102 protein-coding genes and 1 tRNA gene (2 of these 103 only partly in view) are annotated in these 114024 nt (G+C 66.7%); 40 read left to right on the forward strand and 63 right to left on the reverse strand.

Annotated elements, in window-relative coordinates:
• From ABS767_RS06740 to ABS767_RS06765, 6 genes are all read left to right on the forward strand, one after another.
• Positions 1-485: the 3' portion of an AAA family ATPase gene (locus ABS767_RS06740; RefSeq protein WP_408077582.1), read on the forward strand. 499 nt of this gene lie to the left of the window's left edge; the window shows 485 of its 984 coding nt (coding positions 500-984); the start codon falls outside the window, past its left edge; it ends in the stop codon at positions 483-485.
• Positions 486-596: 111 nt separating this feature from the next.
• Entirely contained in the window at positions 597-2516 is a 1920-nt protein-coding gene (dxs, locus tag ABS767_RS06745) for a 1-deoxy-D-xylulose-5-phosphate synthase (RefSeq protein WP_408077583.1), read from the forward strand.
• 363 nt (positions 2517-2879) lie between these two features.
• Complete coding sequence (locus ABS767_RS06750) at positions 2880-5387, forward strand: TonB-dependent receptor domain-containing protein (protein WP_408077584.1); 2508 nt, start codon at positions 2880-2882, stop codon at positions 5385-5387.
• A gap of 75 nt (positions 5388-5462) precedes the next feature.
• Positions 5463-7277, forward strand: coding sequence for a methyl-accepting chemotaxis protein (locus ABS767_RS06755; protein WP_408077585.1), 1815 nt, complete (start codon positions 5463-5465; stop codon positions 7275-7277).
• An 82-nt stretch (positions 7278-7359) separates the two neighbouring features.
• Positions 7360-8400: a DUF2332 domain-containing protein gene (locus ABS767_RS06760; protein ID WP_408077586.1), complete on the forward strand. Its 1041-nt coding sequence runs from the start codon at positions 7360-7362 to the stop codon at positions 8398-8400.
• A 146-nt stretch (positions 8401-8546) separates the two neighbouring features.
• Positions 8547-9956: a sugar porter family MFS transporter gene (locus ABS767_RS06765; RefSeq protein ID WP_408077587.1), complete on the forward strand. Its 1410-nt coding sequence runs from the start codon at positions 8547-8549 to the stop codon at positions 9954-9956.
• 59 nt (positions 9957-10015) lie between these two features.
• On the opposite strand, the gene ABS767_RS06770 is transcribed toward ABS767_RS06765, so the two are convergent.
• Positions 10016-11521 carry a tryptophan halogenase family protein gene (locus tag ABS767_RS06770; protein WP_408077588.1) on the reverse strand — a complete coding sequence of 502 codons (1506 nt, stop codon included), beginning with the start codon at positions 11519-11521 and terminating at the stop codon, positions 10016-10018.
• Positions 11522-11705: 184 nt separating this feature from the next.
• On the opposite strand from ABS767_RS06770, the gene ABS767_RS06775 reads away from it, so the two are divergent.
• Positions 11706-15071: a TonB-dependent receptor gene (locus tag ABS767_RS06775; RefSeq protein ID WP_408077589.1), complete on the forward strand. Its 3366-nt coding sequence runs from the start codon at positions 11706-11708 to the stop codon at positions 15069-15071.
• Positions 15072-15265: 194 nt separating this feature from the next.
• Here ABS767_RS06775 and ABS767_RS06780 read toward each other — a convergent pair whose 3' ends face one another.
• The 4 genes from ABS767_RS06780 to ABS767_RS06795 are packed head-to-tail and all read right to left on the reverse strand — an operon-like array spanning position 15266 to position 22411.
• Positions 15266-16411, reverse strand: coding sequence for an endo-1,4-beta-xylanase (locus tag ABS767_RS06780; protein ID WP_408077590.1), 1146 nt, complete (start codon positions 16409-16411; stop codon positions 15266-15268).
• Between the two features lie 16 nt (positions 16412-16427).
• The gene (manD, locus tag ABS767_RS06785) at positions 16428-17639 is read right to left on the reverse strand and encodes a D-mannonate dehydratase ManD (protein WP_408077591.1); all 1212 of its coding nucleotides are present in this window, start codon (positions 17637-17639) and stop codon (positions 16428-16430) included.
• Between the two features lie 6 nt (positions 17640-17645).
• The gene (locus ABS767_RS06790) at positions 17646-20027 is read right to left on the reverse strand and encodes a glycoside hydrolase family 3 N-terminal domain-containing protein (protein ID WP_408077592.1); all 2382 of its coding nucleotides are present in this window, start codon (positions 20025-20027) and stop codon (positions 17646-17648) included.
• Positions 20024-22411 (reverse strand): glycoside hydrolase family 3 N-terminal domain-containing protein, encoded by a 2388-nt coding sequence (locus tag ABS767_RS06795; RefSeq protein ID WP_408077593.1) that lies wholly within the window; start codon positions 22409-22411, stop codon positions 20024-20026. Before ABS767_RS06795 ends, ABS767_RS06790 begins: the two co-directional genes overlap by 4 nt.
• 125 nt (positions 22412-22536) lie before the next feature.
• On the opposite strand from ABS767_RS06795, the gene ABS767_RS06800 reads away from it, so the two are divergent.
• From ABS767_RS06800 to ABS767_RS06810, 3 genes are all read left to right on the forward strand, one after another.
• Positions 22537-24573: an alpha-glucuronidase gene (locus ABS767_RS06800; RefSeq protein WP_408077594.1), complete on the forward strand. Its 2037-nt coding sequence runs from the start codon at positions 22537-22539 to the stop codon at positions 24571-24573.
• A gap of 67 nt (positions 24574-24640) precedes the next feature.
• Positions 24641-25738: a LacI family DNA-binding transcriptional regulator gene (locus ABS767_RS06805; protein WP_408077595.1), complete on the forward strand. Its 1098-nt coding sequence runs from the start codon at positions 24641-24643 to the stop codon at positions 25736-25738.
• Entirely contained in the window at positions 25738-27516 is a 1779-nt protein-coding gene (locus tag ABS767_RS06810; RefSeq protein WP_408077596.1) for an IlvD/Edd family dehydratase, read from the forward strand. Before ABS767_RS06805 ends, ABS767_RS06810 begins: the two co-directional genes overlap by 1 nt.
• A 25-nt stretch (positions 27517-27541) precedes the next feature.
• Here the strand turns inward: ABS767_RS06810 and ABS767_RS06815 are convergent, their stop codons facing one another.
• From ABS767_RS06815 to ABS767_RS06835, 5 genes are read right to left on the reverse strand one after another with little or no spacing between them, the layout of a single operon-like run.
• A complete protein-coding gene (locus ABS767_RS06815) occupies positions 27542-29425 on the reverse strand; it encodes a sialate O-acetylesterase (protein ID WP_408077597.1) in 1884 nt (627 codons plus the stop codon).
• On the reverse strand, positions 29422-30300 hold the full coding sequence (locus tag ABS767_RS06820) for an SMP-30/gluconolactonase/LRE family protein (protein ID WP_408077598.1): 879 nt from the start codon (positions 30298-30300) through the stop codon (positions 29422-29424). Before ABS767_RS06820 ends, ABS767_RS06815 begins: the two co-directional genes overlap by 4 nt.
• Positions 30291-31049, reverse strand: a complete 759-nt coding sequence (locus ABS767_RS06825) for an SDR family NAD(P)-dependent oxidoreductase (RefSeq protein WP_408077599.1) — start codon at positions 31047-31049, stop codon at positions 30291-30293. Before ABS767_RS06825 ends, ABS767_RS06820 begins: the two co-directional genes overlap by 10 nt.
• Before the next feature lie 32 nt (positions 31050-31081).
• A complete protein-coding gene (locus ABS767_RS06830; RefSeq protein WP_408077600.1) occupies positions 31082-32515 on the reverse strand; it encodes an aldehyde dehydrogenase family protein in 1434 nt (477 codons plus the stop codon).
• A gap of 26 nt (positions 32516-32541) precedes the next feature.
• Positions 32542-33681 (reverse strand): fumarylacetoacetate hydrolase family protein, encoded by a 1140-nt coding sequence (locus tag ABS767_RS06835; RefSeq protein WP_408077601.1) that lies wholly within the window; start codon positions 33679-33681, stop codon positions 32542-32544.
• A 133-nt stretch (positions 33682-33814) separates the two neighbouring features.
• Here ABS767_RS06835 and ABS767_RS06840 point away from each other — a divergent pair, with 133 nt between their 5' ends.
• The 4 genes from ABS767_RS06840 to ABS767_RS06855 are packed head-to-tail and all read left to right on the forward strand — an operon-like array spanning position 33815 to position 40516.
• Positions 33815-35452, forward strand: coding sequence for a glycoside hydrolase family 43 protein (locus ABS767_RS06840; protein WP_408077602.1), 1638 nt, complete (start codon positions 33815-33817; stop codon positions 35450-35452).
• Positions 35449-36954 carry a tryptophan halogenase family protein gene (locus ABS767_RS06845; protein ID WP_408077603.1) on the forward strand — a complete coding sequence of 502 codons (1506 nt, stop codon included), beginning with the start codon at positions 35449-35451 and terminating at the stop codon, positions 36952-36954. Before ABS767_RS06840 ends, ABS767_RS06845 begins: the two co-directional genes overlap by 4 nt.
• Positions 36951-38057 carry a tryptophan 7-halogenase gene (locus ABS767_RS06850; protein WP_408077604.1) on the forward strand — a complete coding sequence of 369 codons (1107 nt, stop codon included), beginning with the start codon at positions 36951-36953 and terminating at the stop codon, positions 38055-38057. Before ABS767_RS06845 ends, ABS767_RS06850 begins: the two co-directional genes overlap by 4 nt.
• Positions 38057-40516, forward strand: a complete 2460-nt coding sequence (locus ABS767_RS06855) for a glycoside hydrolase family 3 protein (RefSeq protein WP_408077605.1) — start codon at positions 38057-38059, stop codon at positions 40514-40516. Before ABS767_RS06850 ends, ABS767_RS06855 begins: the two co-directional genes overlap by 1 nt.
• 58 nt (positions 40517-40574) lie before the next feature.
• Here the strand turns inward: ABS767_RS06855 and ABS767_RS06860 are convergent, their stop codons facing one another.
• The 6 genes from ABS767_RS06860 to ABS767_RS06885 form a co-directional block, all read right to left on the reverse strand.
• Positions 40575-42056 (reverse strand): tryptophan halogenase family protein, encoded by a 1482-nt coding sequence (locus ABS767_RS06860; protein WP_408077606.1) that lies wholly within the window; start codon positions 42054-42056, stop codon positions 40575-40577.
• Complete coding sequence (locus ABS767_RS06865) at positions 42053-42898, reverse strand: aldose 1-epimerase (RefSeq protein WP_408078662.1); 846 nt, start codon at positions 42896-42898, stop codon at positions 42053-42055. Before ABS767_RS06865 ends, ABS767_RS06860 begins: the two co-directional genes overlap by 4 nt.
• Positions 42886-44007, reverse strand: a complete 1122-nt coding sequence (locus ABS767_RS06870) for a hypothetical protein (protein WP_408077607.1) — start codon at positions 44005-44007, stop codon at positions 42886-42888. The genes ABS767_RS06865 and ABS767_RS06870 overlap by 13 nt, the downstream gene beginning before the upstream one ends.
• Positions 44004-44993, reverse strand: coding sequence for a glycoside hydrolase family 5 protein (locus ABS767_RS06875; protein ID WP_408077608.1), 990 nt, complete (start codon positions 44991-44993; stop codon positions 44004-44006). Before ABS767_RS06875 ends, ABS767_RS06870 begins: the two co-directional genes overlap by 4 nt.
• Positions 44994-45099: 106 nt before the next feature.
• Positions 45100-46263: an alpha-hydroxy-acid oxidizing protein gene (locus ABS767_RS06880; protein ID WP_408077609.1), complete on the reverse strand. Its 1164-nt coding sequence runs from the start codon at positions 46261-46263 to the stop codon at positions 45100-45102.
• 39 nt (positions 46264-46302) lie between these two features.
• Positions 46303-46379, reverse strand: a tRNA-Arg gene (locus ABS767_RS06885).
• Positions 46380-46458: 79 nt separating this feature from the next.
• Between ABS767_RS06885 and ABS767_RS06890 the strand changes: the two genes are divergently transcribed.
• Both ABS767_RS06890 and ABS767_RS06895 read left to right on the forward strand, forming a co-directional pair.
• Positions 46459-47181: a queuosine precursor transporter gene (locus ABS767_RS06890; protein WP_408077610.1), complete on the forward strand. Its 723-nt coding sequence runs from the start codon at positions 46459-46461 to the stop codon at positions 47179-47181.
• Positions 47182-47242: 61 nt separating this feature from the next.
• Complete coding sequence (locus tag ABS767_RS06895) at positions 47243-47647, forward strand: hypothetical protein (RefSeq protein ID WP_408077611.1); 405 nt, start codon at positions 47243-47245, stop codon at positions 47645-47647.
• 57 nt (positions 47648-47704) lie between these two features.
• Here the strand turns inward: ABS767_RS06895 and ABS767_RS06900 are convergent, their stop codons facing one another.
• From ABS767_RS06900 to purS, 3 genes are read right to left on the reverse strand one after another with little or no spacing between them, the layout of a single operon-like run.
• Positions 47705-48406 carry a Crp/Fnr family transcriptional regulator gene (locus tag ABS767_RS06900; protein WP_408077612.1) on the reverse strand — a complete coding sequence of 234 codons (702 nt, stop codon included), beginning with the start codon at positions 48404-48406 and terminating at the stop codon, positions 47705-47707.
• 4 nt (positions 48407-48410) lie between these two features.
• Positions 48411-49076, reverse strand: coding sequence for a phosphoribosylformylglycinamidine synthase subunit PurQ (purQ, locus tag ABS767_RS06905; protein ID WP_408077613.1), 666 nt, complete (start codon positions 49074-49076; stop codon positions 48411-48413).
• Complete coding sequence (gene purS / locus ABS767_RS06910) at positions 49073-49303, reverse strand: phosphoribosylformylglycinamidine synthase subunit PurS (RefSeq protein WP_408077614.1); 231 nt, start codon at positions 49301-49303, stop codon at positions 49073-49075. The genes purQ and purS overlap by 4 nt, the downstream gene beginning before the upstream one ends.
• A 146-nt stretch (positions 49304-49449) precedes the next feature.
• Between purS and ABS767_RS06915 the strand changes: the two genes are divergently transcribed.
• Entirely contained in the window at positions 49450-49599 is a 150-nt protein-coding gene (locus tag ABS767_RS06915) for a hypothetical protein (protein ID WP_408077615.1), read from the forward strand.
• Positions 49600-49727: 128 nt separating this feature from the next.
• Here ABS767_RS06915 and purC read toward each other — a convergent pair whose 3' ends face one another.
• From purC to ABS767_RS06935, 4 genes are all read right to left on the reverse strand, one after another.
• Positions 49728-50510 (reverse strand): phosphoribosylaminoimidazolesuccinocarboxamide synthase, encoded by a 783-nt coding sequence (gene purC, locus ABS767_RS06920; RefSeq protein WP_408077616.1) that lies wholly within the window; start codon positions 50508-50510, stop codon positions 49728-49730.
• Positions 50511-50612: 102 nt separating this feature from the next.
• The gene (locus ABS767_RS06925) at positions 50613-51503 is read right to left on the reverse strand and encodes a DUF4349 domain-containing protein (protein WP_408077617.1); all 891 of its coding nucleotides are present in this window, start codon (positions 51501-51503) and stop codon (positions 50613-50615) included.
• A gap of 111 nt (positions 51504-51614) precedes the next feature.
• Positions 51615-52487 carry a hypothetical protein gene (locus ABS767_RS06930; RefSeq protein WP_408077618.1) on the reverse strand — a complete coding sequence of 291 codons (873 nt, stop codon included), beginning with the start codon at positions 52485-52487 and terminating at the stop codon, positions 51615-51617.
• 121 nt (positions 52488-52608) lie between these two features.
• Complete coding sequence (locus ABS767_RS06935; RefSeq protein WP_408077619.1) at positions 52609-53856, reverse strand: tetratricopeptide repeat protein; 1248 nt, start codon at positions 53854-53856, stop codon at positions 52609-52611.
• 49 nt (positions 53857-53905) lie between these two features.
• On the opposite strand from ABS767_RS06935, the gene parC reads away from it, so the two are divergent.
• Positions 53906-56164: a DNA topoisomerase IV subunit A gene (gene parC, locus ABS767_RS06940; RefSeq protein ID WP_408077620.1), complete on the forward strand. Its 2259-nt coding sequence runs from the start codon at positions 53906-53908 to the stop codon at positions 56162-56164.
• 95 nt (positions 56165-56259) lie between these two features.
• Complete coding sequence (locus ABS767_RS06945; RefSeq protein ID WP_408077621.1) at positions 56260-57990, forward strand: putative bifunctional diguanylate cyclase/phosphodiesterase; 1731 nt, start codon at positions 56260-56262, stop codon at positions 57988-57990.
• Here the strand turns inward: ABS767_RS06945 and ABS767_RS06950 are convergent.
• The 4 genes from ABS767_RS06950 to ABS767_RS06965 are packed head-to-tail and all read right to left on the reverse strand — an operon-like array spanning position 57960 to position 60850.
• The gene (locus ABS767_RS06950) at positions 57960-59177 is read right to left on the reverse strand and encodes a CCA tRNA nucleotidyltransferase (RefSeq protein WP_408077622.1); all 1218 of its coding nucleotides are present in this window, start codon (positions 59175-59177) and stop codon (positions 57960-57962) included. The genes ABS767_RS06945 and ABS767_RS06950 overlap by 31 nt on opposite strands.
• Positions 59165-59767 carry a CoA pyrophosphatase gene (locus ABS767_RS06955; RefSeq protein WP_408077623.1) on the reverse strand — a complete coding sequence of 201 codons (603 nt, stop codon included), beginning with the start codon at positions 59765-59767 and terminating at the stop codon, positions 59165-59167. The genes ABS767_RS06950 and ABS767_RS06955 overlap by 13 nt, the downstream gene beginning before the upstream one ends.
• The gene (locus ABS767_RS06960) at positions 59764-60327 is read right to left on the reverse strand and encodes a DUF1285 domain-containing protein (protein WP_408077624.1); all 564 of its coding nucleotides are present in this window, start codon (positions 60325-60327) and stop codon (positions 59764-59766) included. Before ABS767_RS06960 ends, ABS767_RS06955 begins: the two co-directional genes overlap by 4 nt.
• 40 nt (positions 60328-60367) lie before the next feature.
• Positions 60368-60850, reverse strand: coding sequence for a GNAT family N-acetyltransferase (locus ABS767_RS06965; RefSeq protein ID WP_408078663.1), 483 nt, complete (start codon positions 60848-60850; stop codon positions 60368-60370).
• Positions 60851-60945: 95 nt separating this feature from the next.
• Here ABS767_RS06965 and ABS767_RS06970 point away from each other — a divergent pair, with 95 nt between their 5' ends.
• Entirely contained in the window at positions 60946-61578 is a 633-nt protein-coding gene (locus tag ABS767_RS06970; protein ID WP_408077625.1) for a glutathione S-transferase family protein, read from the forward strand.
• An 84-nt stretch (positions 61579-61662) separates the two neighbouring features.
• On the forward strand, positions 61663-62034 hold the full coding sequence (locus tag ABS767_RS06975; RefSeq protein ID WP_408077626.1) for a dihydroneopterin aldolase: 372 nt from the start codon (positions 61663-61665) through the stop codon (positions 62032-62034).
• A 21-nt stretch (positions 62035-62055) separates the two neighbouring features.
• Here the strand turns inward: ABS767_RS06975 and ABS767_RS06980 are convergent, their stop codons facing one another.
• Complete coding sequence (locus ABS767_RS06980; protein WP_408077627.1) at positions 62056-62835, reverse strand: hypothetical protein; 780 nt, start codon at positions 62833-62835, stop codon at positions 62056-62058.
• Positions 62836-63158: 323 nt separating this feature from the next.
• Between ABS767_RS06980 and ABS767_RS06985 the strand changes: the two genes are divergently transcribed.
• From ABS767_RS06985 to ABS767_RS07005, 5 genes are all read left to right on the forward strand, one after another.
• Positions 63159-63794, forward strand: coding sequence for an energy transducer TonB (locus ABS767_RS06985; RefSeq protein ID WP_408077628.1), 636 nt, complete (start codon positions 63159-63161; stop codon positions 63792-63794).
• A 76-nt stretch (positions 63795-63870) separates the two neighbouring features.
• Positions 63871-64638, forward strand: coding sequence for a MotA/TolQ/ExbB proton channel family protein (locus ABS767_RS06990; RefSeq protein ID WP_408077629.1), 768 nt, complete (start codon positions 63871-63873; stop codon positions 64636-64638).
• Between the two features lie 102 nt (positions 64639-64740).
• Positions 64741-65211 carry an ExbD/TolR family protein gene (locus ABS767_RS06995; protein ID WP_408077630.1) on the forward strand — a complete coding sequence of 157 codons (471 nt, stop codon included), beginning with the start codon at positions 64741-64743 and terminating at the stop codon, positions 65209-65211.
• A 25-nt stretch (positions 65212-65236) separates the two neighbouring features.
• Positions 65237-65665, forward strand: a complete 429-nt coding sequence (locus ABS767_RS07000) for an ExbD/TolR family protein (RefSeq protein ID WP_408077631.1) — start codon at positions 65237-65239, stop codon at positions 65663-65665.
• 164 nt (positions 65666-65829) lie between these two features.
• The gene (locus tag ABS767_RS07005) at positions 65830-66192 is read left to right on the forward strand and encodes a tetratricopeptide repeat protein (RefSeq protein ID WP_408077632.1); all 363 of its coding nucleotides are present in this window, start codon (positions 65830-65832) and stop codon (positions 66190-66192) included.
• Between the two features lie 34 nt (positions 66193-66226).
• Here ABS767_RS07005 and dcd read toward each other — a convergent pair whose 3' ends face one another.
• The 5 genes from dcd to ABS767_RS07030 are packed head-to-tail and all read right to left on the reverse strand — an operon-like array spanning position 66227 to position 69153.
• Positions 66227-66781 (reverse strand): dCTP deaminase, encoded by a 555-nt coding sequence (dcd, locus tag ABS767_RS07010; RefSeq protein WP_408077633.1) that lies wholly within the window; start codon positions 66779-66781, stop codon positions 66227-66229.
• A 59-nt stretch (positions 66782-66840) separates the two neighbouring features.
• Positions 66841-67554 carry a hypothetical protein gene (locus ABS767_RS07015; protein ID WP_408077634.1) on the reverse strand — a complete coding sequence of 238 codons (714 nt, stop codon included), beginning with the start codon at positions 67552-67554 and terminating at the stop codon, positions 66841-66843.
• Positions 67554-68003, reverse strand: coding sequence for a cytidine deaminase (locus ABS767_RS07020; protein WP_408077635.1), 450 nt, complete (start codon positions 68001-68003; stop codon positions 67554-67556). Before ABS767_RS07020 ends, ABS767_RS07015 begins: the two co-directional genes overlap by 1 nt.
• Positions 68000-68674 (reverse strand): GH25 family lysozyme, encoded by a 675-nt coding sequence (locus ABS767_RS07025; protein ID WP_408077636.1) that lies wholly within the window; start codon positions 68672-68674, stop codon positions 68000-68002. The genes ABS767_RS07020 and ABS767_RS07025 overlap by 4 nt, the downstream gene beginning before the upstream one ends.
• Positions 68671-69153, reverse strand: a complete 483-nt coding sequence (locus ABS767_RS07030; protein ID WP_408077637.1) for a UPF0262 family protein — start codon at positions 69151-69153, stop codon at positions 68671-68673. Before ABS767_RS07030 ends, ABS767_RS07025 begins: the two co-directional genes overlap by 4 nt.
• A gap of 93 nt (positions 69154-69246) precedes the next feature.
• Between ABS767_RS07030 and ABS767_RS07035 the strand changes: the two genes are divergently transcribed.
• Complete coding sequence (locus ABS767_RS07035; RefSeq protein WP_408077638.1) at positions 69247-70761, forward strand: replicative DNA helicase; 1515 nt, start codon at positions 69247-69249, stop codon at positions 70759-70761.
• Positions 70762-71071: 310 nt separating this feature from the next.
• Positions 71072-71245: a hypothetical protein gene (locus tag ABS767_RS07040; RefSeq protein ID WP_408077639.1), complete on the forward strand. Its 174-nt coding sequence runs from the start codon at positions 71072-71074 to the stop codon at positions 71243-71245.
• A 57-nt stretch (positions 71246-71302) separates the two neighbouring features.
• On the opposite strand, the gene ABS767_RS07045 is transcribed toward ABS767_RS07040, so the two are convergent.
• From ABS767_RS07045 to ABS767_RS07080, 8 genes are all read right to left on the reverse strand, one after another.
• Positions 71303-72085 carry a phosphoadenylyl-sulfate reductase gene (locus tag ABS767_RS07045; RefSeq protein ID WP_408077640.1) on the reverse strand — a complete coding sequence of 261 codons (783 nt, stop codon included), beginning with the start codon at positions 72083-72085 and terminating at the stop codon, positions 71303-71305.
• Positions 72078-72506, reverse strand: coding sequence for a DUF934 domain-containing protein (locus ABS767_RS07050; protein ID WP_408077641.1), 429 nt, complete (start codon positions 72504-72506; stop codon positions 72078-72080). The genes ABS767_RS07045 and ABS767_RS07050 overlap by 8 nt, the downstream gene beginning before the upstream one ends.
• On the reverse strand, positions 72499-74130 hold the full coding sequence (locus tag ABS767_RS07055) for a nitrite/sulfite reductase (RefSeq protein WP_408077642.1): 1632 nt from the start codon (positions 74128-74130) through the stop codon (positions 72499-72501). The genes ABS767_RS07050 and ABS767_RS07055 overlap by 8 nt, the downstream gene beginning before the upstream one ends.
• 1 nt (position 74131) lies before the next feature.
• Positions 74132-74428, reverse strand: coding sequence for a DUF2849 domain-containing protein (locus tag ABS767_RS07060; RefSeq protein ID WP_408077643.1), 297 nt, complete (start codon positions 74426-74428; stop codon positions 74132-74134).
• Positions 74425-75222, reverse strand: coding sequence for a uroporphyrinogen-III C-methyltransferase (cobA, locus tag ABS767_RS07065; protein WP_408077644.1), 798 nt, complete (start codon positions 75220-75222; stop codon positions 74425-74427). Before cobA ends, ABS767_RS07060 begins: the two co-directional genes overlap by 4 nt.
• A 66-nt stretch (positions 75223-75288) precedes the next feature.
• Positions 75289-75462 (reverse strand): hypothetical protein, encoded by a 174-nt coding sequence (locus ABS767_RS07070; RefSeq protein ID WP_408077645.1) that lies wholly within the window; start codon positions 75460-75462, stop codon positions 75289-75291.
• Between the two features lie 66 nt (positions 75463-75528).
• Complete coding sequence (gene astD / locus ABS767_RS07075; protein ID WP_408077646.1) at positions 75529-76944, reverse strand: succinylglutamate-semialdehyde dehydrogenase; 1416 nt, start codon at positions 76942-76944, stop codon at positions 75529-75531.
• A 68-nt stretch (positions 76945-77012) separates the two neighbouring features.
• Complete coding sequence (locus tag ABS767_RS07080) at positions 77013-78431, reverse strand: protein adenylyltransferase SelO family protein (protein WP_408077647.1); 1419 nt, start codon at positions 78429-78431, stop codon at positions 77013-77015.
• Between the two features lie 18 nt (positions 78432-78449).
• Here ABS767_RS07080 and ABS767_RS07085 point away from each other — a divergent pair, with 18 nt between their 5' ends.
• The 3 genes from ABS767_RS07085 (at position 78450) to ABS767_RS07095 (ending at position 82399) form a co-directional block, all read left to right on the forward strand.
• The gene (locus ABS767_RS07085) at positions 78450-79325 is read left to right on the forward strand and encodes an alpha/beta fold hydrolase (RefSeq protein WP_408077648.1); all 876 of its coding nucleotides are present in this window, start codon (positions 78450-78452) and stop codon (positions 79323-79325) included.
• A gap of 479 nt (positions 79326-79804) precedes the next feature.
• On the forward strand, positions 79805-80935 hold the full coding sequence (locus tag ABS767_RS07090) for a glycosyltransferase (RefSeq protein WP_408077649.1): 1131 nt from the start codon (positions 79805-79807) through the stop codon (positions 80933-80935).
• Positions 80936-80995: 60 nt separating this feature from the next.
• Positions 80996-82399, forward strand: a complete 1404-nt coding sequence (locus ABS767_RS07095; protein ID WP_408077650.1) for an NAD(P)H-dependent flavin oxidoreductase — start codon at positions 80996-80998, stop codon at positions 82397-82399.
• Positions 82400-82417: 18 nt separating this feature from the next.
• Here the strand turns inward: ABS767_RS07095 and ABS767_RS07100 are convergent, their stop codons facing one another.
• From ABS767_RS07100 to ABS767_RS07110, 3 genes are all read right to left on the reverse strand, one after another.
• Positions 82418-83824: a coniferyl aldehyde dehydrogenase gene (locus tag ABS767_RS07100; RefSeq protein WP_408077651.1), complete on the reverse strand. Its 1407-nt coding sequence runs from the start codon at positions 83822-83824 to the stop codon at positions 82418-82420.
• Positions 83825-83826: 2 nt separating this feature from the next.
• A complete protein-coding gene (locus ABS767_RS07105) occupies positions 83827-84570 on the reverse strand; it encodes a prepilin peptidase (protein WP_408077652.1) in 744 nt (247 codons plus the stop codon).
• Between the two features lie 164 nt (positions 84571-84734).
• Positions 84735-84989 (reverse strand): hypothetical protein, encoded by a 255-nt coding sequence (locus ABS767_RS07110; protein WP_408077653.1) that lies wholly within the window; start codon positions 84987-84989, stop codon positions 84735-84737.
• A gap of 86 nt (positions 84990-85075) precedes the next feature.
• Here ABS767_RS07110 and ABS767_RS07115 point away from each other — a divergent pair, with 86 nt between their 5' ends.
• Positions 85076-86263, forward strand: a complete 1188-nt coding sequence (locus ABS767_RS07115; protein WP_408077654.1) for an acetyl-CoA C-acyltransferase — start codon at positions 85076-85078, stop codon at positions 86261-86263.
• 562 nt (positions 86264-86825) lie between these two features.
• Here the strand turns inward: ABS767_RS07115 and ABS767_RS07120 are convergent.
• Positions 86826-87422 (reverse strand): DUF4145 domain-containing protein, encoded by a 597-nt coding sequence (locus ABS767_RS07120; protein ID WP_408077655.1) that lies wholly within the window; start codon positions 87420-87422, stop codon positions 86826-86828.
• Between the two features lie 43 nt (positions 87423-87465).
• Positions 87466-87954, reverse strand: coding sequence for an SH3 domain-containing protein (locus tag ABS767_RS07125; RefSeq protein ID WP_408077656.1), 489 nt, complete (start codon positions 87952-87954; stop codon positions 87466-87468).
• Positions 87955-88051: 97 nt separating this feature from the next.
• On the opposite strand from ABS767_RS07125, the gene ABS767_RS07130 reads away from it, so the two are divergent.
• On the forward strand, positions 88052-89047 hold the full coding sequence (locus ABS767_RS07130) for a 2-hydroxyacid dehydrogenase (protein ID WP_408077657.1): 996 nt from the start codon (positions 88052-88054) through the stop codon (positions 89045-89047).
• Positions 89047-89466 carry a VOC family protein gene (locus ABS767_RS07135; RefSeq protein ID WP_408077658.1) on the forward strand — a complete coding sequence of 140 codons (420 nt, stop codon included), beginning with the start codon at positions 89047-89049 and terminating at the stop codon, positions 89464-89466. Before ABS767_RS07130 ends, ABS767_RS07135 begins: the two co-directional genes overlap by 1 nt.
• A 350-nt stretch (positions 89467-89816) precedes the next feature.
• On the opposite strand, the gene ABS767_RS07140 is transcribed toward ABS767_RS07135, so the two are convergent.
• The 11 genes from ABS767_RS07140 to ABS767_RS07190 form a co-directional block, all read right to left on the reverse strand.
• Complete coding sequence (locus ABS767_RS07140; protein ID WP_408077659.1) at positions 89817-90173, reverse strand: HesB/IscA family protein; 357 nt, start codon at positions 90171-90173, stop codon at positions 89817-89819.
• Positions 90173-90637 carry an SUF system Fe-S cluster assembly protein gene (locus ABS767_RS07145; RefSeq protein ID WP_408077660.1) on the reverse strand — a complete coding sequence of 155 codons (465 nt, stop codon included), beginning with the start codon at positions 90635-90637 and terminating at the stop codon, positions 90173-90175. Before ABS767_RS07145 ends, ABS767_RS07140 begins: the two co-directional genes overlap by 1 nt.
• Positions 90634-91845, reverse strand: a complete 1212-nt coding sequence (locus tag ABS767_RS07150; protein WP_408077661.1) for a cysteine desulfurase — start codon at positions 91843-91845, stop codon at positions 90634-90636. Before ABS767_RS07150 ends, ABS767_RS07145 begins: the two co-directional genes overlap by 4 nt.
• 61 nt (positions 91846-91906) lie before the next feature.
• Positions 91907-93004: a SufD family Fe-S cluster assembly protein gene (locus ABS767_RS07155; RefSeq protein ID WP_408077662.1), complete on the reverse strand. Its 1098-nt coding sequence runs from the start codon at positions 93002-93004 to the stop codon at positions 91907-91909.
• The gene (locus ABS767_RS07160; RefSeq protein ID WP_408077663.1) at positions 93001-93321 is read right to left on the reverse strand and encodes a hypothetical protein; all 321 of its coding nucleotides are present in this window, start codon (positions 93319-93321) and stop codon (positions 93001-93003) included. Before ABS767_RS07160 ends, ABS767_RS07155 begins: the two co-directional genes overlap by 4 nt.
• On the reverse strand, positions 93318-93698 hold the full coding sequence (locus ABS767_RS07165) for a hypothetical protein (protein ID WP_408077664.1): 381 nt from the start codon (positions 93696-93698) through the stop codon (positions 93318-93320). The genes ABS767_RS07160 and ABS767_RS07165 overlap by 4 nt, the downstream gene beginning before the upstream one ends.
• A complete protein-coding gene (gene sufC, locus ABS767_RS07170; RefSeq protein ID WP_408077665.1) occupies positions 93695-94438 on the reverse strand; it encodes a Fe-S cluster assembly ATPase SufC in 744 nt (247 codons plus the stop codon). The genes ABS767_RS07165 and sufC overlap by 4 nt, the downstream gene beginning before the upstream one ends.
• 44 nt (positions 94439-94482) lie before the next feature.
• Positions 94483-94965: an energy transducer TonB gene (locus tag ABS767_RS07175; protein WP_408077666.1), complete on the reverse strand. Its 483-nt coding sequence runs from the start codon at positions 94963-94965 to the stop codon at positions 94483-94485.
• Positions 94962-95549 (reverse strand): hypothetical protein, encoded by a 588-nt coding sequence (locus tag ABS767_RS07180; RefSeq protein ID WP_408077667.1) that lies wholly within the window; start codon positions 95547-95549, stop codon positions 94962-94964. Before ABS767_RS07180 ends, ABS767_RS07175 begins: the two co-directional genes overlap by 4 nt.
• Positions 95550-95586: 37 nt before the next feature.
• On the reverse strand, positions 95587-97050 hold the full coding sequence (gene sufB / locus ABS767_RS07185) for a Fe-S cluster assembly protein SufB (RefSeq protein WP_408077668.1): 1464 nt from the start codon (positions 97048-97050) through the stop codon (positions 95587-95589).
• The gene (locus ABS767_RS07190) at positions 97050-97469 is read right to left on the reverse strand and encodes an SUF system Fe-S cluster assembly regulator (protein ID WP_408077669.1); all 420 of its coding nucleotides are present in this window, start codon (positions 97467-97469) and stop codon (positions 97050-97052) included. Before ABS767_RS07190 ends, sufB begins: the two co-directional genes overlap by 1 nt.
• 104 nt (positions 97470-97573) lie before the next feature.
• On the opposite strand from ABS767_RS07190, the gene ABS767_RS07195 reads away from it, so the two are divergent.
• Positions 97574-98563 (forward strand): quinone-dependent dihydroorotate dehydrogenase, encoded by a 990-nt coding sequence (locus ABS767_RS07195; protein ID WP_408078664.1) that lies wholly within the window; start codon positions 97574-97576, stop codon positions 98561-98563.
• Positions 98564-98652: 89 nt separating this feature from the next.
• Entirely contained in the window at positions 98653-100452 is a 1800-nt protein-coding gene (locus ABS767_RS07200) for an AMP-dependent synthetase/ligase (RefSeq protein ID WP_408077670.1), read from the forward strand.
• A 51-nt stretch (positions 100453-100503) separates the two neighbouring features.
• On the opposite strand, the gene ABS767_RS07205 is transcribed toward ABS767_RS07200, so the two are convergent.
• Positions 100504-103407, reverse strand: a complete 2904-nt coding sequence (locus ABS767_RS07205; RefSeq protein ID WP_408077671.1) for a M16 family metallopeptidase — start codon at positions 103405-103407, stop codon at positions 100504-100506.
• 176 nt (positions 103408-103583) lie between these two features.
• Between ABS767_RS07205 and ABS767_RS07210 the strand changes: the two genes are divergently transcribed.
• A complete protein-coding gene (locus tag ABS767_RS07210) occupies positions 103584-104423 on the forward strand; it encodes an aspartyl/asparaginyl beta-hydroxylase domain-containing protein (RefSeq protein ID WP_408077672.1) in 840 nt (279 codons plus the stop codon).
• A gap of 6 nt (positions 104424-104429) precedes the next feature.
• On the opposite strand, the gene ABS767_RS07215 is transcribed toward ABS767_RS07210, so the two are convergent.
• A complete protein-coding gene (locus ABS767_RS07215; RefSeq protein WP_408077673.1) occupies positions 104430-105440 on the reverse strand; it encodes a LacI family DNA-binding transcriptional regulator in 1011 nt (336 codons plus the stop codon).
• Positions 105441-105505: 65 nt separating this feature from the next.
• On the opposite strand from ABS767_RS07215, the gene ABS767_RS07220 reads away from it, so the two are divergent.
• The gene (locus tag ABS767_RS07220) at positions 105506-106342 is read left to right on the forward strand and encodes an endonuclease/exonuclease/phosphatase family protein (RefSeq protein WP_408077674.1); all 837 of its coding nucleotides are present in this window, start codon (positions 105506-105508) and stop codon (positions 106340-106342) included.
• Positions 106343-106398: 56 nt separating this feature from the next.
• On the opposite strand, the gene ABS767_RS07225 is transcribed toward ABS767_RS07220, so the two are convergent.
• Both ABS767_RS07225 and thiL read right to left on the reverse strand, forming a co-directional pair.
• Complete coding sequence (locus tag ABS767_RS07225) at positions 106399-108492, reverse strand: sodium-translocating pyrophosphatase (RefSeq protein WP_408077675.1); 2094 nt, start codon at positions 108490-108492, stop codon at positions 106399-106401.
• Positions 108493-108948: 456 nt separating this feature from the next.
• Positions 108949-109824, reverse strand: a complete 876-nt coding sequence (gene thiL, locus ABS767_RS07230; protein ID WP_408077676.1) for a thiamine-phosphate kinase — start codon at positions 109822-109824, stop codon at positions 108949-108951.
• Between the two features lie 222 nt (positions 109825-110046).
• Here thiL and ABS767_RS07235 point away from each other — a divergent pair, with 222 nt between their 5' ends.
• On the forward strand, positions 110047-110688 hold the full coding sequence (locus ABS767_RS07235; RefSeq protein ID WP_408077677.1) for a GNAT family N-acetyltransferase: 642 nt from the start codon (positions 110047-110049) through the stop codon (positions 110686-110688).
• Between the two features lie 276 nt (positions 110689-110964).
• Here ABS767_RS07235 and ABS767_RS07240 read toward each other — a convergent pair whose 3' ends face one another.
• Positions 110965-112287 carry a cystathionine gamma-synthase family protein gene (locus tag ABS767_RS07240; protein ID WP_408077678.1) on the reverse strand — a complete coding sequence of 441 codons (1323 nt, stop codon included), beginning with the start codon at positions 112285-112287 and terminating at the stop codon, positions 110965-110967.
• A gap of 184 nt (positions 112288-112471) precedes the next feature.
• Here ABS767_RS07240 and ABS767_RS07245 point away from each other — a divergent pair, with 184 nt between their 5' ends.
• Positions 112472-113596, forward strand: a complete 1125-nt coding sequence (locus ABS767_RS07245) for an N-acetylmuramoyl-L-alanine amidase (RefSeq protein WP_408078665.1) — start codon at positions 112472-112474, stop codon at positions 113594-113596.
• A gap of 4 nt (positions 113597-113600) precedes the next feature.
• On the opposite strand, the gene pgeF is transcribed toward ABS767_RS07245, so the two are convergent.
• Positions 113601-114024 carry the 3' portion of a peptidoglycan editing factor PgeF gene (pgeF, locus tag ABS767_RS07250; protein ID WP_408077679.1) on the reverse strand. It continues 344 nt past the right edge of the window, so only the last 424 of its 768 coding nucleotides appear in the window; its start codon lies beyond the right edge, outside the window; its stop codon occupies positions 113601-113603.

Here is a 114024-nt window from a genome sequence, read left to right on the forward strand (position 1 = left end):
AGAGCACCGGAAAATCGGTGCTGGCCGAGCGGCTGGCGCGGCATTTCGGCACGGTCTGGGTGCCCGAATATGGCCGGGCGCAGGCCGAAGTGCACGGCGTGGGGATGGACGCGGCCGATCTGACCCTGATCGGCGAGGCGCAGAGCGCGACGATCGCGGCGTGGAAGCGCTGGGCGACGCGTTTCCTGTTTGCCGACACCGACGCGCTGATGACTGCGGCCTGGTCGCGGATGATGCTGGGGCATGCCCCCAGGGCTTTGATGGAGCACCCGCGCGCGGACATCTACCTGCTGCTCGAGCCCGATGTCGCCTGGGTCGACGACGGCACCCGCATCTATGGCGCCGATGCGAGCCGGAGCCGGTTTGCGGCGCTATGTCGTGATGTGCTCGACGAAGCGGGGGTGCGCTGGATCGCGATTCGCGGCGATTGGGACGCACGGTTTGCTGCCGCCGTGGCGGCGGTCGAGGCGATGGAGCGCGATTGACGCAACGGCACAGCCGCCTTTCACGCATTGCTCACCTTTTGCTCATGATTGCCCGCGGTGCCCGGTGTCAGGCGTTGGACAGGTTCAACGCGCTGGAGTAAATGCGGTCGAATGTCCGAACTTCCAAAGACGCCGCTGCTCGATACCGTCGAAACGCCGCACGACCTTCGCAAACTCAAGCCGTCCCAGTTGCGCCAGCTCTCCGACGAGCTTCGCGCCGAGACGATCAGCGCGGTCGGGACCACCGGCGGGCACCTTGGCTCCGGCCTCGGCGTGGTCGAGCTGACCGTCGCGATCCATTATGTGTTCGACACGCCCGCGGACCGGCTGGTGTGGGACGTGGGCCATCAATGCTATCCGCACAAGATCCTGACGGGGCGCCGCGACCGGATCCGCACCTTGCGCCAGGGCGGGGGCCTCAGCGGCTTCACCAAGCGCAGCGAGAGTGAATATGATCCGTTCGGCGCGGCGCACAGCTCGACCTCGATCTCGGCGGCGCTCGGCTTTGCGGTGGCGAACAAGCTCGCCGGTACCGACGGACGCGGCATCGCGGTGATCGGCGACGGCGCGATGAGCGCGGGCATGGCCTATGAGGCGATGAACAACGCCGAACAGGCGGGCAATCGCCTGATCGTCATCCTCAACGACAACGACATGTCGATCGCGCCGCCCGTCGGCGGGCTCTCGGCCTATCTCGCGCGTGTCGTCTCCTCGTCCGAATATCTCGGCCTGCGCAGCCTCGCCAGCAAGATGGTCCGCAAACTCTCGCGCCGCGTTCACAGCGCTGCCTCGAAAACGGAGGAGTTCGCGCGCGGCATGGTGACCGGCGGAACGCTGTTCGAGGAACTGGGCTTTTATTATGTCGGCCCGATCGACGGCCATAATCTCGATCATCTCATTCCGGTGCTCGAGAATGTCCGCGACGCGAAGGAGGGCCCGGTGCTGGTCCATGTCGTGACGCAGAAGGGCAAGGGCTATGCCCCCGCCGAGAACAGCGCCGACAAATATCACGGCGTCCAGAAATTCGACGTGATCACCGGCGCGCAGGCGAAGGCGCCTCCGGGCCCGCCATCCTATCAGAATGTGTTCGGCGAAACGCTGGCCAAGCTCGCCGAGACCGACCCGAAAATCTGCGCGATCACCGCGGCGATGCCGGGCGGCACCGGTGTCGACAAATTCGCCAAGGCGCATCCCGATCGCGCCTTCGACGTCGGCATCGCCGAACAGCATGCGGTGACCTTTGCCGCGGGTCTCGCGGCGCAGGGAATGCGGCCGTTCTGTGCGATCTACTCGACCTTCCTCCAGCGCGCTTATGACCAGGTGGTGCACGACGTCGCGATCCAGAACCTGCCGGTCCGCTTCGCGATCGACCGGGCCGGGCTGGTCGGGGCCGACGGCGCGACCCATGCCGGCAGCTTCGACGTCACCTATCTGGCGACGCTGCCCAATTTCGTGGTGATGGCACCCGCCGACGAGGCGGAACTGGTGCATATGACCAAGACCGCGGTGGAGCATGACAGCGGGCCGATCGCCGTTCGCTACCCGCGCGGCAACGGCATCGGCGTTGCCCTGCCCGAGGTCCCGCAAGTGCTCGAGATCGGCAAGGGCCGGGTGGTGCGCGAGGGCAAGAAGGTCGCGATCCTGTCGCTCGGCACGCGGCTGGGCGAAGCGCTCAAGGCCGCCGATACGCTCGAGGCCAGGGGGCTGTCGACCACCGTCGCCGACCTGCGCTTCGCCAAGCCGCTGGACGAGGCGCTGATCCGGCGCCTGCTCGCGACGCACGAGGTCGCGGTAACGATCGAGGAGAACGCCGTCGGCGGTCTTGGCGCGCATGTCCTGACGCTGGCGAGCGACGACGGGCTGATCGATGCGGGGCTGAAGCTGCGCACGATGCGCCTGCCGGATCGCTTCCAGGATCAGGACAAGCCCGAGGCGCAATATGACGAAGCGGGGCTGAACGCGCCGCATATCGTCGATACCGTGCTGAAGGCGCTGCGCTGGAACGAGAACGAGGTCGGCGCGACCGCCTGACCCGGACCGGTCAACCGTTCTTCCGAACAGCCTGCGTCCTAAGCGCGGGCTGATGCTGCGCGCTTAAACCCCGTAAGACGAACCCGATCGTGAGACTTGTATCGGCGCTGCGCGCGGCCGAGCGATGCGGCCCTTCGGCGAGCCGCCGCCAACCCTGACACCCCCCTGGCGGCGCATCGGCGCCCATTCGTCGCACGATGCCCGGCTGGAATCGGGAAAGATTCGTGCGCGCCGCCGCCCGGCCCGCCGGCAGCCTCCTATCATAGTCTCGACGTTCCACGGCTGGCTGTGGGGCGGGCACATGTCGAACACGCTCGGAGAGGGGATCTGGGCTGACGTCTTTCAGGGTGGACAATTATACGCATGAACAAGCATCTTCTTCTCGTCGCCGCCGCGCCGCTGGCGCTGATCGTCCCGGCTGCTGCTGCGGCAGCGCACGCTCCGATGAACGCTGACTCCGCTCCGACGGCCGACGAGCCGACGGAGTCGCAGGCGCCCGCGCGCGAGGTGTTCACGACCGGCGTCGCCAAGGGCCGCGACCCGCTCGACAGCGCGACCTCGACCAGCGTGCTCAAGGCCGACGAGATCGAGAAGCTGGGCGCGCGCAGCCTGGCCGAAGTGCTGCGCAACATTCCGGGCATCCGCACCGAAAGCTCGACCGGCGACGGCAACTCCAACTACACGATCCGCGGCCTTCCGCTGGCATCGGGCGGCTCCAAGTTCATGCAGATCGAGGAGGATGGCCTGCCGGTCCTCGAATTCGGCGACATCTTCAACCTCGCGTCGGACATCTTCATCCGCTACGACTTCAACGTCGGCCAGATCGAGGCGATCCGTGGCGGTTCGGCCTCCAGCTTCGCGTCCAACTCGCCCGGCGGCGTGATCAACCTGATCTCGAAGACCGGTGACGTAGAAGGCGGCGCGATCGCCGTCAGCACCGGCCTGGACTATGACCACAAGCGGATCGATTTCGATTACGGCATGAAGCTCAGCGACACGCTGCGGATGCACATCGGCGGCTACTACCGCAGCGGCGAAGGTCCGCGCGACATCGGCTTCAACGCGTTCAAGGGCGGCCAGCTCAAGTTCAACGTCACCAAGGACTTCGCCAGCGGCTATGTACGGCTGCACGCAAAGTGGCTCGACGATCGCTCGCCGCAGTATGTGCCCGTTCCCGTCAAGATCACCGGCACCAACGACAACCCGGACTATGCATCGTTCGCCAATTTCGACGTCCGGCGCGATTCGATGCTGTCGAGCAACATCAACACGCTGGTCACGCGTGACGGCGCCAACAACCCCGCCGCCTACAACACCAGCGACGGCATGCACGCGCTCGTCAAGGCGGTCGGGCTGGAATCGCAGTTCGACGTGGCCGGATGGACGATCACCGAGCGTTTCCGCTATTCGGACATTTCGGGCAGCACGCTGCGCAACCAGATTTACTCGCTGTTCTCGGGCGCGGCGCTTCCCGCCCCCGCCGGCGGCGCCGGCGGCACGCTAAGCTACGCCAATGGTCCGAACGCCGGCACGGTGATCGCCAACCCGGCAACGCTGAACGGCAACGGCATCGTGGGCAACATGCTGCTTGTCCGCGTCAACGCCAACGCGCTCGACAATGTCAGCAACGATCTGCGCGCGTCTCGCGTGTGGGAAGTCGGCGGCGGCAAGCTGACCACGACGGCGGGCGTGTACAAGTCGCTCCAGACCATCGATACGACCTGGCTCTACACCAACACCTTCCAGGAAGTTCTGGGCGGGGGTCGCGCGGCGCTCCTCAACGCGACCAGCGCGACGGGTACCCCGCTCACGCAGGACGGCTATGCCGCATTCGGTCTCAACGTCACCGGCGCTCCCGGCGTGTATCGCCGTGCCTATGACGTCGATTACAACGTCACGGCACCCTATGGCTCGCTCAACTTCCACATTGGTCCGGTCGCGATCGGCGGCAGCGTGCGGTACGATATCGGCAAGGTGCGCGGCCGCATCTTCGGCAGCGACCTGGGCGGCGGACGCGTTGGTGCCAGCCCGTTCGATTTCAACAATGACGGCGTGATCTCCCCCGCCGAAGGGCGCACCGATGCGTTGCCGCTGACGCGGCCGGCGCCGGTCAATTACGACTATGACTATGTCAGCTACTCGACCGGAATCAACTGGCGCCTTGCCGAGCCGCTCGCGGTGTTCGTCCGCTACAGCAAGGGCGCGCGCGCCGGCGCCGACAAGATCCTGTTCACCCGCTCAGTCAGCACGACCGATGGCAGCCTGGTCGAGCCGGGCGCGGCCTATGACACGGTGACCCAGCTGGAAGGTGGCTTCAAATATCGCGCCGCCAATGCGACATTGAACGTCACCGGCTTCCTCGCCGACACGACCGACCGGAACATTCAGGGCGGTACCGGCCTCGAAATCCTGCGCGACTATCGCGCTTATGGTGCCGAGGTCGAGGCGAGCTATCGCACCGGTCCGTTCAGCGTCACCGGCGGGCTGACCTACACCAGCGCGGAAATCCGTTCGGACAGCCTCAACCCGGCGGTCAACGGCAACACGCCGCGTCACCAGCCTGACTTCATCTATCAGGTGACGCCGCAATATCAGTCCGAACTGGCGACGGTCGGGTTCAACCTAGTCGGCACGACCAGCAGCTATGCGCAGGATACCAACGGGCTCAAGATGCCGGGCTTCGCGGTGGTCAACGCCTTCCTTCAGTTCCGTCCGGTCGACCGGGTGCAGCTGATGCTGAATGCGAACAATCTGTTCGATACGCTCGGCTTCTACGACATCGCCCAGAGCGCCGTCCCGGCCAATGGCATCGGTTGGGGGCGTGCGGTCAACGGGCGCACCGTCTCGACCTCGCTTCGCTTCGACTTCTGACGGGTCCTGGCCGGGAGGCTTCGTGCATCCCGGCCACTACCCCCTGATAATTGGAGCCCGGACGGAAAAATGAACATGCTCAAGTCGCTCAAAATCCCGCGCAAACTGGGGCTTTCGTTCCTGATCATCTGCGCGTCTGCCGCGGCGATGATGGCGGTGTTCTTCTCGAACATCTCTATGATCCGGTCGGTGACCGACGCCAGCAGCGCGGCACAGAGCCGCTATGCCAAGGCGCTGGCGCTGGAAACCGCACTGCTGCGGCAGAACAGCCAGATGCGCGGCTATCTCGTCACCGGGGACAAGAGCTATCTGAAATCCTATGAGGAAGGGCGCGTCGATTACGACAAGGCGTCGGTCGAGCTCGAGGCGGAACTGACCGATCCCAAGCTGCGTGAGGCAGTGCAGGTGTCGCGCAAGGAAACGCTCGACTGGCGCGCCAAATGGGGCGACCGACTGATCCAACGCGTCGATGGCGGCGATCTTGCCGGCGCGCAGGCCGAAGTTCAGGCGGCGGGCAAGGCGGTGCTGGTCAGCGCCGCGGTCCTGCCGCTGCGCGACGTGCGCGATGCCGAAATGGCGGCGATCGAAGCGGGCATGGCGACGCAGAAAAGCGCGATGGATACCGCGACGACGGTGCTGGTCATTGGCGGCGTCGGGTTGATCGCGCTTGCCATCGCGCTGGCCTGGCTGCTCAGCCGCGCGATTGCCACGCCGATCTCGGCACTGACCGGGACGATGAGCACGCTCGCAGCGGGCCGCAACGAGGTCGACGTCGACGGCACCGATCGCGCGGACGAGCTGGGCGACATGGCGCGCGCCGTGCTGGTGTTCCGCGACGCGGCGGTTGCGAAGCAGGCGACCGATGCCGCCGCGGCCAAGGCAGAGGCCGAGCAGAAGATGGTGGTCGAGATCGTCTCGGCCCAGCTGTCCGAACTGGCCGACGGCAATCTGACCGCTGAGATCCATGCCGATTTCCCGGCCGACTACGCCGCAGTGAAGGCGAATTTCAACGCTGCAGTGAGCAGCCTGCGCGGCCTGATCGCGTCGGTGATGGAGGCGACCGCGTCGATCCATACCGGATCGGGTCGTATCGCCGAAACGTCCGAAGACCTCGCCCGCCGGACCGAGGCGAATGCGGCGAGTCTCGAACAGACCTCGGCGGCGATCGTCCAGATGGATCAGCGTCTCAAGACCACGGCATCGGCGGCGAGCGAGACCGTCGAGCGCGCGAATGGCGCGATCGGCACCGTTGCCAATGGTCGCTCGGTCGCGGAGGAAGCGGTGTCGGCCATGGGCCGCGTCGCGGAAAGCGCGAAGGGCATCGACAGCGTGATCGAGGGCCTGGACAAGATCGCGTTCCAGACGCGCGTGCTCGCGATGAACGCGGCGGTCGAGGCGGGCCGCGCGGGTGAGGCAGGGCGTGGCTTCGCCGTCGTCGCCGATCTCGTCTCCGCCCTCGCCATGCGGGCGGAAGAAGAGGCGGGCCGTGCGCGCGACCAGCTGACCGCGACGCAGACCGATATCGTCGCTGCGGTCGACATGGTGCAGAAGGTCGATCTCGCGCTCGTCGATATTTCGAGCGATGTCGGCGAGGTGCACTCGCTGCTCGACCGGATCGCGCAGGACAATCAGGCCCAGTCCTTCGCCATCACCGAAGTGAGCGCGGCGATCGGGACGATGGACCAGTCCACCCGCCAGACCAGCACGATGGTCGAGGAAAGCTCGGCGGCGGCGCGCAATCTGGCGAACGAGGTGACCTACCTGTCGGATCAGGCGGGACGCTTCACGGTCGGTTCGGATGCCGGCGGGGCGATGCGCCCCAGCCCAGTCCACGCGATGCAGGATCGCGTCGCCCGGTCGATGGGGACGAACGCCTGGGAAGCGGCGTGATCGGGGAAGGCCGCCGTACCTGCCGCACCCTTCCAGTGTCGAATCGGTCGCAAGGCCGTGCGCCCATGGCGGGAGCGGTCGCATGAACATGATGGTACGGGTGCCGGCGCACGGCGAGTTGCGGCGTCAGTCGCGTATCGCGCGCGCGCTCGGCTCACCCTTTGTGGCGGCGGTGCTGGAGGCGGGCGACCGTCAGCTGCATCACGGGCCACGCACCAGCGACCTGGTCCGGAACTGGCCCGACGATCCCTCGGCTGCGGCGCTGGCGATGCGTTTCAACGCGGCGCTGCATGCGCTTGCACGGCGTGGCGACATCCCGGCGCTCAGTGCGCTGTATCGATCGGGACATGGCGATCTCGACGATGTGATCGCGCGGACACTGGCGGCGCAGGACGGCTTCATCGCGCGCTGGATGCAAACGCCCACCCAGACGAATGAGGTCGCGCGGGCGGCTGCATTCGCGGCGGCGCTGATGCTCTTGCGGCGTGAAACCGGCATGCCTGCCGAACTTCTGGAGATCGGCTCGAGCTGCGGGCTGAACCTCAATCTGGCGCGCTACGCCTATGATCTGGGCGGAACCCCGGCGGGCGATTGGGATTCGCCGGTGAGGATTCGCCCGGACTGGCGGGGCGAATCGCCTATGGGCGCGCCGCTCGAGGTGATCGACGCGCGCGGGGTCGATCTCAACCCGCTCGACGCAGGTGACCCGGGCGCGCGGGCGCGTCTGCTGGCGTTCGTATGGGCCGATCAGCCGCGCCGGATCGAGCGGCTGAAGGCCGCGCTTCGGGTGGCCTGCGCATACCCGCCCCAGGTCGATCGTGCCGATGCGACGCTCTGGCTGCCCGACCGGCTCGCCGAGGCGCAGCGGCCGGGTGTCTGTCGTGTCGTCCTGCATTCGATGGTGCTGCAATATCTCGGCGCGGCGAATCGCGCGGCGGTGGTCGACGCGATCGAAGCCGCCGGGATGCAGGCGACCGACGCGCGTCCGCTGGCGCGGATCGGCTTCGAATGGACCCCGGCGCGTGACGAAGTGCACCTCAGCCTGACGCGTTGGCCCTCCGGCGAGCGGCGCGTGCTCGCCGTCTGCCACCCCTATGGCGACTGGATCGACTGGCGCGGTTGAACGCGCGTAGAATTGTGCGCAACATCTGCTCGACGACGTTGCGCGCGACCCGCGTCACGCCCCCTTGCGCGGACTGCGATTCCCGGCATAGTTAGCGCTAACATCAAGCGCGGCGCCATGTCGTGCATCAGGAAGAGGAGAGGGCGTTGACCAAAACCACGGCGGCGCAGGCCAATATAGGCCTGATCACCGCGATCGTCGCAGTGGCCACGATCGGGGGGCTGTTATTCGGCTATGACAGCGGTGCAGTGAACGGGACCCAGGAGGGGCTCAAGACTGCTTACACGCTCGATGATGCGGGGCTCGGCTTCACCGTCGGGTCGCTGCTGATCGGTTGCACGGCCGGCGCGTTCCTCGCCGGGCGGCTTGCCGACCTGATGGGTCGGCGCAACGTGATGATGCTGGCGGCCGTGCTGTTCCTGATCGGCGCGCTGATCCAGGGTTTCGCCCCCTCGCAGCCGATTTTCGTCATGGCCCGCATCATGGGCGGCATGGCGGTCGGCGCGGCGAGCGTTCTGTCGCCCGCCTATATCTCCGAAGTGGCGCCCGCCAATATCCGCGGCCGGATGACCACGGTGCAGCAGATCATGATCATCACCGGCCTCACCGCCGCGTTCGTGGTCAATTACTATCTGGCGCAAAGCGCGGGCAGTTCGACCAGCGGGTTCTGGCTGGGCTTGGAAGCGTGGCGCTGGATGTACCTGATGCAGTCGATCCCGGCGGCGGTGTTCCTCGTCGCGCTGATCTTCATCCCGGAAAGCCCGCGCTATCTGGTGTCGAAGAAGCGCGAGGACGAGGCGATGAAGGTGCTGACCAGCCTGTTCGGTGCCGACACGGCGGCGCGCAAGCTGGTGGAGATCCGGGAAAGCTTTTCCGCCGACCATCGCCCGCGCCTCGCCGACCTGATCGATCCGGTGAAGGGCGGGGTGCGCGGCATCGTGTGGGCGGGCCTGCTGCTCGCGGTGTTCCAGCAGCTCGTCGGCATCAACGTGATCTTCTATTACGGCGCGACGCTGTGGCAGCTTGCCGGGTTCACCGAGAATGACGCGCTGCTGATCAACATCGGGTCTGGCGTGGTATCGATCCTCGCCTGTTTCGTTACCGTGCTGCTGGTGGACAAGATCGGCCGCAAGCCGCTGCTGATGGCCGGGTCGCTCGGCATGACGGCGACCTTGTTCGCGATGGTCTATGCGTTCAGCCAGGGCTCGCTCGATGCCGACGGTCAGCTTGTGCTGTCACCGCAGCTCGGCATGCTCGCGGTGATCGCAGCGAACCTCTACGTGATCTTCTTCAACGTCAGCTGGGGCCCGGTGATGTGGGTGATGCTGGGCGAGATGTTCCCCAACCAGATTCGCGGATCGGCGCTTGCCGTGGCCGGCTTTGCGCAATGGGGATCGAACTATCTGATCGCGCAGACCTTCCCGATCATGGCGTCGGGCCTCGGCCTCACCGTGACCTACAGCTTCTATGCTGTCTGTGCGGCGATCAGCTTCTTCCTGGTCCGTGCCTTCATCAAGGAAACTGCAGGGCGCGAGCTGGAGGAAATGGAAGGCTGAACGCGTTTCGGGCTACAGGGGGCGGGGCGGGGGTAACTCCCCGCCCCTTTTCTTTGGTCTCACGCCGCCGCGCAGGCTTTGCGGATATAGTCGCCGTGGTCGGGCATGTAATCGACCGACGCGCGCACGGCGCCGGCGATATGGGCCAGACGGTCGCGCGTCTCCGCCTCGCTGATCATCTCGACCACCGGGTCGTGCCGGTTCCACCGCATCCCCTGACCCACCATCACCGCAAACCAGCTCGTGTCGTTGAACAATTCATCATGTTCTCGGAAACATCTCCCCGAGCTTTCGAACACACGCATTTTCTCGGCGAGCCGCTCGGGAATCGGCATTGTCCGGCAATAGTTCCAGAAGGGCGAATCGTCCCGCTCCGTCGCGTGATAGTGGAGGACGAGGAAGTCGCGGATGAATTCGCTCTCTTCGATCATCAGGCGGTTGTAGCGAGCGCGCTCGGCCTCGGCGAAGCCGGTGTCGGGGAAATTCGACAGTAGCCGCGCGATGCCGGTCTGGATCATCCAGATGCTGGTCGACTCGAGCGGTTCCATGAAGCCCGACGACAGCCCGATCGAAACGCAATTGCCCTCCCAAAAGCGCTCGCGATGCCCGGTGGTGAAACGCAGGAAGCGGGGATCGGCCAGCGCCTCTCCGTCCAGATTGGCGAGCAAGGTAGCCGCCGCCTCGTCGTCGCCGATATAGTCGCTGCAATAGACCATGCCGTTCCCGGTGCGGTGCTGCAACGGGATGCGCCATTGCCAGCCCGCGCTGCGCGCGGTGGACCGGGTGTACGGCGTGAGCGGTCCGGGGGCCGATGCGCAGGGCACCGCGACCGCGCGGTTGCAGGGCAGGTGGGTCGACCAGTCGATATAGGGGACGCCAAGCGCCTTGCCGATCAGCAGGCCGCTGAACCCCGAGCAATCGATGAACAATTCCCCGGTAACGCGCGCGCCGGAATCGAGCGCGACTGCGGCGATATGGCCGCTTTCGCTATCGCGCTCGACATCGACGATCCGTCCCTCGACGCGTTTGACCCCAAGGCCTTCGGCGATCTCGCGCAGATAGAGCGCATAGAGCCCCGCATCGAGATGATAGGCATAGGCGATCCCCGAGAGCGGCGAATTGCCGGCATCGACCGGGGGCATGAAGCGGTTCGCGCGTGCGGCGCTCGCCATCAGCGAAAAGGCGTCGATATCGGCGAACTGCGGCTCGTGCGCCAGCCGCTGCCAAAAGGCGTGAAACGAGACACCCTCCATATCGATGCCGTATTTGCCGAACGGATGGAAATAACGGCGACCGAGCGCGCCCCAGTCGACGAACTCGATCCCCAGCTTGAAACTGCCTTTGGTCCGTCGGATGAACTCGCCTTCTTCGATCCCGAGAAGTCGATTGAACGTACCCATCTGGGGGATGGTAGCCTCGCCGACGCCGACGGTCCCGATTGCGTCCGATTCGACCAGCGTGATGGTGGCGTAATCGCGTCCCAGTACCCGCGCCATCGCTGCGGCGGTCATCCAGCCTGCGGTTCCGCCGCCCACGATCACGATCGATCGAACCCGTTCCGCCACCTGTCGCTCCCCCATTATGCTGCAGGGACATTCCTGCAACATCCACGTCATTTTCTTTTCTGGTAGCGCACAACATATCTTGCCGAAAGTCTCACGTTGTCATAAGACAGGTGAATGTTAGCGCTACCTTATGGAGCGCTACTGGGCAGAAGGGCCGGTAAGGCTCTCGAAATAGGAGGGGTGGATGTCGAATTGGCGGAAGCGTGCGCGCGCCGAGGGCCTGAATGGCCGCGCGACTTGGGGAATCGGAGTTTCGACGGCGGCGCTGATGACAGCGTTCGCGATGCCGGCCGAGGCATATGCGCAGGCCGCGCCGGCGGACGAGGCGCAGGATGCGCCGGCCGATCCGGACACCGTTGTCGTTACGGGTTTTCGTGAATCGCTGCAAAGCGCGCAGACGCGCAAGCGCACGTCGGATACGATCGTTGATTCTGTAACGGCCGAAGATATCGGCGCGCTGCCCGACCGGTCGGTCACCGAAACGCTTCAGCGCATCCCGGGCATCTCGATCAACCGCTTCGCGGCCGGCGTCGATCCCGATCACTTTTCGGTCGAGGGTTCGGGCGTGGTCGTGCGCGGCCTTACCTATGTCCGTTCCGAGTTCAACGGTCGCGAGGCATTCACCGCCAATAACGGCCGTGCGCTGAGCTTCGCTGACGTTCCGTCCGAGCTGCTTGGCGGCGTCGACGTGTTCAAGAGCCCTTCGGCGGATCGCGTCGAAGGCGGCATCGCCGGCGTCGTCAACCTGCGCACGCGACTTCCCTTCGACAAGAAGGGCTTCGTGATGGCGGGGTCGCTGGAACTCAACTATTCGGACTTCGTCGAGAAGGCGTCGCCGACCGCAGCATTTGTCGTCAGCAATACCTGGGATACGGGGATTGGTGAGATCGGTCTGCTGGGGAGCGTTTCCTATTCGCAGCTGTTTTCGCGTGCAGATCGCTTCCAAGTGTCGAGTTTTCGCGTTCGTCCGATCTATTCGGACGGCACGCGCACCGATGTCGTTCCGTTCGGCACCGCGACCCAGCAGGGCAGCGGCCTGTTCCCGCGCGGCGCGGTGATCGGCACGCAGGAGTTCGAGCGTCGCCGGTTCGGCTATGCCGCCGCCGCCCAGTGGCGCAGCAACGATCGCCGCGCCGAAGCGACCTTCCAGTTCCTGCGCTCCGACGCACGCCAGGCGTGGACCGAGCACACGATCGAGATCGCGACCGACAACGTCGAATCGAACGGTGACTCGCGCGCCCGCGACGGCACGTCGATCCTGTTCGACTCCTCCGGACTGTTCGAGAGCGGCGTCATCACCGGCCCGACCGGCTGGCGCGACGACCAGAACACCGCGGGCAACATCCGCACCCCGGCGTTCGGCCTGCAGTCGAACAACATTCGTCGCGACCATGACGAGCGCGCGGTGACCGACGACTATTCGGTCAACTTCCGCTATCAGGTCGCCGACAATCTCAGCATCAGCGCCGACTACCAGCATGTCGATTCGTTCGTCGACATCATGGATAACGGCCTGTGGACGTCCTCCTATCAGGACGTCGGGATCCGGCTGAACGGAAGCGATCTGCCGACGGTGGACTTCCGCGCGCCCCAGAACTGCCCGAGCCTGCCCTGCACGGGCACACCGGGCGGCTCGGCCGACTATCCGGCCTATTACTCGGGCACGAACAACACGTTCGCGTCGCCCTTCAACAGCTTCTACCGCTCGGCAATGGACCATATCGAGGCGAGCACGGGCAATTCCGATGCCTTCCGCCTCGACGCCGAACTGTCGTTCCCGGACGATGGCTTCCTGAAGTCGGTCCGCGTCGGCGGTCGCTACGCCGATCGCGATCAGGTCGCGCGCTTCTCGACCTATAACTGGGGTCGTCTGAGCGAGCAGTGGGGCAATGGCGGCCCGGTGTGGCTCGACGATCCGGTCGACAATGTTCAGGGTGGAAGCGGCGGCGCTCCGCTCCAGGGCTATGAGCAATTCTGCTTCAACAATTTCTTCGGGGGCTCGGTCAGCAATCCGCTGAACGGCCAGTGCCGCCCGTTCTACAACAGCAACACGACCACCCCGTCGGGCTATCTTGCCTATATCGACTATGCGAACCGCATCAACCGTGAGTGGGAGCCGACGACGACCGGGCCGAACGGCCAGATCATCAATGGCGGCTGGCGCTCGCTGGCGGATCGCCCGAACGCGATTGCGGGCAGCCCGTTCACGCCGGGCGAGATCAATCCGCAGCGCGAGGTCAACAAGGCCGCGTACATCATGCTGCGCTTCGGCAACGAGTTCGGCAACGGCATGAATCTGAGCGGCAATGTCGGGGTGCGCTACACCACGACCAACCGCAAGTCGGAGGGCTTCGTCGAATTCCCGTTCCCGACCGATCTGCCGACCGATGCCACGTGCCAGGAATCGATCAACAACGTGCTGTCGGGCGCCGGCGCGACGGTGAATGCGCTGTGCGCACTCTCGCCCGCTCAGCTGACGCAGATCACCAATTATCTGAACGGTGCGATCGTCCCGAACAATTTCGACCTGGACTATGATTACTGGCTGCCCAGCCTCAACCTGAAGCTGGAAGTCGGCGGCGGTCTGCAGTTCCGTGCCGCCTATTCGAAGGGCGTTTCGCCGCCCTCGCTCGGCCTGGTGCGCAACTATTTCCCGGTCGGCGTGACCGCTCGGCCCCAGGTCGACGCGAACGGCAACCAGGTTCCGATCGTCGTCACGCCGGTGGCACCGGGAACGGGTTCGTTCGGCTCCGACGGTGTCATCGCGCCCGGGCAGGTGTCGATCCAGGGCACGTTCAACGCGGGCAATCCCGAACTGCTTCCGACCGAGGCGGACAGCTTCGACCTGACCGCGGAATGGTATTTCTCGCGCGTTGGTCAGCTGACGGCATCGTTGTTCTACAAGGAACTGCACAATGTGCTGACCAACAGCACCGTGCGCCGGACCTTCAGCAACAACGGCGAGACGTTCGAGGCGGTCGTCACCACCCCGATCAACTCGCCGGAAGTCGGCAAGATCAAGGGCTTCGAAATCGCCTACCAGCAGGTGTATGATTTCCTGCCCGGCCCGCTCAAGGGGCTCGGCCTGCAGGCGAACTACACCTATGTGTCGAGCGATGGCGTGCCGCAGAGCACCCTGTCCGAGACCGATCCCGATGTGGCCGCCGGCCGTCAGCCGACGATCACCGGCGACAACTTCCCGCTTCAGGGGCTGTCGAAGCACCAGTTCAACATCACCCCGTTCATCGATATCGGGCCGCTGTCGGCGCGTGCATCGTACAGCTGGCGCTCGCGCTATCTGCTGACGCTGCGCGACGTGATCACGCCGTTTGATCCGATCTTCCAGGAAGCCTATGGCCAGCTCGACGCATCGATTACGCTGTCGATCACCCCGCAGCTGAAGTTCGGCATCCAGGGGGTCAACCTGACCAACTCGACCACCAAGACGAGTGCGGCGGTGACCGATCAGAATGGCGACATCCGGCTCGTCCCGCGCGGCTGGTACATGAACGACCGCCGCGTCACGGGCATGCTCCGCTACAGCTTCTAATCACAGGTCTTCCCAACCTCCCGGCCGTCGCCCTCCCAGGCGGCGGCCTTTTTTCTGTGCATGGCGCGTATGGTCTTCACGCCGCGCAGCGCGGGCGTTCGCCAGACGGGCACGGCCGTACGGGCGATGCTGCGCAGCATCGCCCGTGCGGAGAGGGGGCAATTCGATAGGAGAAGCGCGCGACGCGCGCGTGATCAGGCCACCGCTTTGGTCGTGGCAAACAGCCGGATCAGTTCGTCGCGCATCGGCTTGGGCCGGAACGCGCTGTCATAGGGGCAGCAGCGCTGCGGCAGCCCGTCCTTGCGCGGTGCGAACCCCTGCAGCCAGCTATATTTGTCGACCATGCCCCAGGCGAGCACGTCGCGCAGCTGCGGATAGGACAGCATCAGCTCCATATAGGCGCGCAGATAGGCCACGACGCCGGCATCGCGCACCGCCGGATCGCCGGGCAGCGCATTGTCCTTTACGTCGAGCTCGGTGATGATCAGCTTGTAGCCCATGCCGACGGCTTCATCGATGAAGGCGCGCCATTCGCGCTCCTGTCGCGGGCCGAGCCCGGTCTTGGGGTCGAGCGTGAACATCTCGATATGGCTCTGGATCCCGAGCGTATCGACCGGCACCCCGCGCTTGCGGAAGCCTTCGAGCAGCTTGAGCACGCCGGCGCGATGCTTCTCGTTGCCCGGCTCCCAGCTCATATAGTCGTTATAGACCAGCTCGGCGTCGGGCGCCTGCGCACGCGCGGTGTGGAAGGCGAAGTCGAGCGCGGGCTCGACCCCGCCGAACGCCTTGGACAGAGAGGTTTCGACCAAGCCCGATGTTTCAGGGTCGACCGCCTCGTTGACTACGTCCCAGCTGCGAATGCTGTCCTTGTAACGCCCCATCACGGTGCGGACATGATCGCCCAGCAGCTTTTCCCCCGCTGTCTTCGGCGCGGAGCCGAAGTCGTGATCGTTGAGCCAGGCCGGAAACCATTTCGGTCGATGCCACAACAGCGTGTGGCCGCGCATATCGAGCCCCTTGCTGCGCGCCCAGCCGACCATCGCGTCGAGCCGGTCGAAGCGATACTCGGTCGCCGAGGGGCGGATCGACTGCCACTTCATCTCGTTCTCGGGGACGATCAGCCCGCATTCGCGCTCGACCACCTCGGCATAGGCAGGGTTGTTGAACGAACCGGCATCGGCGCCCGGCGGTGCCCAGGCGACCGCGCTGCCGAAGCGGCGCCCGCCCGTCTTCGCAGCGGCATGGATGGTCGACGCTGCGTCCCGCGCGCGTGCCGGAAGCGCGGCGGCAAGGGGGAGGGCGGCAAGCCCGGTCAGCGTCTGGCGGCGGGTCGGGGTCATGGACATGCTCCTTGGCTCACCAATCGTGCATCGTGCCGTCCTCGCGACGGTTCACGGGCAGATAGGCGCGTTTGTAGGGGAAGGTTGCGGCGCGATCCTCGTCCAGATCGACTCCCAGGCCGGGGGCGTCGCCGGGGTGCATCAATCCGGCTTCGAAGCTGTAGGCGTGGGGGAAGACCGCGTCGGTGTCATCGGTGTGGCGCATATATTCCTGCACCCCGAAATTGGGCACCGACAGCCCGAAATGCAGCGCCGCCGCCATCGTTACCGGCGACAGATCGGTCGCGCCGTGACAGCCGGTGCGCACATTGTGCAGGTCGGCAAACGCGGCGATCCGGCGCAAATGCGTGATGCCGCCGGCATGCACCACGGTGGCGCGGATATAGTCGATCAGCTGTTCCTCGATCAGCGTCTTGCAGTCCCAGATCGCGTTGAACACCTCGCCCACCGCGAGCGGGGTGGTGGTGTGCTGGCGGATCAGGCGGAAGTTCGCCTGGTTCTCCGCCGGGGTCGAATCCTCGATCCAGAACGGGCGGTAGGGCTCAAGGTCCTTGCCCAGCCGCGCCGCCTCGATCGGGGTCAACCGATGGTGAACGTCGTGCAGTAGATGCACGTCCCACCCCAGTGCCTCGCGCGCGGCGGCGAACAGCGGCGGGACCGAGCGGAGATATTTCTCGCTCGACCACATATTCTCGGTCGGCAGATCGGCGTCGGCGGGTTCGTAGAAATAGCGGTCCTTGCTGACGCCATAGGTCGAGGCGAGGCCCGGGACGCCCGATTGCAGCCGGATCGCCCTGTACCCCTGGCGCTGGTAATCGAGCGCGGCCTCGATCGTATCCTCGATCGTCGCGCCATTGGCATGGCCATAGACCATGCACCCCTCGCGCATCGCCCCGCCGAGCAGCTGGTGGAGTGGCAGCCCGGCGATCTTTCCCTTGATGTCCCACAGCGCGGTATCGACGGCGGCGATCGCGCTCATCGTCACCGGGCCGCGCCGCCAATAGGCGCCCTTGTAGAGATACTGCCAGATATCCTCGATCCGGTGCGCGTCGCGGCCGATCAGGCAGGGGACGACATGATCCTCGAGATAGCTCGCCACCGCCAGCTCGCGCCCGTTGAGCGTGGCATCGCCCAGGCCGGTCGTGCCGTCGTCGCATTCGACCTTGAGCGTGACGAAATTGCGCCCGGGGCAGGTGACGATGACGCGCGCGGAGACGATCCTGGGCATGGTACCTCAGACGATGGTGAGCAGGGTGGATTGGAGCGATGCGGAACTGTTGCCGACGCGGATATCGACGTCGCCCGGCTCGACCGTCTCGCGCATCGTCGCATCCCAGAGCGCGAAGGTCTCCGCGGGAAGGGTGAAGCGCACCGCGCGCGTTTCGCCCGGTTCGAGCGTCACCCGCTTGAACCCCTTGAGCTGAAGCACTGGCTGGGTCACCGATGCGGTGCGGCGGCTGATATAGAGCTGTACCACTTCGTCGCCCGCTCGCGCGCCCGTGTTGCGCACCACGACCTCGACCGTGACGCTGCCGTCGCGTGCCATCGTCGGCGACGACAGCGTCGGCGCTCCGATCGCGAAGCTGGTGTAGCTGAGGCCGTGGCCGAACGGGAACAGGGGCGACTTGTCGGCGAAGAGGTAGCCGCGCCGCGCCGACGGCTTGTGATTGTAGAAGAAGGGGATCTGTCCGGAATCGCGGATCACCGTGACCGGCAGCTTGGCGCCGGGATTGACGCGACCGAACAGCGCCTCTGCCATCGCGGTGCCGCCTTCCTGCCCGGGATACCAGCATTCGAGCACGGCGTTGGCCTTGCCGACCACTGCGGGCCAGCTTGGCGGGCGGCCGTTGATCGCGGCGATCACCAGCGGCTTGCCCAGCGCGGCCATTGCCGCGACCAGCTCATTCTGCTCACCGACGAGATCGACACGGGTGCGGTCGCCGAGATGGTTCTTGGCGAAGCCCTCGCGGCTGGTCTGTTCGGTATCGCCGATCGCCAGCACGATCGCGTCCGCGCCCTTCGCGATCTCGACCGCCTGCGCGATCAGCTCGCGGTTCTTCACGGGATCGGCGAGCAGGATCTCGTCCGCCGACCGGTCTTCGCTCTGCGTGATGAACACGCCCTGCGCGGTGAGCAGTTCGACGCGGTCGCCGACCAGCGTGCGCAGCCCCTCGATCAGGCTGACGGTCTGTTTCGGGACGCTCGAATAGCCGCCCAGCCGCGCGATCGCGTGGTTTGGGCCGATCACGGCGAGCTTGCGGACCTTGTCTTCCGCGAACGGCAGCGTCCCGTCATTGGTGAGCAGGCACAGCGACTTGCGCGCCGCCTCGAGCGCCAGCGCGCGGGCTTGCGGGTTGCCGGTGATGCGCTCGGCGAGCGTCGCGTCGCCATAGGGATTTTCGAACAGGCCGGCGCGGAACTTGAGGGCGAGCATGCGCGCCACCGCGCGGTCGATCGCCGCGACCGCGACCTTGCCCGCCTTCACCTGATCGACCAGCGTGCGATAGGCCGCGCCGTCGGGCAGCTCGCTGTCGACGCCGGCCGCCAGCGCGAGTCGCGCCGTCTGTTCGAGATCGGCGGCGATATGGTGGATCGTTTCCAGCTCGTTGACCGCGCCGTAATCGCTCGAGATCAGCCCGTCGAAGCCCCACTCGCCGCGCAGGATGTCGCCGAGCAGCCAGGTATTGGCATGGCTCGGCACGCCGTCGATCTCGTTATAGCTCGGCATCACCGCGGCGATCGACGTGCGCTTCACGATTTCGCGGAACGGCGGGAAGAAATATTCGCGCAGCTCGCGCTCGGACAGTTGCGCGGGGCCGACATTGACGCCGCTCTCGGGCTGGCCGTGGCCGGTCATGTGCTTGAGCGTCGCATAGACCTTGCCGGGGGCGAGGCGATCGAACTTGCCCGGCCCTTGCAGCCCCTCGACCGCCGCAACGCCCATCTCCGCGACGAGATAGGGGCATTCGCCGAACGTCTCCTCGATCCGTCCCCAGCGCGGGTCGCGCACGATATCGACCACGGGGGAGAGGACGTAGGGCACGCCGCGCGCGCGTGTCTCGCGCGCGATCACCGATTGCACGCGGCGCATCAGGTCGCGGTCGAACGTTCCGGCCAGCCCGATCGCCTGCGGGAACATCGTCGCGTCGGTCGCCATATAGCCGTGCAGCGATTCCTCGTGGAACAGGACCGGGATGCCGAGCCGGGTATCGTTGAGCGCCCAGCGCTGCATCGCGTTGACGAACTCGACCGTCTGGCGCGGGGTGCGCCAGCGCGCGGCGGTGCCGCCCGAAGCACCGGTGATCCCCGGCACTCCGCGCTTGTCCGACGGGCGGGTGACATGGCCGATCCCGTGGGGATAGGCGGCGCTCGCCTTGACGGGGTTGAAGGCAAGGTCGTCGATCACTTCGGCCTTGCGCGCCCAGATGGCAATCATCTGGCCGACCTTCTCCTCCAGCGTCATCCGCCCGAGCAGGTCGGCGACGCGGGCGGGGATCGGGGCGCGTGCATCCTTGTAGAGCGGCGCGGCGAGCGCGTGGGCGGCCGGGGCGAAGCTGACTGCGACGGTCGCGGCGGAGGCGTGTCCCAGCAGGCGGAGGGCGGCGCGGCGGTTCATGGGGTCACCTTCAGCGTGACGGTCTGCAGCGTCGCGGAATCGGCGCCGGTCATGATGTCGAACTCGCCCGGTTCGATCACCCGTTGCATGTCGATATTCCACATCCGGAACGCGTGGGGGCCGAGCGTCAGCTTGACCGTCCGCGTCTCGCCGGGCTTGAGCGTGACGCGGCGGAATGCCTTCAATTCCTTGACCGGACGGGTGACGCTGGCGACCTTGTCGCGCAGATACAGCTGCACCACCTCGTCCCCCTCGCGCGCGCCGCTGTTGGTCACATCGACCAGCACATCGACGCTATCGCCCGCATTGATCGACGGGGTGGACAGGCGCGGAGCGGACAGGGTGAAGCGGGTGTAGCTGAGGCCGTAGCCGAACGGGTAGAGCGGCGCGGTGGTATCGAACAGATAGCCGCGCTGCGCGCTCGGCTTGACGTTGTAGGTCATCGGCAGCTGGCCGACATGGCGCGCGACCGTCACCGGCAGCTTGCCGCCCGGATTGACCCGCCCGAACAGCGCATCGGCGATGGCATGGCCCTGCTGTTCGCCGCCATACCAGGTTTCGAGGATCGCATCGGCCTCGGCGGCGATCTTCGGATAGGATGGCGGGCGGCCGTTGACGAGAACGACGACGAGCTTCTTGCCCAGCGCCTTCATCGCGTCGAACAGCTCAAGCTGCTCGCCGACCAGATCGAGGCTGGCGCGGTCGCCGAGATGCGCGTCGGCCCACGCTTCGCGGCTGGTCTGTTCGGTGTCGCCGATGAACAGCAGGATCGTGTCCGCGCCTCGCGCCGCCTCGACCGCCTGCGCGATGCGCTGGCGGTTCTGCGCGGGGTCGGCCAGCTTGACTTCGTCCTCCCACCAATCGTCGCCCTCGGTGATCTTCACGCCCTGGGCGTGGACGATCGTTGCCTTGTCGCCGACGAGCGCGCGAATGCCCTGGAGTGGCGTCACCGTCTCCGGCGGAATGCCATAATAGCCGCCCAGCCGCGCGACATCGGCGTTGGGACCGATCACCGCGATCGTCTGCTGCCGATCGAGCGAAAGCGGGAGCGCACCACCTTCGTTCTTGAGCAGCACGAAGGATTTCGCGGCTGCCTTGCGTGCCAGCGCGACCGATTCCGGGCTGTGATTGACCTTCGTGTCGGCGAGCTTCGCGTAAGGCGTCTCGAACAGTCCGGCGCGGAACTTGATGCTGAGCATGCGCGCGGCGGCGGTGTCGATCGCCGACTGGCTGACCTCGCCCTTGCGGACCAGATCGATCAGCGTCGTGTAGGCAGTCGCGTTCGGCAGCTCGCTGTCGACACCGGCGGCGAGCGCGCGCTTGGCGGCTTCGGCATTGGACCCGGCGATATGGTGGAGTCCGGCCATCTGCTCAATCGCATAATAGTCGCTCACCACCGCGCCGGGAAATTTCCACTCGCCACGCAGCACGTCGCCCAGCAGCCATTTGTTGGCATGGCTCGGGACGCCGTCGATCTCGTTGTAGCTCGCCATCACCGCCTCGACCCCGGTGCGGGTGACGACCGCTTCGAAGGGCGGGAAGAAAATCTCGCGCAGCGTGCGCTGGGCGATCGGCGCCGGACCGATATTGGTGCCGCTTTCGGGCTGGCCGTGCCCGGTCATGTGCTTGAGAGTCGCGAACACCTTGCCGGGCGCCAGCGTGCGCGCGCGGTTCAGCCCCTGAAGCCCCTCGACCGCGGCGACGCCCATTTCGGAGACGAGGTGCGGGTCCTCGCCGAACGTCTCTTCGATCCGTCCCCAGCGCGGATCGCGCGCGACGTCGACCACGGGGGAGAGGACGAGATGGACGCCGCGAGCACGCACCTCGCGCGCGACAGCGGCGTTGATCTCGCGCACCAGATCGGGGTCCCAGGTCGAGGCGAGCCCGATCGCCTGCGGGTAGCTGGTCGCATCCTGCGCGGCGAGGCCGTGCAGCGCCTCCTCATGGAACAGCACCGGGATGCCGAGCCGCGTGTCCTCGACCGCCCATTTTTGGACTGCGTTCACATAGGCGATGCTTTCGGCGATGCTGCGCGGCGGATTAACGCGCGGCGAACCCGGCCCCTTGCGGTCCGATGGGCGCGCAAGCTGTCCGATGCCGTGCGGATGCTTCGCTGTCGCCCTGGCGGGATCGAACCGGTCCTGCGCGCCCTGAATCTCGACCTTGGTATCCCAGACCGAGGTGATCTGGGCGATCTTTTCCTCCAGCGTCATCCGCGCGAGCAGGTCGGCGACGCGCGTTTCGAGCGGGAGCCTGGCATTGCGATAGGGGGCGTCGGCAGGCGGGCGCCGTGTATCCTCCTCCATGGCGGCGGGTGGACTTGCCACGACCGCAGGCGTGACCGCACCGCTCGCCAGCAACAGGGCGATCCACGCCTTCCGCATCCGATACTCTCCCATCCGAGCCGCAAAATCGGCCTTTATTGTTAGCGCTAACATGATATGACGCTGTCGAGCTTGTCAACCCGCGACCGGTCAGCAATCGGACCGGCGCGTGCGAAGGGATGAGGATGGTGATCGCGCGGCTTTGCGCCCTGCTGCTGATCTGCGTGTCGCTGTGCACGGTCAGTGCGGCGCGCGCCGAGGATGGCTACCGGCTGTGGCTGCGCAATGCGCCCGTCGCCGATGCTGCGCAGCAAAGACCCGGACAGGTCGTGCTGGTCGGGATCGAATCGCCCACCATGATTCTTGCGCGCGACGAACTGTCGCGCGGCCTTGCCGAGCTTTTCCCGGGGGGCGCCACGGGTCGCACCACGCCGATCCTGCTCCGCCGGGTGATCGGCCCGCAAATGCGTGAGGGCGCGTTCACGATTGCGTCGATGGACCAGGGTGTCGCGATCACCGCGAACAGCGACACCGGCCTGCTCTACGGTGCCTTCGCGCTGCTCCGCGAACTGGGGCAGGGCAAGGCGCTCGCGTCGATCCGCCTCGACGAAGCCCCGGCCTACGACCTGCGCATGCTCAACCACTGGGACAATCCCGACGGGCATGTCGAGCGCGGCTATGCCGGGCGGTCGATCTTCGACTGGTGGCATCTGCCGGGCCATGTCGATGCGCGGATGACCGATTACGCGCGCGCCAACGCCTCGATCGGGATCAACGGCGTCGTCATCAACAATGTCAACGCGCGCGCGACGATGCTGGAGCCGCGCTATATCGCCAAGGCGAAGGCGCTGGCCGACACGTTCAGGCCGTGGGGCATTCGCCTTTATCTTTCCGCCCGGTTCTCCGCGCCGCGCGATATCGGCGGCCTCAAGACCGCCGACCCGCTCGACCCCGCGGTGCGCGCCTGGTGGAAGGCCAAGGCCGACGAACTTTACTCCGCGATCCCCGATTTCGGCGGCTTCCTCGTCAAGGCCAACTCCGAAGGCCAGCCCGGCCCGCAAGACTATGGCCGCAGCCATGCCAATGGCGCGAATATGCTGGCCGAAGCGATCGGCAACCGGGGCGTCGTGATCTGGCGCGCCTTCGTCTATGCCGCCGAGAACGACGAGGATCGCGCGAAGCAGGCCTTCACCGAATTCCAGCCGCTCGACGGCAAGTTCGCGTCGAACGTGGTCGTGCAGGTCAAGAACGGCCCGATCGATTTCCAGCCGCGCGAGCCGTTTCATCCGCTGTTCGGCGCGATGCCGAAGACGCGGCTGAGCCTCGAGCTGCAGATCACCAAGGAATATCTCGGCTTTGCCTCCCACCTCGCCTTTCTGGCGCCGTTGTTCGAGGAGGTGCTGGACGCCGATACCGGTCGCTCGGGAACGGTGGCTGATACGGTCAGCGTGATCGCCGGCGTCGCCAATACCGGCAGCGACCGCAACTGGACCGGATCGCATTTCGACCAGGCCAACTGGTACGCCTTCGGTCGGCTGGCCTGGAATCCGAAGCTGCCGAGCAAGCAGATCGCGAGCGAATGGGCGGCGCAGACCTTCAGCCGCGATCCTGCTTTCCTGAACGCGGTGGTTCCGATGATGCTGGCGAGTCGCGACGCGGTGGTCGATTATATGACCCCGCTCGGCCTCGCACACGTCATGGGGACCGGCCATCACTACGGGCCCGCGCCATGGGTCGCGGACCTGGACCGGCCCGAATGGAACCCGGTCTATTATCATCGCGCTGACCGCGACGGCATCGGGTTCGACCGCACCGCAACCGGCAGCGACGCGCTCGCCCAATATGCGCCCGCCGTGGCGAAGCGGTTGCTGGCGGACGAGGCGCTGTTGCTGTGGTTTTGCCATGTGCCGTGGGATCATCGGCTGACGAACGGAAGCACGTTGTGGGAGGAGTTGCCGCGCCGCTATGACCGAGGCGTCGCGACCGTGGCGCGGATGGGGACGACCTGGGCCGGGCTCGCGCCATATGTCGACCAACAGCGCCACCGCGCGGTCGCCGATTTCCTGACGATCCAGGCAGACGAAGCGCGCTGGTGGCGCGACGCCAGTCTGGCCTACTGGTCCTCGGTCTCGGGCCGCGCCTTGCCCGCGGGACATGAGGCGCCCGCGCATCCGCTCGCCTGGTATCAGGCGCAGCGCTTTCCCGAGGCACCGGGCCAATGATTGCGCTCCCAGATCGAGTGAAGCCGTGCTTGCTGCGAGAGGCAAACGGGGCGTATGTGCCGTGACCATGCCTCCCGCCGCATCCGCCAAGCCCCGTTCCTCGCGCCGCCGTGGTGGCGCTCCCACCATCGCCGACGTCGCCGCGGAGGCGCGCTGTTCGCCGATGACGGTGAGCCGCGTCATCAATGGCGAGGGGAATGTGCGCGAGAATACGCGCGAACAGGTGCTGGCGGCGATCGCCAAGCTCAATTTCGCGCCCAATCGCGCGGCGCGCAGCCTGGCGGGTGGCGAACAGCTGCGTATCGCGCTGATGTTCGACAATCCCTCGGCATCCTATCTCAGCGAATTCCTGATGGGCGCGCTGGAGGAGGCGAGCCGCGCGGACATCCACCTCGTCGTCCAGAATTGCGAAAGCGTGGCCGAGGCGAAGCCGCTGGTCCGCCACCTGATCGACGGCGGGATCAAGGGCTTCATCCTCCCGCCGCCGCTGTGCGACGACCAGAGCGTGCTCGATCTCGTCACCAATGCCGGCGCGGTGGCGATCGCGGTGGGGCCGGGCAAGGCGAGCGGGTCGCACGCCGCGGTGCTGATCGATGATTTCCAGGCCGCGTTCGACATGACGCGCCACATCATCGACCTGGGCCACCAGCGTATCGGCTTCATCATCGGCAACCCCGAACAGGTCGCCAGCGGGCGCCGCCTCAACGGGTACAAGGCGGCGCTGGAGGCGGCAGGCATTCCGGTGCGCGAGGAGCTGATCGCACAAGGCCGCTTCACCTATCGGTCGGGGATGCAGGCATCCGAGCAGCTGATCTCGGTCGATCCGCGCCCGACCGCGATCTTCGCATCGAACGACGACATGGCCGCGGCAACCGTTGCCGTCGCGCACCGGCTGCATCTCGACGTGCCCAACGACATCACCGTCTGCGGGTTCGACGATACCGCGATGGCGAGCACGATCTGGCCCGAGCTGACCACCGTGCGCCAGCCGATCCGCGCGATGACGGCCTGGGCGGTATCGGCCACCGTGCGCATCCTCAAGGCGAAGCGGGCGGGCGATCCGCTCGAGGTCGAGCAGAAGACCTTGCCCTACACGCTGGTCCGCCGCGATTCGGATTCGGCGCCCACGCTGGTCAGCCGCGTCGCGCGCAACCGGGAGCCCTGATGACTGACGCGATTCCCGTGCGGCTGCGCTCGCGCGATTGGTTCGACAACCCCGAACGCTGGGACATGACCGCGCTCTATCTCGAGCGGTTCATGAACTATGGCGTGACGCCCGAGGAGCTGCAGTCGGGCAAGCCGATCATCGGCATCGCGCAATCGGGCAGCGACCTGTCCCCGTGCAACCGCATCCATCTCGATCTGGCGAAGCGTGTGCGCGACGGGATCCGCGACGCGGGCGGAATCCCGATCGAGTTTCCGGTTCACCCGATCTTCGAGAATTGCCGGCGCCCGACGGCGGCGCTCGACCGCAACCTTGCCTATCTCGGGCTGGTCGAATTGCTCAACGGCTATCCCATCGACGGCGTCGTGCTGACCACCGGCTGTGACAAGACCACGCCGAGCCAGGTGATGGCGGCGACGACGGTCGATATCCCTGCGATCGTGCTGTCGGGCGGACCGATGCTCGATGGCTGGCATGAGGGCGAGCTGGTCGGTTCCGGCACCGTCATCTGGCGCAGTCGCCGCGCGCTCGCCGCGGGCGAGATCGACGAGGCGGAATTCCTCCGCCGCGCCACCAGCAGCGCGCCTTCGGCCGGGCATTGCAATTCGATGGGCACGGCATCGACGATGAACGCGGTGGCGGAAGCGCTCGGCCTGTCGCTCACCGGCTGCGCGGCGATCCCGGCACCCTATCGCGAGCGCGGGCAGATCGCCTATCGCACCGGCCAGCGCATCGTCGAGATGGTGCACGCGGATCTGCGCCCGGCGAAGATCCTGACGCGCGAGGCGTTCCTCAACGCCATCGCCACGGTCACCGTCTGCGGCGGATCGTCCAATGCCCAGCCGCATATCGTCGCGATGGCGCGGCATGCCGGCGTCGCGCTGGAGCAGGATGTCTGGTACGATCATGGTTATCACCTCCCGCTGCTGGTCAACATGCAGCCTGCCGGGAAGTATCTGGGCGAACGCTTCCACCGCGCGGGCGGGGTCCCTGCGGCCATGTGGGAATTGCTGCAGGCGGGGAAGCTGCACGGCGATTGCCTGACCGTCACCGGGCGGACGATTGCCGAAAATCTAGCGGAGGCTGAAAGCAACGATCGCGAGGTCATTCGTCCGTTCGCCGAGCCGCTTCAGGAGAATGCCGGCTTCCTCGTGCTGAGCGGCAATCTGTTCGACTTTGCGATCATGAAGACGTCGGTAATCTCCGCCGAATTCCGCAAACGTTATCTGTCGCGGCCGGGGGCGGAGAATGTGTTCGAGGCGCGCGCGATCGTGTTCGACGGATCGGACGATTATCACCACCGCATCAACGATCCCGCGCTGAATATCGACGCCGACTGCATCCTGGTGATGCGATCGTCCGGCGTGCTCGGCTGGCCGGGATCGGCGGAGGTGGTCAACATGCAGCCGCCCGATGCGTTGATCCGCGCCGGCGTGAACTGGCTTCCCACGCTCGGCGACGGGCGCCAGTCGGGGACGTCGGACAGTCCCTCGATCCTCAACGCCTCGCCCGAGAGCGCCGCGGGCGGCGGGCTGGCATGGCTGCGCACCGGCGACACGATCCGGATCGATCTCAACACGCGCCGCTGCGACATGCTGGTCGAGCCGGAGGAGATCGAGCGGCGCAAGGGCGATGGTCTGCCCGAAATTCCGGCGAACAACACGCCGTGGGAGCAACTGGCGCGCGAGAAGACGGGGCAGCTTGCCGAGGGCGCGGTGCTCGAGTTCGCGCTCGACTATCGCCAGACGTCGAAGACGCTGCCGCGGCATAATCATTGAGCTGCTCGAAGCGGACGGTGGAGGGTTACTCCACCGTCAGTTCGAACGAGGTCGGCGTCATGTTGGCCGCGTCGTAGAGATTGACCACCGGCGTATCGGCCCAGCCATAGCGGACCCGCGTCACCGGCTGCCCGTCGCCGTGCACGCGTACCGTCGCGCCGTCCGCAGTGGCGCGCGCGAAGCGGCAGGTCTGTGCGCAGAGTTCGAAACTGATCGGCGCGCCGCTCCAGCCGGTCAGCGCGCCTTCGACACCATCGAACGACACGACCACGTCGCTGCCATCGCGCCGCGCCGACACCGCCTGCGGCCCGGGCTTGCCCAGTGCCGCGCGGGCGAGGCGCTTGCCCAGCTCGTTCTTGTCGCCGGGATGGATATCGGTGCGCGATCCCAGGTCGATGGCCGATACCAGCGCAGTTCCCGGGGTTGCAGCCACGGCGCGTCGCTGCTCGTCGCGCACTTGTGCCCAGCCGCTTTCGCCCGGCGTGGGGGCGGGATCGCCATATCCCGCCAACCCGACGACCAGCACCTGCAGCGCCGGATCGGAGAACTGGCGACGATAGCCGTCGATCAGGCCGCGCAGGCGGACGTCGTAGCCGGTCTGCCCGGAATCGCTTTCGCCCTGATACCAGGCGACGCCGCGCAATCCGATCCGGCCAAGCGGCGCGACCATCGCGTTGCCGATCAGGCCCAGGCCCGCAATCGCGTCCCACGGCGGACGCGGCGGAGACCCCTTGGCGGTGGAAATCCAGTAGCGCCACTGATCGCCCAGCGGGATGCTCGATCCGTCGGCAAGGGTCAGCTTCAGCACGTCCGCCGGACCCATGAAGCCGCCGGTGCCGTAGCTGTTCCACACGGCGACGAGCACCTCATTGGCACCGGCCTTCCAGTAATGGCCCGGAACCTTGTAGTCGCGCGGGTTCGACCAGCCATAGCTGTTGCCGACCGGCCGGCCGTTGACGAACACCTGATCGCCATCGTCGATGATGCCGAGCGACAGCGTCGCGCCGTCGCGCGCTTGATCGGGCGTGAGGGTGATGGTGCGGCGGAACCACGCCCAGCCCAGCAATCCCTGCAGCGGCGCCTCGCCGAGACGATCCCACGGCGCGATACCGGGAAGCGGCGACCATTGCACTGCGTTCGGCGTGCGCCACGGCTCGACCTTGTCCTGCGTGCGCCACCACTCGATCCAGCGCGGCGCGAAGCGGACATTCGCGTCGAGCGGGTCGCGGTCATAGGCATCGAGCAGCGTCGCTTCGTCCGCACCATAGATTTTGCGCGTCGCGGCGGGATCGAGCCATGCGCGGATCGCGGTGCCGCCCCAGCTCGCGTCGATCAGGCCGATCGCGACGCCGGGTTCGGCCTTGCGCAGCTCGCGCGCCATATACCAGCAGGCGGCGGAGAATTCGGGTGCGGTGTCGCGGGTCGATGCCTCCCAGCTCGCCGGCTCGCCGAATGTGCGGCGCGGCTTGGTCGCAGTCGCCTTTGGCACGGTCAGCAGCCGCAGCATCGGATCGGCGGCGCTGTTCATCTGGCCGTCAAAGTCGAGTGCGCGGCGGACCGGCAGCTCCATGTTCGACTGACCCGAGCACAGCCACACATCGCCGACCATCACCCCGTCGGCCTCGACGGCGCTATCGCGCGTCGCTGCGCGCAGACGATACGGCCCGCCGGCCTTCATCGCCGGGAAGGTCGCACGCCAGTGCCCGTCCTTGCCTGCCTTTGCCTGCGCGATCGTCTCGCCGAGCGTGACGGTCAGGGCCGTCCCCGCCGGCGCCTCGCCCTCGACCACGATCGGCTTGTCGCGCTGGAGCACGGCCTGATCGCCGATGGCGGGGCCGAAGGCGAGTTGCGCGGAAACGGGAAGGGGCGCGAGTGCCGTCACGGCGAGCAGGGCCGCCGCGCCCTTCATGCCACGTGCGCCAGGGCGAGCGGGTGGCCGGGTACCTTAGCGTCGAACGCGAACAGGTCGCCCGCATGCGGCTGCGCGGCGCGTTCCTCGGCGCTCAGCCCCTTGGCGGCGGTGGTGGTATAGAGGGTGCGCAAGTCTTCACCTCCGAACGCGAGCTTGGTGACATTGGCGACCGGCAGGCGAACGAACTCGATCTCGCGCCCGGCGGGATCGAAACGGCGCGCGCCATGCCCGCCGAAAAAGCCGACCCAGACATTCCCCTCGGCATCGGTGATCGACCCGTCGGGATAGCCCTCGTCTCCGGTGAAGCTGAGAAACGGGCGGGGGTCGCCGAGCGAGCCGTCATCGTGCAGCGCGGCCTGCCAGATGCGGCGGCCGATCGTGTCGGTGAAATAGATGCGATCGCCCGCAGGGGATACGGCGGGGCCGTTGGTGATGCTGACCGGTCCCGGTCCGACGCGATCGATCTGTCCGGCGTCGAGCCGGTAGAAATGCCCGCTCTCCGCCGTCTCCGCATTATCCATCGATCCGAACCACACGCGGCCCTGGCGGTCGGTGCACGCGTCGTTGAGCCGGTTGCCGGGAAGCGTCGGCTCGACCGAGCGCCAGAAGGTGAAGGTGCGCGTATCGGGATCGAACCAGTGCAATCCGGCCTGGAGTCCGCACAGCAGGCGACCATTGTCGGCGGGAAGCGCCCAGCCGATTTCGCCGGGCGCGTCAGCGCTGGCGAGAGTGCCGGATACAGGGTCGAAGCGGTGGAGCTTCTTCCCCTTGATGTCGACGAACCACATGCAGCCGCGCTGCGCATCCCAGACCGGGCCTTCGCCCAGCGTCGCGCCGAGACGCGCGGCCACGCGTGGTTCGATTACCGCCATCCGGCATCCACCCAATAATTGTGCGCGGTACACATGCGCGCATCGTCGGAGGCGAGGAAGGTCGCCATCGCGGCGATGTCGGCGGGCTGGATCCGACCTTTCAGCGCCTGTGCCGCTACGATCTCCGCCTCGCCCTCGGGCGTGTACCATTTCTCCTGACGGGGCGTCTGGACGTTGCCGGGAACGATGGTGCAGACGCGGATGCCGTCGCTGCCCAGATCGCGCGCAAGGCTGCGCGTCATGCCCTCGATCGCCGCCTTGGCAGTCTGATAGAGGATCAGGTCGGGCAGGCCGAGATGCCAGCTGATCGACCCGAAATTGATGATGACGCCGCCGCCCGCGTCCCTCATGCCGGGGATCACCGCCTGCGCGGAAAAGAAAAGATGGCGCAGATTGACCGCCATCCGCTCGTCCCAATAGGCGGGCGTCACGTCCTCGATCGCATGCCGGTCGTCGCTCGCCGCGTTGTTGAGCAGGATATCGACGGGACCGCGTTCCGCGATCAGGCTGCGCATGCAGTTCTGCAGCGCGTCGATATCGGTCAGGTCGCAGGCTGCGAAGTGCGGCGGATGCGATGCTCCCGGTGTCAACCGCGCGCTGAGCGCCTCGCCGGCGTCTTGCTGGACATCGACGAAGCTGACCCGGCTCCCCTGGGCGACGAATCCCTCGACCAGCCCTTCGCCGATCCCCGACGCGCCGCCGGTGATCAGCACATGGCGGTCGCGCAGGCTGGGATAGATGGCGCGCATCGCGGCCGATCCGGTGGACGTCTGCAACAAGCTCAATCCCCCGAATAGACGGTCTTGACGGTGGTGTAGAATTCGACCGCCGCGAACCCCTGCTCGCGCGCGCCGTAGCTCGACTTGCGTGTGCCGCCGAAGGGCACGTGATAGTCGACGCCTGCGGTCGGCAGGTTGACCATCACCATGCCGGCGCGGATGCGCTTGCGGAAATCGCGCGCATATTTGTGGCTGGTGGTGACGATGCCCGACGACAGGCCGAACTCGCCCTGGTTGGCGATCTCCAGCGCATGCTCGTAATCCTTGGCGCGCACGGTCGACACGACGGGGCCGAACACCTCCTCGCGATTGATCGTCATGTCGGGATCGGTGTCGGCGATCAGCGTCGGCGCCATGAAATAGCCCGGGGTGTCGAGCTTGAGCGGATCGGCGCCTCCACTCGCGAGACGTCCGCCTTCCTCGATCGCGGTGCGCACATAGCGCAGATTCTGCTCGAACTGGCTCTCGCTCGATGCCGGGCCGACCTGCGTATCGGAGGCGAGCGCCGCGCCGACCTTGAGTCCCTTCGCCTTTTCGGCGAGCGCGGCGACGAAGCGGTCGTGGATCGCATCCTCGACGATCACGCGGCTCGACGCGGTGCAGCGCTGGCCGGTCTGGAAGAAGCCGCCGTCGAGCGCGATCGCCACGGCCTTGTCGAGATCGGCATCGGCAAGCACGACCAGCGGGTTCTTGCCGCCCATCTCCAACTGGACGCGCGCCTGCCGCGTCATCGCGCCCATGCCGACCTTGGCGCCGACGCCCTGCGATCCGGTGAAGCTGATCGCGTCGATCCCGGGATGGTCGACGATCGCCTGGCCGACGCCGCCCTGGCCCAGCACCATGTTGAACACGCCGGGAGGCGCGCCGCATTCCTGGATGATGTCGGCGAGCGCGCTCGCAACTGCGGGGGTCACGTTGGCGGGCTTGATCACAACGGTGTTGCCGAAGGCGAGCGCGGGCGCGGCCTTCCATGCGGGGATCGCGATCGGGAAGTTCCACGGGGTGATCAGCCCGACCACGCCCACGGCTTCGCGATAGGTGGCGACATCAAGACCCGGCCGGGTCGATTCGAGCGTCAGCCCGTGGCGGCGCAGCGCCTCACCGCCGAAATAGCGGAAGATGCGCGCGGCGCGCATCACCTCGCCCATGCCCTCGGCGCGGGTCTTGCCTTCCTCGCGCGCGAGCAGTTCGCCGAGTTCGGCGGCGCGCGCCATGATCGTTGCCGCGACCTTGTCGAGCAGGTCGGCGCGCACTTCGGGCGAGGCGGACGCCCAGCCGGGCTGCGCCGCACGGGCGGCCTGCACCGCCTGGTCGACGGTCGAGGCATCGCCCGCGGCGAAGGTTGCCACAACCTCGTCGGTGTTGGACGGGTTGCGGCTTTCCAGCGGGGCGTCGACGGCGACGCGCTCGCCATTGATGAGGTGGGTCAGCTTCATGGTGCGCGGTTCCTGCAATTCAGAGTTCAAATCCGGTCGGCGAGTCCGCGACGGGCGAGGTCCCGAACAAAAACGCCGATTCCAATTTCCCATATGGGCGCATTTTTCGATGTCGTCACCGTATTGGTGAGCGTTCCGAGCCGTGGAGAGGCGATTGTCACGCGGTCGTCGATCTTGTGCGTGAACCCGCCGCCCGCAACGTCGCGGTCCTGCGTCGGCGCAAATAAAGTGCCGAGGAACAGCACGAAGCCGTCGGGATAATGATGCTCGCTCATCGCCTGGGCGACGATATCGAGCGGGTCGCGGCTGATTTCGCTCATCCGGCTCGCGCCTTCGAGCCGGAAGCCGTCCGTGCCCTCGATCGTCAGTGCGACATCGGCGCTGCGCACGTCGTCGATGGTGAAACCCTCGTCGAACAGGCGGATGAAGGGACCCAGCGCGCAGGACGCGGTATTGTCCTTGGCCTTGCCCAGCAGCAGTGCCGAGCGCCCCTCGAAATCGCGCAGGTTGACGTCGTTGCCCAGCATCGCGCCGACGGTCTCGCCGCGGCTCGATACCGCGAGGACGATCTCGGGCTCGGGGTTGTTCCAGCTCGAATCCGATCGCACCCCGATCGGCGCGTCATGCCCGACTGCCGAGAGTACGGGCGATTTGGTGAAGACTTCCGCGTCAGGGCCGATCGCGACCTCGAGATATTGCGACCACATGCCGTCCTCGATCAGGACGCGCTTGAGTTCGGCCGCTTCCGCGCTGCCGGGAACCACCGAGCGGATGCCGCTGCCGACGCGTTCTTCGAGCCGCCCGCGGATCGCCGCGGCCTGGCTCGCATCGCCGCGCGCGCGCTCCTCGATCACCCGCTCGATCGCCGAGACGGCGAAGGTGACGCCCGCCGCCTTGATGCATTGGAGATCGATCGGGGCGAGCAGGGTTGCGCCCTCGGGCAGACGGGGATCGTTCGCATCGAGGTCGGCGATGCGGTGTCCATGCTGCGGCGTGGTCTGCCCGCGCTCGATGGCGCCGGAAACGGTCGCGGTGCTCGGACTGAGGTCGTAGAGCGCGCCGCCCGCGATCAGGACGGGGACCGGGCCATCGCTCAGATCGATGCGGCCGAGAAAGCTTCCCGAGCGCCAATCCTCCGGCAAGAGACCCGCAAGCGAGACGGCCATCGTCAGAACCCCTCCGTCCTCATTCTTCTTGATAGCGCTAACATCATGCTCCTATGAAGGTGTCAAGGCCGTGCGGAAAAAAGGGCGGTGCGGACCGGGTAGGAACCCGGCACGAAGAGCGAGAGGGAGCAGGATGAAGGGTTTGAGCGCATTGTTGGCGATGCTGGTCGTTGCTGCGCCGGTTGCTGCGCAGCAGGAAAGCGCGCGATTCGATTACGTCGCCTACACGGCAGAGACCGCGGTGCCGACGCTGCCGGCGGATCGCTTCGCCAATCCAGTCCTGCCCGGGTTCCGTCCCGACCCGTCGATCGTGAAGGTCGGACGGGACTTCTACCTTGTCACGTCGACCTTCGCCTGGTTTCCCGGCATCCCGGTCTATCACAGCACCGATCTGGTGAACTGGCGCCAGATCGGCAATGCGATCGACCGGCCGGAGATGCTCGATTTCAGCGGGCTGGCGCTCGACCGCGGCGTGTTCGCGCCGACGATCGAATATCATGACGGCACCTATTACATCCTCAATACCTGTGTCGGATGCCGCGACAATTTCCTGCTGACCGCGAAGAATCCGGCCGGGCCGTGGAGCGCGCCGCACTGGCTCGAGTTCGGGGGAATTGACCCGTCGATCTATTTCGAGGACGGCCGCGCCTGGATCGTCAACAACGATGCGCCGCCGGGGACCCCCGAATATGACGGCCACCGCGCATTGTGGCTGCAGGAGATCGATCTCGCCACCTTCAAGATGAAGGGGCCGCGCCACCTGCTGGTGAACAAGGGCGTCGATCCGTCGACCAAGCCGATCTGGGCAGAAGGGCCGCATATCTACAAGGTCGATGGCTGGTATTATCTCTCCGCGGCAGAGGGCGGCACGGCGGATCAGCACGCGCAGACCATCTATCGCTCGCGCAAGCTGACCGGCCCCTACACGCCCGGCCCGGTCAACCCGATCCTGACGCAGCGCGACCTGCCCGAGGATCGCGCGAATCCGGTGCAGGCAACGGGTCATGCCGACATTGTGAAGCTGGACGACGGCAGCTGGTGGGCGGTGTTCCTCGCCACGCGACCGTTCCGCGGGCAGGAGACGCTGCTGGGGCGCGAGACCTTCCTGCTGCCGGTGACGTGGAAAGAGGGCTGGCCGTCGATCCTGCCGCCGCGCACGCCGCTGCCCGCCAGCGTTGCGCGCCCGAACCTGCCCGCCTCGCCCGGCGAGGCACGCGACTGGCGCGAGGAGTTCGACACGCCGAAGCTCTCCGACGACTGGCTGATGCTGCGCACGCCCAAGGGGGCGCCGTGGTGGCGCATCGCCGACGGCGCGCTGACGCTCGCCGCGCGGCCGGTCGCTGCCGGTGCGCTTGCCCAGCCCAGCTATCTCGGCAAGAGGATGCGCCATGCCAAGGCGAGCTGGACCACGCGCGTGTCGTTCGATCCCCAGGGCGCGTCGGATCGCGCCGGGCTGCTGGCGGTTGCCGACGAGAACCACCTGATGTTCGTCGGCCTTGAGGGCGACAAGCTCGTCGTGCGCCGGCGCATATCGAAGGACGAGCCGGAGAATGGCGTCGAGGTCGCGTCGGTTCCGCGGGGCGGCGCGACGCAGGTCGAATTGCGGCTGAGCTTCGACAATGGCACCGCCCAGGCCGAGTGGCGCCCGGTCGACACGACTGCGTGGCGCAGCATCGCGCGCGACATCGACGTATCGCGGCTCGCCACCATCCATGCCGGACTGTTTATGGGTCTGGTCGTCGGTCCGCACGCGGCGTCGGGAACGCCATGATCGATCCGGTGCGCGTCGTCATCGTCGGGGGCGGAACCGCAGGGTGGATGACCGCATCTGCCCTCGCGCGGTTCCTGCCCGGCGTGGCGGACGTGCGCCTGATCGAATCCGAGGAGATCGGAATCGTCGGGGTGGGGGAGGCGACGCTGCCGCACCTGCGTGCGTTTCTCCAGCGGCTCGGGATCGACGAGGCCGAGATGATGCGCGCCACCAACGCCACCTTCAAGCTGGGAATCGACTTCCGCGATTTCGGCGGGATCGGCGATCGCTATGTCCACCCGTTCGGAGCCTATGGCGTCGATCTCGCCGGGGTCGGCTTTCACCATTACTGGCTGCGTGCGCGGGCGGAGGGTTCGGCCCGCAGCCTCGAGGACTATTCGCTCCCGATCGTGGCCGCGCGCGCCAACCGCTTCGCCTTTCCGCCCGCGGACGGTGACTTTCTGTCGAGCAGCTATGGCTGGGCCTATCAGTTCGATGCGACGAAGCTGGCGCCGATGCTGCGCGGGTATTCGGAGGCGCGCGGGGTCGTGCGGACCGAGGGGCGCGTCACCGGGGTCGAGCGCGACGGGGCGAGCGGCGACGTCACCGAACTCGTCCTGGACAGCGGCGAGCGGATCGCGGGCGACCTGTTCATCGACTGCTCGGGCTTTCGCGCGTTGCTGATCGGCGGCGCGATGGACGCGGCGTGGGAGGATTGGTCGCACTGGCTGCCCTGCGATCGCGCCGCCGCGCTGCCGACCGAACGTCTCCCCGGTGCGATCGAGCCCTACACCCGCGCCACTGCGATGGGGGCCGGGTGGCGCTGGCACATCCCGCTGCAGCATCGCGTTGGCAACGGCTATGTCTTCTCCAGCAGCTTCCTGTCGGACGATGCCGCGTGCGATGCGATCCTCGGCGCGGTGGAAGGCTCCCCGCGCGCCGATCCGCGCATCCTGCGCTTTCGCGCCGGGCGGCGGCGGCAAAGCTGGGTCGGCAACGTCGTGAGCATCGGACTTGCCAGCGGCTTCCTCGAGCCGCTCGAATCGACCAGCATTCACCTCGCTCAAATGGCGGTGATGCGGCTGGTCGAACTGTTCCCCGAGCGTACGATCGATCCCGCCGACCGCGACGCGTTCAACGCGACCGTCGACTATGAATATGATCGCGTGCGCGACTTCCTGATCCTCCATTACCACGCCACGACCCGTGGCGATTCGGATTTCTGGAACCATGTCCGCACCATGGCGGTGCCCGACAGCCTTGCAGCCAAGCTCGAGCTGTGGCGCGAGACCGGGCGCGTCGAGAAGTATGGCGAGGGGCTGTTCCTCGAGCCGAGTTGGGTCGCGGTGTATCTGGGGCAGGGGCAGGTGCCGCTGCGCCACGATCCGCGCGCGGACAACCCCGCCGCGCCCGCGCTGACCCGCGCGCTGGACGAGCTTGCGGGGGACATCGCACGGCGCGTCGCGGCGATGCGCGATCATGAAGCGGCATTGCGGGCCCACGGCGCCTGGGGGACCGCATGAGCGGGCCGACCAGCGTCGCAGTGCTGGGCAGCGGCGTGGTCGCGCTGTCCGCCGCGATCGCCTTTCGCCGGGCGCTGCCGCACGCCCGGATTACACTAGTGGAGCGGCCAGGCGATCCCCATGCACTGCTCGACCGGATCGGCGCCGCTACCATGGCGATCGATGCTTTCCACCGCGCGATCGGGCTGGACCAGGCGCTGTTCATCCGCCGCACCGGTGCGGTGGCGATCCGGCGCGTGGAACTCGACGGCGTCCCGCTTGCCCCGCCCGGCGCGATCCCGCATGTCGATGGCGTCGCGCTGCACCAGCTATGGCTGCGCAGCGAACGCGAACGCCCCGGCCGGGCGATGCCATGGCCGGTGCTGGCTGCGCGCGACGCGGAACCGTTCGGGATCCGTTTCGACATGGCGGCCTATGCCGCGCTGCTCGCCGAGATGGCGGCTGCGCTGGATATCGCGCGGGCGTCGGACGTGCCGGAGGCGCACCTGATCCTCGATTGCACCGCGCCCGGGAACGACTGGACCGACTGGTCCGCCCACCTCCCGTCGCTGGTCGCCGAGCCGATCTCGCGCGGCGCACCCGAGGGCGAGACGATCGCGACCGGCGACGGGGTCGTCGAGTGGCGCAGCCCGCCCTGGGGCTGGCGCCTGTCGCGCGGGGCTGGTTTGCCGCCGGGGCGGCATCCCGCGCCGCGCGCGGGCAACTGCACCGCGCTCGGCGAAGCTGCGCTGGTCATCGAGCCGTTCGACGGCCACGCCCTGTCCGCTGCGCACGCCGATATCCTGCGCGCGATCGAGTTCATGCCGCAGGCCGATCCGTCGCCGCGCGAGGCGGCGGAGTATAATCGCCGTACCGCCATCGCGCACGCGCGGCTGCTGGACTGGACGACCGAGCGGTGGAACGGCTCGGCGACGCCCGATCTCGCGACCTTGCGCGCCGGCTTTGCCGCGCGCGGGCGGATGCCGTATCGCGATTGGGACCCGGTGACGCCGGGCGAGTGGATCGGCTGGTGGCTCGCCCATGGGGTACGCCCCGAGCGCATCGATCCAACCGCCCGCGCGGTCGCCGAAACGAAGATCATCCATATCATGGAGGGGAGTTGATGAAGAAGCTGTTGGTACTGGCGCTCGGCGCCGCGCTCGCTGCGCCGATCGCCGCGCAGGAGAGCAAGGTCCATCCCGAAATCTGGCCGTCGCCGACTTGGCCGCAGCGGACAGACAACGCTGTCGAGGTGCGCATCAAGGCGCTGATCGCGAAGATGAGCGTGGAGGAGAAGGTCGGCCAGGTGGTCCAGGCCGACATTTCCGCCGTCACGCCGGAGGATGTGCGCACCTATCATCTCGGTTCGGTGCTCAATGGCGGCAGCAGCGGCCCCTATGGCGACGACTTCGCCCCGGCACCCAAATGGCTGCAGCTTGCCGACGAATTCTACGAAGCGTCGATCGACAAGAGCGGCGGGCGCGTCGGCATCCCGATCATCTGGGGGACCGATGCGGTCCATGGCCACAGCAACATCATCGGCGCCACGCTGTTCCCGCACAATATCGGCCTCGGCGCGATGCGCGACCCCGACCTGATCGAGAAGATCGCGCAGGCGACCGCGCTCGAGATCCGCGCCACCGGCCAGGAATGGACCTTCGCGCCGACCGTCACCGTCCCGCGCGATTTCCGCTGGGGCCGTGCCTATGAGGGCTATTCGTCGGACCCGAAGCTGGTAGCATCCTATGTCGAGCGGATGGTGCGCGGGCTGCAGGGCCCGGGCAATGGCACCAACCTGCTGTCCGGCCCGTATGTGCTCGCCTCGACCAAGCATTTCCTCGCCGATGGCGGCACGCATGAGGGACGCGACCAAGGCGATGCGCGGATCAGCGAAACGGAACTGCGCGACGTCCACGGCGCCCCCTATATCCCCGCGATCGAGCAGGGCGTGGCGACGGTGATGGTCAGTTTCTCGAGCTGGAACGGCAGCAAGATGACCGGGCACAAGGGCCTGCTCACCGACGTGCTCAAGAACCGCATGAACTTCGGCGGCTTCCTCGTGTCGGACTGGAACGCGCATGGCCAGGTCGAAGGCTGCACCAATGCATCCTGCCCCAAGGCGATCAACGCCGGGCTCGACATGTACATGGCGCCCGACAGCTGGAAGCCGCTGTGGAACTCGCTGCTGGCGCAGGTGAAGTCGGGCGAGGTGCCGATGGCGCGGCTCGACGATGCGGTCGCGCGCATCCTGCGCGTCAAGATGCGGCTGGGACTGTTCGAGGCGGGCAAGCCCTCCTCGCGCAAATATGCCGGCGACTGGTCGCTGCTCGGCCATGCCGATCACCGCGCGATCGCGCGCGACGCGGTGCGCAAGTCGCTGGTGCTGCTCAAGAACAGCGGATCGGTGCTGCCGGTCAGGGCGGGCGCGCACCTGCTCGTCGCGGGCGATGCGGCGGACGATATCGGCCGCCAGTCGGGCGGCTGGACGCTGACCTGGCAGGGAACCGACGTCACCAACGCCAACTTCCCCGGTGCGACGTCGATCTGGAAGGGGCTGGAAAGCGCGGTCACTGCGACCGGCGGCAGCGCCGAACTGGCTCCGGACGGCAAGTTCGCGAAGAAGCCCGATGTCGCGATCGTGGTGTTCGGCGAGACGCCCTATGCCGAGTTCCAGGGCGACCTGAAGACGCTCCAGCTGCGCCCCGAACTGCGCAAGCCCTATGAGACGATGAAGGCGCTCAAGGCGCAGGGAATCCCGGTGGTCGCGGTGATGGTCACCGGCCGCCCGCTGTTCATGAACCCCGAGCTCAACATCGCCGACGCGTTCGTCGTCGCCTGGCTCCCCGGATCGGAAGGGGCGGGCATCGCCGACCTGCTGGTCCAGCGCAAGGATCGCCGCGCGCCCTATGACTTCGTCGGCAAGCTGCCCGCAGCCTGGCCCGCGACCGCGCGCGCGGACGGGCCGGTGCTGTTCCCGTTCGGCCATGGCCTGACCCTGGCGGGCGGCGCCGTGCCGTGGAAGCCGTTGTCCGAGGAGTCGGGCGTGGCGGACGAGGACGCCGGCAATGTCTATTTCGCCAATGGCGTGCCGTCGGCGTCGTGGTCGCTCCAGGTGCTCGGCGGAACGGGCGATTCGACGCGGATCACCGCGGTTCCGGCAGATGCCGCAAGCGGGCGGGTACGGGTGACGGCGGTCAACCATGTCGTGCAGGAAGGCGCGCGCCGCTTTGCGATCGCATCCGGCCCCGCCGATGTCGCGCTCGCGACCCAGGCGCCGCTCGACCTCACGCGTGAGGTCAATGGCGATGTGCTGCTGGTCGCCACGATGCGCGTAGATGCCAAGCCCGCGGGCACGGTGCAGTTCCGCATGGGCGATGCCGCGGTCCGCGCGACCCCGATCGAGACCGCGGCGCCGGGCGAATGGACCAGCTATGGCGTCCCGCTCAAATGCTTCGCCAAGGGCGGCGCGAACCTCGGCCGCGTCGCTTCACCGTTTACGCTGCGCAGCGAGGGTGCCTTCACCTTCAGCCTCGCCCGCGTCGCGCTCGGCACCGCGGCGGACAAGGTGATCGCCTGCCCGTGAGTTAGAGTCGTTTTCAGCAGAGCTGAAGCGGGCCGGTGCCGCCTTACTGAAAACGACTCTAGCGCATCGCCGCGATCTGGTCGGCATGGCCGGGAAGCTTCCCGGCCACCTCGGCATAGGTCGCGGCGATGTGCCGCATCGCGGAGGTGACGCGGCCATCGTCCATCGAATCGACCAGCGGGTCATAGCCATCCGGTTCGATCCGCTGGCCGAGCAGTACCGCGACCCAACTCGGCACGCCGAACAGATCATGGTCGAAGCGCCGCACCCGCCCGCGCTCGCGCCACAGTTCTAGCTTTCCGGCGAGACTGTCGGGCACCGCCATCGCGCCGACATGGCGCCAGAACTCCGTGTCGCGCCGTTCCGTCGCCTTGTAGTGCAGCACGATGAAGTCGCGCACATATTCGTACGCTTCATGCATCAGCCGGTTATACTCGTCGCGCCCCCGCGGCCCCATCGCGCGGTCGGGGAACAGCCACATCAGCTTGGCGATGCCGGTCTGGATCAGATGGATGCTGGTCGATTCGAGCGGCTCGATAAACCCCGCCGACAGGCCGAGCGAGACGACATTCCCCTCCCATTGCCGCTCACGCACCCCGGCGGTGAAGGACAGGCTGCGCGGCGCATCGGTGGCGGGCGCGTCGAGATTGTCCACCAGCGTCGCGCGCGCCGTCTCCTCGCTGCCGAACCCGCTCGCATAGACGATGCCGTTGCCGGTGCGGTGCTGCAGCGGGATGCGCCACTGCCAGCCATATCCGTGCGCGGTCGATCGCGTCAGCGGGGTCAGCGGATCGGTGCGCGCGCACGGCACGGCGATCGCACGGTCGCAGGGCAGCCAGTGCGACCAGTCGCGATAGCCGACGCCCAATGCCTCGCGGAGCAACAGGCTGCGGAACCCCGAACAATCGAAGAAGAAATCGCCTGCGACGCGCCGTCCGTCGTCGAGCAGTACCGCGGCGACATGGCCGCTCTCGCCGTCGCGCTCTACGCCGGCGATCCTGCCCTCGATCCGCTGGACGCCACCCGCTTCTGCGCGGCGGCGCAGGAACGCGGCATAGAGGCCGGCGTCGAAATGATAGGCATAGGCCAGCCCGCCGAGCGGCGAGCGCGGATCGGGACCCGGCGGGGCGAAGCGGTCGCGCCGCGCCATCTGCGCCGACATCCAATAGTCTTCGAGCGTGCCGATTCGATGCTTCAGCCAGAATTGGTGAAAGGCGACGCCCTCGAAATCATGCCCCAGTTCGCCGAACGGGTGGAGATAGCGGTCGCCCTGCCGCGCCCAGTTCACGAACTCGATGCCGAGCTTGATCGTCGCGCCGGTCTCGCGGACGAATTCGCGCTCGTCGATGCCCAGGCGGTGGTTGAACTCGCGGATCGGCGGGATCGTCGCCTCGCCGACGCCGACCGTGCCGATCGCGTCGGATTCGATCAGCGTGATGGTCCGCGTGCCGTTGGTGAGGAACCGCGCAGCGGCGGCTGCCGCCATCCATCCGGCGGTGCCGCCTCCGACGATGACGATTCTGGCGACCGGTGCGCTCATGCGTTCGTGCTAGCAGGTTGCGCGATCAGCCGCATCGTCGCCCGATGCGTCTCACCGGGCGCGACGATGACGTCGAGCGCATTGGGCAGGTGCGCGACCGGCTCGAAGCAGAAATAGTCGCGCCCCGACGGCGTGTAGACCACCGCGTGGTCGACCTCGGATTCGATGCGCAGCGCGCGCGTGCGGCCCGGCCACGCGATCGTCGCAGAGCCATCCCATCCCGAAAAGGCGCAATCGAGCGCGCGATCCGCCACCGCGAAATCGACTTGCCGTGCGGCGATCTCGACCGGCGCGCCGGGCAGCATCCGCGTATCGGGCGGCCAGCGCCGTTCCGCTGCGAAGCGCAGCCGTGCGCCGGCAGCGGGAAAATAGGGATGATGGCCGCAGGCGAGCGGGACCGGACGATCCTCGAGATTGCGTGCGATCAGCGTGACCGTGAGCGACTCGGGAGTAAGCACGATTTCCTGCGTCGCCGAGAATGCGAACGGCCAGCGCGCGTCGCCCGCATGGTCGAGCCGCAGCATGATCCGTGCTTGATCGTGCGCCAGCACCGCCCATGGCGTCTTCCAGCCGGTGCCGTGGATCGCGTGGGCGTGCATGTCGCAGCGGGGCGTGAGTTCATGGCTCTCCCCCACCCAGTCGAACCGCGCATCGGCGATCCGGTTCGACCAGGGGATCAGCGGAAAGCTCGCCATGCCGAGCGGATCGCCGCGTTCCAGCGCGTCAGCCGACGCGGCGCGCAGCAACGGCTGCCCGTCGATCTCCCACGCCGTCAGCGATCCGCCCAGCGCGGGCGCGACGCCCGCCCGCGCGGTTCCGGCACTCAGTCTCAGTTCGCCGATGTCAGCACCGGCTCTTCGCGGATGACATAGACCGGGCCGATCTCGATCTCCTGTTGCGCGGCGCCGGTGTGCAGCGTCAGCTGCGCCGAGCCCGCGGCGATGTCCATGCCCGCCTGCGTCCGCAACTGGTACAGCCGCCAGTTCGGCCCGACCTTCACCTGCTTGTCGAGAAACCCGTCATAGGGCGCGGCATTCTTCTGGATGCGGACCGACAACAGCCCTTGTCCGTCGGGCGTGGCCGCGGACAGCGTCCGGGCGAGGACGGCGATGGTCAGGATGTCGCCGTCTTTGATCCCTTCCTTGAGCGGGATGCTGGCGCCCGAGACATGCGGGGCGCTGCCGGCGGCGGCGATGCTGAACAGCGTTCCCACCCGGCCATAGACGTTGGTCACGGTCGGCTTGGTCGCCTGCCCCTCGCCATAGATCGCCCAGTCGCGATTGGCGGGGTCGTTGAGCATCCGCCCCTTGTCCTTGAGCTGCGGCGGCAGCTCGGGGTCGGGCGCTGCGGCGGTCTCGACGCGCTTGACCGTGCGGATGCTGGTCGCACCCTCGACGATGATGACCTGACCGATCTCGATCACCTGCTTGGCCCCGGCGAGCTGCAGGCCGACGATCGCCTGCCCCGCCGGAATCGCCTTGTCCGCGCGCGCAGTCACTTCGTACAGCGTCCAGTCGCTGCCGACCTCCAGCGTCTGGTCGCCAAAGCCGTCATAGGGCGCGGCATTCTGCTGGAACCGCACGCCGATCCGGCCCTTGCCGCCGGGCGCGTCCGACTTCAGTGTGCGCGCATACAAGGCGACGGTATAGTCCCGCCCCGCGGCGATGCCGGTGCGCAGCGGGACGTTGGCGCCGCTGTCATAGATGTTGGCGCCCGCCCGCGCGACGGTCACCTGCACCGCCGCGCCGCCACCAGGAATGGCGGGGTCCTGCACGTTCTTCGTCTTCTGCTCGGTGCCGTAGAAGCTCCAGTCCATCCGCGACGGATCGTTGACCAGCGTGCCGGGCAGCGCATCGTCGAGCGCCTGGAGCTCCGGCGTCGGCTGCGCCTGTTGCGCATGGGCGGGGACGAGCGCGGCGAATGCCGCCGCGGCGATCAGTGCGCGCTTCATTCGGGCAACCCCATCGCGCCGCGCAGACCCGGCAGCCATTGCTTCTTCTCCTTGTCGTAGAACGGGAAGGTATTGCTGTACGCCCAGGCGCACATGCCGATGTCCAGCGGCCCGAACGCGGCGGTGACGGCGCGGTGATAGGCGACACGCTGGTCGAGGCTGGTGGTGGTATGCGCCCCGGTTTCGCCCATGAACGGCGTCTTGCCGGTGCGCGCGATATAGGCGCGGATCTTCTCGACATCGCGCTTCAGCCGCAGCACGTCCTCGGCCGTGCCATAGCTGCGGCCGAGCGGCGGGGCCGGGTTGACCCAGGTCGCGCCCTGATGGGTGAAGTCGAACGGCTCGTAATAGTGAAAGGTCGGCACGACATGGGGATCGTCGGGCAGCGGCAGCGTCGCCAGGCTGTCGATCCCGCTCCAGAACTCACCGCCGACGATGACCGGCCGGTCCGGGTTGGTCTCGCGGATCGCCTTGAGCGCCGGGGTGATCACCGCGATCAGATTCTTGTTGTCGAACTTCTCGTGCGGCTCGTTCTCGATCTCGAACCATACATGATCGCGCGGCATGTCGGCGAAGGTCGCGGCGATCTGGCGCCACATCGCGGCAAGTTGCGGCGCGCTGCCCAGCGGGTCCTTGTGGATCGCCTCGAAATGATGGCTGTTGAGGATGACGTTGAGCCCGGCCGCGCGCGCCTGTTCGACAGCGGTGCGGATGCGCTTCATATAGGCGGCGTCGATCGTGAAGTCGGGCCCCTTGCCGGCATGCGTATCCCAGCGCACGGGCAGGCGGACGGTCTTGAACCCCGCCTTGGCGATGATCGCCATGTCGTCACCCGCCAGCGGCTTGCCGCCCCAGGCGGATTCGGCCGGCGGTTCGAACGTGTTGCCGATGTTGATGCAGGTGCCGACCGGCAATTTGTCGGTGCGGGCGGGTGCCGCCTGCGGTCCGGCGGCAAGCATCGCGGCAAGCGCAATAGGCCCGATCATACGTGTCTCTCCATCTGTTCCGGCCACTGTCGGGCGGTCACAAAAAAGATGGTAGCGCTATCAGACAACGCTGGTCAATCGTGCTTTTGCGCGCCCGCTGCAGGCGTCACGGGAGCCGCCGTGCGCCCGCCGCCCGGAGTGCCGCGATATCGGGAAATCCGTCGACCGCCATCAGCAGGTCGGCCTCCGCCAGGATCGATCGCAGGACATGCGCCGCCCCCTCCGCGCCGCCGAGGGCGAGTCCATAGCAATAGGGGCGACCGACGCCGACTGCGGTGGCACCCAGCGCCAGCGCCTTGGCAACGTCGCTGCCTGATCGGATGCCCGAATCGAACAGCACCGGCACAGCGCCCGCCGCTTCGACGACATCGGGCAACAGGTCGATCGCGGCGATCCCGCCATTGGCCTGTCGCCCGCCATGGTTGGAGCAATAGATGCCGTCCGCGCCTTCATCGACGGCACGGCGCGCATCGTCGGGGTGGCAGATGCCCTTGAGCACGATCGGCAACTTGGTCAGCGAGCGCAGCCACTTCATGTCGGCCCAGGTCAGCACCCGTCCGAAGGTCGCGGCCCAGGTCATCACCGCGGCACGGGGGTCTTCCGCCAACGGCTTCGCCAGCATCTGCTGAAAGCGCGGGTCCGACCAGTAGTTCGAGAGGACATGCCCGCGCAGCTGCGGGAAGTTCGCGGTGTTGAGATCGCGCGGCCGCCAGCCGGTGACCCAGGTGTCGAGCGTGACGGCGATCGCCTTGTACCCCGCCGCCTCGGCACGGCCTACCAGGCTCGCGGCGAGCTCGGGATCCTTGGGCGTGTAGAGCTGGAACATCCCCGGCGTGTCGCCCATCGCCGCCGCGACATCCTCCAGCGGATCGTTGGTCAGCGTCGAGACTGTGAGCGGCACCCCGGTCAGCGCGGCGGCGCGCGCGGCGGCGATGTCGCCATGACCGTCCTGCGTGCACATGCCCGTCACGCCGACCGGGGCCATGAACAGCGGGGAGGGGAGCTTCATCCCGAACAGATCGACCGACAGGTCGCGGGTCGCGCAATCGACCATCATCCGCGGCACGATGCCCCAATGACGAAAGGCTTCGGCATTGGCGCGCTGCGTATGCTCGTCGCCGCACCCGCCCTGGACATAGCTCAGCAGCGAGGGCGCCATCGCCGCCTCGGCACGCTTCTCGAGGCTGGCGAAATCGACCGGGATCGTGGGGAGCACGCCCTGCAGCCCGGCGCCATAGATCGCATGCTGATAGTCGCCGAACTGCGGCATCGCGTCCTCTCCCCGCCCGTCCGCTTGCTGCGGATCGTCTGGCGCGCCCGGCAGGATTCGAACCTGCGGCCCCAAGCTTAGAAGGCTCGTGCTCTATCCAACTGAGCTACGGGCGCGCGCGAAGAGTGCGTTAGCGCGGATTGCGCGGGTCGCAAACCGCGATCATAATCCGGCCGGGCAGGCAGGGGGCGAGCGATGCGCGAAGAGGCGGCGCCGGTACGGATCAACGCGGGGCAGGTCGCGGGCGGGCATTTCCGCTACTACGACTATGTGATGGCGGCGTTCTGCGTCATCCTCGTCCTGTCGAATGTGGTCGGCGCGGCCAAGGTCGCGACGCTGGGCGGCCTCACCTTTGGCGCCGGCATCCTGTTCTTCCCGCTCTCCTATGTCATCGGCGACGTACTGACCGAAATCTACGGCTATGCCCGCGCGCGCCGCGTGATCTGGGCTGGGTTCGCTGCGACCTTCTTCGCAGCCGTGATGTGCTGGGTGATCGTCGTCATGCCGCCCGCGCCGGGCTGGGAGGGGCAGGAGGTCTATGAGGCCGCGTTCGGCCAGGTGTGGCGGATCGTCGGTGCGTCGATGATTGCCTTTTGGGCGGGCGAGTTCGTCAACTCCTATGTCCTCGCACGACTCAAGCTGCACACCGAAGGGCGCCATCTGTGGCTGCGCACGATCGGGTCGACGGTGTTCGGGCAGGGCGTCGACAGCCTGATCTTCTACCCGCTCGCCTTTCTCGGCGAGTGGTCGAACGAGCAGGTGCTGATGGTGATGGTCACCAACTGGGGTCTCAAGGTGCTGTGGGAAGTCGTCCTCACCCCCGTCACCTATGCCGTGGTCGGCTTCCTGAAGGCGCGCGAGGGGGTCGATGTGTTCGACGAGGATACGGACTTCACCCCGTTCCGCACCCGCGTTTGACGGATCGCAAAGCGCGCGCCGCGTGACCGGCGCATCGTCGCTCCAGTGAAGGAGACCGACGATGAACATGCCCATCCATGCCCAGGCCTTTGCCGCCGCCCGTCCGCTGCGCCGCAATCGCGGTGAGCATGTGTTCGACCTGCACCCCTCGCTTCATATCGGCGTGTTCGCCGGGTTCTTCGCCTATCTCGGGATCATGTGGGCGGCATTCGGCGAAAAGGGCCTGGCGATCCCGTTCGTGATCTTCGCCGTGTTCCTCGCCGCCGCCTTCGCCGTCCCGGCTTGGTGGGCGCGCGTGGCGCCGGGCGAGGGCCGGGCGCCGAGCTTCGCCGAATTCATGGAAGAAGGGCTGCCGACCGAAACCGGACCGCTCGCGGCGGGCGGCGTGATCGTGCAGGTCATGATCATGCCGGTCATGCTGATGGTCTGGGGCCTGATCGTCGCCGCCATCCGCTTCGCAGTCTGAACGCGAACCCTCCCTCAACGCGGGCGAACCCCTGGGTTCGCCCGCGCCTTTTTTCGTTCAGGCCGAAGCGAGGTCGTCGAGCGCGTCGCGGTCGAGAATCGCGATGCCATGGCTGCCCTGTCGGGCGATGATCCCGGCATCCTCCAGCGCGGTCAGCGTGCGGCTCACCGTTTCGATCGTGATCCCCAGCAACTGCGCCATCTCGCCGCGCGTCAGCGGAAGGTCGAACGTCTCCGCATCGTGGCAGGGGGCCGGGCTGGCGGCGCGGGCAAAGGCCAGGATCAGCGCCGCAACCCGGCCCTTTGCCTGCCGCTTGGAGATGAGGTCGATCAGCGCACGGCTCTCGTCCAACTCGCGGCTGACCTCGGCGAGCAGGCGGCGAGCCAGCGCGGGGCGTTTGTCGCTCAGCGCTGCGACGTGCGCCGCGGGGAACAGACAGGCTTCGCACTCGGTCAGCGCGGTGACATGGAGCGTCGCGGTCGGCGCGAACAACTGGCCGAGCATCCCTGCCGGATGGACCAGAGCCACGATCCGCTCGGTGCCGTCGCGGTCGATACTCGACATCTTCGCCGCGCCCCGCGTCAGCGTCGCGCAAACCGTAGCCGAATCGCCCGCCGCGACGATCGTTTCGCCGCGCGCATAGCGGCGATGGTGCCCGATCCGGGCGAGTTCCCCGCGATCCTCGGGGGACAAGGCGGAGCAGACCGCGCGATCGGCGACGGGACAGGCGTCGCAGACGATCGGTGCCGGACCGCTCATCCCCTCACGCCACCGCTTCGAGCAGCCCTTCGAACAGGCGCCGGCCGTCGCTGCCGCCATGGGCCGCTTCGATCTTGCGTTCGGGGTGCGGCATCATGCCGAGCACATTGCCGCCCGCATTGACGATTCCGGCGATGTTGCGCGCGCTGCCGTTGACGTTCCCGGCATAGCGGAAAGCCACGCGGCCCTCACCCTCGATCCGGTCGAGCGTTTCGGCATCGGCGAAATAATTGCCGTCATGATGCGCGACCGGGATCGAGATCGTCTCGCCCGCGTCATAGCGGCTGGTGAAGATCGACTGGCTGTTCTCGACCGTCAGGTCGACGTCGCGACACACGAAATCGAGGCCGGAATTGCGCATCAGTGCGCCGGAGAGCAGCCCGGTCTCGGTCAGCACCTGGAAGCCGTTGCAGATGCCGATCACCGGCGTCCCGCGGTTCGCCGCATCGACCACCGCGCGCACCACCGGCGACCGCGCCGCGATCGCGCCGCAGCGCAGATAGTCGCCATAGGAAAAGCCGCCAGGGAGCGCGATCAGGCCCAGGCCGTCGGGAAGCGCGCTCTCGCCATGCCAGACCATCTCCGGCTTGCTGCCCGTCACGCTCTCGATCGCCACCGCCAGGTCGCGGTCGCAATTCGATCCGGGAAAGACGATGACGGCGGTCTTCATTGCTTTTCCACCCGGTAGTTTTCGATCACCGTGTTCGCGAGCAGCTTCTGGCACATCGCGTCGATGTCGGCGTCGCTGGTGTCGTCGGCGACGTCGAGTTCGATCAGCTTGCCGACGCGCGCCTCGCTCACGCCCGCAAAGCCGAGCGAGCCGAGTGCGTGTTCGATCGCCTTGCCCTGTGGGTCGAGCACGCCGTTCTTGAGGGTGACGACGATGCGCAGCTTCATGGGATTTCCTCCGGGGATTTGCCGCGCCCTATGGGCCTTGTCCCGCGCGGGTTCAAGATTTCATCGTCCCTTTACCGCCTGCTGCGACACTGTGCGGGTCCGAGTCGACGCCGCGGGGGCGGGGCGCGGTCCTGGAGTTTGGCATAATGGCATTTCTGGCGATCACCCTGTTCGTCGCGCTGGTGGCATTCGGCAGGGATTATTTCGGGTGGCACGACCCGAACGGGCAGGTCCAGATCGCACTGATCTGCGCCTTCATCTTCGGAATCATTGCCGGTCTGAAGGCGAAGGGGTAAGGAATTTTTGGTTGGCCGCACCGGCCCGCTCCCCCACCCGGCCACCCATCGGAGGATATTCTGAAATGGGTGGCCGGGGGGGAGCGGGCCGGTGCCGCGTCAGCAAAACTGACCAGATAAATTAGAGCCTACTTCCCGCGCTTCTTGCGGTGGGTCTCGAGGTCCAGCACCGCCGAATCCGCGCCCTCCGGCAACAGGCCCAGCCGCCGCGCGACTTCCTGATAGGCTTCGACTTCGCCGCCCAGATCGCGGCGGAAGCGGTCCTTGTCCAGCTTTTCGCCGCTGGCGATATCCCACAGGCGACAGCCGTCCGGGCTGATCTCGTCGGCAAGGATGATGCGGCCATAGCCGTTCTCGTCGAAGATCCGCCCGAATTCGAGCTTGAAGTCGACCAGCCGGATGCCGATCCCGGCGAACAGCCCCGACATGAAGTCGTTCACGCGAATGGCCATGTCGGCCATGTCGTGCAGTTCTTCCTGGCTGGCCCAGCCGAAGCACAGGATATGCTCGTCGGTGACCAGCGGGTCGCCCAGCGCGTCGTCCTTGAAATAATATTCGATGATCGTGCGCGGCAGCGGCGTGCCTTCCTCGATCCCCAGTTTCTTGGCGAGCGATCCGGCGACGACGTTGCGGACGACGACTTCGATCGGGACGATCTCGACCTGGCGGATCAACTGCTCGCGCATGTTGAGGCGGCGAATGAAGTGCGTCGGAATGCCGATGCCGCCGAGCAGCGTGAAGATATGCTCGGAAATCCGGTTATTGAGTACGCCCTTGCCGTTGATCGTGCCCTTTTTCTGGGCGTTGAACGCGGTCGCGTCGTCCTTGAAATACTGGATCAGCGTGCCGGGTTCGGGGCCTTCGTAGAGGATCTTGGCCTTGCCCTCATAGATCTGGCGGCGGCGTGCCATGGCGACGGGGTCCTTCAAAAACGCGGTGCCCCGGCGGCGCGGTCTCCGCGCGGCGCCGGGGCTTCGGTCCGCGCCTATATCGAAACGCGATCTGCCACGCAATCAATCGCTCGGCGGTGCAAAGACCGGCTTGCGCCGCCGCCGCCAGCGCAGCGCCAGCCAGACCAGCGGACCGAACACCAGCACCCACGGCGCAAGCACGATCAGCACGGTCAACAGGCCGCGCAGGCCGATCAGGAACAGGCTGCCCGAATCGGCCAGCGTATCGCGGATCTGCGCGCCGAACCCGCCGGCGTCCGCCGCCTGTGCGTTATAGCCGATCTCGATCGTCGAAAAGGCGACCCGCCCGCGAAGCTCGGTCAGCCATCCCTTTGCCTGATCCAGTTCCTCCTGCGCTTCGGCGACGGCGCGTTCGGCGGCGACCAGGTCGCCGACGCTGCCCTGACGGGTCCGCAGAATCTCGGTCAGGCGGCCGACGAGCAGTTCGCGCTGGCGGATGCGCGCCTCGGCATCGACCATCTGCTTGGACACGTCCTCCGCCTCGATCGCCGTATCGACCGGGCGACCGCCCTTGTCCGACGCGACCTTGTTGAGGGTGTCGAGAAAGGCGCGCGCACTCTTGCTCTCGACCCGCAGCTTCAGCGTGCCGTTGCCGTAATCGGCCTCTCCGCCCGACCGCTGCAGACCGGCGACCTGACATCGCGCCGCCCCCATCTTGTCGCACAGTGCGACGTGCGCCTGTTGCAGCGTGGGAATGGCGTCGCCCGGCAGGCGGTAACCGACCCGGTAGATATAGGCGATGCGGGGCAGGGTCACGGCAAGCGGATCGGTGCCGGAATCCTGTGCCGCGCCACCCTCGCCCTTTGGCGGCGCCTCGGCCACGTCCATCGCGACGTCCTCGGCCGCCGCGACCTCCTGCTGCTGATCGGCCTGCCCGCAAGCGGCGAGCAGTGCCAGGCCCATCAACAATGGCGATCCTGCTATCCAGCGCATGGTGCCCCTCCAGAGATATCGTCGCGCCCCGGCGTCGGGGCAGAGTAATATCACATCACAACGGAGGGAATTCGGCAACGCCCCAATTCTGCCATAATCTGACGCGGCAGATCAGGTCTCGTCGCGATTGAACCAGCGACTGATGGTATTGCGCCGCTCGGGCTGCCCGTCGTCGTCGCGATAAGATTCCAGATCGCCGCCTGCGGCGATGGGCGGCGCCGTGCGATTGATCAGGACGCGCAAACCCAGCGCCCCGATAAGCAGCAGCAGAAGGAGCAGGAGCAGCGGGCTCACCGCCGCGAGACCCTGCGCAAGCGAGGCGGTCGAGGCGATCAGCGTATTGCCCGCATCGCGAAAGCTGGCGTCGGTGGAGCCGTTGAGTCCGGGCGCGGGCGTGCCTGAACTATAGGTGATGAGCACCGGCGCGGTCGCCATGGTCTCGCCGACATCGGCCTCCGACTCGGCGATCACGTCGAGCGCGGTCTGGAGCCGTCGGGCGCGATCCTGCTGGACCGGATCGTTGCTCACGCGGGCATTGGCGAACTGTTCGCGCAGGCGGTTGACCAGCATGTTGGACCGCGCAGACGCGGTCGCGTCGGCGCCGGCGATCTCGGTCTCGACTAGCGCGCCGCCGCCGCCCACCACCACCTTGGTCGCTGCTTCGCCGAAATTGCGCGCGACGGCGGGGTCGATGCGGAAGGTGAGCGTCGCGGCGATCTTGTTCGCGTCGTCGACACGGTAGCGCATCGACAGGATACGACAGCGAGCCGGGCCGAGCTTGTCGCAGCCCTTGGCATGCGATTCGACCACCGCTTTCACCTGGGCGGGCGGCACCTTGTAGGCATAGCGATAGTCGAAGGCCCCGCCGGTCGCGGTCAGCGCGGCAACGGCCTCGCCGCTGATCTTCTCCGGTGCCTTCTGCTTGGGCGAATTGTCGCACCCGGCAAGCGCCAACAGCCCCAGCACCCCTGTAACGACTCGCATCCGATTCCCCCCGCGGTTCGCAGGCGAAACGATAAGGGAAATGGTTAACGCCCGGAAGGGAGAGTCTGCGCAGCTGTACCGAATCGGGAAGTTGCGATGCCGCGTGTTGCAGCCTGCTCGATCAGCGCAATGCCCAAGCGATCCTGGCCTGACCGGCGAAGATATTGCGCCAGGTCGCAAGCTCGCGCGTCGCGCCCGTATCGAAGTCGCGGTAACTTCCGATCCGGGCCAGGGCTCCACGCGCGGCCGCGCGGAAATAGCTGCGCGATTCCGCGAGGTCGGCGCCGCCGCTCAGCAGAATCTCGGCCAGCGACCAGTCCGCGTTGATCCGCATCGGGTGGTCGGGCGCATGGGTCGCGGCGACGATCCCGCGCGCCTCGCGATAAAGCGGCTCCGCCTCGGCAAACCGCCCCTGTTGCTTGAGGGTGAAGGCAAGGTTGATCAGGCCGCGTGCGATCCCCGGCGATCCTTCGGGAAGCGACGCGCGACGCAGTTCGAGCGCGCGCCGCTGCAAGGTTTCTGCCTGCTTCAGCTCGCCCAGCTTCAGCCACGCGCTCGCCAGCGCGTTCAGCGAGACCGCGAGATCGGGATGGCCCGGCGCCAGGGTCTTCTCCCGCAACGCCAGCGCTCGTTCGAGCAGTGGCACCGCTTCATTGGCGCGGTCCATCGCGACCAGCGACGCGCCGACATTGGTGAGCAGCAGCGCGATATAGGGATGGCCCGGCGGCAACCGCTGTTCATAGATCGCCAGCGCGCGGACGAGCAGCGGGTGTGCCGCATCCTCCCGCCGCTGTGCCGACAGGTTGATCGCCAGGTTGGTGAGCGCCGCCGCGACATCGGGATGGTCGGGACCGTTTTTCGCGATCGCCGTATCGACGATCCTGCGATGCAGCGCCTCGCCCTCGGCATAGCGGCCCTCGCGGTCGAGCAGGCGGAGCATATCGGCCAAGACATTGTCCGCGGCGGGATTGTCGTTTGCGGAATAGAGGTTCAGCGCGATCCGGTATTCGGCCAGCGCCGCGTCGGGACTCGTCAGCACGCTTCCGAGCAGGCGGTGCGCGAGCGCACGGTCGGGGCTGGTTTCGGCCAGCGTCCGGTCCGCCAGCACGGCGGCACGGCGCGCCATCGCCTCCGCTGTTTCAGCATCGCGCGTGCGTTGCGCCAGGGTGGCCGCGGTGACCAGCAGGTCGAGGCACCGATCGGCGGTTCCCGCCCCGGCCTCGCATGCGTCGAGTTCTTTGAGCAGCAGCGCCAGTGCGGTCCTGTTGTCACCCATCTGAGCGATCATCTTGACCTCCTGCGGCAGGCGCCAGCGTTCGGCGCCCAGCACAGGCATGGCGAATCCCAGCGTCGCCGTGGCGGACAGCAAGATGGCGCAGGGCTTGCCTCGCCGTGCCGCGCGTCTAACAAGCGATGCCATGAGCGATACACGTAGCGACGCCATCCCCGATCCTTTCAATGCCATCGTCGACGCCCCGTTCGATTCGGCGCTGTCCGAACGCTATCTCGTCTACGCGATGTCGACCATCACGGCGCGGTCGCTCCCCGATGTCCGCGATGGCCTGAAACCCGTCCACCGCCGCCTGCTGTGGGCGATGCGGCTGCTGCGGCTCGATCCCAGCCAGGGCTACAAGAAATGCGCGCGCGTCGTCGGCGACGTGATCGGCAAATATCACCCGCATGGCGACCAGTCGGTCTATGACGCGATGGTGCGGCTCGCGCAGACCTTCGCGTTGCGCTACCCGCTGGTCGACGGGCAGGGCAATTTCGGCAATATCGACGGCGATAATGCGGCCGCCTATCGCTACACCGAGGCGCGGCTGACGCAGGTCGCGATTGACCTGATGGACGGCCTCGACGAGAATGCCGTCGATTTCCGCCCGACCTATAATGGCGAGGATGAGGAGCCGGAGCTGTTCCCCGGCCTGTTCCCCAACCTGCTCGCCAATGGCGCGAGCGGCATCGCAGTGGGCATGGCGACCAGCATCCCGCCGCATAATGCCGCCGAGCTGATCGATGCCGCGATCCTGCTGATCGACCAGCCGAACGCCAGCGACGCACAGGTGCTGGACCATGTCCGCGGCCCCGATTTTCCCACCGGCGGCATCGTCGTCGACAGTCCCGCCGCGATCGCCGAATCCTATGCCACCGGGCGTGGCGGCTTTCGCGTGCGCGCCAAATGGGCGCTCGAGGATCAGGGCCGCGGCACGTGGCAGATCGTTGTCACCGAAATCCCGTACGGGGTGCAGAAGGGCAAGCTGATCGAACAGATCGCGGCACTCATCAACGACAAGAAGTTGCCGATTCTCGCCGATATCCGCGACGAATCCGACGCGGAAATCCGCATCGTGCTGGAGCCGCGCGCGCGGACTGTCGATCCGCAGACGCTGATCGAAAGCCTGTTCCGCCTGTCGGACCTCGAAACGCGCGTGTCGCTCAACCTCAACGTGCTCGATCACACGCGCACGCCGCGCGTGATGAGCCTCAAACAGGCGCTGTCGGCCTGGGTCGATCACCAGTTCATCGTGCTGCGCCGCCGCTCGGAGCATCGCCTGGCGAAGATCGCCGACCGCATCGAGCTGCTCGACGGCTATCTGGTCGCCTTTCTCAACCTCGATCGCGTGATCCAGATCATTCGCACCGAGGACGAGCCCAAGCCGGTAATGATGGCCGAGTTCGGCCTGACCGACCGCCAGGCCGAAGCGATCCTCAACATGCGGCTGCGCGCGTTGCGCAAGCTCGAGGAAATGGAGATTCGCAAGGAGCGCGACGGGCTCGAGAAGGAACAGGCCGAGCTTCAGGCGCTGCTGTCGAGCGAGGCGCGCCAGCGCACGCGGATGAAGCGCGATCTGGGCAAGATCCGCGACCGCTACGGCCCCGAAACCGCACTCGGCGCGCGGCGCACGATGGTCGCCGAGGCCGCGCCGGCACGCGAAATCCCGCTGGAGGCGATGATCGAGCGCGAACCGATCACCGTGATCCTGTCGCAGCGCGGCTGGATCCGCGCGATGAAGGGCCATGCCGACCTCGCCAGCGCCGACACGGCGAAGTTCAAGGAAGGCGACGGCCCCTTCATCGCCTTCCACGCCCAGACGACCGACAAGCTGCTGCTCGCATCCGAAAACGGGCGTTTCTACACGCTCGGGGCGGACAAATTACCCGGTGGGCGCGGCTTTGGCGAGCCGGTGCGGTTGATGGTCGATCTCGATGGCGGCACCGGAATCGTCGGGTTGCTGCCCGCCAGCGCCGCGACGCGGTTGCTGGTCGCGGCGAGCGACGGACGCGGCTTCCTGGTCAAGACCGAAGACGTGATCGCCGAAACGCGCAAGGGGAAGCAGGTGGTCAATCCGCGCGCGGGCGCCGTCCTGAAACTGGTCAAGCCGGTCGGGGACGCGGATGATTATGTCGCGGTGGTCGGCGACAATCGCAAGATGCTGGTCTTTCCGATGGCCGAACTCGCCGAACTGGCGCGCGGGCAGGGCGTGCAGCTTCAGCGCTATCGCGACGGCGGGCTGTCCGATGCGGTCACCTTCCGCTTTGGCGAGGGACTGAGCTGGCGAATGGGCGGCGAACAGGGGCGGATGCGCAGCGAGACCGACCTCACTCCGTGGCGCGCGGCGCGCGGGGCGGCCGGCCGGATGCCACCGATCGGCTTTCCGCGCGACAACCGCTTCTGAACGCTAGCCCGGTCCGGCGGCATGTCCCTGCGATTGGGTAGTATTACGCAGCGCCTTCAGCACCGCTTAACCAAATGTCCCTAACGCAGGGACCGATGTTTCTGTCGCGCCGCCGCAAGGACAAGTCCGACCCCGCGCCTGCCTTGCCCGCAGGCGAGGCGCGTCGCACGGTTGCCCCCGCGACGCTGGGTCCCTCCCACACCGCCCAAGTGCTCAACCTCCTTCCGATCCCCGCGGCGATCGTCGAGCGCACCGGAGAGCGATTCTGCTTTGAGTCGGTGAACCGGCCGTTCCGGCTGGCGGGCCTCGGCACGACAGTCGATCAATCGCCGGTGATCGTGCGGCTTGGTGATCGAATCGCCGAGTTTCTGGATTCGAACACGATCGAGGTCGAATTCGACTGGGAACTGGGCGATACGGTCGATGCGCGCTTCTTTCGCGTAAGGCTCGCCCGGCGCAGCACCGAGAAGCGCGCGAATCGCTGCCTCGTCACGCTGGTCGACCATACATCGGAACTGCGCACCCAGCGCAGCCTGCGACGCGAGATGCTGACCGACAGCCTCACCGGCCTGCCGAACCGCGCGGGCTTCGGCGAGGATCTCGAGGCCGAGATCGAGCGCGCCGGGGTCGACAGGTTTGCAATTCTCGTCATCAACCTCGACCGGTTCAGCCGGATCAATGCCTGCATGGGTGGCCTTGCCGGCGACGAACTGCTCATCTCCGTCGCGCGCCGGGTCAAGGGCGCGCTGCGCGGTCATGACAATCTGGCCCGCACTGGCGGCGACGAGTTCGCGATCCGGCTCGAACTCGATGAGGGAATCCAGGACGCGCTGCATGTCGCCAAGCGCATCCAGAACGCGCTGACCACGCCGTTCCGGCTTTCCGATTTCGAGATTCGCGTCGACTGCGCGATCGGCATCGCGATCGGCGATGGCGAGCATGACGATGCCGAGGAACTGATCCGCCACGCGCAGTTCGCGATGAAGCGCAGCAAGGAATCGGGTCGGACCGAAGTCTATCAGACCCGCGCCTTCGATGTCGTCCGCCAGGAATTCAGCATCGAAACCGAATTGCGCCGGGCGATCGACAATGGCGCGCTGTCGCTCAACTTCCAGCCGATCTGCGACCTCGCGACCGGGCGCATCGTCTCGTTCGAGGCACTGGCACGCTGGACCACCGAACAGGGTATCGCGCTCTCCCCGGTCGAGTTCATCCCGGTGGCGGAGGAATCGGGGCTGATCGTTCCGCTCGGCCGCTGGGCAATGCACGAAGCGGCCCGCACGGTGGCGCACTGGGACCGGCTGGCCGGGGGCGATTGCGGCGCCAAGGTCGCGGTCAACCTGTCCGCGATCCAGCTTCAGCGCGACCAGATCGCACCGATGGTCGAGGCTGCGCTTGCGGCGAACGCTGTCGACGGACGCAAGATCACGCTGGAACTCACCGAAAGCGCGCTCGTCACCGACCCGGACCGGATCGCGCGCACCATGCATGCGCTCAAGGATCTCGGCACCACGCTCGCGATGGACGATTTCGGCACGGGCTATTCCAATCTCGCCTATCTCCAGAAACTGCCGATCGACGTGCTCAAGATCGATCGCAGCTTCGTGTCGGGCATGCTGGCCGACCGCGACAAGGTGGCGATCGTCCGCGCCATCCTCAGCCTGGCGATGGCGCTGGGCATGCAGACCACGGCGGAGGGGATCGAGACCAACGAACTCGCCCAGACGCTCGCCGCGCTGGGCTGCAACTATGGTCAGGGCTTTCTCTATTCGCGTCCTCTCGACGCCGACGCGGCCTACGCGTTGCTGTCCGAGCGCAGCGCCTGAGCCACCACCTCATCGGCGATTTCGCCGGTACGCGCCGCATCGGGAAAGCGCTCGGCGATCCAGCGCTCCTCGATCTGCCGCAGCGCGCGCGCGACTTCGGGCCCCTTTGAAAGCCCGCGTGCGATCAGCGCGCCGCCCGATAGCGGGAAGACCGGCACCCTCCAGTCGCGCAGATGCACCAATGCGGCCCGGCGCTGCTCGTCGTCCAGCGTGGGCGTCAGCGCGATCCGGTCGATCGCCGTCTCGCTTCCGACCCGATAGGCCAGCGCTTCGGGATCTTCCCCCGCATCAACGAGCGCCGAGCCGGTGCGTTTGCGCTGCGTGTTGGAGAGTTTGAGCCGCGCGGCGACCTGCTCGCCCATCGCCGGATCGCGCGGGAGCAGCGCGGCGAGGCGACGAATCGGGTCGAGTCCGATCCCGGTCGCGTCTTCTACCGCCGCCAGCGCGACCATCCGCGCGACCCCGTCGGCATCGATCTCGGGCAGCACCGGGCGAAAGATGCCCCGCTCCACCATCAGCGCCACGATCCGCACCGCCTCGCGCGCGACCAGCAGCTTGAGCAGCTCGTCGGCAATGCGCTCGCGCGACAGCGCCATCAGGTCGTTGGCGCGCGCGGTACAGGCGTCGAGCGACGCCGTGTCGGGGGTATCGCCGAACCGCGCAAGGAAGCGAAAAAAGCGTAGGATGCGCAGATGATCCTCGGCAATGCGCTGCAACGGATCGCCGATGAAACGCACATGGCGCGCGGCCAGATCGGCAAGGCCGCCGAAATAGTCGAACACCTCGCCCGTCGCCGGATCGGCATAGAGCGCGTTGATCGTGAAATCGCGCCGCGCCGCATCCGCGCGCCAGTCGTCGGTAAAGGCAACGGTGGCGCGGCGGCCATCGGTCGAGACGTCGCGGCGCAAGGTCGTGACCTCGACCACGGTGCCGCTGCTCACGGCGGTGATCGTGCCATGCGCGATGCCGGTCGGAACCGCCTTGATGCCGGCATTCTCGAGCCGCCGGACCACCTCCTGCGGATTGAGCGGGGTGGCGATGTCGACGTCCGATACGGCGATGCCGAGCAGCGTATCGCGGACCGCCCCGCCTACGAACCGGGCATTGCCGTCGCCCAGTGCCGCGGTCAGCCGGTCCAGGCCGGGCCGCGCGCGCCAGTCGGCGGGGGGCAGGGTCACGCGATCCATCGCAGCCGCCGCGACAGATTGACCAGCATGGCTGCGGTCGCCCCCCAGATCCGAAAGTCTTGCCACATGATCTCGTAATAGCGCCGCTCGCGCCCCTGCCATTCGACGCTCGCCTCGACATGGTTGGCAGGGTCGAGCAGATAGGCGAGCGGCGCCTCGAAGATCGCCGCGACCTCGCCCGGTTCGGCGCGCAGCGGCAGGTCGGGCGGGATCACCCCGAGCACGGGCTGCACTTCGAACCCGGTGACGGTGCGATAGCGATCGGCGGTGCCGACCAGCTGGACCGCGCTGCGCGCCAGGCCGATTTCCTCCTCCGCCTCGCGCAGCGCCGCGGTGATTGCGCCATCGTCCTCGGGGTCGATCCGCCCTCCCGGGAAGGCGATCTGCCCGGCGTGGCGGCGCAGCGTATCGGTGCGCTGGGTCAGAATCAGCCCGGGCGCGCTACGGTCGGTGACGGCGACCAGCACGGCCGCCGGGGTCGGCACGCCATCGGCGTCGGGCCCCGGGTCGCGCTCGTCACCCGCCAGCAGCACCGGCGCGGTCGCGTGTTCGGCATCGAGCGCGGCGCGCAGTCGCTCGGCCAGCGTCATGCCGGCTCGATCGGGAAGAACGCACCGTTGCTCCAGATTCCCGGCGGATCGGAGCCATTGTCGAGCGCGAGCGTGGCAAGGTCGTAATAGACCGGCCGCGCGATCAGGGCTTCGAGTCCACCCCTGACGTGCAGATAGGGATGGGGGCCATCGTCGCGCTCCTCGAAGCGCAACGGATGGTCCGGACCCGCGGCGACCAGGTCACCGGTATTTAGCCGAAAGGCGAGGCGGGCCTCGGGGCCGTCGCCCTCGCGCTTCATCTCCACCGCGACGAACGGGGCGTCCTCGACCTCGATGTCCAGTTTCTCGACCGGCGTCACCAGCACATGGCGGCCATCCGCCTCGCGCCGCAGGATCGATGCGAACAGTCGCACCATTGCCGGACGACCGATCGGCGATCCCTGATGATACCAGCTGCCATCGCGCGCGATGCGCATGTCGCTATGCCCGCAATGCGCCGGGTTCCAGCTGTCGACCGGCGGCAGCTTCTGCGCCTCGGCGAGCCGTGCGATCTCGGCGAGCGAGAGGCTGGCGAGGTCGGGGGGCGGGGGCATCGGCATGGCAAATCCCGTAGGCCGTTTTTGCGGCCCGGGTAAAGGGTCAGCGGTGCGGCCCGACCATGCCCGGCCGATCCGGCGCGGCGCCGCGGGCAAGCAGGCGTTCGCGCGCGAACGGGCCCGGCAGCCGCCATCCGCCCGTGCGCGACGCGTCGAAGCCGAACTGCGCATAATAGTCCAGGTCGCCGATCAGCATAAGCGGCGCTTCGCCCGCGCGCGCGATCGCCCGGCCCATCAGCGCGCGGCCGATGCCGACATTCTGGCGCTCGGGCGAGACCGCGACCGGGCCCACCAGGATCATCGGATAGGTCACGCCGTCATCGCCGGCCAGCGCGACCGGCCAGCATTGGATGCTGCCCACCAGCGTCCCCTGTTCGACCGCGGCGAAGCTCAGCTCCGGCACTGCGTCCACGCCCTCGCGCAGGCGATAGGCCGTGCGCGCGTGACGATCGGCGCCGAACACGCGGTCGAGCAGGTGCTCGACCGCATCGCGGTACACGTCGGACAGGGGCACCAGTTCGAACAGCGCAATCTCCAGCGGCTCAGGGGGATGGACGCCCGGGGCGCGCGGCTTTAGCCCCGAAACCGAGTCCGCGCCTAGCGGAATAAAGGAGGCCGGCGATGAAGCTCTATGACGCGCCCTGGGCGCCCAGCCCGCGCCGCGTGCGCATCTTCCTCGCCGAAAAGGGCGTCGAGGTTCCGTGCGAGGCGATAGACCTCAGAACCGGCGAGCATCTCACCGACGCCTATCTGCGGATCAACCCGCGCGGCGCGGTGCCGGCGCTCAAGCTGGACGACGGCGAAGTGCTCTGCGAATCCGCGGCGATCTGCCGCTATTTCGAGGCGATCCATCCCGAGCCGTCGCTGTTCGGGCGGACCGCGATCCAGATCGGGCGGATCGAAAGCTGGACACGCCGGATCGAGGGGGATGGCTATGCTGCCGCGGTCTACGTGCTGCGCAACACCGGCGCTGCGTTCAAGGATCGGGCGATTCCCGATGCGGGCCTCAACGTCGCGCAGATCCCCGAACTCGCCGCGCGCGGCGCGATCATGTGGGAAGCGTTCGTCGATGCGCTCGACGCGCGGCTCGCCGACCGGGCGTGGATCGCCGGGGACGATTACAGCTTCGCCGACATCACGGCGCTGGTGACGATCGATTTTGCGCGCGCGGCACGGCTTGCGGTGCCCGAACATCTCGCGAATCTGCGCCGCTGGCATGGGGAGGCTAGCGCGCGGCCCAGCGCGACCGCCTGATTGCCCGCCGACACCGAACCGCATTGCCGTTTGCGGGAGCGCGGCCTATGGGCGCGCGATCAGTTTCCCCAGGGGCATGGTTCGTTGAACGATCTTCTACAGCTTCAGGTCCGCGATCTCGAAGTCCAGGTTCTCACCGGCGTCTATTCCGAAGAGACGCATCTGCCCCAGCCGCTGCGCATCTCGATCACCGTCGATCTGGCGCCGATCGGCCGGTTCGAACCCGATACGCCGCTCAGCGCATCGAAATCCTATCTCGATCTCAAGCATGCCGCGACCGGCGCGCTGCCCGCGGGCGTGCATTTCACGCTGATCGAGGGGGTGGCCGATCATATCGCCGAAACGCTGATGACCGGCGACGCGCGCATTCGCCGGGTCGAGGTGGAGATCGTCAAGCTCGCCATTGCCGAGGCGGACGAAAAGATCGGCATCCGGATGGTCCGGCACCGCCGATAAGGCCGCCGCGCTGATAGCGCGCTAGCGGCAGCTGCCCAGCTGCTCCAGCACGAAGCGATAATCCTCGCGCGCGAAGCGTGCGTTGTCGGGGTCTTCGGCCGACAGGCTTTCGGGGGGCAGCGCGCGCGGCAGGCCGCAGGCCAGCCGGTACCACAGCAACGTGTCGCGCGGCGGCGCGCCCGCGCCTTCGTCGACGATCTCGCCCAGCGAGACCGACCAGCGCCGGTCCTGTCCCGGTCGTCGCAGGATCGACAGCGAAATCGGCGCTCCCGTCGCGGTCTGCACGAAAATCTGCGTCTCCCCCTCGCCCGGGAGCGTGCCGGGCACGTGAAAGGCGTTGCCGAGCCCGGTCACCGCCGGGGGCGCGTCGGGAGCCACCACCTCGCGCACGATGCCGCGCACCAGCGCGTCGAGTTCCGCGCTCCAGTCGCGCTGCGAATCGACCGTGGTCAGCTGGACCATCTGGGGCCGCCCGGCCACCGGGCGGGCAAAGGCCAGCACCCGCCGCTTGTTCAGCCGGGGCGCGCGTCCGCGCGCATCGAGCGGGACATCGACGACATACCCGATGCGCGCGGGCATCGGCGCACCGGCGCGAATCAGCGCCAGCACGTCGGCCTCGACATAGAAGCGCACATGCCCCGGCGCGACGCCGGCCGCCTCCGCGCCCTTGATTCGCACCGCGCTGCGAATCTGCGCGTCGATCACGACCGGCGAGCGGAGTACGAGGTCGGCCATGTCGGCGTAGCGCGGCACCACGACGCCGGACTCGGCGACCCGCTGCGCCGCCGCGGGCGTTAACATTTGGGGCGAAGCCGCACAGATTGCGGCGGAAAGCAAAACAATACGGGTCCGAAACATGGCGCAGAGCCTAACGGATTGTCCCACCGGCATACAGAAATATTTCTGTCGCACCCGGATTATACGTTTATTGCGTCCGACAAAGCGTTTGCGTCACGCAAATCGCCGCGATAGGACTTGCCCCGCACCTGGACCGGAAGTGCCTGCTTCCGTCGGGTCGAGCCACGCCGATAAAGATGCCAGGGTGCCGGGCAACGGCGCGGCGAACGAAGGAGTTTAGTTGCTGAATGGCCTACGCAGATCGTGATGTAGGAGGCAGTCGGATCGTGGCGATCGTAGTCGTCTCGGTCATCCTCGCCATTCTCGGTTACGCGTTCGTAACCGGGCTTGCCTACAAATTTGTCAAGGAAGCCGCGGAAGAGATGGAAGTGTTCGAGGTTCTCGAGCCGCCACCCCCGCCCGAGGAAGTTCCACCGCCTCCGCCCCCACCCGACTCGCCGGTTCCGCCGCCACCCACCACGGTGGTCGTGCAGAAGCCGATCGTTCAGGTTCCGGCACCTCCACCGCCGATCAGCCTGTCGAACGTGATCCCGCCGAGCCAGCCGCCGACGCCTCCCGCGCCGCCGGCTCCGCCCGCGCCGCCGCCACCTCCCCCGCCGCCGGCTGTCAGCCAGGCTGCGGCAGCACGCGGCAATCCTGGAACGTGGGTGACGTCCGACGACTATCCGCCCGCCGCACGCCGTGCCGGCGACGAAGGGTCGGTCGGGGTTACCTTCACGATCAATACCCAGGGTCGGATCGAGGGTTGTCGCGTCACGTCCGGATCGGGTTCGTCCGCTCTCGACAACGCGACCTGCAGCCTGGTGACCCGCCGTGGTCGCTATTCGCCTGCGAAGGATGCAGCCGGCAATCCGATCGCCAGCACCAAGTCGCTGCGCTTCCGCTGGCAGCTCGAAGACTGACGGGTCCGGGCGCGTCGGACGCGCCCGCCCGGTAACCTGAACACAATTCGCTTTATCTCAAGGGAAAGAACCGCACATGCTCACCACCATTCTCGCCGCCGGAGCCGCTGCTGGAGCCCCGCCGCCCACCAACTTCGACATCCTGCACGCGATGAACGAAGGCGGCGTGATCGCCTGGAGCACCGCCATCATCCTGACCGGCATGCTCTTCTTCTCGCTCTACATCCTGTTCACCAAGGTGTTTGAGCAGCAGAAGGTGCTCAACCAGTACAAGCGCGTGCGCAACGTATTCTGGCAGTCGGGCAGCCTGCGCGAAGGCGCGGCGAAGCTCGAGAAGAACTCGGCCTATCGCCAGATCGTCGACGACGCGCTGCTGGCGCAGGACCAGTACAAAGAACTGACCGACCCGATCGAAGCGCATGACTGGCTGCACGGCTCGCTCCAGCGTTCGCAGGACTCGATCAACTCGCAGCTGGGTGGCGGTCTCGCCTTCCTCGCGACCGTCGGTTCGACCGCACCGTTCATCGGTCTGTTCGGTACCGTCGTCGGCATCTTCCGCGCGCTGATCAAGATCGGTGCGGCGGGTGACGCGTCGATCGGCACCGTTGCCGGCCCGGTCGGTGAAGCGCTGATCATGACCGCGCTCGGCCTCGTCGTCGCGGTTCCCGCAGTGCTCGCCTACAACTGGCTCCAGCGTCGCAACAAGTCGATCGCCGAAGACCTCAGCGGCTTCTCGAACGACGTGCTCGGCTACCTGGCGTCGGACGGCCGCGTCCGTCCGGCCGTCAAGGGTGCCAAGCCCGCGCCGAAGGCGCCGCCGGTCGCGACCACTGCCAAGGCCTGAAGGTTCGACTGAGGACCGTGCGGTGGCGGCTCGCCGCGCCGCGCGGTCACCCGCCGGGCCAGACGGGCCCGGGGACAGGATGCGAAAGATAGGATTGCGCCAATGGCGATGAGTGTAGGCGGCGGTGGCGCCGAAGAAAAACCGATGTCGGACATCAACACGACGCCCCTGGTGGACGTCATGTTGGTTCTCCTCATCATCTTTCTGATCGCGATTCCGGTGGCGATTCAGTCGGTCGAACTGGAACTGCCCAAGGTGCAGTTCGAGCCGACCGTGACCAAGAAGGAAAACGTGCTGCTCGCGGTGCGTGCGGATGAATCGGGGACGTGCCAGGTGTTCTGGCAGATGAGCCCGATCACGAGCACCGAACTGCTTCAGCGCGCGAGCGACAATCTGAAGGCGGTGGTCGATCAGCTGGGTGACAACATCCGGCCCGACGACATCCCCGAAGTGCACATCCGCGGCGACGTGAACACGCCGTACAAGTGCATCGGCGGGGTCATCTACACGATGCAGAATGCCGGGTTCGTGAAGGTCGGCTTCATCTCGCAGCCGTCGGTCGCCACGCAATAAGTCAGAAGTTCAGGAGTAAGACGCCATGGCAATGAGTGCCGGCCAAGAAGACGGCCAGCCGATGATGGAAATGAACACGACGCCGTTGATCGACGTCATGCTCGTTCTCCTCATCATGCTGATCGTGACCATTCCTGCGCAGACGCACGCGGTGAAGGTCGACCTGCCGCAGAATCAGGGGCCGCAGACCCCGCCCCCGGTCGAGCCGCAGAAGAACAAGATCACGATCTTGCCCGACGGGCGCGTGGCCTGGAACGGCAGCGAGATCGATCTCGTCACGCTGCGCCAGTATCTGGACCAGAGCGTCCAGATCTCGCCGGAACCGGAACTGCATTTCCAGCCCGATCCGCAGGCGCGCTACGAGCGCGTCGATGAGGTGCTGGCAGTGATCAAGCGGTCCGCCGTGACGAAGCTCGGCTTCGTCGGCAACGAGCAGTATCGCAACGACTTCTGATCGCGTTTCACGACCAGGATTTGAGAGGGGGCGGCTTTCGGGCCGCCCTTTTTTTATGCCCGGCTCCGGCGGCCCTGCGCACGATTGCAGCCTTCGCACTTGTCCATATGACACATTAGTGACACCTAGGTGTCATTGAACTGTAATAAATGGAGATGGGTGCAATGCGTAAGATCCTCGCCTCGATTGTCCTTGCCGCGCCGCTCGCGCTCGCCCCGGCGGTGCACGCCGAAACCGTCGAGCAGCCCGCTGCGCATCTTGCCATCGCTGCCGGCAACTATGACGCCGCCGAACGCGCCCTGCTCGCCGAACGCAAAATCTATCGCGACCGACCCGAGCTGCTGCTGAACCTGGCCGCCGTCTACGCACGCACCGGGCGCGCGACCGAGGCACGCGCACTCTACAAGCAGGTGCTGGATCAGAAGCCGGTGGCGATGGACATCACCGACGGCGACGTCGCCGGATCGCATCTCGTCGCACAGCGCGGCCTGCGCCAGCTCGACGCAGCGCGGATGGCGGGCCGCTAAGTCCACCGGCCGGGCGGAACTCCCGCCCGGCACGTCACAGTCGCGGCAGGGTAACGCCGCGCTGGCCCATATATTTGCCCGCGCGATCGGCGTAGCTCGTCTCGCACGGCTCGTTCCCTTTCAGGAACAGGAACTGGCACGCGCCCTCGTTCGCATAGATTTTGGCGGGCAGGGGCGTCGTGTTCGAAAACTCCAGCGTCACATGCCCCTCCCATTCGGGCTCGAGCGGCGTGACGTTGACGATGATCCCGCACCGCGCATAGGTCGACTTGCCCAGGCAGATGACCAGAACGTCGCGCGGCACCCTGAAATACTCCACCGTCCGCGCCAGCGCAAAGCTGTTGGGTGGGATGATGCAGCAATCGGTCTGGCGATCGACGAAGCTGGTCGACGCGAAATCCTTGGGATCCACCACCGCGCTGTCGATATTGGTGAAGATCTTGAACTCGTCCGCCACCCGCGCGTCATAGCCATAGGAGGACAGGCCATAGGAGATGCACCCCTCCCGCCGCTGCGCCTCGACGAACGGCTCGATCATGCCGTGCTTCTGGGCCTGTTCGCGAATCCAGATGTCGGAAAGAATGGACATGGGCGCTCCTGATTAGCGCGCCCGGCATCGCCGGAATGCGCGCGCGGGGCAAGGGGGCTTCAGCGTGGCCAGCGCTTCGCGGCGTCGCAGTCGCTGTCGCCCACGCCAAATCCGCGGTCGAGAGGCGTGGCCAGCGCGGGATTGTGGCAGGCGTCTTGCTCCACCACGTTTCGAACGCTCCAACTGCTCGATCGCGGCGCGAACCCCGTCGGACCATAGGCGAGGAGAATGCGCTGCAAATCGCGACGCAACTGTGATGCGGGATTCTCGGGCCCGTCATGGTTGGTGTCGATCGAGCGCACGCTCCCATTTCGAACGCGCTCGAGCGACACGCGCGTCCCATCAAACGTGACTGTGTCCGTGCCGCGCCATCGCGTGAGGCGCGCGTCGAGATCTCCAACCAGCGTGTCCACTTCCTCGCCAGGAACGAAGAACTCCGCCTTCCGCACCTCCCCATCATTCTCGTCGATACGCCGAGCGCTGATTCGGCCCGGGCCACAATCCTGGCCATCGTCCTGCTGACGCGCGCGGGGAAGGCATCCCGCCGGGAGCCGGCGCAGCGACAGATAATAGCGATAGCGCCCAAACGATGGCTGGATCAGCACCCGAAATCCATCGGACCCGACACGCGCCAGCGGCTCGCCGCCGGCATCGGCGACCGAAATCGCACGATCACCAGGAAGCGGTCCGTCGATGACCTTGTCGATGCGTTCGGCGCCGGGCTCGGAACACGCCGCCAGCAGGACCGGCAGGATCAGGAGCGCTGCTCGCATCACCCGATCCCCAAATCCCCCGGCCCGAAGGCGTGCGGGAGCAGGTCGCTCAGCCGATGCGACTCATACGCCTCACCCTCCGCCCCCGCGCAGTACACGGCCAGATCGCGACGACCCATCTGCGCCGCTTCGTTCAACACCTGCCGACACCGCCCGCACGGCCGGATCGGGTCGCTGCCGTGCGCCACGCCGTCCGCCATCATCCCGCCGATGATGCCCACCGCGACCACATCGCGGAGCCGCCCCTCCGAACTCGCTTTCGCCGTCGCCACCGTCTCGGCGCACAGCGACAGGCCGTAGCTCGCATTCTCGAAATTGCAGCCTGTGACGATGCTGCCATCGGTCATCAACAGCGCCGCCCCGACCGCGAAGTTCGAATAGGGGGCGTGGGCGTTGCGCGCCGCCTCGCGCGCGGCGGCGATCAGGCGGGGGGCTTCATGCTCGGTCATGGCGCGACGACATTCCAGTTGACGGGGTGCTCGACCCCTTCGATGCGGCGGATCGTGCTGGCCTGCCACATCCGCCACGGCCGCGCGAGATAGGTCGGCGGAAAGAACATGCCGGTGCTCCACAGCGATCGCGGAATCGTCCCGCTGACCTGATACTGCGCCTCGAACTCCGGATCGATGCGCAGGATGACCGGCTTGCCGCTATGCGTTTCGAGGATCGCGGCGAGCGCGCGGATTTCGCCCAGCACCACGTCGCGCTCGGGCCGCGCCGGGCAATCCTCGCGGAACGACAGGTCGATCGCGGCGGGCAGGGCATCGGGATCGCGCGGCACCGTCGCCACGAACGCGCCCGCCTGGTCGCGCGCCAGCTGGCACAGCGAAAAGCCGTGGATCGCCCCGCGCCGCAAGCCGACCTCGTACATTCCCGCCCAGTTTTCCGCGAACAGCGCGTCGCGCGCATCGGCACCGATCGTCGCGCGCGCATAGGCGAAGCCGACATCGCCCGCCTTGACCGTGAACCAGTCGACCGCGCCGTCCTCGTCCGACACGTCGATGCCCTGGATGGCATAGTCGGCGCGCGGCGGCGCCCATGCGATCGCGAACATCCACGCGCACACGCCCACCAGCGCGAGCGCCAGGATCACCCCAGCCGAGATGCGTAGACCCTTCATGCCTTGATGTGCAGCACGCAGATGAGTGTGAACAGCCGCCGCGCGGTCGGGTGATCGATCGCGATCTTGCCTTCCAGCCGTTCCATCAGCACCCGCGCCGCATCGTCATGGATGCCGCGCCGCGCCATGTCGATCGTCTCGATCTGCGCCGGCGTGGCGCTGCGGATCGCCTGGAAATAGCTGTCGCAGATCGCGAAATAGTCGCGGATCGGGCGCCGGAATGCGGCAAGGCCGAGGATCAGCGTTTCGAGCGGGCTGTCGTCCTCGCGCTTGATCTCGATCCCCAGCCGCCCTTCCTGCACCGTGAGGTGCACCCGATACGGCCCGGCATAGCCATCGGGATAGGCACGCTGCGGCGCGAAGCTGTTCTCCTCGATCAGGTCGAAGATCGCGATCCGCCGCTCCTGCTCGATATCCGCCGAGCGCCACAATATGGTGCGCTCGTCCAGCGTGACGTCGATGATCCGGGGATCGGCCATGTCCCGCCACTACCGGGCGCGCCCCGCGTTCGTCCACAGGATAAACAGGGTGTTGCCGCTTGAGTGCGCGCGGCTGGGGTGGGAAAGGGGGGCATGGCCACGATCGCAACCCTGCCCGCCGCATCGGCGGATGCCGCCCCGCGCCTGCCCCAGAATGTGGAGGCGGAGGCCGCGCTGCTCGGCGCGATGATGATCGACAACCGCCTGGCGGACGACATTGTCGAGGTGATCCAGGACCAGCATTTCTTCGAGCCGGTGCACGGCCGCATCTTCCGGGCGATCAAGACGCTGCGCAAGCAGGACATGCTGGCAACCCCGGTGACGCTCAAGCCCCTGTTCGAAAAGGACGAGGGGATGGCCCAGCTCGGCGGGCCTGCCTATCTCGCCCAGCTCACCGGATCGGGCGCGGGACTGATCGGCGCGCGCCAGTTCGCCCGCCAGATCTACGATCTCGCCCTGTTGCGCGAACTGATCGTGGTCGGCCGCGAGATGGTCGAAAAGGCGCTCGACACCAGCGAAGACGTCAATCCGCGCGAACAGATCGACCGCGCCGAAGAGGCGCTGTTCAAGGTCGCGGCGGACGGCGGCACCGCCAACACCGTCAAGTCGTTCAACGAAGCGACCAAGATCGCGCTGGAGAACGCCAAGCGCGCGCAGAGCGCGGGCGGCGGGGTCGCGGGAGTCACCACCGGCTTCGATTCGGTCAACAGCCGGATCGGCGGTCTGCACCATAGCGATCTCATCATCCTCGCCGGGCGCCCGGGCATGGGCAAGACCTCGCTCGCCACCAACATCGCCTATAATGCCGCACGGCGCATGATGGACGACGTCCGCCTCGGCATCAGCCCAAAGGAATCGATCGGCGCCAAGGTCGCGTTCTTCAGCCTCGAAATGTCGGCGGACCAGCTGGCGCTGCGCATCCTGTCCGAATCGTCGAAGATCCCGTCCGAAGCGCTGCGCATGGGTAACATCAGCAAGGCGGAGTTTGCCCAGCTGGCGCAGGCGGCGGCCGATCTGGAACAGCTGCCGCTCTATATCGACGATACCGCCGGCCTGACGATCAGCGCGCTGCACAGCCGCGTCCGCCGCCTCCAGTCCAAGCATGACGGCGAGCTCGGTCTCGTCATCGTCGACTATCTCCAGTTGCTGCAGGGTAGCGGCAACAACCGCGACGGCAACCGCGTGCAGGAAATCTCGGAGATCAGCCGCGGCCTCAAGACGCTGGCCAAGGACATCAACGTCCCCGTGATCGCGCTGTCGCAGCTGAGCCGCGCGGTCGAAAGCCGCGAGGACAAGCGCCCGATGCTGTCGGACCTGCGCGAATCGGGCTCGATCGAGCAGGACGCCGACATGGTGTGGTTCGTGTTCCGCGAGGATTACTACGTCGCAGCGCGCGAACCCAAGCGCCCGCGCGAGGGCGACGACCCCAAGACGTTCGAGGATCACGCGAAGTGGGCGCTCGACATGGAGCGCGTCTACGGCCTCGCCGAACTGATCATCGCCAAGCAGCGCCACGGCGCGACCGGCAAGACATTGCTCAAGTTCGAACCGAGCTACACCCGCTTCAGCGACTATGCCGGCGACATGATGGTCGAGCCGTACGAGTGAGGAAGAAACGACTTCTCAGCTCGCCAATGGACATTATTTGTTCCAATTTTTCTGTTGGAGATCAAAATAGGAACAGCTACATTGCTCTCTACCACTTCACGGGGTCGCCGCAGGGCAGAAAGGAGGCCAACATGAGCTAGGTCGAAGTCAGCGCACAATAATGGAAAAGCATCCCGTCACATCGTTCGCACGTTCCTAGTTCCCTGTTGGATGGCGGAAACATAAGAACCCAGAATCCATCAAATCTTGTATCACGAACTTTCGGGCAGAGATCGCTGGACCATTCGTCGACTCTTCTAGGAGACGGCCAATGATCATCGTCAATCCAATGTTCCACATGGATGCAGACTTCAACTGGCGCTGGTATGTTATCGGCGACCGGGGAGGCCCAATCTGCATGTCGACTGAATCGTACTTTAACTACGATGACGCGCGGCGGGACTTCGACGATTTTCAGAGGCGGCTGCTTAAGTTGGCCGCATAATCTGAAATCGAAACATGAATGTGAAGTGGTGGGGCGATCTTTTGGATCGCCCCTTTTTTAGAACACCGGCAGATCGGGGTCGCCGTCCGTGACGGGCGTATGGATGCCGCATTCGGTCTTGTCCCACCCGGCCCAGCGGCCCGAGCGGGGGTCTTCGCCCGGCTTCACCTTGCTGGTGCACGGTGCGCAGCCGATCGACAGATAGCCCTGTTCGACCAGTGGGTGACGCGGCAGATCGTGCGCCGCGAAATAGGCTTCGATGTCGTCCTTGGTCCAGTCGGCCAGCGGATTGACCTTGAGCTTGCCGGCCGCATCCACCTCGAACCGTGGCAGCGCGTTGCGCGTGCTCGCCTGGAACGCCTTGCGCCCGGTGATGCTCGCGTCGAAGTCGGCCATCGCCGCTTCGAGAGGGATCACCTTGCGGATCTCGCAGCAGCCGTCCGGGTCGTAGGACCAGCGCAGTCCGCTCTCGTCCTTCTTCGCCAGCACCGCCGCATCGGGGGTCAGGATGCGCAGGTCGCGCAGCCCCAGCCGCTCCGCCACCGTGTCGCGATAGGCGAGCGTCTCGGGGAAATGCTTGCCGGTATCGAGGAACAGGATCGGCACGCTCGGGTCGATCGACGCGACGAGGTGGAGCAGCGCCGCGCTCTCCGCTCCGAAGGACGAGACCAGCGCGACGTCGCCGACCAGCGATTCGCTCAGCACGGTGCGCAGCATCTCTTCCGTCGGCACGCCGCGGAACAGGTTGTTCAGCCGGATCGCGTCGCGTTCGCCGAAGCGTCCGAATTCGGGCTGGTTGACGTCGATCCGGTCGATCTTGCGGGCGGTCACGCTAGCCATGCCGCCGTTTCCATACGGGCACCTGGCCGTCTGCCGCGATCTGATAGACATGATCGTAGCGCGCCAACGCGGCGGCCAGCACCGCCTCGTCCACCGGTGCCTCGGGCGCGAAGCTGTCGAAGCCGCAACGGCGCATCAACGGAATCTGATCGACCAGCACGTCGCCCTGCGCGCGCAGCTCGCCGGTATAGCCTGCCTCGCGCAGGATGCGGCCCGCCGAATAGCCGCGCCCGTCGCGGAACTTGGGAAAGCTCACCTCGACCAGCGACAGCCGGTCGAGATGCGGCAGCAGCGCGCGCGCATCCTCGCTCGATTCGAGCCGTACGGCGGTCGCGTTGGTCTGGCCGAGAAACGAATCGAGCGTCACCGCCGGTTCGTCGTGCGGCGCGTCGTCGCGATAGCGCAGGGTCGACTCAGCCATAGATCGCCTCCTTGAACGGCTCCATGCCGATGCGCCGATAGGTATCGAGGAAGCGTTCGCCCTCGGTTCGCTGCGCCAGATAGACGTCGGTCGCCTTTTCGACCGCGTCGACGATGCCGTCCTCGCTGAACCCGGGGCCGGTGATCTTGGCTAGGCTGACATCCTCCGCACCCGATCCGCCCAGCAGCAGCTGGTAGTTTTCGACGCCCTTCTTGTCGACGCCGAGAATGCCGATGTGGCCGGCATGGTGATGCCCGCACGCATTGATGCAGCCGCTGATCTTGAGCTTGAGCTCGCCCAGTTCGCGCTGCCGGCCGAGATCGGCGAAGCGCGTCGCGATCTTCTGCGCCACGGGGATCGAGCGTGCATTGGCGAGGCTGCAATAATCCAGCCCCGGGCAGGCGATGATGTCGCTGATCAGGTCGAGATTGGCGTCGGCCAGCTCGGCCTCGACCAGTGCCTGCCAGACCGCATACAGGTCCGCCTTGCGGACATGCGGCAGGACGATGTTCTGGGCGTGCGTCACGCGCAGCTCGTCGAAGCTGTAGCGCTCGGCCAGGTCCGCCATCGCGTCGATCTGCGCCGAGGATGCGTCGCCGGGGATGCCGCCGGTCGGCTTCAGGCTGATGTTGACGATGGCATAGCCGGGCATTTTGTGCGCGGCGACATTCTGGTCGAGCCACACCGCGAAATCGGGATCGCTGCGGTCGAGATCGTCGCTCAGGCCGGTCTCGAACGCCGGGTCGGCGAAATATGCCGCGATCCGGTCGAACTCGGCTTTGGGCGGATCGATGCCCAGCTTCTTGACCGCGACGAACTCGTCCTCGACCTGCGCGCGATAGCTGTCGGCGCCGATCTCATGGACCAGGATCTTGATCCGCGCCTTGTACATATTGTCGCGCCGGCCATAGCGATTGTACACGCGCAGACACGCCTCGACATAGCTCAGCAGGTCTTCCAGCGGCACGAAGTCCTTGATTCTCGGCGCGATCATCGGAGTGCGCCCCATGCCGCCGCCGACATAGACCGCCGCGCCGTGCACGCCGTCACGCTCGACGATCTGGATGCCGATATCGTGCAGCCGCATCGCCGCGCGATCCTCGTCCGCCGCGATCACCGCGATCTTGAACTTGCGCGGGAGGTAGCTGAATTCGGGGTGGAAGGTGCTCCACTGGCGCAGCAATTCGGCCCAGGGGCGCGGATCGGTCAGCTCGTCCGCCGCGGCGCCGGCCCATTGGTCGCTGCTGATGTTGCGGATGCAGTTGCCCGATGTCTGGATCGCATGCATCTCCACCGTCGCCAGCTCGGCCAGGATGTTCGGCGCGTCCTCCAGCTTGATCCAGTTATACTGAATGTTCTGGCGCGTGGTGAAATGGCCGTAGTCGCGGTCGTATTTGCGCGCGATATGCGCCAGCATCCGCATCTGGCGGCTGTCCAGCGTGCCATAGGGCACCGCGACGCGCAGCATGTAAGCGTGCAACTGCAGATACAGGCCGTTCATCAACCTGAGCGGCTTGAACTGGTCCTCGGTGATCTGCCCCGCCAGGCGGCGGTTCACCTGGTCGCGAAATTCCTCGACGCGCGATGCGACGATCGAATGGTCATATTCGTCATATTTGTACATGTCAGATCACCCAGCTGCCGGCGTTCGGGTCGGCGGGTTTGAGCGTAAGGTCGGGGCGCACGGTCGGGCCGAGCGCGCGGATGCGATCCTTGATGTGCGCGGGGCGCGGGCCCTCGGGCGTCTCGGTCGCGTCGATCACATAGGGGCCGTTGACGCGGCGCGCGCCTTCCTCGGCATGGGCTATGCTCTCGCCCTGTTCGCCGACATCGACCGCGTCCTCCACATGGCGCGACCAGCCGCTGCCGGTCCACCAGGTGACGTCGCCGGTGGCGAGATCGTTTCCGGTCAGCAGCTTCACGCATCGTCTCCAAGCATCAGTTCGGCCTTGCGCGCCCAGTTGGCGAGCTTGTCCTGCGCGTCCGACAGCGCGACCACTTCGCCCACCACGATGATCGCCGGGCTCTTCACGTCCTCGCGCTCGACCATCGGGCCAAGGTCGGCGAGCAAGGTGCGCAGCGCGCGGCTGCCCGGCAGCGTCGCGCGCTCCAGCACCGCCACCGGCATGTCCGGCGCGACGCCGTCGCCCATCAATTTCTCGGCGATGTCGGGGCAGGTCGCGACGCCCATATAGATGACGAGCGTGCGGCCCTTGCCCGCCAGCCCCGACCAGTCCTGCTCGCTCAGCCCCTTGCACTGGCCCGCGACGAAGCTGACCGCGCTCGACCAGTCGCGATGGGTGAGCGGCAGCATCGCCTCCGCCGCCGCGCCCAGCGCCGAGCTGACGCCCGGGACCACCTCGACCGGGAGCCCGGCGGCACGCACCGCCTCCACTTCCTCGCCGCCGCGACCGAAGATGAACGGGTCGCCGCCCTTCAGCCGCACGACGATCGCGCCGGTCTTCACATGCGCGACGATCAGCGCGTTGATCCCGTCCTGCGGCACGCTGTGCTTCGAACGCTTCTTGGCGACCGAAATGCGATGCGCCTGGGGAGCGAGGTCGAGCACGCGTGGATCGACCAGCCCGTCATGGACGAGCACGTCGGCGGTCTTGAGCGCTTCGACCGCGCGTACGGTCAGCAGGCCCGGATCGCCGGGGCCGGCACCGACCAGAATCACGCGCCCACGCGCTTGGGGATCGAGCAGGGAAGCCATGCCACCCAGATGGATGCCGGGCCGTAAAGCCACAACCGAGGGTTGCTTGGGGATGGGCTAGCGAATCTATGCCTTGGCAAGCTCGCGAGCGCGCCGTGACAGCCGCAGCGCCTCGTCGATCAGTTCGGCGGAGAACGTCACATCGGCGTGCCCAACCGCGATGGCGAGGCAGTTTCGGGCTTCATTTGCCAGACGTTGAGCGCGAGGCGGGCCGGGCGACGCAAGCACGAGCGGTTTCACGGGCGGCACAATCCGCGGCGTTGCTGCGAGTTCCTGCGGTTCGTCGCATCGCGCCGATTTTCGCGTTCAGCCGTCGCGCAACCCGATCCCGATCGACACCCGCGCCTGTTCCGCTTCCGACGACACCACCGGATAGGCGCAATAATCGGCGGCGTAGAATGCGCTGGGCCGGTGATTGCCCGACCAGCCGATCCCGCCGAACGGCGCGGACGAACTCGCGCCGTTGGTCGGCTTGTTCCAGTTGACGATGCCGGCGCGGATATTCGCCCAGAACTGGTCGTACAGCTGCGGGTCCTGGCTCACTAGGCTGGCCGACAGCCCGTACCGCGTGTCGTTCGCCTCGGCGATCGCCTCCTCGAACGTCTTGGCGCGGATCACCTGCAGGATCGGGCCGAACAGCTCGATATCCGGCTTTTCGCGCGCGTCGGTCATGTCGATCATCGCCGGAGTGACGAATGGCCGCCCCTCGATCGGCCGTTCCATGTGCCGCAGCGGCTTGCCGCCCAGGAACGACAGCTCGAGGAAGCTTTCGGTCAGCAGGTCGGCGGTGTCGTTGTCGATCACCGGCCCCATGAACGGCGCCGGGTCGGCATGCGGCTCACCGATGATCAGCCGACCGATCAGCTTGTTCACTTCGCCCACCAGCGGCTCGTACAGCTTCTCGTCGACGATCAGGCGGCGCGCGGCGGTGCAGCGCTGCCCCGCGGTGGTGAAGGCCGATTGCACGACCAGCACCGCGGCCGAATAGATGTCCGGCGTCGACCACACCAGGATCGGGTTGTTGCCGCCCATCTCCAGCGCCAGGATCTTCTCGGGCTTCGAGGCAAAGGCGCGGTTGAGCGCGATGCCCGTGCGCGCCGAGCCGGTGAACAACAGCCCGTCGATCCCGTCATGCCCCGCCAGCGCCTTGCCCTCGTCGGGCCCGCCGATCAGCAGGCGCAGGCACCCTTCCGGCACCCCGGCGGCATGGAAGCATTCGACCAGGAACGCGCCGGTCGCCGGGGTCTTTTCCGATGGCTTGAACACCACCGCATTGCCTGCCAGCAGCGCCGGGACGATGTGCCCGTTGGGCAGGTGCGCCGGGAAATTGTACGGCCCCAGCACCGCCAGCACGCCATGCGGCTTGTGCCGCAGCGCCAGCCGCGTGTTCATCGGCGCGTCGATCCGCCGCTGTCCGGTGCGCTCCGAAAAGGCGGTGACCGAGATATCGACCTTGCCGATCACCGTCTCGACCTCGGTCCGCGCTTCCCACAGCGGCTTGCCGGTCTCGCGCGCGATCAGGTCGGTAAAGGCGTCCGCCTTTTGCCGCACGACATTGGCGAAGCGGCGCAGCGTCTCGATCCGGAAGGCGAGCGGACGCGATGCCCAGTCGGCCCAGCTGTCGCGCGCCTTCGCCACCTCGGCGTCGACATCGCCGATCTTCTGGCGCCACAATACCGCGCCGGTCGCGGGCTCGGTTGAGATGATTTCCGATCCGGGCATTCAGTCTTTCTTCGCTTGGAGCCCCCGAGAATAATGCTCCTCTAGCAGCAATGTTGCGCGTTGCCACCTCACCAGTATTTGCCGCCCGCGTCGAGCGCTTCGCCCATCTCGCGGATCGCGGCGATCTTTGCGTCGAACGGTCCCCAGTCGTCGGCACGGTCGATCGCGGACCAGATCGCCTCGACCTCGTCGATCAGCAGCGAGCACGGCTCGCCCGCGAAATAGCGGTGGCTGCGCCCTTCTGCGATCGGCACATGGCGGGCAAGCACGGCGCGGACCGCGTCCCATTCGGCACCGTAGGTTTCGGGCAGCGAGCCGCCATAGGCGTCGAAGAAAAACCGGTCGATCGCATGGCCGGTCGCCATCAGCGCGGCTTCGATCGCTTCCTTCAGCGCCCAGCTCAACTCGGTATCGATCGTTCCATCCTGCGTGACGATCCCCAGCCGCCGCTGGAGCGGCATCTCGTAGAACATCCGGTAATAGCGCTCGAATTGCTCCAGTCGCGCGATCAACGGCGGCGCCTCGCTGATCAGGCGTAGCGAGACCGCCAGTTGCGCGACATTCCACAGGATCGCATCGGGCTGGCGGCCGAATGCATAGAGTCCGGCATGGTCGAAATAGGCGGCGGTGAAGCCGGGATCGAACGTGGGCGCGAACCGCCACGGGCCGTAATCGAAACTCTCCCCCGTCACGTTGATATTGTCGGTGTTGAGCACGCCATGGACGAATCCCGCGACCATATAGCTGCCCGCCAGTGCGGCGGTCCGCGCGACGACCAGCTCGAAGAATTGCGCCACCGGATCCTCGTCCGCCTCGACCAGGAACAGTTCGGCCAGGCACCAGTCGACCAGCCGCCGCATATTGTCCGCGTCGCCATGATAGGCGAGCCGCTGGAACGTGCCGATGCGGATCTGCCCGTGGCTCATCCGCACCAGCACGGACGCGCGGGTGGGGGAGGGCTCGTCGTTGCGCTCGAGCGCCTCGCCGGTCTCGATCAGCGAAAAGCTGCGCGACGTGCGTACGCCCAGCGCCTGCAGCATCTCGGTCGCCAGCACCTCGCGCACCCCGCCCTTCAGCGTCAGTCGCCCGTCGCCGAACCGGCTCCACGGCGTCTGGCCGGAGCCCTTGGTGCCCAGCTCCATCAGGTCCTTCATGTGGCTGTTGCGCATCTGGGCGAAGGTGAAGCCGCGCCCGTCGCCAAGGTCGGGATTGTACACCCGGAACTGATGGCCGTGATAGCGCATGGCGAGCGGCTGGGGCAGGTTGCCGGGCAGCGGCTCGAACCGTCCGAAATGGCGCAGCCAGGCCTCGTCGCTCAGCCCCTCCAGCCCCACCTCTACCGCCGCGCGATCGTTGCGAAAGCGCAGGATGGTCTTGGGAAACGCTGCCGCCTCGACCGCGTCATAGAATGCGTCGCCAAGCTTCAGCACTGCCGGGTCGGGATGGTACCAGTCCGAAAATTGCGGCGCTTGCGGGAAATCGGTCATGCGGCGATATGGGGCGCGATGGCAACCATGCGCAACCTGCCCAGCTTTACCGACGGCTATTGGTGGTCCGGTGACGGGCTGCGGCTGCATTATCGCGACTATCCGGGCCGGGCCGACCGCCCGCCGCTGCTGTGCATCCCCGGCCTGACCCGCAACGCGCGCGACTATGAAAAGCTTGCCGAGCGGCTGGCGGGCGACTGGCGCGTCATCGCGGTCGAACTGCGCGGGCGCGGCGAGAGTGGCTATGCCAAGGATCCGATGACCTATGTCCCGCTGACCTATCTGCAGGATCTGGAGGCGCTGGTCGCGGAGCTCAAGCTCGATCGCTTCGTAGCGGTCGGCACCTCGCTCGGCGGCATCCTGACGATGCTGATGGCCTCGACCCATCCCGAACGGATCGCGGGCGCGGTGCTCAACGATGTCGGCCCGGAGATCGACCCGGCCGGCCTCACGCGCATCCGCGGCTATGTCGGGAAGGCGAACTGGCACCCCACCTGGATGCACGCCGCCCGCGCGCTCGCGGAGGCCAATGGCGACGTCTATCCGCATTGGGAGATCACACACTGGCTCGACATGGCAAAGCGGACGCACCGCCTGACCAGCGCCGGGCGGATCGTGCTCGACTATGACATGAAGATCGCCGAACCCTTCCGCCTGCCCGGCAACGAGGCGGGCCCGGACATGTGGCGCGCGTTCGACGGGCTGGCCGACAAGCCCCTGCTGATCGTGCGCGGCGGAACCTCGGACATCCTGCCCGCAGCGGTGGCGGAGCGGATGCACCGGGAAGTCGAGGGCAGCGAACTTGTAACCGTCCCCGACACCGGCCACACCCCGACGCTGGACGAACCCGAAGCGGCGGCAGCGATCGACCGGTTGCTGATGCGGATCACTTAGCGCCGAAGCCCTTATTTTCTTCTTAGCCCTCTCCCGCTTGCGGGAGAGGGCTAAGATAGCAGAACGCTGCGGCAATCGGACTGATGATGAGAGGTTTCGCACGTTCAGCTTACATCGAGCCGTAACGTCCGCAACAGTGCCGTCACCCGCCTCTGCAGACCGCGCCCATCCCTTCCAATGTTGGACTTATTCTGATCTACCCTTGGGGTGGACCCCATCCAACTACCCCGGCCATCGCGCTCGCTCCGCCCGACACTGTCGCGTCGTCGGCGCACGAAGGTCGCAAACGCGTCGCGCGGCAGTCGCGCAGATGTCGCGTCCCGGTCGCGCAACTGTTGCTCACCTGTCGCGTCGCAGTCGCGAACCCGTCTCCTCCCGGTCGCGTCGCAGTCGCGTCCGCCCCAAACCCCCGCTTTTACGTCAGCTTCGTCGGACACCCCGGTTGACACCGGCCCGGAAATGGCGAGTGCAAAGGTCCGATGATGCTCAACATCCTGCACCTTCACTCCAGCTTCGATCTCGGCGGCAAGGAAGCCCGCGCCGTCCGGCTGATGAACGCATTCGGCGACCGTGCGAAGCATGTCATCGTTTCCGGGGTCGAGGGGGCCTATGGCGCCCGCGACGCAATCGCCAAGGGTATCCGCTACGAGATCGCGCAGAATCCGCCGCCGCTGACCGGAAAGCCCTCTGTCGCCCGCTACGAGGCGATCGCCAGGTTCATGGCGCGCTTCGATCTCGTCCTCACCTACAATTGGGGGGCGATCGACGGAGTGATGGCGCGGCGCGTCTTTTCGAAGAACATGCCGCCGGTGATCCATCATGAGGACGGCTTTGGCGCGGACGAGGCGTTTCGCCTCAACCCGGTGCGCAACATGTACCGTCGCCTCGCGCTCTCCGCCGCCCATGCGCTGGTCGTGCCCTCGCACCGGCTGGAAAGTATCGCGACGCACACCTGGAAGCAGCCGCGCGCCCGCGTCCATCGCATCTCCAACGGCATCGACGTCGCCGCCTATGGTCGCAAGCCCGATCCCAGGGCGATTCCGGGGTTCAAGCGGCTGCCCGGCCATGTCGTGGTCGGTACGCTCGCCGGGCTGCGCACCGTCAAGGACCTGCCGATGCTGGTCCGCGCGGTCGGCGGCACCAAGACGCGGACTCAGTTGGTGATCGTCGGCGAGGGGCCGGAGCGCGAGGCGATCGCGGATACGGTCGCCAATATGGGGATGGAAAATCAGGTGCTGATGCCCGGCTTCCTGCCCGATCCGCACAAATATATCGGCCTGTTCGACATATTTGCCTTGTCTTCGAAGAGCGAGCAGCAGCCGATCGCGGTGATGGAGGCGATGGCCGCGGGGCTGCCGATCGCATCCACCCCGGTGGGCGATGTGGCGCAGATGGTCGATCCGGAGAACGTCCCCGCGATCACCAAGGACTGGAACCCGGTGCATCTGCGCGACCGGATCGAGACGCTGGCCGCGCATCCCGATGCGCGCCGCATCGTCGGCAAGGCGAACCAGGCGCGCGCCCGTGCGTTGTTCGATGAGAAGACGATGATTGCGGCCTATGCCGCGCTCTATAGCGAAGCGGCGGGGCGGCCCGGGGCGTTGGGGTGATTCCCCTCGCTAAAATACAGGATCACCGCTAGGGTCGCGCGAAATTTTCGGAGGATGTCGTTGTTCAAGGGTTTGAAGCCGATCGTCTATAACGGCCAGGAAGTGTGGCCGCTCGTGGAAGGCGGCAAGGGTGTTGCCGCGACCAATCATGCATCGGCCGGTGCCTGGGCGGCCGCCGGCGGCATCGGAACCGTCAGCGCGGTCAATGCCGACAGCTACGATGCCGAAGGCAAGATCATCCCCCAGATCTACAAGGCGCTGACCCGGCGCGAGCGGCATGAGGAACTGATCGCCTTCGCCATCGAGGGCGCGGTGCAGCAGGTGAAGCGTGCGTTCGAGATTTCGGGCGGCAAGGGCGCGATCAACATCAACGTGCTGTGGGAAATGGGCGGCGCGCAGCGCGTGCTGCATGGCGTGCTCGAACGGACGCGCGGAATGGTCGCCGGGGTCACCTGCGGCGCGGGCATGCCGTACAAGCTCAGCGAGATCGCCTCTTCCTACGGCGTGAACTATCTTCCCATCGTTTCCTCCGGCCGCGCCTTTCGGGCGCTGTGGAAGCGCGCCTATTCGAAGGCCAGCGAGTGGCTGGCAGCAGTCGTCTACGAAGATCCCTGGCTGGCCGGCGGGCATAACGGCCTGTCCAACGCCGAGGACCCTCGCGCGCCGCAGGACCCCTATCCCCGCGTCAAGGAACTGCGCGCGGTGATGCGCGAAGGCGGGATTTCGGACGCTGTGCCGATCGTGATGGCGGGCGGCGTCTGGTATCTGCGCGACTGGAACGACTGGATCGACAACCCCGAACTCGGCACGATCGCCTTCCAGTTCGGTACCCGCCCGCTGCTGACCAAGGAATCACCGATTCCCGAAGAGTGGAAGGCAAAGCTGATGGAGATCGAGGAGGGCGACGTGCTCCTCCACCGCTTCTCGCCCACCGGCTTTTATTCGTCGGCGGTCCGCAATCCGTTTCTCCGCAATCTCGAGGCGCGGTCGGAACGCCAGATCGCCTATTCGACCGAACAGGTCGGGGATCACAGCTTCCAGCTCGACGCCGGGGTGAAGGGCAAGAATTTCTGGGTCACCCGCAACGACCTGCTGCGCGCCCGCGAATGGGTGGGGTTGGGCTATACCGACGCGCTCAAGACCCCGGACAATACGCTGATCTTCGTCGGCACCGAGGAGAAGCAGCTGATCCGCAAGGACCAGGCCGATTGCATGGGCTGTCTCAGCCAGTGCAGCTTTTCGAGCTGGGCGGACACCGAAACCAACTCGACCGGCCGCCTCGCCGATCCGCGCAGCTTCTGCATCCAGAAGACGCTGCAGGATATCGCCCATGGCGGCCCGACCGACGAGAATCTGATGTTCGCCGGCCACGCCGCCTATAACTTCAAGCGCGACCCCTTCTACTCCAATGGCTTCGTGCCGACGGTGAAGCAGCTGGTCGATCGCATCCTGACCGGCGACTGATGCGCATCGACCGGCGCGTCAGCCGAGCTGTCGCTTGATCGCCGTGTCGGTCGCCTTGCCATAGGGTGGCTTGAGCCCGCCGAGCTTGGCGACGTCGAGCTTCGATTGCTTGAACACGCTCTTGGCGTGGCTGAAGGTGCGGAAGCCCGGCTCGCCATGATAGGCGCCCATGCCTGACGGCCCGATCCCGCCGAAGGGAAGCTCTTCCATCGAGACGTGGAAGATCGTGTCGTCGAGGCTGACGCCGCCCGAAATCGTCCGGTCGAGCACCCGGCGCCGCTCCCCTTCGTCGCTCCCGAAATAGTAGAGCGCGAGCGGGCGGTCGCGGCGGTTTACCTCGGCGATCGCTCCGTCGATGCTGTCGTACTTTCGCACCGGCAGGATCGGGCCGAAGATTTCCTCTTGCATCACGATCATGTCGTCGGTCGGGTTGCGGACGATGTGGAGTGGCATTTTGCGGCTGTTCGACGCCGCGAAAGCCTCGCCGGCCGGATTGACCTCGATCACCTCGGCGCCCTTTTCGCGGGCGTCGGCGATGGCGGCGGTCAGGCGTTCGTGATGCCGGTCGTTGACGATCGATGTGTAGTCGGGATTGGCGAGAATGGTCGGATACATGGCCGATGCTGCTGCGACGATGCCATCCACGGCAGCCGCTTCCTGCTCCGCGGCGACCATCAGATAGTCGGGGGCGATGCAGATCTGTCCGGCGTTGAGCATCTTGCCCATCGCCACCCGCTCGGTTGCCTGCTTGAGGTTAGCCGAACGGCCGAGGATCGCGGGCGATTTTCCGCCGAGTTCGAGGGTTACCGGGGTGAGGTTGTCGGCGGCGGCGTGCAGGATGTGGCGGCCGATGCCGGTCGCGCCGGTGAACAGGAGGTGGTCGAAGGGCAGGGCGGCGAATTGCTTGCCCACATCGGGCCCGCCGCTGACGAACGCGAGTTCGGTGGGGTCGAAATAGTTCGGCGCCAGTTCCTCGAACAAGGCGGCGGTGGCGGGGGTGAACTCGCTGGTTTTGACCATTGCGCGGTTGCCGGCTGCGAACACTCCGGCAAGCGGGCTCATCACGAGGTTCACCGGGAAATTCCAGGGCGAGATGATGCCGACGACGCCCTTGGGTTGATATTCGACCCATGCCTTTGCGCCGAGCAGGCCGAGCGGGAACATCACCGGCTTTTTCTCGCGTCGCGCCCAGCGATCGAGTGACTTGCGCGCATGGTCGAGCGGCGAGACCGATGCGGCGATGTCGGTGATCATCGACTGCTGGCGGCTGCGATGGCCGAAATCCTCGCTCAGCACGTCGCAGAAGCGCGCGGCATTGTCGCGCACCATCGCGGCGGCGCGCTTGAGCCGGTCCTTGCGGACGTCGAGCGACACCGGCAGTTCCGCCATGAATGCCGCCCGCTGGGCATCGAGAAGATCGCGCATCGTCACACTCCAACCGCATAGAGCCACGCCGGGAAGGCGGCGATGGCGAGCAATGTGCCGAGCGGAAGCCGGCTCGTCATCCCGATTTCGCGGCCGGACAGCCTCATCGCCAGCGCCACGGCAAGGCCGGTGACGCTCGCGCCCAGCAGGACCGGGGCGAGCATCGATGCGCCGATCCATAGGCCGATGCCGGCGAACATCTTGGGGTCGCCACCGCCAAGGCCGTCGCGCCCGCGGACATGGCGATAGGTGAAGGCGACGAGGTAGAGCAGGCCGAAGCCGATCGCGCCGCCCAGAATCCGGTCGATCCAGCCGGGATCGAAGAAGATGCCGTCGATCAGGCCGGTCGCGGCAAGAGTCGCGGTCAGTATGTTGGGCAGCCAAAAGGCAGCGAGGTCGAGTGCGGCGAGGGTGAGGAGGAGCCAGCCAAAGATGGCCCCGGCTACCCCCTCCCATCCCGGCGCGGTGAGTCCTGCGGCGACGCCGATGACGAGGCCGAGCGCTTCCACGGCGGGGTGGGCGAGGTGGATCGACGTGCCGCACGCGCGACAGCGGCCGCGCTGGATCACCCAGCTGAACAGGGGCACGAGTTCGTGCGCGGCGAGCGCCTTGTTGCATCCGTCGCAGGCGGATCGACCGCGCGTCGCGCTGCGCCCCTGCGGCCAGCGCAGCGCTACGGTGGCGATGAAGCTGCCGAAGACTAGCCCGAGGATGCCGAGCAGGAGGGGCCAGAGGAAGTCAGGCATGGATCGATACCAGTACCTCCCCCAGCTTGCTGGGGGAGGGGGACCATCGCGAAGCGATGGTGGAGGGGCGGCGGTGGAACACCGCCGTGCTACGCTCGGCGGCCCCTCCACCAGCCTGCGGCTGGTCCCCCTCCCCTGCGGAGCAGGGGAGGAATGCGGTGTCCCTATGCATCGACCGCCTTCTTCCGGATCAGATAGCGATAGACGCCGAAGATATTGATACCGAACAGCACGAGGTTCTGGGACAGCAGCGCTTCCTCCCCCTGGATCAGCGCGCCGCTGATCCAGGCGATGCTGGAGGCTACGAACAGTGCGAAGCCCCATCCGGTGACGCGGCGGCCATTGTCGAGGCTGACCATGAAGGCGGCGATGATGCCGCTGATCGAGGCGAACCATTTGAGGATGTCGAGCAGTTCCATCGTCGCTCCCTTTGCATGTGCGGCTTTTGCATTTGTGGGGGCACAAGCCTAGATCGCCCGCAACGCAAACTCCCGGAGAGGCTTTCATGTCCACCGACCCCGTCGTTATCGTTTCCTATGCCCGCACCCCGATGGGGAGCATGCAGGGCGCGCTGTCCGACGTGACCGCGACCGAGCTGGGCGCGACCGCGGTCGGCGCGGCGGTGGAGCGCGCTGGCCTCAAGGGCGAGGCGATCGAACGCATCTATATGGGCTGCGTCCTGCCCGCTGGGCTGGGACAGGCGCCGGCGCGGCAGGCGGCGATCCGTGCGGGGCTGCCCGAGCATATCGAGGCGACGACGGTCAACAAAATGTGCGGATCGGGCATGCAGGCGGCGATCATGGCGTCGGACGCGCTGGCGGCGGGGTCGGCCGATCTGATCATCGCCGGCGGGCTGGAGAGCATGACCAACGCCCCGTATCTTTCGATGAAGCATCGCAGCGGCGCGCGGATCGGGCATGACCGGTTGTTCGACCATATGTTCCTCGACGGGCTGGAAGATGCCTATGAGCCCGGTCGCGCGATGGGCACCTTTGCCGAGGAGATCGCGACCGAATACCAGTTCACCCGCGAAGCCCAGGACGACTACGCCATCGCCAGCCTGACGCGGGCGCAGCAGGCGCAGCGATCCGGTGCGTTCGATCGCGAGATCGTTCCGGTCGAGGTCAAGACGCGCAAGGGTGTGGTGACGGTCGCGGTCGACGAACAGCCGTCCAAGGGCGATCCCGCCAAAATCCCCACGCTGAAGGCCGCCTTTGCCAAGGACGGGACGATCACCGCAGCCAATGCCTCGTCCATCTCCGACGGCGCGGCGGCGCTCGTGATGACCCGGCTGTCGGTCGCCGAGAAATTGGGCCTGACGCCGATCGCGCGGGTCGTCTCGCATGCCGGTCATGCCCATGCCCCGGCGCGCTTCACGACGGCGCCGGTGTTCGCGATGCAGAAGGCGTTGGACAAGGCCGGGTGGAGCATCGGCGACGTCGACCTGTTCGAGGTGAACGAGGCGTTCGCGGTGGTCGCGATGATCGCAATGCGCGACCTCGGCATTCCGCACGACGTGCTCAACGTCAACGGCGGCGCCTGCGCGATGGGGCATCCGATCGGGGCGAGCGGCGCGCGGATCATGGCGACCTTGCTCGCGGCGCTGCAGAATAGCGGGCAGAAGCGCGGGATGGCCTCGCTGTGCATCGGCGGCGGTGAGGCGACTGCGGTGGCGCTGGAGCTGATTGACTGACAGGCGTCCGACGATCCTGACGTTTTTGAAGGGGTTTTCGGGAATCGCGACTGCGACGCGACGGGAAGACGCCCGGGACGGGACATGCACGCGCCGCTCACGCGACAGTAACGCGACCGTCGGGTGTCGCCCGCGCGACACTGACGCGACTGCCACGCGACAGGTGCGGGGCATGTAGCGGACAGGGATGCGCCATCGCCTTGGCACCCATGCGGCACCGACGCGTCGCCGCGCCGGTGCTGCGGCGGGGGCGTCGGAGTCGACCGGGGCAGGGATGTGCGCATCGACCAGTATATGCGCGATCGGGGGCGTTGTAGGAAAGGCGTTTGTCGCGGACGCTGCCACGTCGGCGGTCATCGCGGCTTTGTGCCGGGTTCCACGTCGCCGCCCGCGCTGCGCTTGAACCTGAATCTTCGCGATCGCCGCGCGGTGGATCCCGGCACAAGGCCGGGATGACAGGATTTTTTCGGATTAGGTTTTGAACCCATCAATGACCGTTTTAGTCACAGAGACTGAATGCCCGATTGTGGGTATAAAACGGTCAACCCCTGCCGAAAAAGTCTTAACTCTGGTGGGTGTCCTCTGATTCCTGAAAAGTGATGAGCACCGCCAGCGCGCGCTCTGCGAGTTCGCGGAAACGAATGGCGTCGCTCACCGACACCTCGTCGCTATGGGCCGCGACATTGCGCGTTTTCCTTAACTCGTTGACCAACGTCACCACGCTCATTGGCAGATGCCCGGCCTTGTTGAGCTCCCGTATCCACGCAGGTGGGTTCGGAAATGAGGATGAGGCAATGCCGTGTTTAGTTGCGAGCACCCTGATCGCCGCCTCTACCGCCTGCCAAGCATCAACGACCGCTGCACTCGGCGAAATCGCCAACAATTTATCGAAGCGTTCCTGCTCGGCCGAGACCGGTGACGGTAGAGCAGGATAGTGCTCTACCTCTGGCTTCGGCGGAGGTGGAGGAAGCGTTCCCGCGGTCTCTTCAGCTTTGTCCAACTCCTTCGCAAATTTCGCCTTCGCGTCACCCCAGCCAAGTTCATTCAGCCGCCGGAGGAGGCTGCCGATCTGATTACGAAAAATGGCAGCAATGACCACGGCGGCGAGCGGCCATGCAAGAGAGCCCGTCATTGACGCCACGAACTCCAGCCAACTCATAACGTGATCCCTAGTTTGCTGGGTCATTCAATTACCACACCCCTCAGGGCACTTCCTCGCCCGGCTCGGTGCCCCAGATGCGGTTCTGTTCGACATAACCGCCGCGGCCGCGGACGTCGAACCAGCACCAGCCGCGGCTGCACTTGCTGATGCGGCCGACCACGCCGGGGGCAGCGCGCCAGTTGACCTTGCCCGAAAAGCGCGGGCTATCGCGCATTTCCAGCACCGATCCGACGACCATGCCGGTGCGGGTGGCGGAGAGAAGCGAGACGAGCATCCAGCCCTGGGTGCCGTCCGGGTCCTCGACCTTGCGCCAGTCGTTATACACCTCGATCACCTTGATCGGCAGATCGGCGCGGACATAGAGCCAGCTGGCGGGATAGTTGCGGCCCGGGCCGGTGCGCATGCGTGCCTTGCCCGCCGAGATCGACGCATAATAGGGCGGCTTGCGCTGCTGCGCCCAGGCGTCGCCGATCGCGCACACGCCGAGCGCAAGCGTGACCAACGCCGCCAGAACCACACGCAACTGCATCGAATCCCCCAAAGTCCGGATCGACGAGACCTTAGAGGGCGCGATGCGTCCGCATCAACCGTTGACGTGCGCGCGTGGCGGGGCCAAGCGATCCGGCATGGCACAGCCGCGCGTCGCCCGCCCCCGCGTGATCGTCACCCGCAAGCTCCCCGATGCGGTCGAGCAGCGGATGGTCGAGCTGTTCGACACGGCGCTCAATCCGGTCGACGCGGGGATGGAGCGTGACGCGCTGATCGCGGCGATCCAGGATTGCGACGTGCTGGTGCCGACCGTAACCGACACGATCGACGGCGACCTGATCGCCGCGGCGGGCGAGCGGCTGAAGCTGATCGCCAATTTCGGCGCTGGCGTGAACCATATCGACCTGAAGGCGGCGCGGGCGCGCGGAATCGTCGTCACCAACACGCCGGGCGTGCTGACCGAGGATACCGCCGACATGGCGATGGCGCTGATCGTCGCGGTGCCGCGGCGGCTGGCGGAGGGCGAGAAGCTGGTGCGATCGGGCCAATGGACGGGCTGGTCGCCGGGCGGGATGCTGGGGCACCGCATCGGCGGCAAGAAGCTGGGCATCGTCGGCATGGGGCGGATCGGCCAAGCGGTGGCGCGGCGCGCGCGGGCGTTCGGCCTGTCGATCCATTATCACAACCGCCACCGCCTGCCCGAGCTGGTCGAGGGCGAGCTGGGCGCGACCTGGCATGCCGATCTCGATGCGATGCTGGGGCAGATCGACATCCTGACGATCCACACCCCACTCAACGACGACAGCCGCGACCTGATCGATGCGCGGCGGATCGCGCTGCTCGGCAGCCATGTCTATCTGATCAACGCATCGCGCGGGGGAATCGTCGACGAAGAGGCGATGATCGACGCGCTGGAGGGCGGTCGGCTGGCCGGGGCGGGGCTGGACGTATGGCGGTTCGAGCCGCGGATCGACCCGCGGCTGCTGGCGCTGCCCAATGTGGTGATGACCCCGCATATGGGATCGGCGACGCTGGAGGGGCGGCTGGCGACGGGCGACAAGGTGATCGCCAATATCCGCTTCTGGGCCGATGGACACCGGCCCCCCGATCAGGTGCTGGAAGGATGGATGTGATGCCGATGCCGCGCTTTCACCTGGCGATTCCGGTCGACGATCTGGAGGCGGGGCGCGCATTTTACGGCGATCTGCTCGGCTGTCCGCAGGGGCGCGAGGACAAGGGGCACTGGATCGATTTCGACCTGCGCGGGCATCAGTTGGTGCTGCACAAGGGTGAGGGCGCCGGCGTGCGGCTGCGCAACGCGGTCGATGGCGACGCGGTGCCGGTGCCGCATTTCGGGCTGGTGCTCGATTGGGACGAATGGCACGCGCTGGCGGATCGGGTGAAGGCGGCAGGGACCGACTTCGTGATCGAACCGCATATCCGGTTCGCGGGGAAACCCGGCGAGCAGGCGACGATGTTCTTCTACGATCCGGCAGGCAATGCGCTGGAGTTCAAGGCGTTTCGGGATATCGGGCAGTTGTTCGCGGTCTAGGCGTATCCAGCAAGGTTGCCCGTCGCCGCGCGACCCAATTGCGGACCGATCCGTCCTTTTACGCCGTCATCCTGAACTTGTTTCAGGATCCACCTCTGCGCAAGCAACCGAGGAGCAGGTGGAAGAGTGGATGCTCAAACAAGTTCAGCATGACGAAGTGGGATAGAACCGCGGCCCACTTAAATCCGGTCATTGATTATGATTGGTTGACCGCGTCCGCCTCCTTTGCCTCGCGCCGCTTCTTGAGCGCGCGGGCGATCAGGATGCCGCCGAGGATGAACCCGCCGGGGGCGAGCAGCACCGTCGCCGCGATGGCGGCGTTGCGGGTCGCGTTGGACCTGGGGGCTTCGTCAGACAGTGAAGCTCTCGCCGCAGCCGCAGGCGCCCTTGGCGTTGGGGTTGTTGAATACGAAGCCGGCGGTGAAATCGTCTTCGACCCAGTCCATCGTCGATCCGATCAGATAGAGGATCGAGCCGCCGTCGACGAACAACGTGCCGCCTGGGGTGTCGATGCGCTCGTCCATCGGGTTGGCGGCGGTGACGTAATCGACCGAATAGGCGAGGCCCGAGCAGCCGCGGCGGGGGGTCGACAGCTTGACCCCGATTGCCCCCTCCGGCGCTTTCGCCATCAGCGTTGCGATGCGCGCTTCCGACGCGGGGGTCAGGAGGATCGCGGCCGGGCGGGCACGGGTCTTCACTTCGCTCATCACAGCATCCCCAGTTCGAGCCGAGCTTCGTCGCTCATCTTCGCCGGATCCCAGGGCGGGTCCCAGACGAGGTTGACCTCGGCATGGCCGACGCCGGGTACGGCGCCGACGCGCAGTTCGACTTCGCCCGGCATCGATTCGGCGACCGGGCAGTGCGGGGTGGTGAGCGTCATCGTCACCACGGCATGGCCGGCGTCAGTCACCTCGACATTGTAGATCAGGCCGAGGTCGTAGATGTTGACCGGAATCTCGGGGTCGAAAATGTCCTTCAACGCATCGATGATCGCGTCATAGGTCGCGCCGCCGGGCTGTCCGGCGGGGACGTCGGCGGGCTTTTGCGCGAGGAAGCCCTCCAGATAGTCGCGCTTGCGCTCGAAGGTTTCGCGGGCATCCTCGACGCGCGCACGCGGCGGGGCGGCGACCGCCTCGACCTCTTCGACTTCGATCCTGCGTTCTTCGTTCATCCGAAGATCCTCGTCACTCTTTCGATTCCCTTGACCAGCGCGTCGATGTCCGACGCGCCATTATAGACGCCGAAGCTGGCGCGTGCGGTGGCGGTGACGCCGAGGCTGTCCATCAGCGGCTGCGCGCAGTGATGCCCGGCGCGGATCGCGACATTGCCCTCGTCCAATATGGTGGCGACGTCGTGGGGATGAACCCCCTCGACCGCGAAACTGACGATACCGGCGCTGTCGGCCGGGCCGAACAGGCGGACGCTGTTGAGGCCGGACAGCGCGTCGCGAGCCTTGTTCACCAGGGCGGTTTCGTGCGCATGGATGCGGTCGAGGCCGATCGCGTCAACATAGTCGATCGCGGCATGGAGGCCGGTGACGCCGATGATGTGCGGGGTGCCCGCCTCGAACCGGCCCGGAACGGGAGCGTAGGTCGTCTGTTCGAAGGTCACGCGGTCGATCATCGATCCGCCGCCCTGCCATGGGGGCATCGCGTCGAGCAGGGCATGGCGGCCCCACAGAACGCCGATGCCGGTCGGGCCATAGAGCTTGTGCCCCGAGAAGACGTAGAAATCGCAGCCGAGTTCGGCGACGTCGACCGGCAGGCGCGGCGCCGCCTGGCAGCCGTCGATCAGGATCTTGGCGCCGATGCTGTGGGCGAGTTCGGTGGCGCGCTGCACGTCGAGGATCGAGCCGAGCACGTTCGAGACATGCGCGAGCGCGACCAGCTTGTGCCGTTCGGTCAGCATTGCGGCCATCGCGTCGAGATCAATGCGGTGATCGTCGGTGAGCGGCACCACGTCGATGATCGCGCCGGTCCGCTCCGCCGCCATCTGCCAGGGGACGATGTTGCTGTGATGCTCGAGCTGGCTGAGCAGGATGCGGTCGCCGGGCTGGAGGTTGGGGATCGCCCAGCACTGCGCGACGAGGTTGATGCCCTCGGTCGCGCCGCGCACGAACACCACCTCGTCCTCGCGCCCGCCGATGAAGGATGCGACGCGGCGGCGTGCGGCTTCATAGGCAAGCGTCATGTCGGCCGAGCGCTGGTACACGCCGCGATGGACGGTGGCGTAATCCTGCGCGTAGCCGCGCGTGATCGCGTCGATCACGGGTTGCGGCTTCTGCGCAGTCGCGGCGGTGTCGAGATAGGCCCAGCCCGCCGGGATCGCCGGGAAATCGGCGAGCAGGTCGAGGGGGGCGGTGGCGGTGAGCGTTCTCATAGCCGGCGACCCTGGAGTTGTTCCCCTGCTTTCGCAGGGGAACGGCGGGCGTGGAGCATGTTCATAGTGCCGCCTCCAGCCACGCGTCGGCATCCGCGGCGAAGGCTTCGCGTACCGCGTCCTCGCCGATCCGGTCGATCGCATCCGCGACGAATGCGCGGGTGAGCAGCGCCTTTGCTTGCGCCTCGGGGATACCGCGCGACTGGAGGTAGAACAGCGCCCTGGCGTCGAGCTCGCCGACCGTAGCGCCGTGCGCGCACTTCACATCGTCGGCAAAGATTTCCAGTTCGGGCTTCAGATTCACCGTCGCTGTGCGCTTGAGCAGCAGGCCGCGCAGCGACTGTTCGCCGTCGGTCTTCTGCGCATCGCGGCGGACCTCGGCGCGCGAGGCGATGCTCGCGGTCGAGGTGTCGGCTGCGACCGCGCGCCAGATCTGGCGGCTGGTCCCCTCGGGCAGCGCGTGATCGGCGACGGTGGCGGAATCGACCGTCTCGCCGCCGCGCGTGAGCAGGGCGCCGCCCGCTTCGCCATAGGCGCCTTCGCCGGCGAGGATCATCTGTGCCTCGATCCGCGCGGTGCGGCAGCCGGTGACGAGCGCGGTGCTGGTGAAGCTTGCGGCCTTGCCGATGGTCGCGGCGGCATAGTCGGTATGCGCGCCGTCCTGCTTGAGGATGCGGACCGCGCGCATCAGCCGCGCGCCCTCGGCCAGTTCGACCCAGAGGTTCGCGTTGCTCCAGCCGGGGCCGACATGCGTTTCGACCAGCGATGCGACCGAATCGGCCATCATCACGATCTTGTTCGACAGGTGTGCGACGCCGCCGGTGGTGACGTGGATCACCTGGATCGGGCCGTCGAGCGCCGCCCGCGCCTTGAGATACAGGACATAGCCCGCCTCTGCGCCGGCGCACGCCGCTTCCGAATAGGGGTTCGCGCGCGTCTTGATCGGTGCGGCGGAAATCTCGACCGGGCCGGGCGCGCTCGCCTGCGCGTCGAGCGCGCCGTCGACGAACAGCAGGCGCGGGCCGGGGAGATCGAGCCAGAGATGCGCGACGTCCGGTGCGGACCCGCGCGGGCTGGCGGCGATCGCATCGAGCGGCGCGGCGTCGAACCAGCGCCAGTCTTCGGTGCGGGGCGCATCGAAAACGAGGCCCTGGGTCATTTCGCCCCCTTCGCGCGCTTGCGCAGTTCGGCGATCAGGCCGGGCTTGGTCTTCGCGACACAGGCCCGGACCGCGCTGTCGTCGGACTTGCCCTTCTGCACGCATTTGGTCGTCGCGCGGCACAGCCGGTCGTCGAGCTTCGGATAACCGGTGCTGCCGGTGAGGCCGCACTGCCAGCGGCCCTTGGCATCACGGCCGACATTGACCGAGACGGCTTGCAGACGCCGACCGATCACGAGGATTTCCTGCTCGGTCAGCGGCGCAGCCTGTGCTGGCGCGGCGAGGCCGAGGGCGAGCGTGAGCGGGGCGACGATCACTTGCTGCCCCGCGTCGCGGCGAGGCTGGCGATGCCCTGGTTGCGCTCGGCTTCGAAGCAGGGGGTTTGCGCCTGGATCACCGTGTTTAGCCGGGTCTGAAACGTCGCCTTGTCCTTGGTCTCGGTGGCGATGGCGTCGATCGTCGCGATCTTGGGCGCGATGCACGCGATCATCGCCTGGCAGCCGATGCGGTCGACCGCTTCATCGCCCGTCGATTTGGTGGTCTTGCACGCCACCTTGCCGTCGCGCAGGCGCCAGGTGCCGCGCCAGCTGCGCAGCTGGCGGCCGATCACGACGATTTCGCTGTCCTCCGGCGTCGCGGCGGTCGCCGGCGCCGGCGTCTGGACCGCCATGGCAAGCAGCATCGCCGCAATCATGCCGCCACCTGCGCATAGCCTTCGCGCTCGAGCTCGAGCGCCAGCTCGGGGCCGCCCGACTTCACGATGCGGCCATCGGCGAGGATGTGGACCGCGTCGGGCTTCACATAGTCGAGCAGCCGCTGATAGTGGGTGATCAGCAGCACCGACTTGTCGGGCGCGCGCATGATGCGGTTGATGCCGTCGCCGACGATGCGCAGCGCGTCGATGTCGAGCCCGCTGTCGGTTTCGTCGAGGATGGCGAATTTGGGATCGAGCACGCCCATCTGCACCATCTCGTTGCGCTTCTTCTCGCCGCCCGAGAAGCCGACATTGACCGGGCGCTTGAGCATCTCGGCGTCCATTTCGAGCGCGGCGGCCTGCGCGCGGGCGAGCTTGAGGAACTCGCCGCCCGACAGCGGCGCTTCGCCGCGCGCGCGGCGCTGGCTGTTGAGGCTTTCGCGCAGGAACTGAAGGTTGGACACGCCGGGGATTTCGACCGGATACTGGAAGCCGAGGAACAGGCCCGCGGCGGCGCGCGCATGCGGTTCGAGGTCGAGCAGGTCCTGCCCGGCGAAGGTCACGCTGCCGTCGGTCACTTCATAGCCGGGACGACCGCCGAGCACATAGCCGAGCGTCGACTTGCCCGCGCCATTGGGGCCCATGATCGCATGCACTTCGCCCGCATTCACGGTGAGCGACAGGCCCTTGAGGATCGGCTTGCCGTCGATTTCGGCGTGGAGGTTGGTGATTTCGAGCATGATGTCCTGCGGTCAAATTCGTGTGAGGATCGTGCGACGCACGGTCATTTGGGGTCGGTTTTCGGCATCGGACCGAGCGTGATCGCCGGGGTGCCACTTTCGTCCTTTGGCGGGGGCGGCAGCTTGCCGAGCCGGTTGGGGTCTTCGTCTTCCTTGCCCGTAACGACCGGGCCGACAGCGGGAGTCTTGGGCGGCTCGGGCGTTAGCAGCTTGCCCAGCCCGAACTTGGGCTCGGGCGTCGGCATCAGCTTGGGTGCCACCGCGGTGAGGCCGGAGCCGGTACCGCCGCAATATTCGCGGCCCGCGGTCGAGGTGAGGCAATCGGGGAGTGAGGTACAGGCCTGGTCGTCCACCCGCTTGGTCCCGCTCGACACGAAGACGCGGCAGTTGACGAGCTTGCCGTCCGGCGCGCGATCGAAAATCAGCGCGACGCGGCCGACCCGCGCGGTGACGACGACTTCCTCGACGTCTTCCACCGCGGGCGCGGCCTGCTGAGCGGCCAGCATCAGGACGGCCAAGGCGATCACGGGATGAGCAGCGCCGGTATGCCGGTCGACGGCGAAAATTCGATCGTCCGGAAGCTTTGGGCCCAGCGGCCGGTTTCGATGGCGCGCAGATATTTGAACGATCGCCGCTCCGCGTCGCTGTCGCGCGCGGCGACGATCGCAGCGCGCGTCTCCGGACATGCAGCCTTGACGCGGTTGAGGTCGAACCCGTCGCCCTTGAGGAAGTAACGGTCGGCCAGCATCGCCTTGCCAATGCAGCGGAGATGGGCCGCATAGGCGACGGTGACGACCTCGTCGCGCCGCGTCTGAAGTCCTGCTTCCTTTTCCTGGCGGACGAACATTTCGTCCATCCGGCGGGTCAGGCGCAGGACACTGGCGGGCGAATAGCGGCGGATGATCGGCTCTGCCTCCTGAATCATCGCGGCGTGCTGCGTCTCGCATTGCCGGGCACGCGTGTCGAAATCGGGTTCCGACGGATCGATCAGGCAGGCGGCGTTGAGATAGGCGAACGGCGCGATCGCGGTCGAACGCGGCTGCGCCTGTGCAGCCGGGCTCATCAATCCTGCGGACATCAGCACCGTGAATGCTATCGAACGGATCGTCATCTCACACTCCTCTTCTGCTGCTATCGACCAGTTGCGTTCACCCCACGCTCCCTTCGAGCGAAATCCCGAGCAGTTTCTGCGCTTCTACCGCGAATTCCATCGGGAGCTGCTGCAGCACCTCCTTGGCGAAGCCGTTGACGATCAGCGCGACCGCCGCTTCCTGATCGAGGCCACGTTGCATCGCGTAGAACAGCTGGTCCTCGCTGATCTTGCTCGTGGTCGCTTCATGCTCGATCTGAGCTGAAGGGTTCCTGACTTCGATATAGGGCACGGTGTGCGCGCCGCACTCGGAGCCGAGCAACAGGCTATCGCACTGGGTGAAGTTACGGACATTTTCCGCGCCGGGCGCGACGCGGACGAGGCCGCGATAGGTGTTGTCGCTGCGTCCCGCGCTGATCCCCTTGGAGATGATCGTCGAGCGCGACCCCTTGCCGTTGTGGATCATCTTGGTGCCGGTATCGGCCTGTTGGCGGTTGTTGGTGACCGCGACCGAATAGAATTCGCCGACGCTGTTTTCGCCGTTGAGCACGCAGCTGGGGTATTTCCAGGTGATCGCGCTGCCGGTTTCGACCTGGGTCCAGCTGACCTTGGAGTTGCGGCCCTGACACAGCGCGCGCTTGGTCACGAAATTGTAGATGCCGCCCTTGCCGTTCTCGTCGCCGGGATACCAGTTCTGCACGGTCGAGTATTTGATCTCGGCATCGTCGAGCGCGACCAGTTCGACCACGGCGGCGTGGAGCTGGTTCTCGTCGCGCATCGGCGCGGTGCAGCCTTCGAGATAGCTGACATAGGCGCCCTTGTCGGCGACGATCAGCGTGCGTTCGAACTGGCCGGTATTTTCGGCATTGATGCGGAAATAGGTGCTCAGCTCCATCGGGCAGCGCACGCCCTCAGGGATGTAGACGAAGGTGCCGTCGGAGAAGACCGCGCAGTTGAGGGCGGCGAAATAATTGTCGTGCATCGGCACGACCTTGCCCAGCCACTTCTTCACCAGCTCGGGATATTCGCGGATCGCTTCGCTGATCGAGCGGAAGATGACGCCGGCGGCTTCGAGCTCCTTGCGGAAGGTGGTGGCGACGCTGACGCTGTCGAACACCGCGTCGACCGCGACCTTGCGCGCGCCCTCGACGCCCGCGAGCACCTTCTGCTCCTCGATCGGGATGCCGAGCTTCTCGTAGACGCGCAGGATCTCGGGATCCACCTGATCCAGGCTGTCGAGCTTCGGCTTCGCCTTGGGCTCGGCGTAATAGTACGCGTCCTGATAGTCGATCGGATCGATGTCGAGCTTCGCCCAGTCGGGCGCGGTCATCGTCAGCCAGTGGCGATAGGCCCTGAGCCGCCAATCGAGCATCCATTCCGGCTCGTTCTTCTTGGCCGAGATGAAGCGCACCGTTTCTTCGCTCAACCCCTTGGGCGCGAAGTCCTGTTCGATGTCCGAGGAGAAACCCCACTCGTACTTCTTGTTGGCGGCGGCGATCGCCTCTGCGTTCTTGGTGGCCATTATGCGGGTACCGGTTGGGAGGAGAGGGAGGCGAGGGTGACGCCCGCGAGCGCGCGGCGAACCGAAGCGTTGACGGTGTTCCAGTGCGGCTTCACGCGGCAGCTCTGTTCGATGCAGCAATCCTGCTTGCCGCCCTCGACGCAGGCGGTCAGCGCGATCGGGCCTTCGATCGCCTCGACGATATCGGCCAGCGTGATCGTCGCGGGCGGGCGGGCGAGGCGGAAGCCGCCGCCGGTGCCGCGCGCGCTTTCGATCAGGCCCGCGGAAGACAGGCGGCTGACGAGCTTCTGCACCGTGGGCAGCGGCAGGCCGGTCTCGTCCGCCAGCAGCGTCGCATTCAGCCGCCCGCTGACGCCACAATGGCGTGCGGCGGCGGAGAGCATCACGACGGCATAATCGGCTTGAGCGGAGAGCCGCATCGGGTCCTTCGTTGCGAATGGTTCTCAAATCGGAATGATTCGTTCCGATTGGGCAGATGGGCTTGGTCGTAGCGTTCGTCAACCCGTCGTCCTATGGGGCGGTCATGCTCTACGACTTGCTGAAGCCGCTCATCTTCACCCTCGATGCCGAGCGCGCGCATCGGCTGGCCGTCCGCGCGCTGGCGCTGGCGCAAGGGCCGGCAGGGCCGCCGATCCGGGATATCCCGCGCGTGCGGCCGGTGACGATCGCCGGCGTCGAATTCCCCAATCCGGTCGGGCTGGCCGCAGGACTCGACAAGGATGGCGAGGCGATCGACGGGCTGATGGGGCTGGGGTTCGGCAGCGTCGAGATCGGATCGCTGACCCCGCGCCCGCAGGCGGGCAATCCCAAGCCACGGCTGTTCCGGCTGGTCGAGGACCGCGCGGTGGTCAATCGCATGGGGTTCAACAATGGCGGGATCGATGCGGCGATCGAGCGGGTGCAGGCCGCGCGCCGCCCGGGCGTGCTTGGCATCAATGTCGGCGCGAACAAGGACAGTGATGACCGGGTGGCGGACTATGCGCTGGGCGTAGCCAAGGTGGCGCCGCATGCCGATTATGTGACGATCAATGTGAGTTCGCCCAACACGCCGGGGCTGCGCGATCTGCAGTCGCGACCGGCTCTCGACGAGCTGCTCGCGGCGTCGAGCGCGGCGCGGATGCTGGCGGACCGCCGGGTGCCACTGTTCCTCAAGGTCGCACCCGATCTCGACCGCGCCGGGATGGAGGGGGTAGTCGCCGCGGCGATCGATGCCGGGATCGACGCGCTGATCGTCGGCAACACCACCATCTCGCGATCCGACACGCTGCGCTCGCCTCTGGCGGAAGAGGCGGGCGGGCTGTCGGGGCGGCCGCTGGCGGTGCTGGCGCGGGCGAAGCTTGCCGAGGCACTGGAGATCGTCGACGGGGCGCTGCCGGTGATCGCAGTGGGCGGGATCGACAGCGCGGACGAGGCGCGGGCGCGGCTCGATGCGGGGGCGGCGATGGTGCAGCTCTATTCGGCGCTGGTGTTCGAGGGGCCGGGGCTGGTGCGGCGCATCCTCAAACGACTTTGACGTAGCGGCATTGCGCTTGGAGACCGTCGCGCTAGGGTTCGTCGCGATGCGCGCGGGCACGGATCCGCGCCACAGGAGTTAGGGTCAGGATGCGCAAGCTCGAAAAGTTCGACAATCTGGTTTCGATGTTCTTCACCCGCGCGCGGGAAAAGGGCGATGCGCCGTTCCTGTGGGCGAAATCGGGCGGCAAATGGCACCCGACCAGCTGGGCCGAAGCGGCGCGCCAGGTCGCGAGCCTCGCCGCAGCGCTCAAGAAGCTGGGCCTGTCGCCCGGCGACCGCGTGATGCTGGTCAGCGAGAACCGCCCCGAATGGTGCATCAGCGACCTGGCGATCATGGCGGCAGGCGGCGTGACCGTGCCGACCTACACCACGAATACCGAGCGCGATCACCAGCACATCATAGACAATTCGGGCGCGTGCATGACGATCGTGTCCAATGCCAAGCTCGCCAAGACGCTGCTTCCCGCGGTGCTGCGGACGGTCGGCAGCACCGGCCACACGGTGATCGGGATCGAGGACATGCGGATGGGCCAGTCCGGCGCTATCGAGTTTCATGACTGGAACGCGCTGATCGCAGCCAATCCGGCGGATCTCGGCGCGGCCGAGCAGGCGGCGGCGCGGATGCGGCGCGAGGATCTGGCGTGCATCATCTATACCAGCGGCACCGGCGGATCGCCGCGCGGCGTGATGCAGCATCACGGCGCGATCCTGACCAACGTCGAGGGCTGTTGCGAGATCATCAGCGAGGATTTCGGGTGGGAGGACGAGGTGTTCCTGTCGTTCCTGCCGCTCAGCCACGCCTATGAGCATACCGGCGGCCAGCATTTCCCGGTCGGGCTGGGCGCGCAGATCTATTATTCCGAAGGGCTCGACAAGCTTGCCTCCAATATCGAGGAGGTGCGCCCGACGCTGATGGTCGTCGTCCCGCGCCTGTTCGAAGTGCTGCGCACGCGCATTTCCAAACAGGTCGAGAAGCAGGGCAAGTTCGCCAATTATCTGCTCGACCGCGCGGTTTCGATCGGCGGCAAGAAGGCGTCCGGAACGAGTTCGGTACTCGATCTGCCGATGAGCCTGTTCCTGGGTCGCACGCTCAAGCCGAAGCTGGCGAAGAAGTTCGGCGGGCGGATCAAGGCGATGGTCTCCGGCGGCGCGCCGCTCAACCCCGAGGTGGGGGTGTTCTTCGAAAGCCTCGGCATCACCTTCCTTCAGGGCTATGGCCAGACCGAGGCGGCTCCGGTGATCAGCTGCAACCGGCCCAAGGCGGGGCTGAAGCACGACACGGTCGGCCCGCCGCTGCCGGGCGTCGAGGTGCGCATCGCCGAGGATGGCGAAATCCTGGTGCGCGGCGAACTGGTGATGCACGGATATTGGCGCAACGAGGCGGAGACCGCCCGCGTGCTCAAGGACGGCTGGCTGCACACCGGCGATATCGGCCTGATCGACGAGAAGGGCCGGATCAAGATCACCGATCGCAAGAAGGACATCATCGTCAACGACAAGGGCGACAATGTCGCGCCGCAAAAGGTCGAGGGGATGCTGACGCTGCAGCCCGAGATCATGCAGGCGATGATCGCGGGCGACCGCAAACCATACATGACCGCAGTGATCGTGCCCGATCCCGAATGGACGCAGGAATGGTGCGCGAAGAACGGCGCGAAATGCGATCTTGCCGCGCTGCGCGAGGACCATGACTATCGTGCGGCGGTAGGCGCTGCGGTCGAGCGGGTGAACAAGGAATTGTCGGTGATCGAGCGGGTGCGTCGCTTCATCCTGGCGGACGAGCCGTTCACGATCGAGAACCAGCAGCTGACGCCGAGCCTCAAGATCCGGCGCCACGTCCTGCGCGAGGTCTATGGGCAGCGGATGGACGCGCTGTACAAGCAATAGCACGCTGCAGCCCGCCGCCCGGCGAAGCGCCGGGTCGGCGGCTGGCGGACGTCAGCGCCCTGCGGTGCCGGTCGGAGCCTTGTCTTCGGGCAGCACGACCATCGTCCAGTCCTTGTCGGGGCCGAGATATTTGACGGCAAGCGCCTGCAGCTCCTGCGGTGTCGTGCGGACATAGTCGATGCCGATCGAGGGGATAGCGGCGAGGCGGCGCGGGTCGAGCGTCCCGCCCTCGGTCTGCTGCATCCAGAACGGATTGCCCGTCGCGCGGCGCGATACCATCTGCGCGGTCGGTACGATGGCGCGGCGCAGCTCGTCGAACTCGATCGGCTTGGCGATCAGGTCGGCGGCGATCTCACGCGCGACCTTGATGAACAGATCGGTCTTGTCGGGGGGCAGCAGCGTGAGTGCGATGACGCGCCCGCCGCCCGGCTGGCCGACCGGCCACTGGCTGATGACCGTCGGCGAATAGCTGACGCCTTCGCCCGAGCGGATACGGTCGAGAATGCGGTCGCGCATGACCGCCGCGAGGATCTCGAGCTTGCGCCCCTCGCCGATATTAACCGCGCCGCCGCCGGCCTGCCATGCGATCACCGCTGCGGCCTGATCGGCCTGGCCGGTATGCCGCAGCACGACCGGCGTTTCGACATGGTCGGGGAAGCGCACCGCCGCCGAGACGATGCGCGAGGCGCGGCGCGGCTTCATCGCGCCGAAGCTGGTGCGAACCGCCTCGATCGCCTTTTCGACATCGATATCGCCGAACACCTGCACCTCGATCGGGCCCGTGGCCAGCAACGGCTCCCAGAAGGCGCGGAAGTCCTTGGCGTTCAGCGCTTCGATCTCCTCAAGGTCGGGCATTCCCCAGCGCGGATCGCCATCGCGCAGCGCGCGCTCGAGCTCGCCGCCGATCACCGCGTCCGGGGTCGCCGATTGCGCGGCATAGCCGGAAATCGCTATGGCGCGCGCGCGCGCAATGGGCTTGGGGTCCCATCCCGGAGCCGCGAGCTTTGCCGCGAGCAGGCGCAGCTGATCCTGCAGGTCAGCCGGCGAGGTCTGGCCCGCCAGCACGAAGGCGTCGTCGTCGATGCCGAAGTCCATCGAAATCTGGCGGTCGCCCGTCAGCTGATCGATCTCCTCCTGCCCGAGGTCGCCGATCCCGCCGGCGAGCAGCGCGAGATTGGCGGCCCAGGCCGGGGTCTGGCGATCGGACGGCAGCGCCTGCATCCCGCGACCGAAGCGGACGCTGACATAGACGCGCCCGACCTCGCCCTCGTTGCGGAAGAACAGGCCGGTGACGCCGTTGGAATAGCGTACCTGTTCGATCCGGGGTTCGGTGACGGCGACCGAGCGCGATGCCACCTTGCCCGGGGTACCGAGCTTTGGCAGCGCGTCGAACGTCACCTTGCGCGCAGCGGAACGGGCGCCGGCGAGCGACGAGACATCCGCCTCCAGCGCGGCGGCCAGCTTGGTCTGCACATTCGCGTCGGGCGCACGCGTGGTGATGATCGCGCGGGTCGCGACGCCCTGCAGCACCCGGCGGGTCGAGGCGAGGACGCGATCGGGCGTGAACATCTTCTTATCGATCGCACCCTTGAGGATGTCGTAGCTGGTCTGCTCGCTCGTCACCACCTCGTTGATGTCGATCGCCTCGACCAGATTGTCCGCGCGGCGCGACCCCGCCATCACCGGCGCAGTCGCGATCGAATTGCGCATCTGCGATTCGATTTCGGTCACCTCGCGGTCGATCTCGACCTGCGTCGGCGGATTGGTAAGCGCGTCGGCGATCACCGCACGCACGTCCTTGACCGCGGTTTCCCAATCCTCGCCGAGCGGAAGCACCTGGATCGCGGTGACATTGGCCGATCGGATCGCGTCGGACAGGTCGGCGCTGGCGCCGATATAGCTCGATCCGGCGCGCGCGCGGCGTTCCAGCCGCCGGTTGATGATGCGGACCGCGACGAAATCGACCATCCGTTCCTGATTGAACTTCACCGTGTCCTCGAACACGGTCCAGGGGCGGATCACCGACATCGATACGACGGGGGGCAGGGTCGGCTCGACGATCGCCGCGCTGTTGGGCTTGTCCGGGTCGGGCTTGCCGAAATCGGGAGTTTTGGGATTGGGGCCTTCGCCCTTCCAGTCTGCGAAATTCTTGACGATCAGCCGTTCGAACAGCTCGGGATCGAGATCGCCGACGATGATCAGCGTCGCGCGTTCGGGCCGGTACCAGCGCTGATGGAACGCCTTGACCGTTTCGGCGGTCGCGCCGTTCAGCGTTTCCACGGTGCCGATGACCGGGCGGTCGGCGAAAAGCTGTCCGGCGAACAGCAGCTGGCGCTGCGCCTCTTCGAAGCGCACCTCCGGCCGGAGCCGCTCGCGCTGCTCGGCTAGCACCACGGGACGCTCGGCCGTGAGCATCGCGGGCGTGATCGCGGGCGCCGCCATCATGTCGGCGAGGATGAACAGCGACTGGTCCAGGCTGCGCTCGTTCGCATCGGGCAGATCGAGCTTGTAGGTCGTCGACAGCGGCGTGGTGCTGGCGTTGCTGTCCGAACCGAAGGTGACGCCGAGACGCTGCCACACGCGCTTCGATTCGCCGTCGGGGATCTTCGACGAGCCGCGGAAGGACAGGTGCTCGAGAAGGTGGGCAAAGCCCTTTTCCGACTCCTGTTCCATCAGCGATCCGACATCCATGCGCAGCCGCACCGCGACCTGGCCGGGGGGTACGCCGTTCTTGCGCACCGCGTAGCGCAACCCGTTGGGCAGCGTGCCGAAGCGCCATTCGGGATCGTGCGCAATGTCGCTGCCCTTGTAGAGCCAGGGCGTCTTGTCGACCGCGACGGTCGGCGCGGCGGCGGGGGCCGGTGTCGGCGCGGTGCTCTGCCCGAGGGCAGGCAGCGCAGCGGCGATCAGCAGGAGGGGAAGGGCGAGCGGCCTAACGCGGGGGAACAATGCCATCGCGCAAAGCTTAGCGCGTCTCGCCCGCCACCGCCAGCGGGACGCGTTCGTCGGAATTATGCCGGGATCGCACGGCTTTGGCGCGGGTTCCGCCATGTTTTGGACCCATAGCACCCCTAGCCCAAGTGACATGCCGCCGACCGGAGTCGCGGTGGCATTGGGGATGGGGAAGACGATTGGCCTATCGGTACGAGGCGCGGGCGATGAAGCGGGAGCGCGTGCGCGATGCGCGCGCCGTGCCCGATCTCGCCCTTGTCCATACCGTCGATGCAATCGCCCCGGTACCTGACAAGCGACCGCTGTCGATCCGCGTCGGCAAGCGTCTGCGCGGTGCGTTCGACCGGATCATCGGTGCCTTTTCGCTCGTTCCCAACGACCCGGTGCTCGATGTGCGCAAGTTCGAATGGACCGAAATGCTGCGCGACAATTGGCAGGCGATCCGCGACGAGGCGCTGAGGACCGCGCTGGCGCACGAGGACGCGGCACCCTCGCTCGCGCTCGTCTCGCCCGATCATCGCGCGATCGCGCCGATCAACAAATGGCGGTCCTTTTTCCTGTGGGGCTATGGCTATGCGATCGATGAGAATATCGCGCGCTGCCCGACCACTGCCGCGCTGGTGCGGCGCATCCCGGGGCTGACCAGCGCGTTCTTCTCGATCCTTGCCCCGGGTACGCATATCCCGGCGCATCGTGGCGTCACCAAGGGGTTGCTGACCTGCCATCTCGGCCTGATCGTCCCGCGTGACGGCGATGTGCGGATGCGCGTCGGCGATCGCGTGGTGCGTTGGGCCGAGGGTGAGACGCTGCTGTTCGACGACACCTGGGACCATGAGGTGTGGAACGAGACCGACGGGACGCGGGTCGTGCTGCTGATCCAGCTGCGCCGCCCGCTGCGCCAGCCGGGGCGGTGGTTCGCCGACATGGTGATCGAACTGATCCGGCGCTCTCCCTTCGTACAGGAGGCGCGGAGCAATGTCGCGCGCTGGAACCTGGCGATGCGCGCGATGGAGGATTGAGGCGGGCTAGTTCCGGGGGGCCGGGCCGGTGCTGGCGCGAACGATCAGCCGGGTGTCGAAGGTCAGCCGGTCGCGGATATGTTGCGGATCGAGCAGAAGATCGGCCGCGCTGCATGCCAGTTCATGGACGGGTTGCCGGACCGTGGTGAGCGGTGGCCAGACGGCGGCGGCAAGGTCCGAATCGTCAAAACCGACGATCGACAGACGGTCGGGCACGGCAATGCCGCGTTCGTGCGCGACCGCGAGCGCGCCCGCCGCCATGTCGTCATTGCCGGCGAAGATCGCGCTGGGCGCGGCCGGGCGATCGAGCAATGCGCGCGCGGCACGACGGCCGGAATCGAAGCTGTAGTCGCCGGCGACGACCAGATCGGCATCGAACGCCACGTCCTTGTCCGCGAGCGCGGCGCGATAGCCTTTCAACCGCTCGACCGACGAGATGTGCGTGTCCGGCCCGGTCACGAACGCGATCGCGCGATGGCCGTGCGCGATGAGATGCGCGGTCGCTTCCTGCGCGGCGGCGGCATCGTCGATCGTGACCGACCGCCCCTGGTCGCGGTTCAGCCCAGGCTCGATCCGCACATAGGGCAGACCCCGCCGGTCCAGCTCGGCGAGCAGCGCTGCATTCTCCGTGACCGGCGGCGAAAGAATCAGGCCGTCGAGATGCGTTTCATCGATCAGTGCGGTCACGTCGGGAACCAGCGCCGGCGCGCTGCTGTCCACCGGCTGAGTCAGCAGGCGATAGCCATGCTTTGCGCACCCGTCCTGCGCGCCGGCGAGGAGGTGATAGACATAATAGGGGCTGGGATTGTCGTAGAGCAGCGCGACCTGAAAGGATTTGCGCCCCGCCAGCGTGCGTGCGGCAAGGCTCGGGCGAAAATTGAGCTCGGCCACGACCTGTTCGACGCGGCGGCGCGTTTCGTCGCTGACGTTCTTTTCGTTGTTCAGCACGCGCGAGACGGTCTTGAACGACACGCCCGCCAGCTTGGAAACTTCCTTGATCGTCGGCCGTCGCGCCATTTGCCTCCCCTGACCAGCACGGCATAGGTGACAGCGTTGGCAAGAGGCAAGAGTGGAGTTGAGCGATGGACCGGCGCCGAGTGATTGCCGTTGCAACTGCGATCGGGTTGGCGCCCGGCTTTGCCCGCGCCGCGGAAACGCGCACCGGACTGCGCGTGATGAGTTTCAACGTGCGCCTGCCGCGGCCCGAAGACGGCCGGGATCGGTGGGAGGCACGGCGAGACCTGTTTATCGAGACGATCCGCCGCGCGGCGCCCGACATCATCGGCACCCAGGAATTGTGGAAGATTCAGGGTGACTATGTGCTCGAACGGCTGCCCGGCTATGCCTGGTTCGGGGTCGATCGGCGTGGCGGACATGGCGACGAGCATATGGGCGTGTTCTTTCGCCGCGATCGATTGCGCGTAATCGATCTGGGCAATTTCTGGCTGTCGGAGACGCCGGACGTGGCGGGGAGCATAGCTTGGGGGCATCCCTATCCGCGGATGGCGACCTGGGGGTTGTTCGAGACGATGGCGGGCAAGCGGTTTTGGTTGATCAACACGCATTTTCCCTATCGGGCCGAGGATGAGGCGGCGCGGTCGAACTGTGCGGCGGCGATTGCCGATTGGGTGGCGCAGCGGCCTGGGTCGGATGCGGTGTTGCTGACCGGGGACTTCAACACCGGGCCGGATAGCGAGGCCCATCGCATCCTGTCCGCCCGGCTGGAGGATGCCTGGACGGCGGCGCCGGAGCGGACAGGGCCGGAGGGGACGTTCCATGGCTTTACCGGAACGCCCGGCAAGCGGATCGACTGGGTCATGGCGCGGGGCCTGACGCCGGTGGCGGTCGAGACAGTCGATTTCGGGCGGGGGGGGCGGTTTCCGTCGGATCACTTTCCGGTGGTGGCCGACTTTCGCTGACCCTGAAAAAAAGCCCCGCCCGGGTCGACCGGGCGGGGCCGTGATGGTCGTTGCGATCAGCCCGCGGCGAGCGCGGCGAGCAGCAGCAGGGCGACGATGTTGGTGATCTTGATCATCGGGTTCACCGCGGGACCCGCGGTGTCCTTGTAAGGATCGCCGACGGTGTCGCCGGTCACTGCGGCCTTGTGCGCTTCGCTGCCCTTGCCGCCGTGATTGCCGTCTTCGATATATTTCTTCGCATTGTCCCATGCGCCGCCGCCCGAGGTCATCGAGATGGCGACGAACAGGCCCGACACGATCACGCCGAGCAGCATCGCGCCGACCGAGGCAAAGGCGTTGGCCTGGCTGTCGACGGCGAGGATCACGAAGTACAGCACGATCGGCGAGAGCACCGGAAGCAGCGACGGAATGATCATTTCCTTGATCGCCGCCTTAGTCACGATGTCGACGGTGCGGCCATAGTTCGGGCGGCTGGTCCCGGCCATGATGCCGGGATTGTCGCGGAACTGGGTGCGGACATCCTCCACCACCGCCCCCGCCGCGCGGCCCACGGCCGTCATGCCGAATGCGCCGAACAGATAGGGCAGCAGCGCGCCGAGCAGCAGGCCGACGATGACGAACGGATTGCTGAGCGAGAAGTCCACGACGATGTCGGGGAAGTAGCGCGTCAGATCCTCCGTATAGGCGCCGAACAGCACCAGTGCGGCGAGCGCCGCCGAGCCGATGGCATAGCCCTTGGTCACCGCCTTGGTCGTGTTGCCCACGGCATCGAGCGCGTCGGTGCGGGTGCGGACATCGTCGGGCAGCCCCGCCATTTCGGCGATGCCGCCGGCATTGTCGGTGACCGGACCATAGGCGTCGAGCGCAACCACCATCCCGGCGAGCGCGAGGAGCGAGGTGGCGGCGAACGCCACACCGATGATCCCGGCGAGCTGGAACGATGCGATCACCGCGACGACGATCACCAGCGTGGGCAGAGCGGTCGATTCGAGGCTGATCGCCAGCCCCTGAATGACGTTGGTGCCGTGGCCGGTCTCGGACGCCTTGGCGATCGAGCGGACCGGGCGATACTGGGTGCCGGTGTAATATTCGGTGATCCACACCAGCGCCCCGGTCACTCCCAGGCCGATCATCATGCACCAGAACAGGTCCATGCCGGTAAACGCCTGATCGCCGATCGCGGCGTTGAGATCGCCGAGCGTGTACTGGCTGGCGAACCAGATCGCCGGGACGGCGAGGATCGCGGTGGTCCAGAAGCCCTTGTACAGCGCGCCCATGATCGACTGGCCCGAGCCGAGGCGGACCATATAGGTGCCGATGATCGAGGTAATGATGCACACGCCGCCGACGATCAGCGGGAGCGCCATCAGTGCCAGCATCGCATCGTCGGCAAGTCCGCCGACGAGCAGCGCGATCGACACCATGGTGAGGCCGATCGTGACGACATAGGTTTCGAACAGGTCGGCGGCCATGCCGGCGCAATCGCCGACATTGTCGCCCACATTGTCGGCGATCACCGCGGGGTTGCGGGGATCGTCCTCCGGGATGCCCGCCTCGACCTTGCCGACCAGATCGGCGCCGACGTCCGCCGCCTTGGTAAAGATACCGCCGCCGAGACGCGCGAAGATCGAGATGAGCGATGCGCCGAACGCCAGCGCGGTGAGGGCGTGGATGATCTCCTCACCATTGGCGGCCTGCGCAGCGGGGCCGACGAGATACCAGAACAGGCCGGCGATCGAGAGCAGGCCGAGCCCGGCGACGAGCATGCCGGTGACGGCGCCGGCGCGGAAGGCGAGGGTGAGGCCGCCCTGCAGCGATCCCCGCGCCGCCTCCGCCGTGCGGACATTGGCGCGGACCGAGATGTTCATGCCGACATAGCCGGCGACGCCCGAGAGGATCGCGCCGATGAGGAATGCGACGGTGGAGAGGCCGCCGAGCGTGAAGAACATGACCGCGGCGACGATCGCGCCGACGATGGCGATGGTGGTGTACTGGCGGCCGAGATAGGCCTTGGCGCCTTCCTGAATGGCGGCTGCGATATCCTGCATCTTCTGGTCGCCCGCCGGTGCGCGCAGCACCTGTTGCGACGTCACCAAACCATAGAGCACGGCGATCACGCCGCACACGATGGCGATATAGACAATCGTCATCTGGTATCCTTCCCCTGTGAATCCCGCAGGTCGCCCAGATCTTGATGCCCGGTACAACGCGCGTCGGGGTGGAGCGTAGAGAGGGGCGGGGGGCTGTCAAGCGGCGTGGTGGATCGACGGGGCGTCCGACGATGCTGACAAAAAAGCGGGGCGTCGTGCGCGGTGGACGGGGACGCCCCGGGTTGGCGACCGCTACGGGACGGGTTCGCGACAGGTTGGCGACACGGACGCGCCACCGGGGCGACGCGCGCGCGACGGACTGACGCCTGTGACGCGACAGGGACGCGACTGACTGACGACCGGGGCGCGACGGGGAAGCGACACGCTGGCGACAGGTCCGCGACCGCGGTGCGCCCGATTGGCGACGCGTGGGTGGGCGAGGCGGATGCGGTCGGCTTCATCGATCAGGGTAGATCAGAAGAAGTCCAACATTTGAAGGGGTTTTGGGAAGGATTGTTAGTTGCCGTGGCGGTAGCCGAGCTTGGCCGGCAGGGGGACGGGGGTGCCATCCGCGGTGAGGGTCAGGCCGGTGCCGGGGCTGGCGATACCGATGCGGGTGGCGGGGACGGGTGAATCCATGCCTTCGGGCAGGGTGAAGAGCAGTTCGTAATCATCGCCTGCGCAGGCGGCGTCGAGCACGGGGCCGGGGAGGGCGAGCGGGACGGCGTCCAGATCGATCGTCAGCGCGACGTTGCTCGCCGCTGCCAGCCGCTGCCCGTCGATCAGCAGGCCATCGGACACGTCCATCATCGCGGTGGCGAGGGGGGCGAGCGCCTGTCCCTCGGCAACGCGCGGGACGGGGTGGAGATAGCGGGCGAGGTCGCGCGGCTCGCCATCCGCGCCGAACGCGGCGCCGCCGATCTTGCCGGTGACCCATAGCGTATCGCCGACCTGAGCGCCGGTGCGTAGCGGGATTTTGGGTGGCGCGGTGCCGATCGCGGTGAGGGTGAGGCTGCGCGGGGCGCCGGCCGGCATCGCGACGGTGTCACCGCCGACCAGCGGCATGGCATAGCTGGTGAGCGCGTCGTCGAGGCCGTCGAGAAAGGCGCGGTCCCAGTCGGCGTCGCCCGACAGGCTGTAGTTCAGCAGGCAGGCGAGCGGGGTGGCGCCTTTCGCCGCGAGGTCGGACAGGTTCACCGCGGCGAGGCGCCAGCCGATCGATCGCGGCGGATCGTGCGGGCGGTAATGGACGGTTTCCACGATGGTGTCACTGGTGAGGATGAGCTTGCCCGCGCCGACGTCGAGCTGCGCGGTGTCGTCCGCCAGCCCCGCCGCCGCCGGATGCGTGGCGATGGCGCGCAGGGTGGTGAGGAAGGCGAACTCGTCGGGCATGGGAGATTCGTACGAGAGTGTTTCGGTCGAGAGAAGGCCCGAAAGCATGGCGGTAGCACGTATGGCCGCTTAACGTCGGGGCGTTGAATGACCGGCTTTGGGTGGAAATGCACAGGCAGCTTTCGGGAGGGCGCGGGCGATAGCTGCCGTCCCGAAACCGACGGCGAAATGGAAACGGGAGCCGAATGGGATTTCGCCGACCAGCCCGCTATGCCGTAGCCTATGAACAACCACGGCGTTGATCCTGCAATCCTGAAAGCATGGCTTTCAGCCAGATCAATCGCGCGTGGATTGCCGTTACCTATCCCGGATCACGGGGGCTTTCGCGTCGATACCAAATCTGACACTGAAATCGCCCGCTGGGTGTTCGCCAAGTCGAACTCGGGTCTTGAACATCTCGCTCGCTCCATCAGCGATTCTCGCTATTTCCTGAAGCTGTGCGGCGCGCCTGGTGATCTGAAATCGGCGTTGCCGAGCGGCTGGAAGCTGCACGCGCCCGGTTTTTTCATGCGGCGGACTGTACCCTCGACCCCCATCGGACATCTGCCGTTTGGATACACCATTGAGGTCAAGCGAAACGGCATGGTGGCGGAAGCACGGATATTCGAAGCGGCGGGCGCGCTTGCCGCGAGCGGTTACGCGGCAGAAACCAACGACGTCTTCGTGTACGATCGCATCATAACGGAGCCTGGCCACCGCCGGAGAGGCTTGGGGCGAGCCCTTATGCAGACGCTACATGACGCTCGGCAAAATCCCAGCGCCACGGAATTGCTCGTTGCCACCGAAGAAGGCCGAACCCTCTACGTGGCGCTCGGGTGGGAGACGATCTCTCCATATTCCACGGCCTCACTCGTCAGACCATAACGTCAAGGCCATTCCGATCTGCGCGGCAGGCAGCGGTAGCGCGATCGCGGGGTCTCGGAGGTGACCCAGCGGGGTGCGTCTGAGAGTTCAGCATGCAGTCGGTCGCCGAGCGCGCAGGCTCGGGCGGCCGTGCGCTCGACGCCATTGACTGACGGGCTATTGGAGAGGTGGACCCCGGTACAAGACCTGGGTGACCGAAGTTGGCGAAGGTCGCCAAAAGCGCCCGCCATGACTGCCCCACCGCAACCCCTCCCCTGAAGGGGAGGGGCTATCAGATCAAACCGCCTTCAGCGCTTCCTCGAAGTCCGCGATCAAATCGTCCGCATTCTCGACGCCGATCGAGATTCGCACCAGATTGTCGGTGATGCCGAGCGCCGCCTTGCGCTCGTCGGGGACCGAGAGGTGGGTCATTGCGGCGGGGGCGCTGGCGAGGGTTTCGGTGCCGCCGAGGCTGACCGCGAGCTTGGCGATCTTGAGGCTGTCGAGGAAGGCGAAGGCCTCCTTCTCGCCGCCCTTGAGATAGAGCGAGAAGGTCGAGCCGGCGCCGGTGCAGTGGCGGTCGTAGATGTCGCGCTGGCGGCTGCCTTTGGGCAGGAAGCCGAGATAGCCGATGCTTTCGACCTTGGGGTGGGTGCGCAGATACTCGCAGACCTTCGCGGCATTCTCGCCCGCGCGGGACATGCGCAGCTCGAGCGTCTCGAGGCTGCGCAGCAGCATCCACGCGGTGTTGGGATCGCAGATCGTGCCGATCGTGTTGCGCATCATGCGGATCGTGTTGATGTGCGCCTTGCTGCCGAGCACGCCGCCGGCGACGAGGTCGCTATGGCCGCCGGCGTACTTGGTAAGCGAATAGACGACGAGGTCGGCGCCCTGCTGCAGCGGCTTGGCCCATAGGGGCCCAAGGAAGGTGTTGTCGATCGCGATCGGCGGCTTGTTCTCACCGGTGAAGATTGCGTCGCGGCTGGCGGCGACCGCCTCGACATCGACGAGCACGTTGGTGGGGTTGGCCGGGCTTTCGAGATAGATCAGCGCGACATTGCCGGAGGCGGCCTTTTGCAGCACCGCGTCGATCTCTTCGCGCGTGGCGCCGGCGGGGAAGTCGACCCAGTTGACGCCGAACTTGCCGAGGATGCGCGCGATCAGCGTTTCGGTCGCGGCGTAGAGCGGGCCGGAGTGGACAATGGTGTCGCCGGGCTTGACCATCGCAAGGAAGAGCGTGGCGATGGCGGACATGCCGGAGGAGAAGGCGAGCGCGTCCTCGGCCTCTTCCCACACGCCCAGGCGATCCTCGAGGATTTCCTGGTTGGGGCCGTTGAAGCGCGAATAGACGAGGCCCTCGGCGCCGCCGGGGCGCTTGCCGGTGACGCCCTCGAAATGGCGCTTGCCCGCCGCGGCGTTGGGAAAGACGAAGGTCGAGGTGGCGAAGATCGGGGGCTTCAATGAGCCTTCGGACAGCATCGGATCATAGCCATGGCCCATCATCAGCGTGCTGGGGCTGAGCTTGCGGCCGCCGACGGTGTCGATGTCGGGCTTGGGGCGGCGGCGCGGGGTGGTGGCGGTGAGGGCGGCTTCGTCGGGCTGTTCAGGCTGGTCGGTCATATCTTCTCCACGGGCCCGCGAAAGGGGAAGCGGGCATTGTCGTAACCTGTGTAACGATTTGCGCGGTGAATGGCACCCGTTCGCAACCCCCGAAATGGCGACAAACTTTCTTGCCCGAATATCGGGTCGTGATAAGTTGGAGCAATGCAATAGCCGCTAGTAAAAGGGGGATGTGATGACCGACATGGCTCTCATAAAGCGTCTCGCTCAAATATATTCCGGGGAGTCAATTAGATACAGCTATCTCAAGAGTGTCACTCTGGCGCAGTGGTTACTGGAGAGCGGCAGGGGCGGGTCGGATCTGGCGAAACTTCACTATAATTTCGGCGGACTTAAATGGCGTCCGGAAATGGCGGGCCATGCGACGAAAGTGCGCTACCAGGCGCATGACGGCGCAGACGACTATTGCAAGTTCGCCACATTGGAGGGGTTCATCCGAGGTTATTGGGTGTTCATAGACCGCGCACCCTATTCCGGCTGGGAAACGAATGTCGCGACCCCCGAGGACTATATTCGCTTCATCGGGCCGATCTATACGCCGACGCCGGGCTATGCCGACAAGGTGATCGCGCTGATGCCCGAGGCGGCGAAGCTGCTGGCCGAGGGGGCCGCGGCGGTGCCCGAACCCATGACCGGCGCAGTCGATCTCGGCACGGTGGTGCTCGATCCGGGGCATGGCGGCGAGACGACGATCGGCGGCAGCTCGCCCAACAATGCGATCAGCTATTCCGGCGTCAAGGAGAAGAAGCTGACGCTCGATTTTTGCCTGATCCTGCGCGACGAGCTGATCAAGCAGGCGAAGGCGGCGAAGCAGACGATCAACGTCGTCCTGACGCGCACGACCGACAAGAATGTCGGAATCGCCGATCGCGCGGCATTTGCCGGTGCGAACCAGGCGCGGCTGTTCGTGTGCCTGCATTTCAACGGGGATGGAGATCGCAGCATCACCGGCGCCGAAACCTTCTATGCCGCCGCCTCCAACGGAAATCTCAACGAAGCGCAGGACAAGGCGTTTGCCGGCGCGGTCCACGTCGGGCTGATGGCGGGGATGAAGGCGATCAACCCGGGCGCCAAAGATCGCGGGCTGAAGCCGGACACGGCGACGGGCAAGAAGGTGCTGGGCGTGCTCCGCGACACCTCGCTGGGCAATGTCGGCAGGCCGAAGCCGTGCCTGGGCGCCTATATCGAGGCCGAGTTCATCACCAACAAGCAGATCGACACGCTGCTCGTCTCCGGACCCGATGCGATCCCCAACCGGACCAAGGTGATGGCGGCGGTGGCCAAGGCGATCCGCGCCTATCTGGCGTGACGCGTCAGCCGGCGAGGGCGATCACCGAAATCTGACGGCCATAGTCGGGTGCGCCTTCGTGAGTCGCGCGGCGGTAGCTGAAGAAACGCGCGGGATCGGCATAGGTGTCCGCGCCGAGCGCCTCGATCCGGCGCAGGCCGGCGGCGGCGAGGCGGTGGACGACATAGGCTTCGAGGTCGAACTGGTGGTGGCCGGGCTTGCCGGGGGCGAAGAAACGCTCGTTGGCGGGGTCGGCGGCGGCGAAGCGGGCGAGGAAGGCGTCGTCGACCTCGTAGCTGGCGCGGGCGATGCACGGGCCGACGGCGGCGGCGATGCGGCTGCGGTTGGCGCCGAGCTGCTCCATGCGGGCGATGGTGGCGTCGGTGACACCGTGGAACGCGCCTTTCCAGCCGGCATGGGCGGCGGCGACGACGCCGGCGTCGCGATCG

The organism is Sphingomonas plantiphila (assembly GCF_046000505.1).
Classification (GTDB): domain Bacteria; phylum Pseudomonadota; class Alphaproteobacteria; order Sphingomonadales; family Sphingomonadaceae; genus Sphingomonas; species Sphingomonas plantiphila.

What these genes read in the sequence shown, in the direction of transcription:
- cobA (WP_408077644.1), bottom strand. Translation starts at nt 75,222, where the DNA reads ATGGCTTCCCTGCTCGATCCCCAAGCGCGTGGGCGCGTGATTCTGGTC.
- ABS767_RS07100 (WP_408077651.1), bottom strand. Translation starts at nt 83,824, where the DNA reads ATGCGCGATCTTCTCGATGCCCAGCGGGCGGCATTCATGGCGGAACTG.
- ABS767_RS07205 (WP_408077671.1), bottom strand. Translation starts at nt 103,407, where the DNA reads ATGGCATTGTTCCCCCGCGTTAGGCCGCTCGCCCTTCCCCTCCTGCTG.
- ABS767_RS06915 (WP_408077615.1), top strand. Translation starts at nt 49,450, where the DNA reads ATGGCATTTCTGGCGATCACCCTGTTCGTCGCGCTGGTGGCATTCGGC.
- ABS767_RS07115 (WP_408077654.1), top strand. Translation starts at nt 85,076, where the DNA reads ATGTCCACCGACCCCGTCGTTATCGTTTCCTATGCCCGCACCCCGATG.
- ABS767_RS07105 (WP_408077652.1), bottom strand. Translation starts at nt 84,570, where the DNA reads ATGCCTGACTTCCTCTGGCCCCTCCTGCTCGGCATCCTCGGGCTAGTC.
- purQ (WP_408077613.1), bottom strand. Translation starts at nt 49,076, where the DNA reads ATGAAGACCGCCGTCATCGTCTTTCCCGGATCGAATTGCGACCGCGAC.
- ABS767_RS06820 (WP_408077598.1), bottom strand. Translation starts at nt 30,300, where the DNA reads ATGGCGGTAATCGAACCACGCGTGGCCGCGCGTCTCGGCGCGACGCTG.
- ABS767_RS07145 (WP_408077660.1), bottom strand. Translation starts at nt 90,637, where the DNA reads ATGAACGAAGAACGCAGGATCGAAGTCGAAGAGGTCGAGGCGGTCGCC.
- ABS767_RS06835 (WP_408077601.1), bottom strand. Translation starts at nt 33,681, where the DNA reads ATGGCCGTCTCGCTTGCGGGTCTCTTGCCGGAGGATTGGCGCTCGGGA.
- ABS767_RS06840 (WP_408077602.1), top strand. Translation starts at nt 33,815, where the DNA reads ATGAAGGGTTTGAGCGCATTGTTGGCGATGCTGGTCGTTGCTGCGCCG.
- ABS767_RS07045 (WP_408077640.1), bottom strand. Translation starts at nt 72,085, where the DNA reads ATGGCTAGCGTGACCGCCCGCAAGATCGACCGGATCGACGTCAACCAG.
- ABS767_RS07130 (WP_408077657.1), top strand. Translation starts at nt 88,052, where the DNA reads ATGGCACAGCCGCGCGTCGCCCGCCCCCGCGTGATCGTCACCCGCAAG.
- ABS767_RS07240 (WP_408077678.1), bottom strand. Translation starts at nt 112,287, where the DNA reads ATGACCGACCAGCCTGAACAGCCCGACGAAGCCGCCCTCACCGCCACC.
- ABS767_RS06875 (WP_408077608.1), bottom strand. Translation starts at nt 44,993, where the DNA reads ATGATCGGGCCTATTGCGCTTGCCGCGATGCTTGCCGCCGGACCGCAG.
- ABS767_RS07015 (WP_408077634.1), bottom strand. Translation starts at nt 67,554, where the DNA reads ATGCGAGCAGCGCTCCTGATCCTGCCGGTCCTGCTGGCGGCGTGTTCC.
- ABS767_RS06855 (WP_408077605.1), top strand. Translation starts at nt 38,057, where the DNA reads ATGAAGAAGCTGTTGGTACTGGCGCTCGGCGCCGCGCTCGCTGCGCCG.
- ABS767_RS07110 (WP_408077653.1), bottom strand. Translation starts at nt 84,989, where the DNA reads ATGGAACTGCTCGACATCCTCAAATGGTTCGCCTCGATCAGCGGCATC.
- ABS767_RS07055 (WP_408077642.1), bottom strand. Translation starts at nt 74,130, where the DNA reads ATGTACAAATATGACGAATATGACCATTCGATCGTCGCATCGCGCGTC.
- ABS767_RS06860 (WP_408077606.1), bottom strand. Translation starts at nt 42,056, where the DNA reads ATGAGCGCACCGGTCGCCAGAATCGTCATCGTCGGAGGCGGCACCGCC.
- ABS767_RS06880 (WP_408077609.1), bottom strand. Translation starts at nt 46,263, where the DNA reads ATGCCGCAGTTCGGCGACTATCAGCATGCGATCTATGGCGCCGGGCTG.
- ABS767_RS07000 (WP_408077631.1), top strand. Translation starts at nt 65,237, where the DNA reads ATGGCAATGAGTGCCGGCCAAGAAGACGGCCAGCCGATGATGGAAATG.
- ABS767_RS07080 (WP_408077647.1), bottom strand. Translation starts at nt 78,431, where the DNA reads ATGACCGATTTCCCGCAAGCGCCGCAATTTTCGGACTGGTACCATCCC.
- ABS767_RS06800 (WP_408077594.1), top strand. Translation starts at nt 22,537, where the DNA reads ATGGTGATCGCGCGGCTTTGCGCCCTGCTGCTGATCTGCGTGTCGCTG.
- ABS767_RS06950 (WP_408077622.1), bottom strand. Translation starts at nt 59,177, where the DNA reads ATGGATCGCGTGACCCTGCCCCCCGCCGACTGGCGCGCGCGGCCCGGC.
- ABS767_RS06960 (WP_408077624.1), bottom strand. Translation starts at nt 60,327, where the DNA reads ATGCCGATGCCCCCGCCCCCCGACCTCGCCAGCCTCTCGCTCGCCGAG.
- sufC (WP_408077665.1), bottom strand. Translation starts at nt 94,438, where the DNA reads ATGCTCGAAATCACCAACCTCCACGCCGAAATCGACGGCAAGCCGATC.
- ABS767_RS06870 (WP_408077607.1), bottom strand. Translation starts at nt 44,007, where the DNA reads ATGAAGCGCGCACTGATCGCCGCGGCGGCATTCGCCGCGCTCGTCCCC.
- ABS767_RS06790 (WP_408077592.1), bottom strand. Translation starts at nt 20,027, where the DNA reads ATGAACCGCCGCGCCGCCCTCCGCCTGCTGGGACACGCCTCCGCCGCG.
- ABS767_RS07195 (WP_408078664.1), top strand. Translation starts at nt 97,574, where the DNA reads ATGCTCTACGACTTGCTGAAGCCGCTCATCTTCACCCTCGATGCCGAG.
- ABS767_RS07180 (WP_408077667.1), bottom strand. Translation starts at nt 95,549, where the DNA reads ATGACGATCCGTTCGATAGCATTCACGGTGCTGATGTCCGCAGGATTG.
- manD (WP_408077591.1), bottom strand. Translation starts at nt 17,639, where the DNA reads ATGCCCAGGATCGTCTCCGCGCGCGTCATCGTCACCTGCCCCGGGCGC.
- ABS767_RS06970 (WP_408077625.1), top strand. Translation starts at nt 60,946, where the DNA reads ATGAAGCTCTATGACGCGCCCTGGGCGCCCAGCCCGCGCCGCGTGCGC.
- ABS767_RS06780 (WP_408077590.1), bottom strand. Translation starts at nt 16,411, where the DNA reads ATGACCCCGACCCGCCGCCAGACGCTGACCGGGCTTGCCGCCCTCCCC.
- ABS767_RS07050 (WP_408077641.1), bottom strand. Translation starts at nt 72,506, where the DNA reads ATGGCTGAGTCGACCCTGCGCTATCGCGACGACGCGCCGCACGACGAA.
- ABS767_RS07090 (WP_408077649.1), top strand. Translation starts at nt 79,805, where the DNA reads ATGATGCTCAACATCCTGCACCTTCACTCCAGCTTCGATCTCGGCGGC.
- ABS767_RS06945 (WP_408077621.1), top strand. Translation starts at nt 56,260, where the DNA reads ATGTTTCTGTCGCGCCGCCGCAAGGACAAGTCCGACCCCGCGCCTGCC.
- ABS767_RS06760 (WP_408077586.1), top strand. Translation starts at nt 7,360, where the DNA reads ATGAACATGATGGTACGGGTGCCGGCGCACGGCGAGTTGCGGCGTCAG.
- ABS767_RS07140 (WP_408077659.1), bottom strand. Translation starts at nt 90,173, where the DNA reads ATGAGCGAAGTGAAGACCCGTGCCCGCCCGGCCGCGATCCTCCTGACC.
- ABS767_RS07035 (WP_408077638.1), top strand. Translation starts at nt 69,247, where the DNA reads ATGGCCACGATCGCAACCCTGCCCGCCGCATCGGCGGATGCCGCCCCG.
- ABS767_RS06925 (WP_408077617.1), bottom strand. Translation starts at nt 51,503, where the DNA reads ATGCGCTGGATAGCAGGATCGCCATTGTTGATGGGCCTGGCACTGCTC.
- ABS767_RS07150 (WP_408077661.1), bottom strand. Translation starts at nt 91,845, where the DNA reads ATGAGAACGCTCACCGCCACCGCCCCCCTCGACCTGCTCGCCGATTTC.
- ABS767_RS06810 (WP_408077596.1), top strand. Translation starts at nt 25,738, where the DNA reads ATGACTGACGCGATTCCCGTGCGGCTGCGCTCGCGCGATTGGTTCGAC.
- sufB (WP_408077668.1), bottom strand. Translation starts at nt 97,050, where the DNA reads ATGGCCACCAAGAACGCAGAGGCGATCGCCGCCGCCAACAAGAAGTAC.
- ABS767_RS07025 (WP_408077636.1), bottom strand. Translation starts at nt 68,674, where the DNA reads ATGAAGGGTCTACGCATCTCGGCTGGGGTGATCCTGGCGCTCGCGCTG.
- ABS767_RS07020 (WP_408077635.1), bottom strand. Translation starts at nt 68,003, where the DNA reads ATGACCGAGCATGAAGCCCCCCGCCTGATCGCCGCCGCGCGCGAGGCG.
- ABS767_RS07040 (WP_408077639.1), top strand. Translation starts at nt 71,072, where the DNA reads ATGATCATCGTCAATCCAATGTTCCACATGGATGCAGACTTCAACTGG.
- ABS767_RS06845 (WP_408077603.1), top strand. Translation starts at nt 35,449, where the DNA reads ATGATCGATCCGGTGCGCGTCGTCATCGTCGGGGGCGGAACCGCAGGG.
- ABS767_RS06825 (WP_408077599.1), bottom strand. Translation starts at nt 31,049, where the DNA reads ATGCGCGCCATCTATCCCAGCCTGCGCGACCGCCATGTGCTGATCACC.
- ABS767_RS06830 (WP_408077600.1), bottom strand. Translation starts at nt 32,515, where the DNA reads ATGAAGCTGACCCACCTCATCAATGGCGAGCGCGTCGCCGTCGACGCC.
- ABS767_RS07200 (WP_408077670.1), top strand. Translation starts at nt 98,653, where the DNA reads ATGCGCAAGCTCGAAAAGTTCGACAATCTGGTTTCGATGTTCTTCACC.
- ABS767_RS06755 (WP_408077585.1), top strand. Translation starts at nt 5,463, where the DNA reads ATGCTCAAGTCGCTCAAAATCCCGCGCAAACTGGGGCTTTCGTTCCTG.
- ABS767_RS07005 (WP_408077632.1), top strand. Translation starts at nt 65,830, where the DNA reads ATGCGTAAGATCCTCGCCTCGATTGTCCTTGCCGCGCCGCTCGCGCTC.
- ABS767_RS07120 (WP_408077655.1), bottom strand. Translation starts at nt 87,422, where the DNA reads ATGAGTTGGCTGGAGTTCGTGGCGTCAATGACGGGCTCTCTTGCATGG.
- dxs (WP_408077583.1), top strand. Translation starts at nt 597, where the DNA reads ATGTCCGAACTTCCAAAGACGCCGCTGCTCGATACCGTCGAAACGCCG.
- ABS767_RS06850 (WP_408077604.1), top strand. Translation starts at nt 36,951, where the DNA reads ATGAGCGGGCCGACCAGCGTCGCAGTGCTGGGCAGCGGCGTGGTCGCG.
- parC (WP_408077620.1), top strand. Translation starts at nt 53,906, where the DNA reads ATGAGCGATACACGTAGCGACGCCATCCCCGATCCTTTCAATGCCATC.
- ABS767_RS07245 (WP_408078665.1), top strand. Translation starts at nt 112,472, where the DNA reads ATGGCTCTCATAAAGCGTCTCGCTCAAATATATTCCGGGGAGTCAATT.
- purS (WP_408077614.1), bottom strand. Translation starts at nt 49,303, where the DNA reads ATGAAGCTGCGCATCGTCGTCACCCTCAAGAACGGCGTGCTCGACCCA.
- ABS767_RS07215 (WP_408077673.1), bottom strand. Translation starts at nt 105,440, where the DNA reads ATGGCGCGACGGCCGACGATCAAGGAAGTTTCCAAGCTGGCGGGCGTG.
- thiL (WP_408077676.1), bottom strand. Translation starts at nt 109,824, where the DNA reads ATGCCCGACGAGTTCGCCTTCCTCACCACCCTGCGCGCCATCGCCACG.
- ABS767_RS06930 (WP_408077618.1), bottom strand. Translation starts at nt 52,487, where the DNA reads ATGCGAGTCGTTACAGGGGTGCTGGGGCTGTTGGCGCTTGCCGGGTGC.
- ABS767_RS06805 (WP_408077595.1), top strand. Translation starts at nt 24,641, where the DNA reads ATGCCTCCCGCCGCATCCGCCAAGCCCCGTTCCTCGCGCCGCCGTGGT.
- ABS767_RS06900 (WP_408077612.1), bottom strand. Translation starts at nt 48,406, where the DNA reads ATGAGCGGTCCGGCACCGATCGTCTGCGACGCCTGTCCCGTCGCCGAT.
- ABS767_RS07135 (WP_408077658.1), top strand. Translation starts at nt 89,047, where the DNA reads ATGCCGATGCCGCGCTTTCACCTGGCGATTCCGGTCGACGATCTGGAG.
- ABS767_RS06750 (WP_408077584.1), top strand. Translation starts at nt 2,880, where the DNA reads ATGAACAAGCATCTTCTTCTCGTCGCCGCCGCGCCGCTGGCGCTGATC.
- ABS767_RS07220 (WP_408077674.1), top strand. Translation starts at nt 105,506, where the DNA reads ATGGACCGGCGCCGAGTGATTGCCGTTGCAACTGCGATCGGGTTGGCG.
- ABS767_RS07030 (WP_408077637.1), bottom strand. Translation starts at nt 69,153, where the DNA reads ATGGCCGATCCCCGGATCATCGACGTCACGCTGGACGAGCGCACCATA.
- ABS767_RS07165 (WP_408077664.1), bottom strand. Translation starts at nt 93,698, where the DNA reads ATGATTGCGGCGATGCTGCTTGCCATGGCGGTCCAGACGCCGGCGCCG.
- ABS767_RS07085 (WP_408077648.1), top strand. Translation starts at nt 78,450, where the DNA reads ATGGCAACCATGCGCAACCTGCCCAGCTTTACCGACGGCTATTGGTGG.
- purC (WP_408077616.1), bottom strand. Translation starts at nt 50,510, where the DNA reads ATGGCACGCCGCCGCCAGATCTATGAGGGCAAGGCCAAGATCCTCTAC.
- ABS767_RS07125 (WP_408077656.1), bottom strand. Translation starts at nt 87,954, where the DNA reads ATGCAGTTGCGTGTGGTTCTGGCGGCGTTGGTCACGCTTGCGCTCGGC.
- ABS767_RS07155 (WP_408077662.1), bottom strand. Translation starts at nt 93,004, where the DNA reads ATGACCCAGGGCCTCGTTTTCGATGCGCCCCGCACCGAAGACTGGCGC.
- ABS767_RS07225 (WP_408077675.1), bottom strand. Translation starts at nt 108,492, where the DNA reads ATGACGATTGTCTATATCGCCATCGTGTGCGGCGTGATCGCCGTGCTC.
- ABS767_RS06895 (WP_408077611.1), top strand. Translation starts at nt 47,243, where the DNA reads ATGAACATGCCCATCCATGCCCAGGCCTTTGCCGCCGCCCGTCCGCTG.
- ABS767_RS07190 (WP_408077669.1), bottom strand. Translation starts at nt 97,469, where the DNA reads ATGCGGCTCTCCGCTCAAGCCGATTATGCCGTCGTGATGCTCTCCGCC.
- ABS767_RS06775 (WP_408077589.1), top strand. Translation starts at nt 11,706, where the DNA reads ATGTCGAATTGGCGGAAGCGTGCGCGCGCCGAGGGCCTGAATGGCCGC.
- ABS767_RS07235 (WP_408077677.1), top strand. Translation starts at nt 110,047, where the DNA reads ATGAACAACCACGGCGTTGATCCTGCAATCCTGAAAGCATGGCTTTCA.
- ABS767_RS06815 (WP_408077597.1), bottom strand. Translation starts at nt 29,425, where the DNA reads ATGAAGGGCGCGGCGGCCCTGCTCGCCGTGACGGCACTCGCGCCCCTT.
- ABS767_RS06990 (WP_408077629.1), top strand. Translation starts at nt 63,871, where the DNA reads ATGCTCACCACCATTCTCGCCGCCGGAGCCGCTGCTGGAGCCCCGCCG.
- ABS767_RS06995 (WP_408077630.1), top strand. Translation starts at nt 64,741, where the DNA reads ATGGCGATGAGTGTAGGCGGCGGTGGCGCCGAAGAAAAACCGATGTCG.
- ABS767_RS06890 (WP_408077610.1), top strand. Translation starts at nt 46,459, where the DNA reads ATGCGCGAAGAGGCGGCGCCGGTACGGATCAACGCGGGGCAGGTCGCG.
- dcd (WP_408077633.1), bottom strand. Translation starts at nt 66,781, where the DNA reads ATGTCCATTCTTTCCGACATCTGGATTCGCGAACAGGCCCAGAAGCAC.
- ABS767_RS06795 (WP_408077593.1), bottom strand. Translation starts at nt 22,411, where the DNA reads ATGCGGAAGGCGTGGATCGCCCTGTTGCTGGCGAGCGGTGCGGTCACG.
- astD (WP_408077646.1), bottom strand. Translation starts at nt 76,944, where the DNA reads ATGCCCGGATCGGAAATCATCTCAACCGAGCCCGCGACCGGCGCGGTA.
- ABS767_RS06980 (WP_408077627.1), bottom strand. Translation starts at nt 62,835, where the DNA reads ATGTTAACGCCCGCGGCGGCGCAGCGGGTCGCCGAGTCCGGCGTCGTG.
- ABS767_RS06955 (WP_408077623.1), bottom strand. Translation starts at nt 59,767, where the DNA reads ATGACGCTGGCCGAGCGACTGCGCGCCGCGCTCGATGCCGAACACGCG.